The 115,343-nt window shown below is 71.4% G+C and carries 92 protein-coding genes and 4 tRNA genes (1 of these 96 running past the window's edge); 22 read left to right on the forward strand and 74 right to left on the reverse strand.

Annotation, left to right across the window (positions count from 1 at the left end; translation table 11 throughout):
• Positions 1-644: 644 nt before the first annotated feature.
• The 11 genes from tyrS to argC all read right to left on the reverse strand — a co-directional run bounded on the left by tyrS (position 645) and on the right by argC (position 11,722).
• Complete coding sequence (tyrS, locus tag ACFFRH_RS34595; protein ID WP_344746959.1) at positions 645-1,913, reverse strand: tyrosine--tRNA ligase; 1,269 nt, start codon at positions 1,911-1,913, stop codon at positions 645-647.
• A 184-nt stretch (positions 1,914-2,097) separates the two neighbouring features.
• Positions 2,098-2,748: a DNA-3-methyladenine glycosylase gene (locus ACFFRH_RS34600; protein ID WP_344746960.1), complete on the reverse strand. Its 651-nt coding sequence runs from the start codon at positions 2,746-2,748 to the stop codon at positions 2,098-2,100.
• A complete protein-coding gene (locus ACFFRH_RS34605; protein ID WP_344746961.1) occupies positions 2,738-3,121 on the reverse strand; it encodes a hypothetical protein in 384 nt (127 codons plus the stop codon). The genes ACFFRH_RS34600 and ACFFRH_RS34605 overlap by 11 nt, the downstream gene beginning before the upstream one ends.
• Positions 3,121-4,518: an argininosuccinate lyase gene (gene argH, locus ACFFRH_RS34610; protein WP_344746971.1), complete on the reverse strand. Its 1,398-nt coding sequence runs from the start codon at positions 4,516-4,518 to the stop codon at positions 3,121-3,123. Before argH ends, ACFFRH_RS34605 begins: the two co-directional genes overlap by 1 nt.
• Positions 4,519-4,571: 53 nt before the next feature.
• Positions 4,572-5,780, reverse strand: coding sequence for an argininosuccinate synthase (locus tag ACFFRH_RS34615; RefSeq protein WP_344746962.1), 1,209 nt, complete (start codon positions 5,778-5,780; stop codon positions 4,572-4,574).
• Between the two features lie 92 nt (positions 5,781-5,872).
• Entirely contained in the window at positions 5,873-6,379 is a 507-nt protein-coding gene (locus ACFFRH_RS34620; protein WP_344746963.1) for an arginine repressor, read from the reverse strand.
• Between the two features lie 5 nt (positions 6,380-6,384).
• Entirely contained in the window at positions 6,385-7,392 is a 1,008-nt protein-coding gene (argF, locus tag ACFFRH_RS34625; RefSeq protein ID WP_344746964.1) for an ornithine carbamoyltransferase, read from the reverse strand.
• Complete coding sequence (locus tag ACFFRH_RS34630) at positions 7,382-8,533, reverse strand: acetylornithine transaminase (protein WP_344746972.1); 1,152 nt, start codon at positions 8,531-8,533, stop codon at positions 7,382-7,384. The genes argF and ACFFRH_RS34630 overlap by 11 nt, the downstream gene beginning before the upstream one ends.
• Before the next feature lie 56 nt (positions 8,534-8,589).
• Positions 8,590-9,552: an acetylglutamate kinase gene (gene argB, locus ACFFRH_RS34635; RefSeq protein WP_344746965.1), complete on the reverse strand. Its 963-nt coding sequence runs from the start codon at positions 9,550-9,552 to the stop codon at positions 8,590-8,592.
• A complete protein-coding gene (argJ, locus tag ACFFRH_RS34640) occupies positions 9,549-10,703 on the reverse strand; it encodes a bifunctional glutamate N-acetyltransferase/amino-acid acetyltransferase ArgJ (protein ID WP_344746966.1) in 1,155 nt (384 codons plus the stop codon). Before argJ ends, argB begins: the two co-directional genes overlap by 4 nt.
• Positions 10,700-11,722 carry an N-acetyl-gamma-glutamyl-phosphate reductase gene (argC, locus tag ACFFRH_RS34645; protein ID WP_344746967.1) on the reverse strand — a complete coding sequence of 341 codons (1,023 nt, stop codon included), beginning with the start codon at positions 11,720-11,722 and terminating at the stop codon, positions 10,700-10,702. The genes argJ and argC overlap by 4 nt, the downstream gene beginning before the upstream one ends.
• Positions 11,723-11,989: 267 nt before the next feature.
• Here argC and ACFFRH_RS34650 point away from each other — a divergent pair, with 267 nt between their 5' ends.
• The 3 genes from ACFFRH_RS34650 (at position 11,990) to ACFFRH_RS34660 (ending at position 15,909) form a co-directional block, all read left to right on the forward strand.
• Positions 11,990-13,651 (forward strand): class I adenylate-forming enzyme family protein, encoded by a 1,662-nt coding sequence (locus tag ACFFRH_RS34650; protein ID WP_344746968.1) that lies wholly within the window; start codon positions 11,990-11,992, stop codon positions 13,649-13,651.
• Positions 13,652-13,939: 288 nt separating this feature from the next.
• Complete coding sequence (locus tag ACFFRH_RS34655; RefSeq protein ID WP_344746969.1) at positions 13,940-15,247, forward strand: MFS transporter; 1,308 nt, start codon at positions 13,940-13,942, stop codon at positions 15,245-15,247.
• A gap of 83 nt (positions 15,248-15,330) precedes the next feature.
• Positions 15,331-15,909 carry a Uma2 family endonuclease gene (locus ACFFRH_RS34660; RefSeq protein ID WP_386161719.1) on the forward strand — a complete coding sequence of 193 codons (579 nt, stop codon included), beginning with the start codon at positions 15,331-15,333 and terminating at the stop codon, positions 15,907-15,909.
• A 152-nt stretch (positions 15,910-16,061) separates the two neighbouring features.
• Here the strand turns inward: ACFFRH_RS34660 and ACFFRH_RS34665 are convergent, their stop codons facing one another.
• The 17 genes from ACFFRH_RS34665 to ACFFRH_RS34745 form a co-directional block, all read right to left on the reverse strand.
• Positions 16,062-16,307, reverse strand: coding sequence for a hypothetical protein (locus ACFFRH_RS34665; protein WP_344746970.1), 246 nt, complete (start codon positions 16,305-16,307; stop codon positions 16,062-16,064).
• 195 nt (positions 16,308-16,502) lie between these two features.
• On the reverse strand, positions 16,503-19,073 hold the full coding sequence (locus tag ACFFRH_RS34670) for a phenylalanine--tRNA ligase subunit beta (RefSeq protein WP_386161622.1): 2,571 nt from the start codon (positions 19,071-19,073) through the stop codon (positions 16,503-16,505).
• Positions 19,073-20,122, reverse strand: a complete 1,050-nt coding sequence (gene pheS / locus ACFFRH_RS34675; RefSeq protein ID WP_386161721.1) for a phenylalanine--tRNA ligase subunit alpha — start codon at positions 20,120-20,122, stop codon at positions 19,073-19,075. The genes ACFFRH_RS34670 and pheS overlap by 1 nt, the downstream gene beginning before the upstream one ends.
• A gap of 121 nt (positions 20,123-20,243) precedes the next feature.
• Positions 20,244-21,326 carry a sensor histidine kinase gene (locus ACFFRH_RS34680; RefSeq protein ID WP_386161623.1) on the reverse strand — a complete coding sequence of 361 codons (1,083 nt, stop codon included), beginning with the start codon at positions 21,324-21,326 and terminating at the stop codon, positions 20,244-20,246.
• Between the two features lie 79 nt (positions 21,327-21,405).
• The gene (locus tag ACFFRH_RS34685; protein WP_386161624.1) at positions 21,406-22,221 is read right to left on the reverse strand and encodes a TrmH family RNA methyltransferase; all 816 of its coding nucleotides are present in this window, start codon (positions 22,219-22,221) and stop codon (positions 21,406-21,408) included.
• A 72-nt stretch (positions 22,222-22,293) separates the two neighbouring features.
• Positions 22,294-22,677 carry a 50S ribosomal protein L20 gene (gene rplT / locus ACFFRH_RS34690; protein ID WP_012892552.1) on the reverse strand — a complete coding sequence of 128 codons (384 nt, stop codon included), beginning with the start codon at positions 22,675-22,677 and terminating at the stop codon, positions 22,294-22,296.
• Between the two features lie 24 nt (positions 22,678-22,701).
• Positions 22,702-22,896 (reverse strand): 50S ribosomal protein L35, encoded by a 195-nt coding sequence (rpmI, locus tag ACFFRH_RS34695; protein WP_030920046.1) that lies wholly within the window; start codon positions 22,894-22,896, stop codon positions 22,702-22,704.
• A 129-nt stretch (positions 22,897-23,025) separates the two neighbouring features.
• On the reverse strand, positions 23,026-23,709 hold the full coding sequence (infC, locus tag ACFFRH_RS34700; RefSeq protein ID WP_446697428.1) for a translation initiation factor IF-3: 684 nt from the start codon (positions 23,707-23,709) through the stop codon (positions 23,026-23,028).
• A gap of 304 nt (positions 23,710-24,013) precedes the next feature.
• Entirely contained in the window at positions 24,014-24,838 is an 825-nt protein-coding gene (locus ACFFRH_RS34705; RefSeq protein WP_386161723.1) for a shikimate dehydrogenase, read from the reverse strand.
• Complete coding sequence (gene mltG, locus ACFFRH_RS34710) at positions 24,835-26,010, reverse strand: endolytic transglycosylase MltG (RefSeq protein WP_386161627.1); 1,176 nt, start codon at positions 26,008-26,010, stop codon at positions 24,835-24,837. The genes ACFFRH_RS34705 and mltG (ACFFRH_RS34710) overlap by 4 nt, the downstream gene beginning before the upstream one ends.
• 163 nt (positions 26,011-26,173) lie before the next feature.
• Positions 26,174-27,211 (reverse strand): endolytic transglycosylase MltG, encoded by a 1,038-nt coding sequence (gene mltG, locus ACFFRH_RS34715; protein ID WP_386161629.1) that lies wholly within the window; start codon positions 27,209-27,211, stop codon positions 26,174-26,176.
• Positions 27,208-27,708, reverse strand: a complete 501-nt coding sequence (gene ruvX, locus ACFFRH_RS34720) for a Holliday junction resolvase RuvX (RefSeq protein ID WP_386161631.1) — start codon at positions 27,706-27,708, stop codon at positions 27,208-27,210. The genes mltG (ACFFRH_RS34715) and ruvX overlap by 4 nt, the downstream gene beginning before the upstream one ends.
• Before the next feature lie 52 nt (positions 27,709-27,760).
• Positions 27,761-30,430 (reverse strand): alanine--tRNA ligase, encoded by a 2,670-nt coding sequence (gene alaS / locus ACFFRH_RS34725; protein WP_386161633.1) that lies wholly within the window; start codon positions 30,428-30,430, stop codon positions 27,761-27,763.
• Between the two features lies 1 nt (position 30,431).
• The gene (locus ACFFRH_RS34730; protein WP_386161635.1) at positions 30,432-30,686 is read right to left on the reverse strand and encodes a hypothetical protein; all 255 of its coding nucleotides are present in this window, start codon (positions 30,684-30,686) and stop codon (positions 30,432-30,434) included.
• On the reverse strand, positions 30,683-31,075 hold the full coding sequence (locus ACFFRH_RS34735; protein ID WP_386161637.1) for a DUF948 domain-containing protein: 393 nt from the start codon (positions 31,073-31,075) through the stop codon (positions 30,683-30,685). The genes ACFFRH_RS34730 and ACFFRH_RS34735 overlap by 4 nt, the downstream gene beginning before the upstream one ends.
• Before the next feature lie 96 nt (positions 31,076-31,171).
• On the reverse strand, positions 31,172-32,611 hold the full coding sequence (locus tag ACFFRH_RS34740; RefSeq protein WP_386161639.1) for an isoprenylcysteine carboxylmethyltransferase family protein: 1,440 nt from the start codon (positions 32,609-32,611) through the stop codon (positions 31,172-31,174).
• The gene (locus ACFFRH_RS34745) at positions 32,608-33,546 is read right to left on the reverse strand and encodes a hypothetical protein (RefSeq protein WP_386161640.1); all 939 of its coding nucleotides are present in this window, start codon (positions 33,544-33,546) and stop codon (positions 32,608-32,610) included. Before ACFFRH_RS34745 ends, ACFFRH_RS34740 begins: the two co-directional genes overlap by 4 nt.
• Positions 33,547-33,634: 88 nt before the next feature.
• Here ACFFRH_RS34745 and ACFFRH_RS34750 point away from each other — a divergent pair, with 88 nt between their 5' ends.
• Positions 33,635-34,279, forward strand: coding sequence for a TetR/AcrR family transcriptional regulator (locus ACFFRH_RS34750; protein WP_386161641.1), 645 nt, complete (start codon positions 33,635-33,637; stop codon positions 34,277-34,279).
• 86 nt (positions 34,280-34,365) lie between these two features.
• On the opposite strand, the gene ACFFRH_RS34755 is transcribed toward ACFFRH_RS34750, so the two are convergent.
• Complete coding sequence (locus ACFFRH_RS34755; RefSeq protein ID WP_386161642.1) at positions 34,366-35,676, reverse strand: replication-associated recombination protein A; 1,311 nt, start codon at positions 35,674-35,676, stop codon at positions 34,366-34,368.
• 82 nt (positions 35,677-35,758) lie between these two features.
• Positions 35,759-36,220, reverse strand: a complete 462-nt coding sequence (locus tag ACFFRH_RS34760) for a DUF2231 domain-containing protein (protein ID WP_386161644.1) — start codon at positions 36,218-36,220, stop codon at positions 35,759-35,761.
• Positions 36,221-36,421: 201 nt separating this feature from the next.
• On the opposite strand from ACFFRH_RS34760, the gene ACFFRH_RS34765 reads away from it, so the two are divergent.
• Positions 36,422-37,309, forward strand: coding sequence for a peptidylprolyl isomerase (locus ACFFRH_RS34765; RefSeq protein ID WP_386161646.1), 888 nt, complete (start codon positions 36,422-36,424; stop codon positions 37,307-37,309).
• Between the two features lie 469 nt (positions 37,310-37,778).
• Here ACFFRH_RS34765 and aspS read toward each other — a convergent pair whose 3' ends face one another.
• The 3 genes from aspS to ACFFRH_RS34780 are packed head-to-tail and all read right to left on the reverse strand — an operon-like array spanning position 37,779 to position 41,527.
• A complete protein-coding gene (gene aspS, locus ACFFRH_RS34770; RefSeq protein ID WP_386161648.1) occupies positions 37,779-39,515 on the reverse strand; it encodes an aspartate--tRNA ligase in 1,737 nt (578 codons plus the stop codon).
• Positions 39,512-40,777 carry a histidine--tRNA ligase gene (gene hisS, locus ACFFRH_RS34775; protein WP_386161650.1) on the reverse strand — a complete coding sequence of 422 codons (1,266 nt, stop codon included), beginning with the start codon at positions 40,775-40,777 and terminating at the stop codon, positions 39,512-39,514. The genes aspS and hisS overlap by 4 nt, the downstream gene beginning before the upstream one ends.
• A 3-nt stretch (positions 40,778-40,780) precedes the next feature.
• Entirely contained in the window at positions 40,781-41,527 is a 747-nt protein-coding gene (locus ACFFRH_RS34780; RefSeq protein ID WP_386161651.1) for an MBL fold metallo-hydrolase, read from the reverse strand.
• Between the two features lie 147 nt (positions 41,528-41,674).
• On the opposite strand from ACFFRH_RS34780, the gene ACFFRH_RS34785 reads away from it, so the two are divergent.
• Both ACFFRH_RS34785 and ACFFRH_RS34790 read left to right on the forward strand, forming a co-directional pair.
• Positions 41,675-42,535, forward strand: coding sequence for a peptidylprolyl isomerase (locus ACFFRH_RS34785; protein WP_386161652.1), 861 nt, complete (start codon positions 41,675-41,677; stop codon positions 42,533-42,535).
• A 65-nt stretch (positions 42,536-42,600) separates the two neighbouring features.
• The gene (locus ACFFRH_RS34790) at positions 42,601-43,830 is read left to right on the forward strand and encodes a DUF349 domain-containing protein (RefSeq protein WP_386161653.1); all 1,230 of its coding nucleotides are present in this window, start codon (positions 42,601-42,603) and stop codon (positions 43,828-43,830) included.
• 259 nt (positions 43,831-44,089) lie between these two features.
• On the opposite strand, the gene ACFFRH_RS34795 is transcribed toward ACFFRH_RS34790, so the two are convergent.
• From ACFFRH_RS34795 to pgsA, 18 genes are all read right to left on the reverse strand, one after another.
• Positions 44,090-46,285, reverse strand: a complete 2,196-nt coding sequence (locus tag ACFFRH_RS34795) for a RelA/SpoT family protein (RefSeq protein ID WP_350967490.1) — start codon at positions 46,283-46,285, stop codon at positions 44,090-44,092.
• Positions 46,286-46,522: 237 nt separating this feature from the next.
• Positions 46,523-47,041 carry an adenine phosphoribosyltransferase gene (locus ACFFRH_RS34800; RefSeq protein ID WP_386161655.1) on the reverse strand — a complete coding sequence of 173 codons (519 nt, stop codon included), beginning with the start codon at positions 47,039-47,041 and terminating at the stop codon, positions 46,523-46,525.
• Between the two features lie 229 nt (positions 47,042-47,270).
• Positions 47,271-48,329 carry a protein translocase subunit SecF gene (gene secF / locus ACFFRH_RS34805; RefSeq protein WP_386161657.1) on the reverse strand — a complete coding sequence of 353 codons (1,059 nt, stop codon included), beginning with the start codon at positions 48,327-48,329 and terminating at the stop codon, positions 47,271-47,273.
• A complete protein-coding gene (gene secD / locus ACFFRH_RS34810) occupies positions 48,329-50,104 on the reverse strand; it encodes a protein translocase subunit SecD (RefSeq protein ID WP_386161658.1) in 1,776 nt (591 codons plus the stop codon). Before secD ends, secF begins: the two co-directional genes overlap by 1 nt.
• Before the next feature lie 84 nt (positions 50,105-50,188).
• Complete coding sequence (yajC, locus tag ACFFRH_RS34815) at positions 50,189-50,557, reverse strand: preprotein translocase subunit YajC (RefSeq protein WP_386161660.1); 369 nt, start codon at positions 50,555-50,557, stop codon at positions 50,189-50,191.
• 225 nt (positions 50,558-50,782) lie between these two features.
• Positions 50,783-51,841, reverse strand: a complete 1,059-nt coding sequence (ruvB, locus tag ACFFRH_RS34820; RefSeq protein ID WP_386161662.1) for a Holliday junction branch migration DNA helicase RuvB — start codon at positions 51,839-51,841, stop codon at positions 50,783-50,785.
• A 145-nt stretch (positions 51,842-51,986) separates the two neighbouring features.
• The gene (gene ruvA / locus ACFFRH_RS34825; protein ID WP_386161664.1) at positions 51,987-52,607 is read right to left on the reverse strand and encodes a Holliday junction branch migration protein RuvA; all 621 of its coding nucleotides are present in this window, start codon (positions 52,605-52,607) and stop codon (positions 51,987-51,989) included.
• Positions 52,604-53,188, reverse strand: a complete 585-nt coding sequence (gene ruvC, locus ACFFRH_RS34830; protein WP_386161725.1) for a crossover junction endodeoxyribonuclease RuvC — start codon at positions 53,186-53,188, stop codon at positions 52,604-52,606. Before ruvC ends, ruvA begins: the two co-directional genes overlap by 4 nt.
• A 235-nt stretch (positions 53,189-53,423) precedes the next feature.
• Positions 53,424-54,707, reverse strand: coding sequence for a cation:proton antiporter (locus ACFFRH_RS34835; protein ID WP_386161665.1), 1,284 nt, complete (start codon positions 54,705-54,707; stop codon positions 53,424-53,426).
• A 74-nt stretch (positions 54,708-54,781) separates the two neighbouring features.
• A complete protein-coding gene (locus ACFFRH_RS34840; protein WP_329078906.1) occupies positions 54,782-55,534 on the reverse strand; it encodes a YebC/PmpR family DNA-binding transcriptional regulator in 753 nt (250 codons plus the stop codon).
• Between the two features lie 3 nt (positions 55,535-55,537).
• A complete protein-coding gene (pdxT, locus tag ACFFRH_RS34845) occupies positions 55,538-56,128 on the reverse strand; it encodes a pyridoxal 5'-phosphate synthase glutaminase subunit PdxT (protein WP_386161668.1) in 591 nt (196 codons plus the stop codon).
• A gap of 169 nt (positions 56,129-56,297) precedes the next feature.
• Positions 56,298-57,989, reverse strand: coding sequence for an alkaline phosphatase D family protein (locus ACFFRH_RS34850; RefSeq protein ID WP_344749963.1), 1,692 nt, complete (start codon positions 57,987-57,989; stop codon positions 56,298-56,300).
• Between the two features lie 161 nt (positions 57,990-58,150).
• Entirely contained in the window at positions 58,151-59,065 is a 915-nt protein-coding gene (gene pdxS / locus ACFFRH_RS34855; protein WP_344749964.1) for a pyridoxal 5'-phosphate synthase lyase subunit PdxS, read from the reverse strand.
• 151 nt (positions 59,066-59,216) lie between these two features.
• Positions 59,217-60,233: a DUF3048 domain-containing protein gene (locus tag ACFFRH_RS34860; protein WP_344749965.1), complete on the reverse strand. Its 1,017-nt coding sequence runs from the start codon at positions 60,231-60,233 to the stop codon at positions 59,217-59,219.
• A gap of 115 nt (positions 60,234-60,348) precedes the next feature.
• Positions 60,349-60,888, reverse strand: a complete 540-nt coding sequence (locus ACFFRH_RS34865) for a LemA family protein (protein ID WP_344749966.1) — start codon at positions 60,886-60,888, stop codon at positions 60,349-60,351.
• Entirely contained in the window at positions 60,885-62,174 is a 1,290-nt protein-coding gene (locus ACFFRH_RS34870; RefSeq protein WP_344749967.1) for a glycosyltransferase family 4 protein, read from the reverse strand. Before ACFFRH_RS34870 ends, ACFFRH_RS34865 begins: the two co-directional genes overlap by 4 nt.
• Positions 62,171-63,130: a phosphatidylinositol mannoside acyltransferase gene (locus ACFFRH_RS34875; protein WP_344749978.1), complete on the reverse strand. Its 960-nt coding sequence runs from the start codon at positions 63,128-63,130 to the stop codon at positions 62,171-62,173. Before ACFFRH_RS34875 ends, ACFFRH_RS34870 begins: the two co-directional genes overlap by 4 nt.
• A 12-nt stretch (positions 63,131-63,142) precedes the next feature.
• A complete protein-coding gene (pgsA, locus tag ACFFRH_RS34880) occupies positions 63,143-63,760 on the reverse strand; it encodes a phosphatidylinositol phosphate synthase (protein WP_344749968.1) in 618 nt (205 codons plus the stop codon).
• 288 nt (positions 63,761-64,048) lie between these two features.
• Between pgsA and ACFFRH_RS34885 the strand changes: the two genes are divergently transcribed.
• The 3 genes from ACFFRH_RS34885 to ACFFRH_RS34895 all read left to right on the forward strand — a co-directional run bounded on the left by ACFFRH_RS34885 (position 64,049) and on the right by ACFFRH_RS34895 (position 70,393).
• On the forward strand, positions 64,049-66,181 hold the full coding sequence (locus ACFFRH_RS34885) for an elongation factor G-like protein EF-G2 (protein WP_386161672.1): 2,133 nt from the start codon (positions 64,049-64,051) through the stop codon (positions 66,179-66,181).
• Between the two features lie 158 nt (positions 66,182-66,339).
• A complete protein-coding gene (locus tag ACFFRH_RS34890; protein ID WP_344749977.1) occupies positions 66,340-67,926 on the forward strand; it encodes a glycoside hydrolase family 10-like protein in 1,587 nt (528 codons plus the stop codon).
• A 217-nt stretch (positions 67,927-68,143) separates the two neighbouring features.
• Positions 68,144-70,393, forward strand: a complete 2,250-nt coding sequence (locus tag ACFFRH_RS34895; protein WP_344749976.1) for a hypothetical protein — start codon at positions 68,144-68,146, stop codon at positions 70,391-70,393.
• Here ACFFRH_RS34895 and ACFFRH_RS34900 read toward each other — a convergent pair.
• Positions 70,336-70,887 carry an HIT family protein gene (locus ACFFRH_RS34900; RefSeq protein WP_344749975.1) on the reverse strand — a complete coding sequence of 184 codons (552 nt, stop codon included), beginning with the start codon at positions 70,885-70,887 and terminating at the stop codon, positions 70,336-70,338. The genes ACFFRH_RS34895 and ACFFRH_RS34900 overlap by 58 nt on opposite strands.
• Positions 70,888-71,288: 401 nt before the next feature.
• Between ACFFRH_RS34900 and ACFFRH_RS34905 the strand changes: the two genes are divergently transcribed.
• A complete protein-coding gene (locus ACFFRH_RS34905) occupies positions 71,289-72,101 on the forward strand; it encodes an Asp23/Gls24 family envelope stress response protein (RefSeq protein WP_344749974.1) in 813 nt (270 codons plus the stop codon).
• A 236-nt stretch (positions 72,102-72,337) separates the two neighbouring features.
• Here the strand turns inward: ACFFRH_RS34905 and thrS are convergent, their stop codons facing one another.
• Both thrS and ACFFRH_RS34915 read right to left on the reverse strand, forming a co-directional pair.
• The gene (gene thrS, locus ACFFRH_RS34910; RefSeq protein WP_386161675.1) at positions 72,338-74,362 is read right to left on the reverse strand and encodes a threonine--tRNA ligase; all 2,025 of its coding nucleotides are present in this window, start codon (positions 74,360-74,362) and stop codon (positions 72,338-72,340) included.
• A gap of 69 nt (positions 74,363-74,431) precedes the next feature.
• Positions 74,432-75,037, reverse strand: a complete 606-nt coding sequence (locus ACFFRH_RS34915) for a glycoside hydrolase family 25 protein (RefSeq protein ID WP_386161677.1) — start codon at positions 75,035-75,037, stop codon at positions 74,432-74,434.
• A 93-nt stretch (positions 75,038-75,130) separates the two neighbouring features.
• Here ACFFRH_RS34915 and dapD point away from each other — a divergent pair, with 93 nt between their 5' ends.
• Positions 75,131-76,108: a 2,3,4,5-tetrahydropyridine-2,6-dicarboxylate N-succinyltransferase gene (dapD, locus tag ACFFRH_RS34920; protein WP_386161679.1), complete on the forward strand. Its 978-nt coding sequence runs from the start codon at positions 75,131-75,133 to the stop codon at positions 76,106-76,108.
• A 364-nt stretch (positions 76,109-76,472) separates the two neighbouring features.
• Complete coding sequence (locus ACFFRH_RS34925; protein ID WP_386161681.1) at positions 76,473-77,090, forward strand: phosphatase PAP2 family protein; 618 nt, start codon at positions 76,473-76,475, stop codon at positions 77,088-77,090.
• A 163-nt stretch (positions 77,091-77,253) separates the two neighbouring features.
• Here the strand turns inward: ACFFRH_RS34925 and ACFFRH_RS34930 are convergent, their stop codons facing one another.
• Together ACFFRH_RS34930 and ACFFRH_RS34935 are read right to left on the reverse strand one after the other, a co-directional pair.
• Complete coding sequence (locus tag ACFFRH_RS34930) at positions 77,254-78,150, reverse strand: LLM class F420-dependent oxidoreductase (RefSeq protein WP_386161683.1); 897 nt, start codon at positions 78,148-78,150, stop codon at positions 77,254-77,256.
• A gap of 200 nt (positions 78,151-78,350) precedes the next feature.
• Positions 78,351-79,334 carry a zinc-dependent alcohol dehydrogenase family protein gene (locus ACFFRH_RS34935; RefSeq protein ID WP_386161685.1) on the reverse strand — a complete coding sequence of 328 codons (984 nt, stop codon included), beginning with the start codon at positions 79,332-79,334 and terminating at the stop codon, positions 78,351-78,353.
• Positions 79,335-79,421: 87 nt separating this feature from the next.
• Between ACFFRH_RS34935 and ACFFRH_RS34940 the strand changes: the two genes are divergently transcribed.
• The gene (locus tag ACFFRH_RS34940; RefSeq protein ID WP_386161687.1) at positions 79,422-79,805 is read left to right on the forward strand and encodes a winged helix-turn-helix transcriptional regulator; all 384 of its coding nucleotides are present in this window, start codon (positions 79,422-79,424) and stop codon (positions 79,803-79,805) included.
• A 117-nt stretch (positions 79,806-79,922) separates the two neighbouring features.
• On the opposite strand, the gene ACFFRH_RS34945 is transcribed toward ACFFRH_RS34940, so the two are convergent.
• The 5 genes from ACFFRH_RS34945 to ACFFRH_RS34965 all read right to left on the reverse strand — a co-directional run bounded on the left by ACFFRH_RS34945 (position 79,923) and on the right by ACFFRH_RS34965 (position 91,156).
• A complete protein-coding gene (locus ACFFRH_RS34945) occupies positions 79,923-80,585 on the reverse strand; it encodes a potassium channel family protein (protein WP_350967452.1) in 663 nt (220 codons plus the stop codon).
• A 137-nt stretch (positions 80,586-80,722) separates the two neighbouring features.
• Positions 80,723-82,633 (reverse strand): DNA helicase RecQ, encoded by a 1,911-nt coding sequence (gene recQ / locus ACFFRH_RS34950; RefSeq protein WP_386161689.1) that lies wholly within the window; start codon positions 82,631-82,633, stop codon positions 80,723-80,725.
• A 501-nt stretch (positions 82,634-83,134) separates the two neighbouring features.
• Positions 83,135-86,737, reverse strand: coding sequence for a galactose-binding domain-containing protein (locus tag ACFFRH_RS34955; protein ID WP_386161691.1), 3,603 nt, complete (start codon positions 86,735-86,737; stop codon positions 83,135-83,137).
• 1,096 nt (positions 86,738-87,833) lie between these two features.
• Positions 87,834-90,713 carry a helix-turn-helix transcriptional regulator gene (locus ACFFRH_RS34960; RefSeq protein ID WP_386161692.1) on the reverse strand — a complete coding sequence of 960 codons (2,880 nt, stop codon included), beginning with the start codon at positions 90,711-90,713 and terminating at the stop codon, positions 87,834-87,836.
• A 371-nt stretch (positions 90,714-91,084) separates the two neighbouring features.
• Positions 91,085-91,156, reverse strand: a tRNA-Val gene (locus ACFFRH_RS34965).
• A 472-nt stretch (positions 91,157-91,628) separates the two neighbouring features.
• Between ACFFRH_RS34965 and ACFFRH_RS34970 the strand changes: the two genes are divergently transcribed.
• Positions 91,629-92,045 (forward strand): SsgA family sporulation/cell division regulator, encoded by a 417-nt coding sequence (locus ACFFRH_RS34970; protein ID WP_184547867.1) that lies wholly within the window; start codon positions 91,629-91,631, stop codon positions 92,043-92,045.
• A gap of 87 nt (positions 92,046-92,132) precedes the next feature.
• Here the strand turns inward: ACFFRH_RS34970 and ACFFRH_RS34975 are convergent, their stop codons facing one another.
• On the reverse strand, positions 92,133-92,768 hold the full coding sequence (locus ACFFRH_RS34975) for a DUF305 domain-containing protein (protein WP_386161693.1): 636 nt from the start codon (positions 92,766-92,768) through the stop codon (positions 92,133-92,135).
• 70 nt (positions 92,769-92,838) lie between these two features.
• Here ACFFRH_RS34975 and ACFFRH_RS34980 point away from each other — a divergent pair, with 70 nt between their 5' ends.
• Positions 92,839-94,251, forward strand: coding sequence for an LVIVD repeat-containing protein (locus ACFFRH_RS34980; RefSeq protein ID WP_386161695.1), 1,413 nt, complete (start codon positions 92,839-92,841; stop codon positions 94,249-94,251).
• Positions 94,252-94,378: 127 nt separating this feature from the next.
• Here ACFFRH_RS34980 and ACFFRH_RS34985 read toward each other — a convergent pair whose 3' ends face one another.
• From ACFFRH_RS34985 to ACFFRH_RS34995, 3 genes are read right to left on the reverse strand one after another with little or no spacing between them, the layout of a single operon-like run.
• On the reverse strand, positions 94,379-95,209 hold the full coding sequence (locus tag ACFFRH_RS34985) for an aminotransferase class IV (protein WP_386161697.1): 831 nt from the start codon (positions 95,207-95,209) through the stop codon (positions 94,379-94,381).
• Positions 95,206-96,225, reverse strand: coding sequence for a chorismate-binding protein (locus tag ACFFRH_RS34990; protein WP_386161699.1), 1,020 nt, complete (start codon positions 96,223-96,225; stop codon positions 95,206-95,208). The genes ACFFRH_RS34985 and ACFFRH_RS34990 overlap by 4 nt, the downstream gene beginning before the upstream one ends.
• Positions 96,226-96,229: 4 nt before the next feature.
• On the reverse strand, positions 96,230-97,117 hold the full coding sequence (locus tag ACFFRH_RS34995; RefSeq protein ID WP_386161701.1) for a LysR family transcriptional regulator: 888 nt from the start codon (positions 97,115-97,117) through the stop codon (positions 96,230-96,232).
• A gap of 73 nt (positions 97,118-97,190) precedes the next feature.
• Between ACFFRH_RS34995 and ACFFRH_RS35000 the strand changes: the two genes are divergently transcribed.
• Positions 97,191-98,486: an NAD(P)-binding domain-containing protein gene (locus ACFFRH_RS35000; protein ID WP_386161703.1), complete on the forward strand. Its 1,296-nt coding sequence runs from the start codon at positions 97,191-97,193 to the stop codon at positions 98,484-98,486.
• Positions 98,487-98,516: 30 nt separating this feature from the next.
• On the opposite strand, the gene hutH is transcribed toward ACFFRH_RS35000, so the two are convergent.
• Complete coding sequence (hutH, locus tag ACFFRH_RS35005) at positions 98,517-100,064, reverse strand: histidine ammonia-lyase (protein ID WP_386161704.1); 1,548 nt, start codon at positions 100,062-100,064, stop codon at positions 98,517-98,519.
• A gap of 153 nt (positions 100,065-100,217) precedes the next feature.
• Between hutH and ACFFRH_RS35010 the strand changes: the two genes are divergently transcribed.
• The 3 genes from ACFFRH_RS35010 to ACFFRH_RS35020 all read left to right on the forward strand — a co-directional run bounded on the left by ACFFRH_RS35010 (position 100,218) and on the right by ACFFRH_RS35020 (position 100,476).
• Positions 100,218-100,289 (forward strand) — tRNA-Gly (locus ACFFRH_RS35010).
• Positions 100,290-100,316: 27 nt separating this feature from the next.
• Positions 100,317-100,387: transfer RNA gene (locus ACFFRH_RS35015), tRNA-Cys, on the forward strand.
• Positions 100,388-100,401: 14 nt separating this feature from the next.
• Positions 100,402-100,476 (forward strand) — tRNA-Val (locus ACFFRH_RS35020).
• Positions 100,477-100,763: 287 nt separating this feature from the next.
• On the opposite strand, the gene ACFFRH_RS35025 is transcribed toward ACFFRH_RS35020, so the two are convergent.
• From ACFFRH_RS35025 to ACFFRH_RS35040, 4 genes are read right to left on the reverse strand one after another with little or no spacing between them, the layout of a single operon-like run.
• Positions 100,764-102,482 carry an amylo-alpha-1,6-glucosidase gene (locus tag ACFFRH_RS35025; RefSeq protein ID WP_344745700.1) on the reverse strand — a complete coding sequence of 573 codons (1,719 nt, stop codon included), beginning with the start codon at positions 102,480-102,482 and terminating at the stop codon, positions 100,764-100,766.
• A gap of 35 nt (positions 102,483-102,517) precedes the next feature.
• A complete protein-coding gene (locus tag ACFFRH_RS35030) occupies positions 102,518-103,336 on the reverse strand; it encodes a carbohydrate ABC transporter permease (protein ID WP_344745701.1) in 819 nt (272 codons plus the stop codon).
• Positions 103,333-104,307, reverse strand: coding sequence for a carbohydrate ABC transporter permease (locus ACFFRH_RS35035; RefSeq protein WP_344745702.1), 975 nt, complete (start codon positions 104,305-104,307; stop codon positions 103,333-103,335). Before ACFFRH_RS35035 ends, ACFFRH_RS35030 begins: the two co-directional genes overlap by 4 nt.
• Positions 104,308-104,318: 11 nt before the next feature.
• Positions 104,319-105,608, reverse strand: coding sequence for a sugar ABC transporter substrate-binding protein (locus ACFFRH_RS35040; protein ID WP_344745703.1), 1,290 nt, complete (start codon positions 105,606-105,608; stop codon positions 104,319-104,321).
• Between the two features lie 241 nt (positions 105,609-105,849).
• On the opposite strand from ACFFRH_RS35040, the gene ACFFRH_RS35045 reads away from it, so the two are divergent.
• Complete coding sequence (locus ACFFRH_RS35045) at positions 105,850-106,875, forward strand: LacI family DNA-binding transcriptional regulator (RefSeq protein ID WP_344745704.1); 1,026 nt, start codon at positions 105,850-105,852, stop codon at positions 106,873-106,875.
• Positions 106,876-106,957: 82 nt separating this feature from the next.
• Here the strand turns inward: ACFFRH_RS35045 and ACFFRH_RS35050 are convergent, their stop codons facing one another.
• On the reverse strand, positions 106,958-108,772 hold the full coding sequence (locus ACFFRH_RS35050) for a ThuA domain-containing protein (RefSeq protein WP_344745705.1): 1,815 nt from the start codon (positions 108,770-108,772) through the stop codon (positions 106,958-106,960).
• Positions 108,773-108,892: 120 nt separating this feature from the next.
• Positions 108,893-111,841, reverse strand: coding sequence for a lectin (locus ACFFRH_RS35055; RefSeq protein WP_344745706.1), 2,949 nt, complete (start codon positions 111,839-111,841; stop codon positions 108,893-108,895).
• A 1,180-nt stretch (positions 111,842-113,021) separates the two neighbouring features.
• Here ACFFRH_RS35055 and ACFFRH_RS35060 point away from each other — a divergent pair.
• Positions 113,022-114,473 (forward strand): arabinofuranosidase catalytic domain-containing protein, encoded by a 1,452-nt coding sequence (locus tag ACFFRH_RS35060; protein WP_344745707.1) that lies wholly within the window; start codon positions 113,022-113,024, stop codon positions 114,471-114,473.
• A 113-nt stretch (positions 114,474-114,586) separates the two neighbouring features.
• Here the strand turns inward: ACFFRH_RS35060 and ACFFRH_RS35065 are convergent, their stop codons facing one another.
• The gene (locus ACFFRH_RS35065; protein WP_344745709.1) at positions 114,587-115,258 is read right to left on the reverse strand and encodes a response regulator; all 672 of its coding nucleotides are present in this window, start codon (positions 115,256-115,258) and stop codon (positions 114,587-114,589) included.
• 31 nt (positions 115,259-115,289) lie between these two features.
• On the reverse strand, positions 115,290-115,343 hold the end of the coding sequence (locus ACFFRH_RS35070) for a sensor histidine kinase (protein WP_386161709.1). Its footprint extends 1,164 nt past the window's final position; only the last 54 of its 1,218 coding nucleotides appear in the window; its start codon lies off the right edge, out of view; the stop codon is at positions 115,290-115,292.

Here is a 115,343-nt window from a genome sequence, read left to right on the forward strand (position 1 = left end):
TTTTAACACACTGTTGAGTTCTCAAGAAACGGACGCGTACACCATCACCCAAACCCGGCCAACCAGCCGAGCAGAACTCCGGGGCGTTCCATTTCGTATTTAAACCGTACAGGCCTGTCAAGATTGTGTCAAATTGCTAGCTATCAGCCGTTTGTCACAAAACCTGTAAACTTGCTAGGATTCTCGCCCGCCTCGCTTCCGAGGCGGCCCCTGAACCTACCGTGCCATCCGGGCCCACAGCGAATCAACCGATTTTCCGGTGACCTACGCGGAGTCCGAACGCTCAGGTTCGTTTCAGGTGGAGTGGCCCTGGGCCCGTCCGCCGATCGGCGTCCGGCTCGCTCCGGGGCATTGGAAAGATTATGCGCCCTTCGGAACATCGTCAAATCAGCCACGCTTGGCAAAACCGCAGGTCAGGGCGGTTCCTTAAGAAAACCAGGGACGTTTGCTACCGGAATGTTACGCGATGGGACAGCTGGCGCCCTGGCCTGAGCCAGGATGTCAGATGACCCGGCTCAAGCCGCTGACCTGGCCGAAGACCAGGTCACACGGAAGAACGGCAGGACACCGGGAACCGCCGAGGACCACCGGGAACCGCGAGGAACCCGGGGCCGTCAGGAACAGAGCGGTGCGCGTAGGAGGGATCAGGCCGTGACGATCTCGACACCGCCGACGGAACGCTTGCCACGGCGCAGCACCAGGAAGCGTCCGTGGAGCAGGTCATCGGCAGACGGCACGTACGCCTCGTCGGTGACCTTGACGTTGTTGAGGTAGGCGCCGCCCTCCTTCACCGCGCGGCGTGCCTCCGACTTCGACTTCACCAGGCCACTCTCGGCGAGCAGGTCGACGAAGGACGCTCCCAGAGCGGGCACCTCCGCACGTGGCACTTCCGCGAGGGCCTCTCCCAGTGTGCGCGCGGGCAGCTCCTCCAGGGACCCCTGGCCGAACAGGGCCGCCGAGGCCGCGATCACCGCGGCGCACTCGTCGGCGCCGTGCAGCAGCGTGGTGAACTCCTCGGCGAGCGCCCGCTGCGCCTCGCGCCCGGCGGGCCGCTCCGCGGCCGCCTTCTCCAGCCCCTCGATCTCCTCACGGGACCGGAAGCTGTAGATCTTGAGGAACTTCACCACGTCACGATCGTCCGCGTTCAGCCAGAACTGGTAGAACGCGTACGGGGAGGTCATCTCCGGGTTGAGCCAGACCGCGCCGCCGGCCGTCTTGCCGAACTTGGTCCCGTCGGCCTTGGTGATCAGCGGCACGGTGAGGGCGTGCACGTGGCCGCCCGTCACCCGGCGGATGAGGTCGGTGCCCGCGGTGATGTTCCCCCACTGGTCGCTGCCGCCGATCTGGAGCGTGCAGCCGTGACGCCTGTTCAGCTCCAGGTAGTCGTTGGCCTGCAGGATCTGGTAGCTGAACTCGGTGTAGCTGAGCCCTTCCCCGCCCAGCCGGGCCGAGACCGACTCGCGGGCGAGCATGCGGTTGACCGGGAAGTGCTTGCCGACGTCGCGCAGGAAGTCGATCGCGGACATGCCCTCCGTCCAGTCGAGGTTGCTGACCAGGATCCCGCTCTTCTCGTCGGAGAAGTCGAGGAACTTCTCGACCTGGACGCGGATCCGCGCCACCCACTCGGCCACGACGTCGGAGGAGTTGAGCGAGCGCTCGGTGCTCCGGCCGCTGGGGTCGCCGATCAGCCCCGTCGCGCCACCCACCAGGCCGATGGCCCGGTGGCCCGCCCGCTGGAGGCGGGTGAGGGTGAGCAGCGGGACCAGGTTGCCGACGTGCAGGGAGGGGGCGGTCGGGTCGAAGCCGCAATAGACCGTGATCGGACCCTCGGCCATCGCCGCGCGCAGGGCGTCGATGTCGGTGGACTGCGCGATCAGGCCGCGCCAGGCGAGGTCATCCAGAATGTCGGTCACGATCCTTGCTTTCCAATGCTCGAAGGGACATTTAGCGCTCTCGTACACCCTGCCCGATCACGGCACTGTCGCGCCACTCGAAACCCCCTCTCGCACGAGGCGACCGGCGAGAGAAAGGCACGAGGGCGGGCCGGGGGGGAGATCACGTGGTCTAACAGCGCCGTGGTCCAACAGCGGCCACGACCTAACGGCGGCGCGGGACGTGCGGGCGGTGCGGAGAGACCGTGGGATCACCGTCGATCCAGAAGCGCCACGGCGTCTCCTTCCCCGACGAGACCCCGGTGCGCGGCCCCGACAGGATGGACGCCGCCTTGGCCGGCTCGCCCTCGGTCACGGAGAGTGATCCGGGACCGCAGGCGTCGAGCCCGTTGTGCTCGCGGGCGAGGCCGAGGGCCACCGCCAGTCGTGCCGGCCCCCTGGCGAGGTCGGCCTCCCTGACGGGACGGCCGCTTCCCGCGCTCCGGCGGGCCAGGGCGGTCTCGGCACCGGAGATCACCTCTCCGGCCCGCAGCAGCACCCCGGAGCCGACCCCCTCGGGAAGGCAGGTGAGGTTGGCGCAGAAGTGCATGCCGTACGTGAAGTAGACGTACAGGTGACCCGGCGGGCCGAACATCACCGCGTTGCGCGGCGTCCGGCCCCGGTAGGTGTGCGAGGCGGGATCCTCGCCCGGCACCCCGTACGCCTCGACCTCGGTGATCCGCAACGCGACCGGCCCGTGCACGAGCACCCGTCCCAGCAGGTCGGGGGCGACCTCGTGGGCGAGCCGGTCGAAGAAGTCGCGTGCCAGCGGCGTGGACGCGGCGGGCGGTCGCCCGCCGTTCTCGTCAACGGGCATCGTCCAGGACCCCGGTGACCGAACGGCCACCGCCCGGCCCCTCGGCGGCCAGGCGACCACCACTCAGGCCCCTGGCGGCCAGGCGGCCACCGCCCAGATCACCGGTGACCAGACGACCACCGCCCAAGTCCTCGGTGATCAAACGGCCACCGCTCAGGCCCATGGCGGCCGAACGACCACCACCCAGGCTTACAACGGCCAGACGACCATCGCCCTGGCTTCCAGCGGCCAAGCCGCCACCGTCCAGGTCACCGGCCGCCGAGCGGCCGTCACCCGCCTGCGCCGCGACCGGACGGCCGTCGCCCGATCCCCGGGCGACCCGGTGAGCGTCACCCTGCCCCCCGGCGATGTCGGGACGGCCGTCGCCGGACATCAGCTTCCGCTCGCCCAGGCGGCCTGGGCGTCGACGATCTCACGCAGCGCGATGAGCTGGTCACGGACCCGGTCGGGTGCCGTGCCGCCGTGCGCCTTGCGGGCGGCCAGCGCGCCGGGCACCGAGAGGACCTCGCGGGAGTCGGGCGTGAAGTGCGGCGAGACCTTGGCCAGCTCCTCGTCGGTGAGCTCGCCGAAGTCCTTGTCGTTGACCTGGCACCAGACGACCAGGTGTCCGACCGCCTCGTGGGCCTCGCGGAAGGCGACCCCTCTGCGGACCAGCAGCTCGGCCAGGTCGGTGGCGAGGGCGAACCCGTCGGGGGCCGAGCTCTCCAGCTTGGCGGTGTTGACGCGCATGGTCGCGACGAGCCCGGCCATCGCGGGCAGGACGAGCAGCAGGCTGTCGACGGAGTCGAACACCGGCTCCTTGTCCTCCTGCAGGTCGCGGTTGTAGGTCAGCGGCAGGCCCTTGAGCGTCGTCAGCAGCGCCATGAGGTTGCCGATGAGGCGGCCGCTCTTGCCCCGGGCGAGCTCGGCCACGTCGGGGTTCTTCTTCTGCGGCATGATCGACGAGCCGGTGGAGTAGGCGTCGTCCATCTCGATCCAGCGGAACTCCTGCGAGGCCCACAGGACGATCTCCTCGCCCAGCCTCGACAGGTGCACGCCGATCATCGCCGCGTCGAACAGGAACTCGGCGGCGAAGTCGCGGTCGGCGACGGCGTCCATCGAGTTGGGCGCGGCGGAGTCGAAGCCGAGCTCCCCGGCCACGGCCTGCGGGTCGAGCGGCAGTGAGGACCCGGCCAGCGCTCCCGCGCCCAGCGGGGAGACGGCCGCGCGCCGGTCCCAGTCGCGCAGGCGGTCGATGTCGCGGGCGAAGGCGTGCACGTGCGCCAGGAGCTGGTGTCCGAACGAGACCGGCTGGGCGTGCTGCAGGTGGGTCATGCCGGGGGCCGCCGTCTCGGCGTGCTCCTCGGCCTGGCTCATCAGCGCGGTCTCCAGCTCCACCAGCCGGGACACGATGTGCCTGACGTGGTCGCGCAGGTAGAGCCGCAGGTCGGTGGCGACCTGGTCGTTGCGGCTGCGACCGGCCCGGAGCTTGCCGCCGAGCGTGCCGAGGCGTTCCAGCAGGCCGCGCTCCAGCGCGGTGTGGACGTCCTCGTCGGCGACGGTCGGCCGGAACTCGCCCGCCTTGCAGGCGCGCTCCAGGTCGTCCAGGGCGCCGATCATGCGCGTCAGCTCGTCGTCGCTCAGCAGGTTCGCGCGGTGCAGCACCCTGGCGTGCGCGCGCGAGGCCAGCAGGTCGTACGGCACCAGCCGCCAGTCGAAGTGGACGCTCACCGAGAGCCTGGTCAGCGCGTCGGCCGGACCTCCCTCGAACCGGCCGCCCCACAGCCGCATGGGCTTGCCACCATCAGTCACCGTTGTTCTCCCTCCCCATTCAATCCGCGACCTTAGCCCAATCGGCCCAGCCGGGCGTCCCGGGCCGAGGCAATCTTGGAGGGCAGGCTCCACAGCTCGACGAAGCCCTTGGCCAGGGACTGGTCGAAGGTGTCGCCGGTGTCGTAGGTCGCGAGGTTGAAGTCGTACAGCGACGCCTCGGAGCGGCGCCCGGTGACGGTGGCCCGGCCGCCGTGCAGGGTCATCCGGATCTCGCCGGTGACGTGCTCCTGGGCCTCGGCGATGAAGGTGTCGAGGGCCTTCTTGAGCGGGGAGAACCACAGGCCGTCGTAGACGAGCTCGCCCCAGCGCTGGTCCACCGACCGCTTGAAACGGGCGAGGTCGCGCTCGACGGTGACGTTCTCCAGCTCCATGTGGGCGGTGATCAGGGCGATGGCGCCGGGCGCCTCGTAGACCTCGCGGGACTTGATGCCGACGAGCCGGTCCTCGACCATGTCGAGGCGGCCGACGCCCTGGGCGCCCGCGCGGCGGTTGAGCTCCTCGATGATCTGGAACGGGGTGAGGTGCCGTCCGTCCAGGGCCACGGGGACGCCCTTGACGAAGCTGACGATGACCTCGTCCGCGTCGCGCGGCTGCGCCGGGTCGGCGGTGTAGGCGTAGACGTCCTCGATCGGGCCGTTCCAGATGTCCTCCAGGAAGCCGGTCTCGACGGCCCTGCCCCAGATGTTCTGGTCGATGGAGTACGGGTTCTTCTTGGTGGTCTCGATCGGCAGGTTCTTCTCCTCGGCGTAGGCGATCGCCTTGTCGCGGGTCCACGCGTAGTCGCGGGCCGGGGCGATGACCTTGAGCTCGGGGTACAGGGCGGCCAGGCCGGCCTCGAAGCGGACCTGGTCGTTGCCCTTGCCGGTGCAGCCGTGCGAGACGTGGGTGCCGCCGAACTCCTTGGCCGCCGCGGCCAGGTGCTTGACGATCAGCGGCCGCGACAGGGCGGAGACCAGCGGGTAGCGGTCCATGTAGAGGGCGTTGGCCTGCAGCGCGGGCACGCAGAAGTCGGTGGCGAACTCCTCGCGGGCGTCCACGACGACGGACTCGACGGCGCCGCAGTCGATGGCGCGCTTGCGGACGGCCTCCATGTCCTCGCCGCCCTGGCCGACGTCGACGGCGACGGCGACGACCTCGGCGCCGGTCTTCTCGGCGAGGAAGGGAATGGCGACGGAGGTGTCCAGGCCTCCGGAGAATGCGAGTACGACCCGGTCGGTCATGATGGATGTCTCCAAGATCTTTATTGGTCACAGGTGCCGGACGACGCCGTCACGGCTGTCGGATGCCGCCGGGGACAGCCCGCCTGAGCGGGCTAAGTACGTCGGTCGGCGTGCCGGAGCAGTCCTTCTGCGACCGCCGCCCCGCCCAGCGGGTCGCGGCTGATGACGAGGATCGTGTCGTCTCCCGCGACCGTGCCGAGGATGGACTCCCAGTCGGCGTGGTCGATGGCGGAGGCGAGGAACTGGGCGGCGCCCGGCGGCGTGCGGACGATGACCAGGTTGGCGGAGGCCTCGGCGGAGACGAGGAGCTCCTCCGCGAGCCTGCCGAGCCTGGCGTCCGGGGACTCGCCGGTGCCGAGCCGGGCGAGCCTTATCCGGCCGCCGCCCTCCCCCGGCAGGGCGTAGACCAGGGAGCCGTCCTCGGCGCGCAGCTTGAGCGCGCCGAGCTCGTCCAGGTCGCGGGAGAGGGTGGCCTGGGTGACCTCGACCCCGCTCTCCAGCAGGAGTTTGGCCAGCTCGGGCTGGGACCTGACCGGCTGCCGCTGCAGGAGGTCGGTGATCCGCGCCTGGCGGGCGACCTTGGTCATCGGGATCGTCATGCGGGTCACCCGCCTCCGGACGGGTCGCCGCCACGCGAAGAGCCGCGCACGGTGTCCTGGGACGCGCCCTGGCCCGCCACCAGCCAGTGCAGCAGGGCCTTCTGGGCGTGCAGCCGGTTCTCCGCCTGGTCCCACACCAGGCTCCGCGGGCCGTCGAGGACCTCGGCGGTGATCTCCAGGTCGCGGTAGGCGGGCAGGCAGTGCAGGACGACGGCGCCGGGGGCCGCCCGGCTCACCAGCGCGGCGTTGACCTGGTACGGCATGAGGTCGGCGATCCGCTGCTCCTTGCCCTCCTGCCCCATGGAGACCCAGGTGTCGGTGGCGAGCACGTCCGCGCCCGCGGCGGCCTCGGCCGGGTCGGCGAGGACGGCGACCGAGCCGCCGGTCTTCGCGGCGACCTCGCCGGCCCGCCGGAGGATCTCCGGGTCGGGCAGGTATCCGGCGGGGGCGGCGACCCGCACGTGCATGCCGGCGACGGCCCCGCCGAGCAGGTAGGAGTGGGCCATGTTGTTGGCCCCGTCGCCGAAGTAGGCGAGCGTGATCCCCGCGGTCCTGCCGAAGTGCTCCCTGACGGTCTGCAGGTCGGCGAGGATCTGGCAGGGGTGGAACTCGTCGGTGAGGGCGTTGACCACCGGCACCGAGGACGCCGAGGCCATCGCCTCGATCCTCTCCTGGCCCGAGGTGCGCCACACGATGGCGCCCACCTGGCGCTCCAGGACCCGGGCGGTGTCCTCGATCGACTCGCCCCGGCCCATCTGGGAGGATCCGGCGTCGAGGATGAGGGGGAGGCCGCCGAGCTCGCCGATGCCGACCGCGAAGGAGACGCGGGTGCGGGTGGAGTGCTTGTCGAAGAGGACGGCGACGGTCTGCGGCCCCTCGAAGGGCCGGTAGGCGTAGCGGTCCTTCTTCACGGCCTCGGCCAGGTCGAGCACCTGGGCCTGCTCCGCGGGCGAGAGGTCGTCGTCCTTCAGGAAGTGCCTGACGTGCGCCCGTCCGGCGAGGTTACTGGGCATCTGCGGCCTCGTCGAGAATGGCGGGAAGCGCGGCCACGAAGGCCGCGACCTGGGCTGAGGTGATCACCAGCGGGGGCGCGAGCCGTACCGCGTCGGGCTGGAGGGCGTTGACCAGGAAGCCCGCGCGCTGGGCGGCGGCCTGGACCTGGGCGGAGCGGCCGTCGGTGAGCACGACGGCCCGCCACAGTCCCCGGCCGCGGACGCCGGCGAGCAGCGGGTGGCCGATCGCGGCGATGCCCTCGGCGAGCTCGGCGCCGACGGTGCGGGTGTGCTCCAGCAGGCCGTCCCCGTCGATGGTGTCGAGCACGGCGAGCGCGGCGGCGGCCGAGACCGGGTTCCCGCCGAAGGTGGACCCGTGGTCGCCCTGGGCGAAGACGGTGGCCGCCGCGCCGAAGCCGACGCAGGCGCCGATCGGCATGCCGCCGCCGAGGCCCTTGGCCAGGGTGAGCACGTCGGGCAGGAAGCCCTCGTGCTGGTGGGCGAACCAGTGCCCGGTGCGGCCGATCGCCGACTGGATCTCGTCGGCGACCAGCAGCGCGCCGGTGACGTCGCAGATCTCCCTGGCGGCCGTGAAGTAGCCCTCGGGCGGGGGCACGACCCCCGCCTCGCCCTGGGTGGGTTCGAGGAAGACCGCGGCGCACTCGTCGGTGACCGCGTTCTTGAGGGCGTCGGCGTCGCCGTACGGGACGAAGCGGACGTCGATCGAGAACGGCCCGAACTGGTCGCGGATGGAGGGCTTGCCGGTGAGGGCGAGCGCGCCGAGGGTGCGGCCGTGGAAGCCGTTCTCCGCGGCCACGAAGTAGGTGCGGCCGTTCGCCCTGCCGTACTTGAGGGAGAGCTTCAGCGCGGCCTCGTTGGCCTCGGTCCCGGAGTTGCTGAGGAACACCCTGGCCGGGGCGCCGAGCAGGCCGAGCAGGCGCTCGGCGAGCAGCACCTCGGGCTCGTGCAGGAAGAGGTTGCTGGTGTGGGCGAGCGTGGCGACCTGCCGGGAGACGGCCTCCACCAGGGCGGGGTGGGCGTGGCCGAGCGAGCTGACCGCGATGCCGCCGATCAGGTCGAGGTACTCGCGGCCGTCGACGTCCCAGACCCTCGCGCCCTCGCCCCGGGCCAGCGCCACCGGGGGCACGCCGTAGTTGGGCATGAAGGCGGCCTCGAAGCGCCTGGCGAGCGCCTCTCCTGCGGGACTGTCGTGCGGGCTCACTGGTCGTTCCCCTTCAGCTGGGCGGGGGCCTCGGGCCGCCGCCTGACCGGCTCCGGCGCGGCCGCCGCCTCGGGGGCGTCCGGCAGCACCATGGTTCCTATGCCCTCGTCGGTGAAGACCTCCAGCAGCACCGAGTGGGGCACCCTGCCGTCGAGCACGTGGGCCCGCGGCACGCCGCCCTGGACGGCGGTCAGACACGCCTCCATCTTGGGGATCATGCCGCTGGACAGTCCCGGCAGGAGTTTCTCCAGCTCGGTGGCTGACAGCTGCTCGATGATCTCGTTCTCGTCGGCGTCGGGGCGCCAGTCGCGGTACAGGCCCTCGACGTCGGTCAGGATGATCAGCTTGGACGCCCGGAGCGCCACGGCGAGCGCGGCGGCGGCGGTGTCGGCGTTGACGTTGTAGACGGTGCCGTCGTCGCTGCGCGCGATGGAGGAGACCACCGGGATCCGCCCGTCGTCCAGCAGGGCCCGCACGGCTCCGGCCTCGACCTCGACGATGTCGCCGACCTGGCCGATGTCGACGCCGACGCCGTCGACGAGGGCGTGCTTGCGTACGGCCGTGAACAGGTGGGCGTCCTCGCCGGACATGCCGATCGCGAACGGCCCGTGCCGGTTGATCTGGCCGACCACGTCGCGGTTGACCTGGCCGACGAGGACCATCCTGACGACCTGCATGGCCTCGGGGGTGGTGACCCTGAGCCCGGCGGTGAAGGTGGACTCGATGCCGAGCAGGTCGAGCTGGGCGTTGATCTGCGGCCCTCCCCCGTGCACGATCACCGGCCGCAGCCCGGCGTAGCGCAGGAAGACGACGTCGGCGGCGAACTTCTCGCGCAGGTGCTCCTCGGTCATCGCGTTGCCGCCGTACTTGATGACGACAGTCGCGCCGTGGAAGCTCGCGAGCCAGGGCAGCGCCTCGATCAGCGTGGCGGCCTTCTTCAGGGCCTCGGCGCGTCTCATGAGGAGTACGCCGAGTTCTCGTGGACGTACGCCGTGGTGAGGTCGGTGGTGTGGATCGTCGCCGTGTGCGGTCCGGCCGACAGGTCGATGGTGATCGTCACCTCGCGCGGGGTGAGGTCGACCTTGGAGCGGTCGTCGCCCGCGGCGCCGCCCCGGCAGATCCAGATGCCGTTGATGGCCACGTTGAGCCGGTCGGGTTCGAAGACGGCGTCGGTGGTGCCGACGGCCGACAGCACCCGGCCCCAGTTGGGGTCCTCGCCGTACATGGCGCACTTGAAGAGGTTGGAGCGGGAGACGGCGCGGCCGACGGTGACCGCGTCGTCCTCGGAGACGGCACCGACGACCTCGATGGCGATCGCCTTGGAGGCGCCCTCGGCGTCCATCAGCAGCTGGCGGGCGAGGTCGGCGCAGACCGCGAGGAGGACCTGCTCGAACTCGGCGAGGTCGGGGACGACCCCCGAGGCGCCGCTGGCCAGCAACAGCACGGTGTCGTTGGTGGACATGCAGCCGTCGGCGTCGAGCCGGTCGAAGGTGACCCGCGTCACCTTGCGGAGCACCGCGTCGAGCTGCTCTGAGGGCAGGTCCGCGTCGGTGGTGATCACCGACAGCATGGTGGCGAGGCCGGGGGCGAGCATGCCCGCGCCCTTGGCCATGCCGCCGACCATGTAGCCGCCCGCGCCCTTCCTGAAGGAGATCTTCGAGACGGTGTCGGTGGTGCGGATGGCGTCGGCCGCGGCCACGCCGCCGTCCCTGGCGAGCTGGGAGACCGCGAGGTCGACCCCGGCCAGCAGCGGGTCCATCGGCAGCCGCTCGCCGATCAGGCCGGTGGAGCAGACCGCGACCTCCCCGGCCGAGTCGCCCAGGGCTCCGGCGACCTTCTCCGCGGTGGCGTGGGTGTCCTGGAAGCCGAGCGGCCCGGTGCAGGCGTTGGCGCCGCCGGAGTTGAGGACGACGGCGTGGACCCGGCCCCCGGCCAGCACCTGGGCGGACCACAGGACCGGCGCGGCCTTCACCCGGTTGGCGGTGAAGACCCCGGCGGCGGCGCGCGAGGGACCGTCGTTGACGATCAGCGCCAGGTCGCGGTCTGCACTGGACTTGATCCCGGCGGCGACACCCGCCGCGCGGAAGCCGAGAGGGGCGGTCACGCTCATGGGGCGACTCCGTTGAGAGGAAGGCCGAGCTCTTCCGGCAGGCCGAGGGCGAGGTTGGCGCTCTGGATCGCGCCACCGGCCGTGCCCTTGGTGAGGTTGTCGATGGCGACGACGGCGACGACGCGGCCCGCGCGCTCGTCCAGGACGACCTGGAGGACCGCGGTGTTGGCGCCGAGGGTCATCGAGGTCGCGGGCCACTGGCCCTCGGGGAGCAGCCGCAGGAACGGCTCGTCCTTGGTGGCGACCTCGTAGGCCTCGCGCAGGACCGCCTGGGTGAGGCCGGGCCTGGCGGGGGCGGTGCAGGTGGCGAGGATGCCGCGGCTCATCGGTGCCAGCACGGGGGTGAAGGAGACGGTGACCGGCTCGCCCGCGAGCGGGGAGAGGTTCTGCTCCATCTCCGGGGTGTGCCGGTGGACGCCGCCGACGCCGTACGCGCTGGCGGAGCCCATCACCTCGCTGCCCAGGAGGTTCGGCTTGGGCGCCCGGCCGGCCCCGCTGGTGCCGCTGGCGGCGACCACCACCACGTCGGGCTCGACGAGACCGGCGGCGAAGGCGGGGAACATGGCCAGGGTGACGGCCGTCGGGTAACACCCCGGCACGGCGATCCTCCGGGTGGCGCGCAGCTCCTCGCGCCGCCCCGGCAGCTCGGGCAGCCCGTACGGCCAGGTGCCCGCGTGGGCGCCGCCGTAGAAGTGCTCCCAGGCGGCGGGGTCGGCGAGCCGGAAGTCGGCGCCGCAGTCGACCACGAGGGTGCCGTCGCCGAGCTGCTCGGCGACGGCGGCCGACTGGCCGTGCGGCAGCGCGAGGAAGACGAGGTCGTGGCCGCCGAGGGTCTCGGCGCTGGTCTCCAGCAGGATCCTGCCTGCCAGCGGGGCCAGGTGTGGCTGGTGGGCTCCGAGGGCGGTGCCCGCGCTCGACGCCGCGGTCAGCGCGCCGATCTCGATGCCGGGGTGGGACAGCAGCAGGCGCAGGAGCTCACCTCCGGCGTAGCCGCTGGCACCCGCGATCGCCGCTCTCATCCGTCTCCCCGCCGTCTGCATGCTTATGCATTGCTACTCATGGACTTACTAGAAAGATTATGCATCGCGAAGGATTGCCATGCAAGCCGGTAAGGCACGGGCCCGGCTGTCCAGAAGTATCACGAGGCGGAAAAAGCATGAAGACCATGCTTTATCGGCCCGCGGACGAGGACACGAGGCCATCGGTCATGTTTCGGCACTGTTGCGCGTACCTACCGGTCGGTATCGTGGCGGTTCCGGCCCCTCCACCTCCGGGAGTACGAACGCATGACTGTCACCCACGCCCAGGTCCAGGCCCAGCTCACCGCCCCGGGGCAGCTTTTCGAGACGGAAAAGGTCCTCAGCCACGGCGGGACCGTCAGGACCTGGAAGCACGCGCCCCGTGACTTCCGGGCCCTCCTGGAGACGAGCAGGTTCCACGGCGACAAGGTCTTCCTGACGTACGAGGACGAGCACATCACCTACGAGGAGCACTTCCGGCGGGCCGCCACACTCGCGCGGCGTCTGGTGGACGAGTACGGCGTGGTCAAGGGCGACCGGGTGGCCATCGTCATGCGCAACTACCCCGAGTGGGTGATCGCCTTCTCGGCCGCGCTGGCGGCCGGGGCGATAGCCGTGCCGCTCAACGCGTGGTGGACGCCGCAGGAGCTGGAGTACGGGCTGTCGGACTCGGGGGCCAAGGTGCTGATCGCCGACGGCGAGCGGGCGGCCGGGCTCGCCGGCCTGGCCCCGGCGCTGATCGTGACGCGCGGCGAGACGCCCGCGGGCGCCCGCTCCTTCGCGGAGGTGATGGGCGAGGTGGAGGCGGACGTGACGCTGCCCACGGTCGACCTCTCCCCCGAGGACCCCGCGACGATCTTCTACACCTCCGGCACCACGGGCCGCCCCAAGGGCGCGCTCGGCAGCCACCGCAACCTCGGCCAGTCGCCGATGACCGTCGCCTACGGCCTGTACCGCAGCGTGATCAAGGCGGGCAAGGACCCGGGCGAGTCGGCCGGGCAGCGCCGCGTCACCCTGCTCACCGTGCCGCTCTTTCACGTCACCGGCTGCTTCGCGGTGATGACCACCACCATGTTCACCGGCGGCGGCCTGGTGCTGATGTACAAGTGGGACCCGGGCCGCGCGCTGGAGCTGATCGAGCGCGAGAGGATCACCGGGCTCACCGGCGTGCCCACCAACGTGTGGCAGCTCCTGTCCCACCCCGATCTGGACAAGTACGACATATCCAGCCTCAGCGGTCTCGGGTACGGCGGCGCCCCCGCCCCGCCGAAGCTGCTGGAGCGCATCACCGAGCAACTGCCCAACCGCGCCCCCTCCAACGGGTACGGCATGACCGAGACCACCGCCCTCGCCATCAGCAACGCCGGAGCCGACTACCTGGCCAAGCCCGACAGCATCGGCCTGCCGATGGCCGTGGTCGAGGTGAAGATCGCCGATCCCGCCGGCGACGAGCTGCCGGTCGGCACGGTCGGCGAGCTCTGCCTGCGCGGCCCGAACGTCATCCTGGGCTACTGGAACCGGCCGGATGCCACCGCGGAGACCTTCGTCGGCGGCTGGCTGCACACCGGCGACCTGGCCAGGGTGGACGAGGAGGGGTTCGTGTTCATCGTGGACCGGGCCAAGGACATGGTCATCCGCGGCGGCGAGAACGTCTACTGCGCCGAGGTCGAGGCCGCCCTGTTCGAGCACCCGGCGGTCGAGGACGCCGCGGTGATCGGGATCCCCCACGACGAGCTGGGCGAGGAGGTCGGCGCGGTGGTCCGGCTGTCGTCCCCGGTCACCGACGAGGAGCTGCGGGCCTTCCTGCGCGAGCGGATCGCCCACTTCAAGGTCCCGGTCAGGTTCTGGGCACGCGAGACGGAACTCCCTCGCAACCCCGGCGGCAAGATCCTCAAGACCCGGCTGCGCCAGGAGGTCCTGGGCCCCTGACGCCCACCGGACGACGCTCCTGTCGCGATCGCGATCGCGGTCACAGGCGCAGGCGCGGTCGCGGTCACCCCCCGTCCGGCCGCCCTGTCACCGTCGCCCCCCGCGCATCGCCACCCTCCATTCTCCGTGCCCGCACCTCACCATTCTCTGGCCCGCACCTCCCCGGCGCCCTGTCACGTCCCCCTGCGGGCTCACGGCGCCGGGGGCGGCCTTCCCGCGCCCGGCCCGGCCGTGACCTGCCGGAAAATGACTTGCCTTCGCGTAGATCACCATTGAAACTAGCTGTTCGTGCCGGAAAACGCCGATCGACCGATCAAGACCCTGCTCCGCCGTCTGGCGATGGACATCAGCCCTCTCCGCGACTCGCGCGACTTCCGGCTGCTCTTCGGCTCCGGCCTCATCACGATGTTCGGCACCTTCCTGACGCTGGTCGCGGTGCCGTTGCAGATGAAGGAGCTCACCGACTCCTACCTGGCGGTCGGCCTGGTCAGCCTGGCCGAGTTCGTCCCGATGGTGGTGTGCGGGCTCTGGGGCGGGGCGATCGCCGACGCCCTCGACCGACGCAAGATCATTCTTCTCACCGAGGTGGGCCTCTGCCTCACGGTCACGGTCCTGACCGTCAACGCGCTGCTGCCGAACCCTCAGGTCTGGGTGCTGTACGTGGTCGGCGCGCTCTCGGCCGGCCTGGGCAGCCTGCAGCGGCCCAGCCTGGAGTCGCTCGTGCCACGCGTGGTCAGGCACGACCAGCTGGCCGCGGCCGCCGCCCTCGGCGCCTTCCGCTGGAACCTGGGCGCCATCGTCGCCCCGGGCCTCAGCGGCCTGATCGCGGCCTGGTTCGGTGTCGCCGTCGCGTACGGCGTCAACGTGGTGACCTTCCTGGCGTCCCTCGTCCTGCTCTGGATGGTCCGGGCCCAGCCGCGCCCGGAGGACACCCCCTCGGCCTCGATCAGATCCCTGGTCGAGGGGGTCCGCTACGCCGTGGGCCGTCCCGACCTGATGGGCACCTACCTGGTCGACATCGCTGCGATGATCTTCGCGTTCTCCACCGCCCTCTACCCCTTCCTCGCCGACGAGCTGGGCGCCCACGAGGCCCTGGGGCTCTTCTACTCCGCCTCGGCCATCGGCTCGCTGATCGCCTCGGTCACCTCCGGCTGGACCGCGCACGTGCACCGGCACGGCCTCGGCGTGATCATCGCGGCGGCCGTGTGGGGGGTGGCGGTGGCGCTGGCGGCGCTGATGCCCAATGTCTGGGGCATCTTCGCCTTCCTCGCCGTGGCCGGGGCCGCAGACATGATCAGCGGCGTCTTCCGCTCGACCATCTGGAACCAGACCATCCCCGACGAGTTCCGCGGCCGCCTGGCGGGCATCGAGCTGCTCTCCTACACCAGCGGCCCGATGCTCGGCAACGCCAGGGCCGGTCTGATGGCCGGCATCGGCGGCGCCCGCTTCTCCCTGGGCGCCGGCGGCCTGCTGTGCGTCGGCGCGGTGGCCGCGATGGCCGCGCTGCTGCCGAGGTTCCGCACCTACGACGCCCGCACCGACGAGCACGCGATCAGGGAACGCGCCCGCCGCGAGGAGGAGGCCGCCCGCGCCTGACCCCGGACAGCGGCAAGTATCCTCACGGAACGGAATCCCATTGCTACTGTGAGAGCATGACGGTCGACGTACGGAGCCCCGAGATGACGGAGTCCTCGCTGCCCGACTGGGTGTTCCCCCCGCAGGAGGGGTTCGTCGCGGAGGATCTCGATCGCATTCCGCAATTGCCCGCACACACAGAGTTAATCGATGGAAGCCTGGTCTTCGTGAGTCCTCAGGCTTCTTTTCACACGCGAGCGGTGGATCTACTGGTCGATGCCCTCCGCCATGCCGCGCCCGCCGACCTTCGAGCACGCCGGGAGATGAGCGTCATCCTGGGCGAGCGGCAGCGGCCCGAGCCCGACATCAGCGTCATCCACGCCTCCGCCGAGCACGGCATGGAGCAGACCTTCTACCGGGCGGAGGACGTCGTGCTGGTGGTGGAGGTCGTCTCCCCCGAGTCCGCGGGCCGCGACCACGACCGCAAGCCGGTGCTGTACGCCGAGGCGGGCATCGCGCACTTCTGGCTGGTCGAGAACCAGTCGGGAAGGCCCGCGATCTACGTCTACGAGCTCGACCCGGTCACCCGCTCCTACGCGCTCACCGGCATCCACCGCGACCGGCTCAAGGTCTCGGCCCCCTTCGACGTCGACATCGACCTGGCGAGGATCGACCGGCTCTAGGGTCCGGCCCAGGGCGGCGCTAACCACCGCCCGCCGCGGGCTCCGGCACACCATCCGGACATCCCCCGCCCGCCGCCGACTCCCCTGGAAGCCCCGCCGACCGTCACGCGCCTCGCCTCTCCGCGCGAGAGCCCGCCGGACGAGGCCGCGTCTCATCCGGTCTCGCGCCAGCCCTCGTACTCCTCGGCCAGCGCCTCGAGGCGGGCCACGCCCTCCGGCGGCAGCGCCCCGGAGGGGTCCTCGACCACCACGAGCCACTGGGCGTCCTCGGCGTCGTCCTCGCCCGCGAGGGTCTCCCTGACCACGGCGGGCACGCCGATCACCGGAAACTCCCCGGCCACGACCTCGGCGACCTCCTCGGCGTCGTCGCGCTCGGCGAACACCAGCAGATGCCTCATCGCCCCCTCCCGGGGAAGGGCTCGTCTCCGCCCAGGGCGAGCGACCCGCCCTGGGCGACCGGCGGGTACGTCATCGTCGCCTCCTGCACGAAATCCACCCGGACCGCGAACATCCCGGTCCATCCGGAACGCGAATCATTCGGCCCGGTACGCCGAAAGGGGCCCGGGACACGCCCCGGGCCCCTCGTGAACCGGTCAGACGCCGCGCAGCCGCGCCCCGGTGCGCTCCCCGGCCAGGGCCACGGCCGCGTCGCGGGCCGCGGTGGTCTCCTCCACGGTGAGCGTCCGGTCGGGCGCCCGGAAGCGCAGCGAGTAGGCGAGGGACTTCTTGCCCTCGCCGACCTGGGCGCCGGTGTAGACGTCGAACAGCCGGATCGACTCCAGCAGCGGGCCCGCGCCCTCGCGCAGCGCCTCCTCCACGGCGGCCACCGGGGTCGCCGCGTCGACGATGAGCGCGACGTCCTGACCCGCGACGGGGTACGCGGAGATCGACGGGGCCTGCGGCGGACCCGCGCTCAGCGGCTCCAGCCGGGTCAGCTCCAGCTCCATCGCGCAGGTGCGCGGCGGCAGGCCGTAGGCCTCGACGACACGCGGGTGCAGCTCACCGGCGTGACCGACGAGCACGTCACCGGCGTACAGCGCGGCGCAGCGGCCCGGGTGCCAGGGCTCGTGCCGGTCGGCGCGGACGTCGAGGGTGACCCCGGCCTCGGCGGCCACCACCCGGGCCGCCTCGACGGCGTCCGCCCAGCCGGCCGCCCGGCCCCTGCCCCACCAGCCGGACGGCTCGAACTCCCCGGCCAGCACCGCCCCGACCCGGAGCGGCTGGGCGGGCAGCGCGGACTCGATCGAGGCGAGCTCCTCCGGGCTCGGACTGCGGTCGACGCCCAGCACGGGGGCGACGGCGGGCGCGTCGGACGAGGGCCGATAGACCAGGCCCGCCTCGAACAGCGCCACGTCGCCGAAGCCCCGGCCCACGTTGCGGACCAGCGTCTTGAGCAGGCCGGGCAGCAGGGTCGTCCGCATCAGCGGCTCGTCCTCGCTGAGCGGGTTGGCCAGCCGTACGGCCAGGCGGCGCGCGTCGTCGGCGGGCAGCTGCAGGTTGTCGAAGTCGCGCTCCCCGCTGAACGGGTAGGCGAGGATCTCGACGTAGCCCGCGGCGGCGAGGGCCCGCCCGACCCGGCGGCGCAGGCGCTGGCTCTCGCTGAGACCGGCGCCGGCGGGGGCGGCGGGCAGGATCGAGGGCAGGTTCTCGTAGCCCTCCAGCCTGATGACCTCCTCGGCGAGGTCGTTCGGATCGGTGAGGTCGGGCCGCCACGAGGGCGGGGTGACCGCCAGCATGTCGTCACCGGTGACCGCGAGCCGCGCGGCGATCCCGGCCGAGGCGGGGTCGCCGGTGGCCGCGGTGCCGCCGGCCGTGCCGCCCGTCACCGGGCCGGTCGCGGCGGTGGCGCTCTCGACCGTGCAGCCGACCTGCTCCAGGCGGCGGATCACCGTCTCACGGTCGTAGACGGTGCCCGCGACTCTGCCGGGGTAGTCGCTCGGGATGGCGACGCGGACCGGCTCGACCGCCACCTCGGCGTGGGTGACGCCCGGCTGGATCGTGCCGCCGCCGAGCTCGGCCAGCAGCCGGGCCGCGCGCCAGGAGGCGTACAGCGGCAGCTCCCTGTCGACGCCCCGCTCGAAGCGCTTGGAGGCCTCGCTGACCAGGTTGTGCCGGCGCGACATGCGCGCGGTGCCGCTGGCGGAGAAGTGGGCCGCCTCGATCACGATGTCGGCGGAGGCGTCGGAGATCTCGGTGTGCAGGCCGCCCATGGTGCCGGCCATCGAGATCGCGCCCGACCCGTCGGTGATCAGGATGTCGTCGGGGTGGAGCTTGCGGACCACGTGGTCGAGCGTCTCCAGCGTCTCGCCCGGCTCGGCCCTGCGCACCACGATCTCACCGGTCAGCTTGGCCGCGTCGAAGGCGTGCAGCGGCTGGCCGAGCTCCAGCATGACGTAGTTGGTGACGTCGACGGCGAGCGAGACCGGGCGCATGCCGGCTCGGGAGAGCCGCGCGCGCATCCACAGCGGGCTCGGCGCGGACGGGTCGAACCCGCGGATCTCACGGAGCACGAAGCGGTCGCAGGCCGACGGGTCGGCGATCGAGGCCGGGTAGGACGGGCCCGCCGCGGCGGGCGGGGAGACGTCGGCGGGGTCGATGAACGCCGAGTCGAAGGCGGTGGCGGCCTCGCGGGCCACGCCCCGGATGGAGAGGGCGTAGCCGATGTCCGGGGTGATCTCCAGCTCGATCACGTCGTCACGCAGGCCGAGCAGCTCGACCACGTCCGCGCCGATCGGGGTGCCCGCGGGCAGCACGAGGATGCCGGGGGACGAGTCGGCCACGCCGAGCTCCGCCTCCGAGCAGATCATGCCGTCGGACAGCCGCCCGTAGGTCTTGCGCGAGGCGATCTCGAATCCGCCGGGCAGCACGGCGCCGGGCAGCGCGACCGGGACGCGGTCGCCGGCCTCGAAGTTGGTCGCGCCGCAGACGATCTCGCGCGGCGCGGCCTCCCCCACCTCGACCTGGCAGTGGCGGATGGGCTTCTTGAACCCCTCCAGCGTCTCGATGGAGATCACCTCGCCCACGACGACGTTCTTGATGTCGTGGCCGTAGGAGGTGACGGACTCGAGCTTGAGCCCGGCGGCGGTGAGCTTCTCGGCGATCTCGTGCGCCGTGACGGCGGGGAGATCGACGTACTCCCGCAGCCATGAAAGCGGGACCTTCATCAGATCTCCATTCCGAAGGGAAGCGTGAAGCGGACGTCTCCCTCGACCATGTCGCGCATGTCCTCGACGTTGTGGCGGAACATCAGGGTGCGCTCGACGCCCATGCCGAAGGCGAAGCCGCTGTAGCGGGCGGGGTCGACGCCGCAGGCGACGAGCACCCGCGGGTTGACCATGCCGCAGCCGCCCCACTCGATCCAGCCCTCCGACTTGCAGGTGCGGCAGTGCGGGTTGCCGGGCACCGCGGAGGCGCCGCGGCAGACGAAGCACTTCAGGTCCATCTCGGCGGAGGGCTCGGTGAACGGGAAGTAGTTGGGCCGGAACCGGGTGGTGATGCCCTCACCGAACATGACCTCGGCGAACCGGTCGAGGGTGCCCTTGAGGTGGGCCATGGTCAGGCCCTCGTCGATCGCCAGCCCCTCGACCTGGTGGAAGACGGGGGTGTGGGTGGCGTCGAGCTCGTCGGTGCGGAACACCTTGCCCGGCGAGATCACGTAGACCGGGAGCTCCCGGGTGAGCAGCGCCCGGATCTGGACGGGAGAGGTCTGGGTGCGCAGCACCTTTCCCGAGTCGACGGACTCCACGAAGAAGGTGTCGTGCTCCGAGCGCGCCGGGTGGTCGGGAGAGATGTTCAGCGCGTCGAAGTTGAACCACTCCCCCTCCAGCTCGGGACCCTCCGCCACCTCGTAGCCCATCGCGACGAAGGCGTCGGCGATGCGCTCCTGGAGGGTGGTCAGCGGATGCCTGGCGCCGCGGGGGGCGCGGGTGGAGGGCAGCGTGACGTCGACGGTCTCCTCGACGAGTACCCGCTCGTCGCGCTCGGCCTCCAGCTGCGCCTGCCGCTCGGCGAGGGCGTCGGCGACCGCCTTGCGGGCGCCGCCGATGCGCTTGCCCGCCTCGGAGCGGGCCGCCGGGGGCAGCGCGCCGATCTCGCGGTTGGCCAGGGCGATCGGTGAGCGGTCACCGGCGTGCGCGAGGCGCACCTGCTTGAGTTCTTCGAGGTCGCGCGCCGCCTTGACGGCGTCGAGCGCGTCGGCCTGCATGCGCGCCATCTCGTCGGCGTGCAGCGGGGTCACCTCGACCGGGTCGTAGTTTGACAAGAGAGAGCTCCGAATCCAGGGCTTGAGCGGCCATGAGTCTAGTCGGATGAGCCCACCGGGCCGACATTCGCGATCAGGCGAAGTCGGGGGTGCCGGTGGGCACCATAAATCGAAACTCGGCGCCGCCCTCGGGCCCGCGCTGCACGGAGATGGTGCCGCCGTGCGCCTCGATCAGCCCCTTGACGATGAACAGGCCGAGCCCGGTGCCGCCACGGCGGCGGGCGTTGCCCCGCCAGAACTGCCGGAAGACGCGCGTGACCAGCTCGGGCGGGATGCCCTCCCCCTGGTCACGGACGGACACGGTCACTCCCCATTCGCTCGGCTCGACGACTATTGTCACCGTACCGCGCCCGTGACGCACCGCGTTTTCCATGAGGTTGGCGAGCACCTGGTCGATCTTGTCCTGGTCGAGCCAGGTCTCGGGGAGCTCGCCGCGCACCTGGAGCACGAAGCGGTCCTCCGGCTCCCCCGCCGCCACCCGTCCCGCGATGATCCTGGAGATCCTCGCCGGGACGTCGACCACCTGGCGGTGGATCTCCAGCCGCCCCGACTCGATGCGCGAGACGTCGAGCAGCTCGGTGATCAGCCGGGTCACCCGGTCGGCGTCGGCGTTGACGGTCTCCAGCATGACGAGCTTCTGGTCGTCGGTGAAGCGGGTCCACTTGGCCAGCAGGGTCGCGGTGAACCCCTTCACGCTGGTCAGCGGGGAGCGGAGCTCGTGGGCGACGGTGGAGACCAGATCGGCGCGGCTGCGCTCCAGGCGGGCGCGGGCCCCGGCGTCGCGCAACGTGATGACCACCCGGACGACCTCTCCGCCCCGCCGGGGCTCGCGGACCAGGCGGGCGGCGACCAGCAGCTCCTGGCCGCCGGGGGTGCGCAGCGGCAGCTCGGGCTGGCGGGCGCGGCTGGAGAGCCCGCCGTAGGTGTCGAGCCACTTCCACCAGTCGCGCCCGTCGTGGTCGCGGAAGGAGAACACGTCGCGCAGGTGCCGCCCCGCGGCCCGCTCGCGGGTGACGCCGGTCAGCAGGGCCGCGGCCCGGTTGACGGTGAGCACGTGGCCGTCGCCGTCGGTCACCACGAGGCCGTCGGGAAGCTCGTCGACGTCGATCACAGAAGCGGCATCGGTGCTCCGCTCACCGGTGTGTTCGCCGTGCACGACCCCGCCTCCTCGACGCTACATGGCCGACAATAGCGGGTTTCCCGCACCGTACGGCAGCCTCGCCGGGCGGGGGGCGTCACGTGGAGCCGGCACCGGTGCGCTGAGAACGGGCAGATGCGTACAGACAGACCGCGGCGGCGGTCGCGAGGTTCAGGCTCTCGGCCCGCCCGTAGATGGGGACCCTGACGATCTCGTCGGCCAGCTTCAGGATCTCCTCGGGAAGACCCCACGCCTCGTTGCCGAAGATCCAGGCCGTCGGTCCCGACAGGTCCACGTCGTCCAGGGTCTGCCTGCCCGCGCCGTCGGCGGCGAGCACCCGCAGCCCGGCCCCCTTCAGGTGCTCCACCGCCCGCGCCACCGGGACGCCCGTACTGACCGGGAGGTGGAACAGGCTGCCGGCGCTGGCCCGCACGCACTTGCCGTTGTAGGGATCGACCGAGGCGTCGGTGAAGACGACGGAGTCGGCGCCCGCGGCGTCGGCCGTACGCAGCACGGTGCCCGCGTTGCCGGGGTCGCGGACGTGGGCCAGCACCGCCACCAGCCTGGAGCCGGGGACGACGGAGGCGTCCAGGGGCACGTGCACGAAGCGGCACACGGCCAGCAGCCCCTGGGGGGTGACGGTCTGGGCCAGCTCGGCCATGACCTCGCCGCTGGCCCGGTGGAGCGGCACCCCCGCGGCGGTGGCGGCGGTGACGACGTCGGCGTGACGCAGCTCGGCCTCGGCCGTGGCGAACAGCTCCACCACGACGCCGTCCAGCGCGAGCGCCTCGCGGACCGCCTGGGGCCCCTCCGCCAGGAAGGAACGGTCGCGGTCCCTGAAGGCCCGCTTCGTCAGCCTCCGCGCGGCCTTGACCCGCGGCGACTTGATGTTGGTCAGCTCAGACCCGGCCATACCCGTCCCCCAAGAATGCGAATGCGGCCCGCAGCGTGATCGCTGCGGGCCGCACGGTCGTCAGTGCCTCGCTCAGCCGGCGACCGGCGCGTTCACGTCGGCCGGGAGCGCCTTCTTGGCGGCCTCGACCAGCGTCGCGAACGTGGCGGCGTCGTTGACCGCGAGGTCGGCGAGGATCTTACGGTCGACCTCGATGGAGGCGAGCCGCAGGCCCTGGATGAGCCTGTTGTAGGTGATGCCGTTCTGGCGGGCAGCGGCGTTGATGCGCTGGATCCAGAGACGACGGAAGGTGCCCTTGCGGTCCTTGCGGTCGCGGTAGGCGTACGTCATCGAGTGGAGCATCTGCTCCTTGGCCTTGCGGTACAGCCTGGATCGCTGACCCCGGTAGCCCTTCGCCCGCTCGAGAACGACCTTGCGCTTCTTCTTGGCGTTGATCGCCCGCTTCACGCGTGCCATGTGTATCTATCTCCCCGGGGGCGGTTACTTAGCGAGCAGCTTCTTGATCTTCTTGGAGTCGGCGTCGGAGAGCACGACCTCGGGCTTGAGACGACGCGTCAAGGTGGACGGCTTGTGCTCGTTGTAGTGCGCACGGTTGGCGCGACGGCGCACAAGCTTGCCGGAACCCGTGAGCCTGAACCGCTTCTTCGCACCGCTGTGCGTCTTCATCTTCGGCATCTCAGCCGTCTCTCCCTCGATCGTGCCGATGTCCCGGGCCGGTAACCCAAGTCAAGGGCGTGCCTGACTACGAGACCGGACCCGGTCTCGGACTGATCTCGCGCTACCTGACGATCCAGGCTATGCGAGTTACTCCTGCGGAGCCGCCACCGTTCCGCTGACGGACACCTCGTCGTTGACGCGCGTCTCGTCCGCGGCCGGCGACCCTTCACCCGAAGGGGTCTCGTCATGCCGTGCCTTGGCAGCGGCCTTCTCGGCCTTGGCCTCGGCCTTCTTCTTGTGCGGGCCGATCACCATGATCATGTTTCGACCGTCCTGCTTGGGCTGGGACTCGACGAAACCGAGCTCCGTCACGTCCTCCGCCAGCCGCTGCAGGAGCCGGAAGCCCAGCTCGGGCCGGGACTGCTCCCGGCCGCGGAACATGATGGTGACCTTGACCTTGTCGCCGGCCTTGAGGAACCGCACCACGTGACCCTTCTTGGTCTCGTAGTCGTGCGGGTCGATCTTCGGCCGAAGCTTGATCTCCTTGATGATGGTGTACGCCTGGTTACGGCGCGCCTCGCGTGCCTTCATCGCGGACTCGTACTTGAACTTGCCGTAGTCCATGAGCTTGCACACCGGCGGGCGGGCCGTTGCCGCGACCTCGACCAGGTCGAGGTCGGATTCTTGAGCCAGCTTCAAGGCATCGCCGATGGAGACGATGCCCACCTGCTCGCCGTTCGGGCCGACGAGGCGGACCTCGGGCACGCGAATGCGGTCATTGATGCGGGGCTCGGCGCTGATGGGGCCTCCTAGGTTGCGATCCGCGGCCATCCTGCAGGAGGCCGCAACATGCTCGATCGTGCCGGGAGGTCGTAGAACGCACACCCTGTTGAGGGCGTTCGAACGCAAGATGCCCCGCACGTCACGCATGCGGGGCCACATGAACTCGAAGGCTTCACGCCGTAAGCTCTCCGGGGATTCACCCCCGGTTGTGATCCTGACCTGTCAGCCTTGCGGCCGACGAGGTGGGAGGACGACCTCCGCTTGCGCGTCCAGCAGGCACGCCGGACCGATCGAGTAGTTACTCTACCACAACAGCGCGTTCACACAGAATCATCCCGGCCCCCGGCGGCGGTCACTCCGCGGGGGCGGCGCGCCTGACGATCTCGGCCTTTCCCGCCTCGCGCATCGCCTCCACCGGCACGTCCGCGCGGCCGGTCATCATCTCGACCTGCCGGACCGCCTGGTGCAGGAGCATCGGGAAGCCGCCGACGACGATCCCGCCCCGTCCGGCCACGGCCGCGGCCGGACGGGTGGGCCAGGGCGCGTAGACCACGTCGAAGAGGGCGGGCACGCCCGCCAGCGTCGCGGCGAGGTCGTCGGCCGCGCCGGAGGGCAGGGTCGAGACGACCAGGTCGACCTCCAGCGCGGTGTCGAGCTTGTCGAGGGTCCGCACCGACAGGGACATGCCCAGCCGCTCGGCGACCTCCGCGGTCTCCCACGCCCTCGCGGGGTCGCGGACCACGAGGATCGCCTCGCCGAGACCCAGCTCGCGCAGGGCGGCCAGCGCGGAGGCCGCCGTCGCGCCGCCGCCGAGGACGGTCGCCGCCCGCGGCGGGGCCACGCCCGCCTCGGCGAGCGCCTGGACGATGCCGTACACGTCGGTGTTGTGCCCGTGCCGGGCGCCGTCGCGCAGGATCACCGTGTTGACCCCGCCCACCTGGACCGCGAGGTCGGAGACGGTGTCGAGCAGCGGCATCACCGCCCGCTTGAGCGGCATCGTGAGCGATAGCCCCGCCCAGTCGCCGTCCAGCCCGGCGAGGAGGCCGGGAAGCCCGGCCTCGTCGCACTCGATCGCCTCGTAGCGCCAGTCGTGCAGCCCCATGCCCTCGTGGGCGGCGCGGTGCAGGTGCGGGGAGAGCGAGTGGACGATCGGCGACCCCAGGACCGCCGCCCTCAGCACCCGTTCACCTTGTTCCTCTCGTACTCCTGCTTGAGCGCGAGGAAGTCGGACTCCAGCGAGGCGAACTTGGTGACACGCTTGGCCGGGCAGGTGGTCACGAACCAGATCCAGTCGCCCTTGGTGGGGTTGAGCGCCGCCTGGATGGCGTCGTCGCCCGGGTTCGCGATCGGGCCCGGGGGCAGGCCCATGCGCCCGTAGGTGTTGTAGGGCGACTTGCTCTCGAGGTCCTTGTGGGAGGCCTCGATGCCGTACTTGTTCAGCGCGTACATCACCGTGCTGTCCATCGCCAGCTCGCGGGGCGGATTGCCGTCGAGCCGGTTGTAGATGACACGGGCCACCTTGCCCATGTCCTCCTTGGTGCCCGACTCCGCCTGGACGATGCTGGCGATCGTCATGATCTCGTGCGAGGTGTGCCCGAGGGCCTTCGCCTTGCCCTGGAGGTCGTCCTTGTCGGCGGTCTGGTTGAAGCGGTCGACCATCTTGGTGAGGATCTCCAGGGCCGTCATCTTGGGCGTGATCTCGTAGGTGGCCGGGAAGGCGTAGCCCTCCAGCTTGCCCCTGGCGTACGAGGGCAGGCCGAGCTCGCGGACGTTCCTGGCCGCCTGCTGGAACTCCCGCAGCGGCTTGCCCGTCTCCGTGGAGAGCTGCTTGAGGGTGTCGACCAGGCGCAGTCCCTCCTTGAGGGTGACCTTCTCCCGCAGCCGCTTGTCCGGGTCGAGGAGCTTGACGGCCTCCGCGGCCGCCATCCGCTTGCGCATGGTGTATTCGCCCGGTTGCAGGGAGGCGCTCTTGCCCGCCGCCCCGATGGCGTTGACGAAGGCCTTGACGCTCTTCACCACGTCCTGCTCCTGCAGGGTCTGCGCGATGTCGGAGGCGCTCTGGCCCTCCTTGATCTCCACGACGATCTCGCCCGACCCCTGGCCGGTGTAGTCGTCGGGGGTCATCACGTCGCGGACCCAGGTGTAGCCGTAGAAGCCGGCGGCGCCGACGCCGCCGATCAGGACGATGATCGCGAGCATCGGGGCGAGGAAGCCGCCCCGGTTGCGGCGGCGCTTCCTGCGGCGGCCGCGCCGGCCGCCGGAGTCGCGGCCTGGGGACGTGTTGGATCCTCGGCGCGGCCGACCTTCGTCGTCGGAACCGACCAGGAAGTCCATATCGAGATCGTTCATAGCGTCGCTGGCCAATCTCCCGCTAGAGACGGCCTGGCGTCAAGCGGGTGTGCCGAACCGAAGGAGGGCACCCGGCCAGACGTCCCGGTGCTCCGGGAGCCGTCGTCTGAACCGCGGGTGCGGGTTGCCGCCTGCGGCGGAACGGAGGGTATTCCGCCGGGCATCAACGCTTCCCGAGGTATCTGTTCAGCTGTTCCCGGTATCTCACAAACTCACTCTCTTTGTCAGTGAATTTCGTGATTCTATGCTCCGGATTGGTAGTAACAAACCAGAACCAATCACCTTGATCTGGCTGGAGTGCCGCGATCAACGCCTTCTCCCCGGGGTTCGCGATGGGCCCGGGCGGCAGGCCGGGTTTGAGGTAGGTGTTGTACGGGGACCTCACCTCGGTGTCCCTCTCGGAAACCTCCAGGGTCCTGCGCCCCTGTGCGTACAGCACCGTGGCGTCCAACTGGAGCGGCGTCCGGGCCCTGATCCGGTTGTAGATCACTCTAGCGATCTTCGGGTAGTCCGGATCACGCCCGCCCTCAGCCTGGACGATGCTCGCCACCGTGACGGCCTCCCGGAGCGAGAGCCCTCTCTTCACCGCCCGTTTCCTCAGATTCAACTGGGCGGCCACCTGTTTGTAACGTTCCACCATCGCGGCGAGCAGGGCCGGAGCGGTCGTGTCCGGCTCGATCTCGTAGGTGGCGGGGAACAGGAAGCCCTCGGCGCTCCCGGCGTACCGGGGCAGGCCCAGCGCCCGCCCGTCGGCCGCGGCCCTGACCAGGTCGGCCCGGCGCATGCCGGTCTCCTCGGCGAGCAGGTCGAGCAGCTCGGGCAGGCGGAGCCCCTCGGGGACGGTGACCGTGCGGACCACCCGCGCCCCGGGCGCCGCCAGCATGCCGAGCGCCGACAGCGCGGCCATGCCCTTACGGAGCCTGAAGCGGCCGGGGGGCAGGTCGCCCGTCCTGGCCTGCTCCTTCGCCGCCGTGACGAACGCCCTGGCACTGGCCACCACCCCGGCGTCGGCCAGCACCAGCCCGATCTGGGCCGCGCTCGCCCCCCGGGGGATCTCGACGACGACCGTGCCCGACCCCGGCCCCTCGAAGTCGGCGGGCACGAGATAGGGGCGGATCACCAGGAATCCGGCCGTCCCGGTGGCGGCGGCGAGCACGGACGTCCCGGCCACCCACAGCCACACCGGCCGCAGACGGCTCACCGAGCGGTTCCGCCGCCCGGCCGCCCGGCGTCCCCCCCGCCGGAGGGAGGCCCGGCCGGAGCGCCGGGGGGCCTGCCGGTGGCGCGTTCGGCGTCCAGCGCGGCCTGGAGCAGCACGATGGCGGCCGCCTGGTCCACCACGCCACGCTGGTTCTTCGCCTTCACCCCGCTGGCCCGCAGGCCCTGCTGGGCGGTGACGGTGGTCAGCCGCTCGTCGAACAGCCGCACCGGGACGGGCGCCAGCCGCTGCGAGATCCGGTTCGCGAAGTCGCGGGCGGCCTCCGCCGCCTGCCCCTCGCGCCCGGAGAGCGAGGTCGGCAGGCCGACCACCACCTCGACGACCTCGTACTCGGCCGCGATCTCCGCGAGCCGGTCGAGGTCGCCCTTGCCGCGCCGGACGGTCTCCACCGGCGTGGCGAGCAACCCCGAGGGGTCGCTGCGGGCCACGCCGATGCGGACCGAACCGACGTCGACGCCCAGCCGAATGCCGTTTCTCATCGTTCCCGTCTCCGCCCGCGCGCCGGACCCGGCGCGAGGGCGTCGTTCCTCATCAGGTGAGCGTCTGCGCGATCGCCTGCTCGACGGCGGCGAGCGCCTCGCCGATCGCCTCGGGACGCACCCCGCCTCCCTGAGCGACGTCATCCTTGCCGCCACCGCCACCTCCGAGCGCCTTCGCGGCGACGCCGACCAGGCGGCCCGCCTTCAGGCCCCGGCCGCGCCCCGCCTCGTTGACCGCGGCCACCACGACCGGCCGGTCACCGGGCACACCGGCGACGACGACCACCGCGGCGCGATCACCCGGGAACCGGCCGCGCACGTCAAGCGCGAGCTTACGCAGGTCGTCGGGGGAGGTGCCATCAGGCGCGCGGTGCGTCACGACGGACACCCCGTGCAGGTCGACGGCGCTTTCCGCCATCTGCCCCGCACCGGCGAGCACCTGGGCCGAACGCAGCGCGCCCAGCTCCTTCTCCGCGGCGCGCAGCCGGGTGACGATGCCCTCGATGCGCTCGGGCAGCTCCTCCCTGCGGGCCTTGAGCTGCTCCGACAGCTGGGCGACGAGCACGCTCTCCCTGGCCAGGAAGCGGAAGGCGTCGAGGCCGACCAGGGCCTCCACCCGGCGCACGCCCGCGCCGATCGAGGCCTCGCCGAGCACCTTGACCAGGCCCAGCTGCCCGGAGCTGGCGACGTGGGTGCCGCCGCAGAGCTCGCGGGAGTATTCGCCGACCTCGACGATGCGGACGGTGTCGCCGTACTTCTCGCCGAACAGGGCGAGCGCGCCCATCGCGCGGGCCTCCGCCTGGGAGGTGTGGAAGGCGTTGACGCGCAGGTCGTTGATGAGGACGGCGTTCACCTCGTCCTCGACGTCGCGCAGCACGCTGGGCGGCACGGCGCCCGCGGCGGTGAAGTCGAAGCGGAAACGGCCCGGCGAGTTCTCGGAACCGGCCTGCGCCGCGGTCTCGCCCAGCGCGTTGCGGAAGCCCCGGTGCACCAGGTGGGTGGCGGTGTGGCTGCGCGAGATGGCCCGGCGCCGCTCGACGTCGATCTCGGCCTGGGCCTGGTCGCCCACCCGGATCTCCCCGAAGCGGACCTTGCCCCGGTGTACGACGACGCCGGGGACCGGGGACTGCACGTCCACGATCTCCACCTCGGCCCCGCCGGTGCGGATGACGCCCTGGTCGGAGAGCTGGCCGCCGCCCTCGGCGTAGAAGGGCGTGCGGCCCAGCACGACCTCGACCGAGGTGCCCGCGCCAGCCGCGGGGACGGAGAGGCCGTCGACGAGGAGGCCGACGACCTCGGCCTCGGCCGTCACATGGTCGTAGCCGAGGAACTCGACCTTGCCGGTCTTCTCCAGGAGCGTGCCGAAGATCGAGATGTCGGCGTTGCCGGTCTTCTTGGAGGCGGCGTCGGCCTTGGCCCGGTCGCGCTGCTCCTTCATCAGCCGGCGGAAGCCCTCCTCGTCGACCTGCAGCCCCTGCTCGGAGGCCATCTCCAGGGTGAGGTCGATCGGGAAGCCGTAGGTGTCGTGGAGCTGGAAGGCCTGGTCGGCGGCGAGCGTGGCCCTCCCCTTGCGCTTGGTCTCCTCGGCCGCCACGTCGAAGATCGCGGTGCCGGTGCGGAGGGTGCCGAGGAAGGAGGCCTCCTCGGCGTCGATGACGCCGTGGATCTGCGGGGCGTCGGCCCTGAGCTCCTCGTACTGCTCGCCCATCACGTCGACGGTCACGGCGGTGAGCTCGTGCATGTAGCGCTCCTCGCCCGCGCCGAGCAGGCGCAGGTTGCGGATGGCGCGGCGCAGGATGCGGCGCAGCACGTAGCCCCTGCCCTCGTTGGAGGGCAGCACCCCGTCGGCGACGAGCATCACGCCGGTCCTGACGTGGTCGGCGACGACCCGCAGCGACACGTCGGCGCGCTCGTCGCGGCCGTAGCGCGTCTTGGTGAGGTCGGCGGCCCGGTCGAGGATCTTGTACGTGGTGTCGATCTCGTAGATGTTGTCGACGCCCTGCAGGATCGCCGCCATGCGCTCCAGGCCCATGCCCGTGTCGACGCTCTTGGCGGGCAGCTCGCCGGCGATGTCGAAGTCGATCTTGCTGCGTACCGCGCTGAGCTGGTACTGCATGAAGACGTTGTTCCACACCTCGAGGTAGCGGTTCTCGTCGGCGATCGGGCCGCCCTCGCGCCCGTACTCGGGGCCGCGGTCGTAGTAGATCTCGCTGCACGGGCCGCCGGGGCCCGGCACGCCCATGTGCCAGTAGTTGTCGGCCAGGTCGCGGCGCTGGATGCGCTCCTGCGGCACCCCGACCTTGCGCCAGATGTCGGCGGCCTCGTCGTCGTCGAGGTAGACGGTGGCCCAGAGGCGGTCCTCGGGGAAGCCGAACCCGCCCTCGGACTCGGGCCTGGTCAGCAGCTCCCAGGCGAACGGGATCGCCTGCTCCTTGAAGTAGTCGCCGAAGGAGAAGTTGCCGAGCATCTGGAAGAAGCTGGCGTGCCTGGTCGTCTTGCCGACCTCGTCGATGTCGAGGGTCCGCACGACCTTCTGCGCGCTGGCGGCCCGCTTGTAGGGCGGCTTCTGCTGGCCCAGGAAGTAGGGCTTGAAGGGGACCATGCCCGCGTTGACCAGAAGCAGCGTCGGGTCCTCGGCGATGAGGCTGGCCGAGGGCACGATGGTGTGCCCACGCTCCTCGAAGAAGCGCAGGAAGCGGCGGGCGATCTCTGCCGACTCCATGTCAGCGGCCATCCTTTACGTTTGAGTGATAGGGGTTTTCCACGGTGTCGAGCCCGAACCTGGACCGCAACTCGATTTCCCGCTCGGCCGCGCCCCGCAGGGCCTCCCCGGCGAGGTCGCGTGCCTGCTCCAGGGCGCCGCCGGCGTTGCGCACGGCCCTTCTGGCCAGGTGGTTCGGGTGCAGTGCCTGAAGCTTACGCATGGTCCACACCGCGCCGAACGCGCCCAGGCCCATGTAGAACAGCCTGCGGATCATCGCGGGCGCCTCTCCAGCGCCTGCGCGGCGGGCCTGGCCCGCCGGCGGGAGCCCAGGGCCCTGCGGACGCCGTGGGTGAGGGCCGCGACCTTGATCATCGGGCCGGTGACCAGGTTCTGGGTGACGTCGCTGACCCTGGCCACATGCCCGCTCACCTGCTTGACGTCCCTGGTGATGGCCTCGATCGCGACCAGTTGCCGGTTGGTCTCGCCGACGGCGGCCGACACGTCCTCCAGCAGCGGCACGACGCGGTCGCCCAGCTGGGAGACCATCTTGGTGGTCTCGGTGAGCAGCCGGGCCAGCCTGACCATGACGACGGCCATGAAGGAGACCAGGATCGCCCAGGCCATCGCGGCGATCAGCCCCGCGACCTCTCCTGCGGTAAGCATCTGCGGACCCGCTCCCCTCATAGGTTCATAGGTGACCCCGGCCATGGTCGGGCGGATTGGCAAAACCCTATCGTGCCCGATACCACTCATCCCCGCTTACCGCGCGCCCCCGGGGGCGGCCCCTCGGGATCGGCGCGAGCTCCCCGGACGTTCCCGGCCCTCCGGGCCCGGTCCCTCCGCGCTCGACCTCTCCGGGCCCGTTCTCTCCGCACTCGTTCTCTCCGCACTCGTTCTCTCCGCACTCGTTCTCTCCGCACTCGTTCTCTCCGCACTCGTTCTCTCCGCGCTCGGCTTCTCCGGGCTCGGCCGGTACGGCGGGCGCGGGGGACGCGGGCCGTAGCCGAAGGCGTCCACGCACAGCTGCGCGAACCAGGTGATCCCGGGGAGCATGAGCAGCCAGCCGGCCAGCGCCCAGCCGAGGTGGATGTGGGTCAGGACGTGCGCGACCGCGGCCACGCCCTGGAACGCCTGCCCGTCCGCGCGCTCGTAGGTGATCCGGCGGAGTCCCCCCGGGTGGTCCTCGGCCGCCGGCACGCGCAGCCCCGAGGGCCTTCTGGCGACGATCCACCGTCCCACCTCCGAGCAGGTGGAGCAGCCGGCGGCCACGTACACCGAGGCCGGGGGCATGACAGGACGCAGGCGCGGCACCCAGGGGCGCACCGCCCGCCGGTAGTCCGCCCACTCCGCGCCGAAACGCCCGGCCAGCTGCTCCCCCTCGTGCCAGGCCGCCAGGCCGGCGCCGTAGGCGACGACGACCGGCGCCGCGGCGAGGAACCGCGCGTCGAACACGCCGAGGACGAGATAGGCGCCGGCCATCGAGACCTGCATCGGATTGCGCACGTAGCCGTAGGGCCCGGTGGTCACCAACCTTCTCGGGGGGTCGTACGGCAGAGGGGTGCCGCGCCCGGAGACCGCGAACTCGCGCGCCGCGGCCACGCCGAGCAGCAGCGGCACGGCGAGCGCCTGGACGAGGAGGCCGAGCGCCCAGCCCGGCTGCCGCCAGACCCCGGTCAGCGCGACGGGCAGGACCACTCCCAGGCCGCCCGCGAGGACGACCTGCGTCAGGGAGCGGGCGAACAGCGCGCGGTCGTCCAGCGTCCAGCGGGCCAGCAGCAACCCCGGGACCAGGCACACCGCGATCGCCGCCGACTCGCCCGCGAGCCAGTGCTCGCCGAGGACGACGACGGGCTCGCCCAGCGGCATCACCGCCAGGTCCAGCCAGGCCGTCACGGCGGCCGTCAGCGGCAGCGGAGTCCTGGGCGCCACCAGGGCGGGGAGCGCGCCCCACAGCAGCGCCCAGCCCAGCAGCAGGTCAAGCGGGACCCCACGGTAGACGGCGCCCTCGGCCTGGAAGCGCCACCAGCCCAGATGCGCGGCTAGGGCGTTGACGGCGGCGAGCGTCAGCAGGTTCCAGGCCGTGGCGAGGATCACCGCGGCGACCTCGCGCTCCCCCGGCCGGCGCCGCGCCGCCGCGGCCAGCACGGCGGCGACGGGGACCATGAGCGCCAGGCCCCGGACCAGGGCGGGGTCGCTCACCGGGTGAAGGTCCCGGCCAGGTATCCGGCGGCCTCGGCGGCGGCGTACCGCTGGAGGGGACCGAAGTACCAGCCGGGGTCGAAGGTGCGGCCGTAGCGCAGTGTCACGGAGAGCCGGTCCCCGCCCCAGGCGAACTCCGCCTCCCGCAGATCCATCCAGCGCGCCACGGTGGTGTCGCGGACCACCGAGAACGTCACCCGCTCCGGCGACCGCTCCTTGACCCGCAGGGTCATCGAGCGCGGCTCGGGGAGGGCGCCGAGGCCCAGGGGGCGGCGCGGGGTGAAGGTGATCTCCCGCTGGTCGCCGACCTCCAGACCCGCCCCCTCGGCCCGTACCGGCGTGGGGAAGCCCAGCCGCAGGAACGGCGAGTCGACGCGGCCGAACCGGGGGGCGACGGCCAGCGTCCGCTCCACCCGTGCCCCCGAGGCCGGGTGGACCACGGTCACCTCGCTGTCGCGCGGCGGCGCGACCATCTCGCCGCCCCCGCCGAGCGCCGCGAGCAGCACCAGCGGGGCGACGAGGCCGTTGCTGCCGCGCCTTCGGGAGTGGTCGACGGCGAGCCCGACCAGCAGGCCGACGAGGTAGAAGATCGGGGCCGCGAAGAGCAGGCAGACGACCCCCTCGTTGAGCAGGGGCCCGGCGATGGCGAGGGCGACCGTGATCACCGCCATGATCAGCCCCGTGACGGTCCTGGGCCTGACGGTGAGCACCACGGTGACGGCGATCACGGCGGGGACGCCGACGTAGAACAGCGCCGTCTGCTCCAGGTGGCCCGCGCGCAGCACCCGGTAGGCGAGGAGGCCTGCGAACAGGGCGAGCACCAGTCCGGCCAGCGCGCGCCGCGCCCCGGGATCCTCGCCGGGGCCTGGGAGCGGTTCCGGAATCTCTGGGGGATCGCTCGGCAGGTCGTTCATGAGCCCCTTCTCAGTCTTCATCGATCGGTTTAATCAGTCGATTAAACCGTATGCTCAGGAAGGCGGCGCAATCAAGACCGGCGAAGCGGGCCGGAGCGGGGAGACACGAGTGAGCAGGCAGCCGGGAGCCGAGACGCGCGAGCGGCTGGTCGAGGCCGCGTCGCTGGTCCTGCGGACCGAGGGGTACGCCGGGACCAGCGCCCGCAGCATCGCCAAGGCGGCGGAGGTCAACTCGGCGCTGGTCTTCTACCACTTCGGAGGCGTCGACCCGCTGCTGCTGGCCGCGCTCGACCGCTCCTCGGAGCAGCGGATGGCCACCTACCGCGAGGCCGTGGCCGGCGCCCGCACCCTGGAGGAGCTCGTCGAGGTCGCCAACGGGATCTACCGGGCCGACCTGGAGGGCGGGCACATCACGCTCTTCTCCGAACTCGTCGGCGCGAGCATCGCCAGGCCGGAGCTGAAGGAGGAGATCGTCAAACGCTCAGAGCCGTGGATCGACTTCGTCGAGCAGACCCTGGAGCGGGTCATCGGCGGATCACCGCTGGCGAGACTGCTGCCGCCCCGCGACCTGGCCTACGCGGCGATCACCTTCTACCTGGGGGTCAACCTGTTCACCCACCTCGACGCCGACCGCTCGCGCACCGAGGCCCTGTTCGGCCTGGCCGGTCGGGTCGCCCCGCGCGCCCGGTTGCTGACCATGCGCTTCCCGCGCCGGCGCACCCCGCCCGCCGGTGACCGCCACCCGGAGGGGTGAGCCCCGGGCCGGGGCCGCGCGGCCACGGTTGCCCCCGCGGCGGCGACGGGACGTCCCCCCGCGAGATGTCCAGGAGACCCGGAGGGTCACTCCCCGCGCAGGAAGGCGCGGATCCTGGACCAGCGGTCGGCGAAGCCCGCCTCGGCACCGTGGCGGGTGGGCTGGTAGTAGCGCCGGTCCCTGAGCTCCTCGGGGGCGTACTCCTGGCGGACCAGGCCGTGCTCGAACTCGTGGGGATACTTGTAGCCCCTGCCGTGGCCGAGCTGCTTGGCCCCCGCGTAGTGGGAGTCGCGCAGATGGTTGGGGACGTGGCCGATGTTGCCGCGCCGCACGTCCGCGGAGGCCGCGCCGATGGCGTTGATCACCGCGTTGGACTTGGGGGCGAGCGCGCAGTGGATGACGGCCTGGGCCAGGTTGAGCCGCCCCTCGGGCAGGCCGATGAACTCCACCGCCTGGGCGGCGGCCACCGCGACCTGCAGGCAGGTGGGGTCGGCCATGCCGACGTCCTCCGAGGCGAAGATGACGATCCTGCGGGCGATGAACCGGGGGTCCTCCCCCGCCTCGATCATCCGGGCGAGGTAGTGCAGTGCGGCGTCGGCGTCGGAGCCCCGCATGCTCTTGATGAAACCGCTGATCACGTCGTAGTGCTGGTCGCCCTGGCGGTCGTAGCGCACGGCCGCCTTGTCCACCGCCCGTTCCACCACCTCGACGGTGACCTCGCCGTCGGCGATCAGCGCGGCGGCCTCCAGGTAGGTGAGCGACCTGCGGGCGTCGCCGCCGGCCAGCCGCACCAGGTGCTCGGCGGCCTCCGGCGCCAGGCTCACCCTCCCGTCCAGGCCGCGCGGGTCGGTGACGGCGCGCTCCAGCACCACCCGGATGTCGTCCTCCGACAGCGACTCCAGGGTCAGCAGCAGCGAACGCGACAGCAGCGGCGAGATGACGGAGAAGAAGGGGTTCTCGGTGGTGGCGCCGATGAAGGTGACCCAGCGGTTCTCCACGGCGGGCAGCAGGGCGTCCTGCTGCGCCTTGTTGAAGCGGTGCACCTCGTCGACGAACAGGACGGTCTGGCGGCCGGACATGCCCAGCTCGCGCCGGGCCTGCTCGATGGCCGCGCGGACCTCCTTGACGCCCGCCGACACCGCGGAGACCTCCACGAAGCGGCGCTTGGTGACACCCGCCACCACGTAGGCGAGGGTGGTCTTGCCGGTGCCCGGAGGGCCCCAGAGGAACAGCGACATCGGCGCCTCGGCCTCGACGAGGCGGCGCAGCGGCGTGCCGGGGCCCAGCAGGTGCCGCTGGCCGATCACCTCGTCCAGGCTCCGGGGGCGCATCCGCACCGCCAGGGGCTCCTGGCCGCGATGGGCCTCCTCCGCCGCCGAATCGAACAGGCTGTCCACGCCTGAGACAGTACCGTCAGCCCGGCGGGGCCCCGGCCCTGCCGGCCTCCCCCGGCCCCCGGCCTCCAGGGGCCGTACGGGCTCAGTTTCCCCAGACCGTGACGGCTCCGCTGTGCCCGGTCCGTACCACGTAGTAGAGCGTCACGACGGCCAGGACCACGGTCAGCGCCGAGACCGCCAGCTCGACCGGGCGGCCGAACCTGTCGCCGCGCGTGACGTAGACGAGGGCCAGCGACACCACTCCGAGGACGAAGGCGACGAGCAGCAGGGGAAGCGAGAAGCCCGCGTGCTCGGCGATGCGCTCGCCGAGCTGTCCCCCGGCGGAGGCGAAGCGGCCCTCCTCCAGCGCCTCCCCGCTCTCCCTCGCCACGAAGACGCTCACCGGCACGACCGGGGCGAGCCCGGCCACCGCCCAGGTGAGCACCGGCCGCGTGCGGGGCGCCAGCGCGTACACGGCGGCGAGCACCGCGAGGAGCGGTGTCAGGACCACGGCCGCGTGAACGACCAGGGGGTGGAGGGGCAGACCGAGGATCTCGTCGAACATGGGGACACTCCGGTAGTACGTGGCTCATCATCAGCAAGTACAGGGATCCCACCACAGGTGGGCTATGGGGAGCGTGAGGAGATCTCGTCTTCCCCTCTGCCCCATCTGATGAATTCCTCCACTTACGTACAGCACATGTTGGGGCCGGTACTCTTTTCGCCAGCCCGTAACCATGGAACATCAATCTTGGAGGACATAGCGGTGAGCGCCGAGGACCGCCAGAGCCAGCTGGCTCGGGAACACAAGGAGCGGCAGGCGAAGCGTGCCGAGCAGACGACCGCGTCGAAGCGCAACGTCGTCATCGGGACCGTCGCCGCACTGGTCGTCGTCGCGGGAGGACTGTTCGCCGGGGTCACCCTTCTGGGAAACGACGGTGACGACGTGAAGGCCAAGCCCGCCGCCAGCAGTTCACCGGTTCCCTCGGACACCGCGGCCGCGACGCCGGAGCCGACCTTCACGGCCGATCCGACCAGCACGAAGTGCTCCTATCGCAAGGACACCAGCGGCAGCCCGGCGAAGAACGTGGGCACGCCGCCGGCCAAGCCCAACCTGAAGCTGAAGACCATGACGATCACCACCAACCACGGCGACGTCGTGATCGACCTGGCGACCGCGCAGGCTCCCTGCACGGTCAACTCCTTCGCCTTCCTGGCCAGGAAGAACTTCTTCGACAACACCAAGTGCCACCGCCTGGCCACCCCCGAGAACTCCGGCGTGAGCCTGCTGCAGTGCGGCGACCCGCAGGCCAAGGCCGACGGGAAGAACCCCACCGACGGCCAGGGCAGCTCGGGCTACGTCTACGACAGCGAGAACCTCGGCGGGATCCCGTACAGCAAGGGCACGGTCGCGGTGGCCCAGGCGGTCGACGCCGTCAACCAGAACGGCAGCCAGTTCTGGATCTCGCTCGGGAACGAGACCGAGCAGGTGGAGAAGGCCTACACGCCCTTCGGTGTGGTCTCCCAGGGGATGGAGATCCTGGAGAAGATCGCCGCGGGCGGGTGGATCACCAACCCCGACGACATCACCGGCGACGGCGGCTCCAACGCCCCCAAGATCCCGGTGATCATCAAGAACGTGCGGCTCTCCTAGCCGGGCCCGCGGCGCCCCGCCGCCACAGGACGCCCCGCCGGTCGGACGACCCGCGGGGCGTTTCCACGTCCGCCCCCGGACACGCCGGCGCCCTCGTACCCCTGCCGGCTCCGCGCCCCTGTACCCCCTGCCGGACCCGCGCCTTCGTGCCCCGGACGGGCCGCTGCCCCGCACACCCCTGACCGGTCCCGCACGCGGGCGCCCCGAATGGCGCGTGGCCGGTACGCGGCCGGTACGGACCTCAGCGCGGCCGTGTGCGGGCCGTGAGCCCCTCCCGCCCCCCAGAGGACCCGGTGGCCCCGCGGGTCGCTCAGGAGGCCAGTGAGGCGCCCGGAGGGCATCGGAGGGCATCGGAGGGCATCGCCGCGCCCCATCCCTGCGAGTTCCCTGCCCGGACACGACGAAAGCCCCCGGAACACCGTCCGGGGGCTTTCGTCACGTCCTGCTCACATCCGGGGCAGGCCCCGGATCAGGCGTCGGCCTTGGGCCTGCCGTCGACGCCCGCCTCCTTGCGCTGCTCCACCGTGATCGGGGTGGGCGCGCCGGTGAGCGGGTCGAACCCGGAGGCCGTCTTCGGGAAGGCGATGACGTCGCGGATGGAGTCGGTGCCCGCCAGGAGCATGCAGATCCGGTCCCAGCCGTAGGCGATGCCTCCGTGCGGCGGGGGGCCGTACTTGAACGCCTCCAGCAGGAAGCCGAACTTGCTCTCCGCGTCCTCCTTGGAGATGCCCAGCACGTCGAAGACGCGCTGCTGCATCTCGGCCCGGTGGATACGGATCGAGCCGCCGCCGATCTCCATGCCGTTGCAGACCATGTCGTAGGCGTAGGCCAGGGCCTCGCCGGGCTGGTCCTGGAAGGTGTCGGCCCACTCGGGCTTGGGGCCGGTGAAGGGGTGGTGGACCGCGGTCCAGCCGCCCTCGCCGTCCTCCTCGAACATGGGGGCGTCGACGACCCACAGGAAGTTCCAGGCCGACTCGTCGATCAGGCCGCAGCGACGGCCGATCTCCAGGCGGGCCGCGCCGAGCAGCTCACGGGAGGCGGAGGCCGCGCCGGCCGCGAAGAAGATCGCGTCACCGGGCGCCGCGCCGACCTCGGCGGCCAGGCCGGCCGACTCGGTCTCCGACAGGTTCTTGGCGACCGGCCCGCCGAGCGCGCCGTCCTCGCCCACCAGCACGTAGGCCAGGCCCCTGGCGCCGCGCGACTTGGCCCACTCCTGCCAGCCGTCCAGCTCCTTGCGGGTCTGCGAGGCACCGCCAGGCATGACCACGGCGCCCACGTACGGGGCCTGGAACACCCGGAAGGTGGTGTCGGCGAAGAAGCCGGTCATCTCGACGAGCTCCTGGCCGAAGCGCAGGTCGGGCTTGTCGGAGCCGTAGCGCGCCATGGCGTCGCGGTAGGTCATCCGGGGCAGGGGCGTCGGCAGGTCGTAGCCGGCCGTCTCCTTCCAGATGCGGCCGATGAGCCGCTCGCCCAGCGCGATGACGTCGTCCTGGTCCACGAAGGACATCTCGACGTCGATCTGGGTGAACTCCGGCTGCCGGTCGGCGCGCAGGTCCTCGTCGCGGTAGCACTTGGCGAGCTGGTAGTAGCGCTCGAGCCCCGCGACCTGGAGAAGCTGCTTGAACAGCTGGGGCGACTGGGGCAGGGCGTACCAGCTGCCCGGCTGGAGGCGGACCGGGACCAGGAAGTCGCGGGCGCCCTCGGGGGTCGAGCGGGTCAGCGTCGGGGTCTCGACGTAGGTGAACCCCTGCTCGTTCATCACCTCGTGGGCGAGGTAGGTGGCCCGGGAGCGGATGCGCATGGCGTGCGCGACCTGCTGGCGGCGGATGTCGAGGTAGCGGTACTTCAGCCGCGCCTCCTCCGAGACGCCCGCGGTGCCCTCGATCGGGAACGGCAGCGGCGCGGACTCGCTGAGCACCTCGACCTCGGAGGCGACGACCTCGATCGCGCCGGTCGGCAGCTCGGGGTTCTCGTTGCCCTCGGGGCGGACCCGCACCTCTCCGACGACCTTGACGCAGTATTCGGCGCGCAGGCCGTGGGCGTCGTCCTCCTCGCGGAAGACCACCTGGGCCGAGCCCGAGGCGTCACGCAGGTCGATGAAGACCACGCCGCCGTGGTCGCGGCGCCGCGCCACCCACCCGGCGAGCGTCACCCGCTGCCCGGCGTGCTCCTCGCGCAGTGATCCCGCTTCGTGCGTGCGGATCATTTGTCCAGTCTCTCCTTCAACATCGTGACGATCTCGGCGAGCGGCACGGCGGTCTGGTCCCCGCTGGCCAGGTCCTTGACCTGGGCGACCCCCGCGGCGAGGTCTCGCTCGCCGAGGATCACCGCGTAGCCGGCACCCGAGCGGTCGGCGCCCTTCATCGCGCCCTTGACGCCCTTGCCGCCGAACGACATGTCGGCGGCCAGGCCCGCCCGGCGCAGCTCGGTGACGAGCAGGAACATCCGGCGGCGTGCCTCCTCGCCCAGCGGCACACCGTACACCCGCACGCGCGCCTCGGCGCTCTCGTCCCCGAACAGGCCCTCGGCCTCCATGGCCAGGACCGTGCGGTCGACGCCCAGCGCCCAGCCGACGCTGGGCAGGGCGGGGCCGCCGAGCATCTCGCTCAGCCCGTCGTAGCGACCCCCGCCCCCCACCGCGGACTGCGAGCCGAGCCCGTCGTGGACGAACTCGAACGTGGTGCGCGTGTAGTAGTCGAGGCCGCGGACGAGCCGGGGGTCGTCGGTGTAGGCCACGCCGGAGGCGGTCAGCAGCGCGCGGACCTCCTCGTGGTAGGCCTTGCACGCCCCGCACAGGTGGTCGACGACGAGCGGCGCCCCGGCCAGTCGTGCCTGCACCTCGGGGCGCTTGTCGTCGAGCACGCGCAACGGGTTGATCTCGATTCGGGCGCGGGTGGCCTCGTCGAGGTCGAGGCCGCGCAGGAAGTCCTGGAGCGCGGCCCGGTAGACGGGGCGGCACTCCTTGTCGCCCAGCGTGTTGACCAGCAGCCGGACCCCGGTGAGCCCCAGGGCGGCGTAGCCGTCGACGGCGAGCAGGATCAGCTCGGCGTCGAGCGCCGGGTCCTCCGAGCCCAGCGCCTCGGCGCCGACCTGCCAGAAGTGGCGGTAGCGGCCCTTCTGGGCCCGCTCGTAGCGGAACTGGCTGCCCGAGTACCAGAGCTTCACCGGGAGCTGCCCGTTGTGCAGGCCGTGCTGGAGGACCGCCCGCACCACCGACGCGGTGCCCTCGGGACGCAGCGTGATGGAGCGCCCGCCCTTGTCCTCGAAGGTGTACATCTCCTTGGAGACGATGTCGGTCGACTCGCCGACACCGCGGACGAACAGCGCGGTGTCCTCGAAGACCGGGGTCTCGATGTAGCCGTAGCCCGCCCGGCGGGCGGGCGCGGTGAGCGCCTCGCGCACGGCGAGCGCCCGCTCCGAGCGCGGCGGAAGCCAGTCGAAGGTGCCCTTGGGCGCCTGCAAAGTCATTGTCTAAAGTCCCCTGCCGGGGCCGCGGTCGTGCCCGGTGCCCGCGCCGTCCGCGAGCTCCGCGGGATCCGCTCCCGCGGCCGCCTTCGCCTCCGCGAGGTACGGGTTGGTGGCACGCTCGTGACCGATCGTGGTCTGTGGTCCGTGGCCGGGCAGGACCACCGTCTCCTCCGGCAGCGGCAGGCACTTGGCCGCCAGGCTGCGCAGGATGGTCGGGTAGTCGCCGCCCGGAAGGTCTGTGCGGCCGATGGAGCCGGCGAACAGCAGGTCGCCCGAGAACAGCACGTCCGGGATCTCCTCGGTGCTGGGCAGCCTGAAGGTCACCGACCCCCTGGTATGGCCGGGGGTGTGGTCGACGGTGAGCTCCAGGCCGGCCAGGCGCAGCACCTCTCCGTCGGCGAGCTCGCGCACGTCGTCGGGCTCGGTGAAGGCGAGCCCGCCGAACAGCTGCTGCTTCGTCGACAGCGACAGCCCCTTGCCCGGGTCGGACAGCAGGTCGCGGTCCTCCGGATGGATCCACGCGGGAACGTCACGCGCGCCGCAGACCGGGGCGACCGACCACATGTGGTCGATGTGCCCGTGGGTGACCAGCACCGCGACGGGCTTGAGCCGGTGCTCGCGCAGCAGGTCGTCGAGGTCGCCGACGGCGTTCTGACCGGGGTCGACGACCACGCACTCCTCGCCCGCGGCGGGAGCGACGACGTAACAGTTGGTCTGGAAGGACCCTGCGGGAAACCCGGCGATGAGCATCTGCCTCAGCTGATCTCGTCAAGAATGCGGATGGGAATGTAACCGAAGGGTACCGGTGCGGGTCGGCGGGCTGCGAACCATTACCCATTGGCCGATACGATTCGCCCACCTCATTAAGTACTACTCGGCACTCGGGAGGGCGAAGCGGTGAGCGGCAAGGAGCGCCAGAAGCAGTTGGCGCGCGAGCACTACGAGCGGCAGACGCAGCGACGCGTCGAACGTGAGGCCAGGGCCAAGCGCAACGCGATCATCGGCAGCACCGTGGCCGGTGTGGTCGTGGTGGCGGGCGTGATCGCCGCGACGACCCTGTTCGGGGGCTCCGACACGACGGCGACCGCGACCACCGACCCGGCCCCGTCGGACAACGCCTCCCCGGCCGCGTCGGCGGACACCGGGGCGAAGCCCAAGGCCTTCGACCCGGCGACCGGCACCTGCGGCTACGTCGCTGAGGCCGGTGGCGGCCCGGCCAAGAACGTGGGCCTGCCCCCGGAGAAGGTCGACCTGACGCCCAAGACGATGACCCTGAAGACCAACCAGGGCGACATCGTGATCAAGGTGTCGGCCGAGAAGACCCCGTGCACGGTCAACTCCTTCGCCTTCCTGGCGCAGAAGAAGTACTTCGACGGTTCCAAGTGCCACCGGCTGGGCTCCGACCAGTTCCCGATGCTGCAGTGCGGCGACCCGCTGGCCAAGGCCGACGGAAAGAGCCAGACCGACGGCCAGGGCGGCCCCGGCTACCGTTTCGTGAACGAGAACCTGGAGGGCGCCAAATACACGCGCGGTGTCGTGGCCATGGCCAACAGCGGTCCCGACACCAACGGCAGCCAGTTCTTCATCGTCTTCGGCGACGCCCCGCTGACCCCGGACTACACACCGTTCGGTACGGTCACCAAGGGTCTGGAGATCCTCGACAAGGTGAACAAGGCCGGCGTCATCACCCCGGGGCCCGACGGCACCGGGGCACCGAAGGAAACCGTCGAAATCAAAGACGTGACAATGTCCAGTTAGAGCTGACGTAATACATACAAGGGGCGGTAAGTCCCGAAAGGCTGATGAAAGTGCGGGAGGACACGGTGAGCACCGACCCGTGGGGCCGGGTAGACGACGACGGCACCGTCTACGTACGTACGGCTGAGGGAGAGCGGGCCGTCGGGTCCTGGAAGGCCGGCGAACCGGAGGAGGCGCTTGCCTACTTCCATCGCAAGTTCGACGAGCTGGCCGGGCAGGTCACCCTGCTGGAACAGCGGGTCCGCGGCACCGACCTGCCACCCGCCCAGGCCGAGGCGACGATCGTCAAGCTCCGTGAGGCGATCACCGACGCGCACGCGGTCGGCGATCTCGACGCGCTGCTGAACCGCCTCAACACCCTCACGGAGCTGGTCGCCCAGCGCCGGGAGGAGGTCAAGGCGGCTCGTGACGTGGCCAGGGCGGAGGCCAAGGGCATCAAGGAGCGGATCGTCGCCGAGGCCGAGCGCATCGCCGACGACACGACCCACTGGAAGACCGGTGGCGAGCGGCTGCGCCAGCTGATCGAGGAGTGGAAGGCCGCCGAGCGCATCGACCGGGTGACCGAGGCGGCGCTGTGGAAGCGCCTCTCGGCGGCCCGTACGGCCTTCGCCAAGCGGCGCAAGGCCTACTTCGCGGGGCTGGACGAGCAGCGCGAGGGCGTGCGGTCCACCAAGGAGCGCATCGTGACCGAGGCCGAGGCGCTGGCCTCGTCCACCGACTGGGGTGCCACCGCGTCCGCCTACCGCGAGCTGATGCAGGAGTGGAAGACGGCGGGCAGGGCCTCCCGCGAGGTCGAGGACGAGCTCTGGGGCCGTTTCAAGGGCGCCCAGGACCAGTTCTTCCAGGCGCGGTCGGCGGTCTTCGCCGAGCGCGACGCCTCGCTGGCGGCGAACGCCGAGATCAAGGAGCAGCTCCTGGTCGAGGCGGAGAAGATCCTTCCGGTCACCGACGCCCGCGCCGCGCGGGGTGCCCTGCGCAACCTCCTGGAGCGCTGGGAGGCGGCGGGCCCCGTTCCGCGCGAGCAGCGCGACCGCCTGGAGGGTGGCCTGCGCAAGATCGACGAGGCGGTCCGCAAGGCCGAGGAGACGGAGTGGAAGCGCTCCAACCCCGAGGCCCGCGCCCGCGCCCAGAACACGGTCGACCAGCTGCGCAAGTCGATCGCGCAGTTGGAGGGCCGCCTGGCCAAGGCCAGGGAGGCAGGCAGGGACAAGGACGTCAAGGACTCCGAGGAGGCCCTGACCGCCCGCCGTTCCTGGCTGGAGGAGGCGGAGCGCACGCTCGCCGAGTTCTCCTGACACCCGGCGCCGTCACCGGCTGACACGACGGCAGGGCCGCGGGGACACTCCCACCACGGAGTGTTCCCGCGGCCCTGCCGCTTGTGGCGGGGGCCCCAGGGGGCGTACGGGACGACGGGGGCGCGTGTGGCCGCGGTTCATCAGGACCAGGGCGTGGTCCCAGGGGGCGTACGGGAGGGCGGGAGCGCGTGTCGCCACCGGTATCAGGACCAGGCCGGGGCGCGGTCCCAGGGGTCGTACGGGACCGCGGGAGGGGGCCTCAGGAACCGGCGCCGCTGACCCGGTAGACGTCGTAGACGCCCTGGATGTTGCGGACGGCCTTCAGGACGTGGCCCAGGTGCTTGGGGTCGCCCATCTCGAAGGTGAACTTGCTGATCGCCACCCTGTCCCTGGACGTCGTCACCGACGCCGACAGGATGTTGACGTGCTGGTCGGAGAGGGTGCGGGTCACGTCGGAGAGCAGCCGGGGCCGGTCGAGCGCCTCGACCTGCAACGCGACCAGGAACACCGAGTCGTCGGCGGCGGACCAGGCGACCTCGACCAGGCGGTCGGGCTCCGACTGGAGCTGGTCCATGTTGGGACAGTTGGTGCGGTGCACCGACACGCCGTGCCCGCGGGTGACGAAGCCCACGATCTCGTCGCCGGGCACGGGGGTGCAACATCGCGAGAGACGCACCCACACGTCGGAGTCGCCCGCGACGACCACTCCCGCGCCGCCGCTGCCGCGGGGGCGCCCGCGCAGCTTGGTCGGTACGGAGGTCTCGGCGATGTCGTCCTCGGCGCCCTCGACGCCCCCGATGGACGTCACGAGCTTCTGCACGACCGTCTGCGCGGCCACGTGGCCCTCACCGACGGCCGCGTAGAGCGCGGAGACGTCCGGGTAGCGCAGGTCCCTGGCGAGGGCCAGGAGGGACTCTCCGGACATCAGGCGCTGCAGCGGCAGGCCCTGCTTGCGCATGGCGCGGCCGATCGCCTCCTTGCCCGCCTCGATCGCGGTCTCGCGGCGCTCCTTGGAGAACCACTGCCGGATCTTGTTTCGGGCCCGGCCGGACTTGACGAACTTCAGCCAGTCACGCGAGGGGCCCGCGTCGGGCGACTTGGAGGTGAAGATCTCCACGGTGTCGCCGTTGCCCAGACGCGACTCCAGGGGCACCAGGCGGCCGTTGACCCTGGCCCCGATGCAGCGGTGGCCGACCTCGGTGTGCACGGCGTAGGCGAAGTCGACGGGCGTCGCGTTCTCCGGCAGGGCGATGACCTGGCCCCTGGGGGTGAAGACGTAGACCTCGGAGACCGACAGGTCGAACCTGAGCGACTCCAGGAACTCGCCCGGGTCGGCGGTCTCCTTCTGCCAGTCGAGGAGCTGGCGCAACCACGCCATGTCGCTGGCGGGCTTCAGCTTCGCCCCGGGAGGACCCGCGGTGGTCATGTCCTCCTTGTACTTCCAGTGCGCCGCCACGCCGTACTCGGCCCTGTGGTGCATGCCGTGGGTGCGGATCTGCAGCTCCACCGGCTTGCCCTCGGGGCCGATGACCGTGGTGTGCAGCGACTGGTACATGTTGAACTTGGGCATCGCGATGTAGTCCTTGAACCGGCCGGGGACCGGGTTCCATCGCGCGTGGATCGTGCCGAGCGCCGCGTAGCAGTCGCGGACCGAGTCGACCAGGACCCGGATGCCGACCAGGTCGTAGATGTCGTCGAAGGCGACGTCCCTGGCGATCATCTTCTGGTAGACGGAGTAGTAGTGCTTGGGGCGGCCCTTGACCGCCGCGCGGATCTTGGCGTCGCGCAGGTCCCCGGAGACCTTCTCGATGACCTCCTGCAGGAACAGGTCCCTGCGCGGGGCCCGCTCCGACACCATCCGGGCGATCTCGTCGTACCGCTTGGGGTAGAGCATGGCGAACGCGAGGTCCTCCAGCTCCCACTTGATGGTGTTCATGCCCAGCCGGTGGGCGAGCGGCGCGAAGATCTCCAGCGTCTCCCGCGACTTCTGGTGCCGCTTGTGCTCGGGCAGGTAGCGCATGGTGCGCATGTTGTGCAGCCGGTCGGCGAGCTTGATCACCAGCACCCGGATGTCGCGGGACATCGCCACGACCATCTTGCGCACGGTCTCGGCCTCGGCCGCGGCCCCGAACTTGACCTTGTCGAGCTTGGTGACGCCGTCGACCAGCAGCGCGATGTTGTCGCCGAAGTCCGAGCGCAGCTCGTCGAGGCCGTAGGCGGTGTCCTCGACGGTGTCGTGCAGCAGCGCCGCGCACAGCGTCTCGTCGTCGGTGCCGAGCTCGGCCAGGATCGTGGCCACCGCCAGCGGGTGGGTGATGTACGGGTCGCCGCTCTTACGCTTCTGGTCGCGGTGGTGGTAGGCGGCCACGTCGTAGGAGCGCTCGATGAGCCGCAGGTCCGCCTTCGGATGGGTCGCGCGGACCGTCCGGAACAGCGGCTCCAGGACCGGATTCATGCCGCCACCCCATGTCCCCCCAAAACGTGCGAGCCTTCGCCTTACCGCCGGCTTCTCCTCGGCGGCTCCGGACATGGCGGAACCGGCATCGCCTGCTGGGACGGCCGTCTCGGGACCGCCACCGCCGGCGGTCGCGTCGGGGACGACCACATCACGGGGCACTCAGACTCCTTACGTTCGAGTCCAGATCCCTCAGTGTATCCAGACGGGGTTGTGTGCATTTGTCCGCGGGGTCGATCAGACGACGACGAGGGTGTGCAGCTCCACGTCGGTCAGGCGCTCGCGGCCCTTGAGGAAGGCCAGCTCCATGAGCACGGCGACCGCGACGACGTCGGCGCCCGCCCTGCGGACCAGCTCCACCGCCGCGCGCGCCGTGCCTCCGGTGGCGAGCACGTCGTCGACGATGAGAACGCGCTCTCCGGGGACGAAGGCGTCGCGGTGAACCTCGATGGTGGCGGAGCCGTACTCCAGATCGTAGGACGCCTCAAGCGTCTCAGAGGGCAGTTTGCCTTTCTTCCGCACCGGGACGAACCCCGCACCCGCCCGGACGGCGGTCGGGGCGGCCAGGATGAACCCCCGCGCCTCGATTCCGACGATCTTGTCCACCTCGTACAGCCCGGCCAGTTCCTCGATCACCGCGTCGAACGCCACCGGGTCGGCGAGCAGGGGGGTGATGTCCTTGAAGAGCACCCCGGGCTGCGGGTAGTCGGGCACGTCGCGGATGCGGTCGAGGATCAGGCTGCTCAGCTCGGTCATGGTCGGCGCTCCTGTGGAGATCTCGGGGTGGGAAGGCACCGGGGGGCCGGTGGTGGTGCGGGCAGAGGACTGCGGGGGTGGAGGAGGCCGCGGGGTCAACCGCGAGGGTGGAGGAGGTCACGGGGCAGGGAAGGCGCGGGGGTGCCGCAGGCGTGTCGCGGGGTGTCGCGGGGGAAGGAAAACGCCTCCGCTCCCGGCGCGGGGAGCGGAGGCGCGGACGTGCTCGTGCCTACTTCTTCCTTCGCTTGTCACCGGCGGAGGAGGCCCCGCCGGCGACCGTGGCGGCGCCGTTGGAGGCTCCGGCGGCGACCGGCTGGCGCACCGTCTTGGCCCCGGAACCGCCTCCGTGCGCGGCGAGCCGCTTGGCGATCTCCGTGTAGAGCGTCTCGCGCTCCTTCAGCGTGACCAGCAGCGGCGTCGCGACGCACAGCGAGGAGTAGGTGCCGACGATCATGCCGACGAACAGCGACAGCGACAGGTCCTTCAGCGTTCCCGCGCCGAACAGCGTGGTGCCGATGAAGAGGATCGCCGCGACCGGCAGGATCGCCACCAGGGTGGTGTTCAGCGACCGGATCAGCGTGTGGTTCAGCGCGTTGTTGGCGGCCTCGGTGTAGGTGATCTTGGAGGTCCTGCCGATCTTGGCGGTGACCTCCTTGATCATGTCGAAGACGACGACGGCGTCGTACAGCGAGTATCCGAGGATCGTCAGGAAGCCCAGCAGGGTCGCCGGGGTGACCTCGAAGCCGGACCAGGCGTAGACGCCGGCGGTGATCACCAGGTCGTGCAGCAGCGCCACGACGGCGGCCAGCGCCATCTTCCACTCGAAGGCCATCGTCAGGTACAGGATGATCGCCAGCATGAAGACGATCAGTCCGATGACGGCCTTGTTGGCCACCTGGCCACCCCACGAGGCGCCGATCACCTGCAGGTTGACCTGGTCCACCGGCAGCTTGAACTCGGTGGACACGGCCCTCTGCATCTTGGTGACCTGGTCGGCCGGGAGGCTCTCCGTGGTGACCCGCCAGCCGTTCTGGGTCGTCTGCGCGATGACCTGGTGCGCGCCGGCGTCGGTGAACGTGGCGCGCACCTGCTCGATGTTGGCCGTCGGGGCCTTGAAGGAGAAGACCGACCCGCCCTTGAACTCCACGCCCAGGTTGAGGCCGTTGAAGATCAGACCGGCGATGGAGATCACCAGCAGGATTGCGGAAAGGGTGTACCAGAGCTTCTTGCGGCCGACGAAGTCGACGTCGACCTCGCCCCGGTACAGCCGGCGCGCGATGCCGGACATCAGGCCTCCTGCGGAACGGTCTTGGGCTTGACGGGGGCCTCGCTCATACGCTCGGCGTCGAGCCCGGAGAGCTTGTGCCCCTTGGCGAAGAACTTCAGCTTGGCCAGCATCGCGACGAACGGCTTGGTGAACATGAACACCACCGCGATGTCGATGAGCGTGGTCAGGCCCATGGCGAAGGCGAATCCGGCCACGCCGCCGACCGCCAGGAAGTAGAGCACCACGGCGGCGATGAACATGACGGCGTCGGCGATGAGGATCGTCCGCCGGGCGCGGACCCAGGCGACCTCGATGGCCGTGCGCAGCGAGCGCCGGCCCTCCTTCATCTCGTCGCGGATCCGTTCGAAGTAGACGATGAACGAGTCCGCGGTGATACCGATCGAGACGATCAGTCCGATGATGTGCGGCAGCGAGAGGCGGAAGCCCGCGAACGCGCCGAGCAGCACGACGGCCTGGTAGGTCACGACCGTGGCCACCACGAGGCTCAGCACCGACACGATGCCCAGACCGCGGTAGTAGAGCATCGAGTAGATCACGACCAGCAGGAGGCCGATCGCGCCCGCGATGAGGCCGCCGCGCAGCTGGTCGGCGCCCAGCGTGGAGGAGACCTCCTCGATGGAGCTCTTCTCGAACTTCAGCGGCAGCGCGCCGTACTTGAGCTGGTTGGCCAGCTCGTCGGCCGTCACCTGGGTGAAGCTGCCGGAGATCTGCGCCCGGCCGCCGGTGATGGGCTCCTGGATGACGGGCGCGGAGATGACCACGCCGTCGAGGACCATCGCGACCTGGTTGCGGGGAGCCTGCGAGTTGAAGGCGGTGGTGGTGACCTTCGACCACTGGTCGGGGCCCTGGCCCTTGAAGGCGAGCTGGACGAGCCACTCACCGGTGGTCTGGTCGACGCCGGAGGACGCGCTGTCGATCGAGGTGCCGGTCACGGCCGCCTTGTCCAGCACGAACTTGGTGCTGCCGTCCTGGCTGCAGCCGACGTACTGCTTGTCCGGCGCGTCCTGGGCGCCCACCCCGGCGTCCTTGGCGCAGTCGAGCGTCTCGAACCGCTTGAGCGCCGCGGGGTCGATCCCGGTGGTGTCGACGCCCGCCATCGGGTCGTTGGGCGACGTCGGCGGGGCCGTCGGCACGGCACTGGCGTCGGGGGCGGCACTGGCGTCCGGGGCCGCGCTCTTGCCCGGCTTGGCGGACTTGTCGCCGCTCGGCTCGGCGGAGGGCGCGGGAGTGGTGCCGGGGCTCGGGTTGGTGAGCGCCGACGACAGCGCGCGGCCGGCCGGGGACGCTCCCGTGTCGGGCGCGGCGGTCGCGCCGGGCTTCGGGGTCGCCGACTCGGCGGGCTTGGACTCCTTGCCGCCCTTGCGCCCCGAGGCGGTGGGCGAGGGAGTCGGCGTCGGCGCCTGCGTGGAGAGCTGGCCCGGGGGCGGAGGTGAACCGGACCCGATCGCCAGCACCTGGCGGAACCTCAGCTCCGCGGTGGTGCCGACCAGCTTGACGACTTCCTCCTGGCCGGCTCCGGGAACGGAGATGACGATGTTGTCACCGGATTTGGCGACCTCGGCGTCGGAGATGCCGCTGCCGTTCACCCGCTCGCGGATGATGTTCACGGCGAGGTCGAGGCTCTCCTGCGAGGGAGCGCTCCCGTTCGGCGTGACGGGCTGCAGCGTCACGGTCGTGCCGCCGGCGAGGTCGAGGCCATACTCCGGGGTGTACGCCTTGTTGAGGAGCATCGCCCCGCCCATGGCGAGAATGATCGCCAGAAGCACCAGGAGCATGCGCCCCGGTCTGCTCTGGCCGCTGGTCGGTCGGGCCACTGGTCGTCAGTTCTTTCGGTTATAGGGGGTTGGAGGTGAGGCTACTCACGGCTTCTTGGTCGTCGTGTCGTGGTCTGCACCCTGCTGTTGTTCCGCCGTCTCCACGAGATCGTGGTCGACAGCCTTGACATTCTCCTCCTCCACGTCGTCAACCGGAACCAGGACACGGCCGATGGCCGCCTTCACCCAGCGGGTCTCCACGCCGGGGGCGATCTCCAGGATCACGTCGTCGGCGTCGATGGCCACCACGGTCGCGAAGAGACCCGTCGTGGTCATGACACCGGTGCCCGGCGTGAGGCTGTTCTGCATTTTGACCTGCTCCTGCTGCCGCTTGCGCTGCGGCCGGATGAGCAGGAAGTAGAACACCACGACCATGAGAGCGATCATGATCAGGCTCGAATAGTTGCCGCCCACAGGGCCGCTCCCTCTCTTGAGATTGACCGGCGGAAGCCGGACGTCATATACGGCCACGCCGCTCAGCACGTCAGCCTACACAGCCATCCAAGGCTCGGAGTTTAGGCGAGCTGTTAAGAGCGCGGCAACGAAGTCACGTTCCGGCGCGCAGGGAAGTTCCCATTTCGATACAGTTGTCATCTATCTGTGATCAATCCTGTACGACTCCCCTACCGACTCCCAACGTTAGATTTGCCCAGGATCATCCTCAAGATCGATGAGGAACGAGGCCCCGAAGGCGTCCGGCGGGGGCACCAGCCCCAGATGCGTCCAGGCCGCCGCGGTCGCGACCCGGCCACGGGGGGTGCGGGCCAGCAGCCCCTGCCGCACCAGGAACGGCTCGGCGACCACCTCGACCGTCTCCGGCTCCTCCCCCACCGCGACCGCGAGGGTCGACAGCCCCACCGGCCCGCCACCGAACTTGCGCAGCAGCGCCCCGAGCACCGCGCGGTCGAGCCGGTCGAGCCCCTCGGCGTCGACCTCGTAGAGGTTGAGCGCGGCGGAGGCGACATCCCTGGTGACGACGCCCTCGGCGCGCACCTCGGCGAAGTCGCGGACCCGGCGCAGCAGCCGGTTGGCGATGCGGGGGGTGCCCCGGGAGCGGCCGGCGATCTCACGGGCGGCGTCATCGGGGAGCGTGACGCCCAGCAGGCGCGAGGAGCGGTGCAGCACCTCCTCCAGCTCGGCGACCCCGTAGAAGTCCATGTGCGCGACGAAACCGAAGCGGTCGCGCAGCGGGGCGGGGAGCATGCCGGCCCGGGTGGTGGCCCCGACCAGGGTGAACGGGGCGATCTCCAGCGGGATCGCGGTCGCCCCCGGCCCCTTGCCCACCACGATGTCGACGCGGAAGTCCTCCATCGCGAGGTAGAGCATCTCCTCGGCGGGCCTGGACATCCGGTGGATCTCGTCGATGAACAGGACCTCGCCCTCGGAGAGGGTCGACAGGATCGCCGCGAGGTCCCCGGCCCGCTCCAGCGCGGGCCCCGAGGTGATCCGGAGGGGCACGGAGAGCTCGGTCGCGATGATCATGGAGAGGGTCGTCTTGCCCAGCCCGGGACCGCCGCTCATCAGCACGTGGTCCGGCGGCCGGTTGCGCCGCAGCGCGCTCTGCAGCACCAGCGACAGCTGCTCGCGCACCCGCGCCTGGCCGATGAACTCCTCCAGGCGCTTGGGCCGCAGCGCCGCCTCGATGTATCTCTCGTCGCCCTCGGCGTCGGGCGAGACCAGATCACGGTCGGAACTCACGCCGCCCCTCCCCCGCCCGCCGTGCGGCGGCCTCTCCCACCGTTCCCGCCGTCTTCCCGTACACGCCCATCATGGCCCGTCTTCCGGCGCGCATCCCGTACGGCGTCGCCGCCGGAAGACCGGTGAGGCCCGCCGCGCCCGCTCCTCATCGCACGCTCAGCGCGCGGAGCGCGGCCTTGAGCAGGGCCGCCACCTGCGGGGGGCGGCCCTCGGCCAGCTCGGCGTCGGCCTGCGGCTCGACGATGGCGACCGCCTCGTCGGCGTCCCGCCCCGAGTAGCCCAGGCCGACCAGGCCGGAGTGGACCTGGGCCCGCCAGGCGGGTGCGGCGACGCGGCCGTCGAGCGCGGCGTTGACGGCCTCCTCCGGAGTGCCGAGCTTGTTCTTGAGGTCGACGATGATCCGCTGGGCGCCCTTCGGGCCCACCCCGGGGACCCTGGTCAGCGCCTTGACGTCGGCGGAGGCCACCGCCACCCGGAGCGCGTTGGGGGTGTGCACGGCGAGCATCGCGAGGGCGACCTTGGGGCCGACCCCGCTCGCCGTCTGCAGCATCTCGAAGGTGCCGCGCTCGTCGTCGGTGACGAAGCCGAACAGGGTCAGCGACTCCTCGCGGACCACCAGCGAGGTGGCGAGCCTCACCTCCTCGCCCGTCCTGAGCGTCGCCAGCGTGCCCGGCGTGCAGTGCACGAGGACTCCCACCCCGCCGACCTCGACGACCGCCCCGTCGGGCGCGATCGCGGTCACCTGTCCTCGCACCGAGGCGATCACTTCGCGGTTCCTCTCGGGTGTCCGGCCCTGCCACGGCCTCGGAAGTAGGCGGCGGGGGTCGTGGTGGCGCCCGCCGCCTTCGCGGCGGCCTCGGCCAGCCTGCTCTGGGCCCCGCCCCGCCACACGTGGCAGATCGCGAGGGCGAGCGCGTCGGCGGCGTCGGCGGGCTTGGGCATGGCGTCCAGCCGCAGCAGGCGGGTCACCATCGTGCCGACCTGCTGCTTGTCGGCCGTGCCGCTGCCGGTGATGGCGGCCTTGACCTCGGACGGCGTGTGCAGCGCGACCGGCAGGCCCCTGCGGGACGCGCACAGGATCGCCACGGCGGAGGCCTGCGCGGTGCCCATCACGGTCCTGAGGTTGTGCTGGGCGAAGACCCGCTCCACGGCCACCGCGTCGGGCCGGACCTCGTCGAGCCACCGCTCGATGCCCGCCTCGATCGCCACCAGCCGGGCGCCGATCTCGTCGTCGGCGGGGGTGCGGACGACCCCGACCTTGACCAGGCTCAGCGGCGCGCCGGGCCGCCCCTCGACGGCGCCGAGCCCGCATCGGGTAAGCCCAGGATCGACCCCCATCACCCGCAACTCGGGCAAACGCACCGACACGCCTCCGCTCGCCGAACACCTGTTCGGTGGCAGACTCTACCGCGTGGGAGCGGCCCGCGCACGGCTCTTCCCGGCCCGCGCACGGCTCTTTCCCAGCCCGCCCGCGGCTCTTCCCCGCCCCGCGCACGGCCTCTTCCCCCGCCCGCGCACGGCTCTTCCCCCACCCGCCCGCGGCTCTTCCCCACCCGCCGGGAGCCGGAGACGGGTCCCGGGCTCACAGGTGCTGGGCGGCGGGCTCGGCGTCCTCGGCGTTCTCGTCGCTCTTCTTGTCGCGCAGCCGGTCCAGGCGGTTCATCACCGGCGAGGCCGAGATGCCGTGGATCGCCAGGGAGGCCAGCACGGTGAAGGCGACCACGGCCCAGAGCTCCTCGGCGGGGACGCCGAAGTCGGCCTGGCCGAGGGCGTAGGCGAGGTAGAACAGCGAGCCGATGCCGCGGATGCCGAAGAACGCCGTCGCGACGCGCTCGCGCGGTCCCGCCCTGCCGCCCAGCTCGGCGAGCCACCCGGTCAGCGGCCGGATGACCAGCAGCAGCAGAAGGCCGACCGCGGCGCCCCGCCAGGTGAGCGCGGCCAGGCCGCCCACCGCGACGAAGCCGCCGAGCAGCAGGATGAGCCAGGCGGTGAACAGCCGCTCGATCTGCTCGATGAAACCGTGCAGCACCCCGTTGTAGCCGTGGCTGCGCTCGGCGGCCCTGATGGTGCAGGCGGTCACGAACACCGCGATGAAGCCGTACCCGTGCACCAGCTCGGTGAGACCGTAGGCCAGGAAGGTCGCGGCCAGCGCCACGAAGCCGTCGCGGTGCTCGGCCAGCCGCAGGTCGGACTTCTGGGCGCGGAAGAACAGCCGCCCCAGGCCCTTGCCGATCAGCAGGCCGCACACCACGCCCGCGGCGCACCGGTAGAGCAGGTCCACCAGCGTCCACTCGGCGATCCAGCCGACGCCCCCGCTGACGGCCAGCGCGATCGCGGCGTACACCAGGGGGAAGGCGAGGCCGTCGTTGAGGCCCGCCTCGGAGGTGAGGGTGAAACGGACCTCGTCGTCGGCCTTCTCCGAGTCGACGGGCTCGCCGACCTGCACGTCGGAGGCGAGCACCGGGTCGGTCGGCGCGAGCACCGCGCCGAGCAGCAGCGCCGCCGCCAGGGGCCAGCCGAGCAGGCCGTACGCGGCGGCGGCCACGGCGAGGACGGTGAGCGGGAGCGTCCACCCCAGCAGGCGCCAGGTCGAGGACCAGGCGCGCCGCCCGAAGGGCCGGTTGATGGCGAGCCCGGCGCCCATGAGCGAGATCAGCACGCAGATCTCGGTGGCGTGCTCGACCAGCGCCCGGTGGGCCACCGGATCGGGATCCGGCAGCTCCAGGGGCAGCACGTAGAGGAGGAGCCCGCCCAGCAGGCAGGCGAGCGGGAGCGAGAAGGGGCGCCGGTTGAGGAGCCGGGGCAGCGTGGCCGCGAGCAGCGCGGCGACGCCCGCCACGGTAAAAATCAGATCAGGATTGCCCATTGTGCGCGTGATATGCCCTTGACCACGCGGACAAACCTCGCAGACAACACGAGATCACACCGAATGGCTCGGGGTCACGCGTCGAGCTTCTCCATGACCTCGTCGGAGACGTCGAAGTTGGCCCAGACGTTCTGCACGTCGTCGCTGTCCTCCAGGGCGTCGATCAGCCTGAAGACCTTGCGGGCGCCGTCCTCGTCCAGCGGGACGTTCATCGTCGGCATGAAGCTGGACTCGGCCGAGTCGTAGTCGATCCCGGCCTCCTGCAGGGCCTTGCGGACCGGGACGAGGTCGGTGGCCTCGGAGACGACCTCGAACTGGTCGCCCAGGTCGTTGACCTCCTCGGCGCCCGCGTCGAGGACCGCGACCAGCACGTCGTCCTCGGCGAGCTCACCCTTGGGGACGAGCACGACGCCCTTGCGGTTGAACATGTAGGACACCGAGCCGGGGTCGGCCAGCGAGCCGCCGTTGCGGGTCAGCGCGACGCGGACCTCGGAGGCGGCGCGGTTGCGGTTGTCGGTGAGGCACTCGATCAGCACCGCGACGCCGCCGGGGGCGTATCCCTCGTACATGATCGTCTGCCAGTCGGCGCCGCCGGCCTCCAGGCCGCCGCCGCGCTTACGGGCGCGCTCGATGTTGTCGATCGGGACCGAGCTCTTGCGCGCCTTGGTGATGGCGTCGTACAGCGTCGGGTTGCCGTCCGGATCGGGTCCGCCCGTCCGGGCCGCGACCTCGATGTTCTTGATGAGCTTGGCGAACAGCTTGCCGCGCTTGGAGTCGAGCGCGGCCTTCTTGTGCTTCGTCGTCGCCCATTTGGAGTGGCCGGACATCGCCTAGAGCTCCCTCACCATCTCAGCGAAATATGAATGCACACCGACATCCCCGGTAAGTTCCGGGTGGAAGGACGTGGCGAGCAACGGTCCTTGGCGGACCGCGACGATCCTATCCCCAGGTTCGGCCAGCGCCAGCACTTCCACCTCCGAACCCACGGATTCCACCCAGGGGGCACGGATGAAGACGGCCCGCATGCCGCCACGGCCGGCGAAGTCGATGTCGGCCTCGAAGGAGTCGACCTGGCGCCCGAAGGCGTTGCGGCGGACGACCATGTCGATGCCGCCGATCGTCTGCTGCCCCTCGACCCCGCCCTCGATCCGGTCGGCCAGCATGATCATCCCGGCGCAGGAGCCGTAGGCGGGCATGCCCGCCTTGATCCGCATCCGGAGCGGTTCGAGCAGCTCGAAGGTCTCGGCGAGCTTCCACATCGTGGTGGACTCGCCCCCCGGGACGACGAGGCCGTCGACCGCCTCCAGCTCGCGGGGACGCCGCACGGTGACCGCTCTGGCGCCCACCGCCTCCAGGGCGCGCACGTGCTCACGCACGTCTCCTTGCAGCGCGAACACGCCGATCGTGGGGACGATGGTCACCGATGGTCCTTCCCGTACGGGTGAGGTGCCCCTTCAGCGTATGGCTACCGGCCGGGCGTTCCCAAACCGGTTCGCCGTTGGGAAAACCCCGCCGGGACGCGCCACGGGCGCCCCGGCGAGGATCCGGCGGGGCGCCCGCGACGGTGGGCGACGGGTGATCACCGTGAGCTCAGGGACGCTTGGTCTCCAGGTCCACGGTCTCCTGGATCCAGTCGATCCCGGGGGTCCTGGCGGCCGAGGGGTCGACCGGGCGCAGGTACGTCCGCTGCACGCCGGGGACCCGGTCCTCGATCACGAAGGTCGCCTTGGTGTGCGCCGCCGCGCCCGGCCGCGTCACCTGCGGCAGCACCTTGAAGTCGGCGGTGAGCCGGTCGCGCTCGATCCGGGTCAGCACGTAGCCGCGCTGGTTGTTGTAGAACTTCAGGTGCGGGTTGATCGTCAGGTACGGGTGGGCCGCCGGGTCGGAGTCGAGGCCGTCGCCGCCCGTGGTGATGGACGAGGCGACCAACTCGGAGCCGACCGTGCGGGTGGTGGGGTCGTCGTAGTCGAGCTTGAGGTCACTCGCCCAGTGGGCGTGCACGTCGCCGGTGAGCACCACCGGGTTGCGCACCTCGGCGTCCACCCAGCCCTGGGTGATGCGCTGCCGCGAGGCGACGTAGCCGTCCCAGGCGTCCTGGCTGGTGATCTTGGCGGGTCCGGCGTTGTTGTCGCGCTGGGCGAAGAAGACCTGCTGGCCGATCACGTCCCAGCGCGCCTCCGAGCGCCGCATGCCGTCCAGCAGCCAGCGCTCCTGCGCGTCGCCGGTGATCGAGCGGGCGGGGTCGGCCGCCGCCGGGCAGTCGCTGTAGCCGTCGCCGCAGCCCTGGTCGCTGCGGTACTGGCGGGTGTCGAGCATGTGGAAGGTGGCCATCCTCCCCCACCGGACGCGCCGGTAGAGCTGCATGTCGACGCCCCTGGGGATGGCGGCGCGGCGCAGCGGCATGTTCTCGTAGTACGCCCTGAAGGCCGCCTCGCGCCGGGCGAGGAAGTTCGGCTGGGGCACCTCGGGCTTCTCGGGCACCTCGTCGGCCCAGTTGTTGTCCAGCTCGTGGTCGTCCCAGACGACCAGCCAGGGGGCGGCGGCGTGCGCGGCCTGCAGGTCGGGGTCGGTCTTGTACTGGGCGTGCCGCTGACGGTAGTTCGCCAGGCTCTCGGTCTCCGGGCCCTCGTGGTGGCGGACGTTGCCGCCGGGGATGGTGTAGGTGTCGCGCCGGTACTCGTACTGGTAGTCGCCCAGGTGCAGGATCAGGTCGGGCCGCTCCTCCGCCAGGCGCCCGTAGGCGGTGAAGTAGCCGTGCTCGTACTGGGCGCAGGAGACGAAGGCCATCGCCAGGGCCGAGCCGTGGGAGAGGGCGTGCGGGGCCGTCCTCGCCCTGCCCATCGGCGAGAGGTACGGGCCGACCTTGAAGCGGTACCAGTAGTCCCTGTCGGAGGGCAGCCCCTCCAGCTCGACGTGGACGCTGTGGCCCCACTCGGGGGCGGCGACGGCCACGCCCCGGCGCAGCGGGCGACGACCCCTCTCGTCGCCGTAGACGTGCCACTCGACGGCGAAGGGCCGGGCGGGCATGCCGCCCAGGCCGTCCTCGGCGAGCGGCTGGGGCGCCAGGCGGGTCCAGATCACGAAGCCGCCTGAGTCGGGGTCCCCGCAGGCGACGCCGAGGGTGAAGGGGTCCGAGCGCAGGCCGCGGGAGGCCAGGGACGCCGAGGACGCGGCGCTCTCCTGGGCGGGCCCGGGATCGGCGTGCGCGGCGGCGGGGATGCCCGCCGCCGCACCGGCCGCGATACCGGTGACGAGAAAGGACCGGCGGGTGAACTTCGACAAGGGGAACCTCCCGGGTGATCGGGCTCGAACGCCCGTCAGCCTCGCGGAGCACCATGACCGAGGAGTTAACTCCTCCCGTCAAGAAAAAGGCGATCTCCGTGACGGAGATCGCCTTTCCCGGTTTCCGGGGGTTCCCAGGGGCCCTGTCGCCCCTGTCCGCGCTACCAGCCGCGCTCGGCGAGCCGGTGCGGGGCGGGGATGTCGTCGACGTTGATGCCGACCATGGCCTCACCCAGACCTCGGGAGACCTTCGCGATGACGTCGGGGTCATCGTAGAAGGTGGTGGCCTTGACGATCGCGGAGGCGCGCTCGGCCGGGTTGCCGGACTTGAAGATGCCCGAGCCGACGAACACGCCCTCGGCGCCGAGCTGCATCATCATCGCCGCGTCGGCCGGGGTGGCGATGCCGCCCGCGGTGAACAGCACGACCGGCAGCTTGCCGGTCCTGGCGACCTCGGCGACCAGCTCGTACGGCGCCTGGAGCTCCTTGGCCGCGACGTAGAGCTCGTCCTCGGGCAGCGAGCCCAGGCGCTTGATCTCGCCCCTGATCTTGCGCATGTGGGTGGTGGCGTTGGAGACGTCGCCGGTGCCGGCCTCGCCCTTGGAGCGGATCATCGCCGCGCCCTCGGTGAGGCGGCGCAGCGCCTCGCCCAGGTTGGTCGCGCCGCAGACGAAGGGCACCGTGAACTGCCACTTGTCGATGTGGTTGGCGTAGTCGGCCGGGGTGAGCACCTCGGACTCGTCGATGTAGTCGACGCCGAGCGACTGGAGCACCTGGGCCTCGACGAAGTGGCCGATGCGGGCCTTGGCCATGACCGGGATCGAGACGGCGGCGATGATGCCGTCGATCATGTCGGGGTCGCTCATCCGGGAGACGCCGCCCTGGGCGCGGATGTCGGCGGGCACCCGCTCGAGGGCCATGACGGCGACGGCGCCGGCGTCTTCGGCGATCTTGGCCTGCTCGGCGTTGACGACGTCCATGATGACGCCGCCCTTGAGCATCTCTGCCATGCCGCGCTTGACCCGGGCGGTTCCGGTGACGGTGGTCTCGCTGACTTCGGGCGTGCTGCTGGACACGGTCTCTACCTCACGACGGCTGGCTGCGGATCACGGGCCGCCCCGGGGGACGGCCACTACGCCTCCATCGTAGGCGCTGGCGGCGTGCCCCCTTACACGACGTCTTGTCACCCTTGGGCGATCTTCTTGGACAGGATGTAGGACTCGCGCGTCAGGGGATGACGGGTTTGGCGGAGGCGAGCACGACCCAGACCTGTCCCGGGGCGAAGTTCATCGCCTCGCCCGCCTCGGTGGTGAAGACGGTGCCGTCCTTCTCCTCGGGCCGCGACCAGCGGGCCTTGAACGCCTGGCCGTCGCGGAGCACGATCGCCCTGCCCTTGCCGGTGCTGTGCACCAGCGGGGTGTAGCTCTGGTTCTTGTCGTGGAACTGCGAGCGCTCCGTCTTGGTGTACTGCACGACGATCGTGGGCGCGCCGAGCTGGCCGCCCTCGGCCGCCATGTCCTTCTTGCCGTCCTGCCAGATCAGCCACTTGCCCGCCGTCTCCGACCAGCCGAAGGTGAAGCGCGCCGCCGGGTACTTCACGCTGTACATCTTGCGCGGCACGCCGCCCTCGGGCGCGTCGCCGAAGGTGAACCCGATGTCCTTGGCCTTGCTCGCCTTGGGCGCCCCGGCCAGCAGCTGTTTGGTGTTGGCGAACAGGTTGTAGGGGGCGAAGCGCCCCGGCTGGCGGAAGTACGCGCCCGGCTCCCTGCTGTCGGAGACGTCGAAGAGCGGCGCCTCGGCGATGAAGGGGAGCATCTTGGTCTGCGCGCCCGAGTAGGCGAAGGCGGGCCTGCCGAACTGCGGGACGATGTGCAGGTCGGAGATGCGGGCGCTGCGGACCGGGCCGACCTTCGCCGGGATCTTCGAGGAGAAGATCGCCATCAGGCGGGTCAGGCCCGCCTCGACCTGCTCGACGTAGACGACGTCCGCGCTCTTGAGGCCGAGCTGCGGCTTGCCCGCCGAGGTGTTCTCGATCTTCACCGCGAGCACCGCCTTGCGGGCCGCGCCGGGCAGGCCGGTGAAGGGGTGCGTCGGCTCGGGCGTGGGGGTCGGGGCCTCGCTCGGCTCGCCGGCCGCGCCCGCGGGGCTGCCCGGCGCGGCCGGATCGTCGGAGGAACAGGCGGCGGCGGGCGCCAGGACCGCGACTCCCGCCAGCGCGACGGCGATCATCCGGGACACCCGCACGGCTCATCTCCTCAGGTCGGCCACTCAGCTACTCGGCCACTCGGTCACGAATCGCCAAGAGCTTACCGGTGTCCGACTTGTCAGATAGTCCGGTTTATATACGCCTTATTCATCCTCATTCAGCGGCCAGGGCCTTCGGGGGCGCGTCGTCGATCTCGAAGAAGGACGGGTACTCGGTGTGCCCGGCGAGCCGCAGCGTGCGGGCCAGCCAGCGGCGCTGCGCCGTCCGGGTGACGCCCACCGCGTTGTTGTAGAACCGGCGGGAGTAGAGGACCTTGGCCACCGCCGCGTCCAGTTCCTCCAGCAGGTCCGCCCCCGCGGGGGTGTCGGCCAGCCGGTCGCGGAAGCGCTCCTGGTCGACGACGGCCCGCAGGGCGCGCGACAGGTCGCTCTCGGCGTGCTCGCGCTCCTCGGGACCCGCGGTGCGCGCCTCGTGGGCGGCCGCGGCCAGCACCAGGCTCGTCGCCGGGTCCAGCAGCCGGGAGGCCGCGAGCTCCAGGCTGACGGCGGTGCGCCGCACCAGGGCGGCGTCCAGGGACTCGCGGGCCAGCTCCAGTCGGATGTGCATCCGGTCGAGCCGTCCCGCCCGCCAGGAGATGTAGACGGCGAGGAGCACCACGATCGCGCCCACCGTCAGGATCAGCGTGGTCGTCACGGCGCTTCGTTCCTCCCGGCGGCGGCGTTCCTCCCGGCGGCGGCCTCCCCGGTCCCGGCGACGGCTCCCGCCGCGTCCGGCACCGTGTCCCCCGCCGTACCTTCCACCACGCCCCCCGCCGTGCCCTCTGTCGCGCTCCCAGCCGTGCCTCCCGCCGTGCCCCCCGGCGAGTCCTCCTCGACCCCGGCCGTGCTCGCCACGGTCTCGTAGACCCGCAGGACGTCGCGGGCGACCGTCGACCAGTCGTACTTGCGCACGGCGAGGCGGGCCTCCTCCGACAGCCTGGCCCGGCGCTCGGGGTCGTCGAGCAGCGCGGCGGCCTCGCGGGCGAGCGACCGGGCGTCGCCCGTCTCGAACAGCGCCCCCGCCCCGCCGTCGTCGAGCACCTTGCGGAAGGCCGGGATGTCGCTCGCCAGGACCGCCGCGCCGGCCGACATCGCCTCGGTCAGCACGATGCCGAAGCTCTCACCGCCCAGGTTGGGCGCGCAGAAGACGTCGACCGTGTGGTAGGCCCGCACCTTGTCCTCCTCGCTGACCATGCCGAGCAGGCCGATCCGGTCGTGGAAGGCGGGCGGGACCCGCTCCAGCACCTCGTCGGCGTCGCCGGGCCCGGCCAGGAGCAGGCGCAGCGCGGGCCGCTCGGCGGCCAGCAGGGCGAACGCCTCCAGCAGCACCGGCAGGCCCTTGCGCGGCTCGTCCATCCGGCCGAGGAAGCCGATCACCTCACCCTCGTCCCAGCCTGGCAGCGGCTCGCCCTCGGCGTAGCGGCTCACGGTCACCCCGTTGGGGATGAGCACGGCGTCACCGCCCATGAACTCCACCAGGGTCTTCCTCGCGGCGTCGGACACGGCGATCCTGCCGCCGATCTTCTCCAGCGCACTCATGATCACCGGCACCCCGACCGAGAAGGAGCGGGAGTTGCCGTACGAGGCGTGGAAGGTGGCCACGATCGGCCCCCTCGCCACCCAGCAGGCGAGCAGCCCGAGCGAGGGGATGGCCGGCTCGTGTACGTGCAGCACGTCGAAGCGGCCCTCGCGCACCCAGCGGCGCACCCGGTTCGCCGACAGGAAGCCGAACGACATCCTGGCCACCGACCCGTTGAACGGCACCGGGACGGCGCGGCCGGCCGAGGTCACGTACGGGGGCAGCTCGGCGTTCTCCGCGGCCGGGGAGATCACCGAGACGTGGTGGCCGTCGGCCATGAGCGCCTCGGCGAGGTCCTGGATGTGCACCTGGACGCCGCCCGGCACGTCCCAGGTGTAGGGGCAGACGATGCCGATCCTCATGGCCTTGTCTCCCCGGTCTCCCCGGTCTCGCCCGTCTTCCTGCTCTCCCGGGGCTCCAGGTCCTCCAGCCAGAGGCGCTGGAGCATGTGCCAGTCCTCGGGGTGCTCGGCGATGCCCTTCTCGAAGACGGTGGCGAGGCTCTGCATGACGACGGCCACCTTCTCCTTCCTGGTGCCCTCGGCCGGGACCGTGATCTCCTCGTGGAACTGCAGCCCCCAGCCGTCCTTCTCGAAGTAGGGGATCGCCGGGATGAGGGCGGCCCCGGTGTGCACGGCCAGCAGGCCGGGACCGGCGGGCATCCGGGTGGCCGCGCCGAAGAACTGCACCTCGACCCCGCCCGCGGTCAGGTCGCGCTCGGCGGGCAGGGCGACCGGCAGGCCCGCGCGCAGGCGCTGCGCCAGGGTGCCGAAGGTGTGGCCGTCACCGCCGGTGAGCGGCAGCACCTCCATGCCGAGCCCCTCGCGGAAGGCGGTGTAGCGGTGGAACAGCGACTCGGGCTTGAGCCGCTCGGCGACCGTGGTGAACGGATGGCCCGTCCCGGCGAACCAGGCGCCCGCCTGGTCCCAGTTGCCCATGTGCGGCAGGGCGAGGACCACGCCGCGCCCCCTGGCGAGGTTGTCGTAGACGGGATCGGCCCCCACCACGCGCATGCGGGCGACGATCTCCTCGATGGGGATCGAGGGCAGCCGGAACACCTCGTGGAAGTAGCGGAAGTAGGAGCGCATGCCGTCGCGGCTGAGCGCCCGGATCGCCGGATCGCCGGGCGAGGTGCCCTTCACCCTGGCGAGGTTGGCCTCCAGCCTGAGCACCGACTTCCCGCGGCGCTTCCACAGCCGGTCGGCGGCGGCGCGGAAGGCCCAGGCGGTGAGCCTCTCGGGCAGGCGGGGCACGACCGTCCAGCCGGCGCCGAACGCCGCGGCGACGAGACGGTCCTGAGGGGAGGGCTTGTCGGTCATCGATCTTTCCGATCAGCGGAGGGTCCGTGGCGGGATGGAAACGGCCTGCCGGCGCACGTGCAGCAGGCGCTGGCCGACCGTGACCGCGCTGGCGGCGGCGAGCAGCCAGAGCCCCGCGGCCAGGACGTACGGCACGCCGAGGCCGCCGAGACCGGCGGAGACCAGGCCGACGACCAGGCGTTCGGGCCGCTCGGCGAGGCCGACGTCGCACGTCATGCCCAGCGCCTCGGCCCTGGCCTTGACGTACGAGACCACCGCCCCCGCGACGAGGCAGAACAGCGCGACCCCCGCCAGCACCCGCTGCCCGCTCACGACGAACCAGAACGCCAGCCCGGAGAAGATGCCCGCGTCGCCGACCCGGTCGAGGGTCGAGTCGAGGAAGGCCCCCCAGGTGCTTCCGGGACCCGTCATCCTGGCCATCACCCCGTCGAGGAGGTCGGCCAGCACGAAGAAGGTGATCACCAGCGTGCCCGCGAACAGCTGGCCCCGCGGGTAGAAGAACAGGGCCGCGGCGACGGTGCCGAGCGTGCCGACGGCGGTGACCGCGTTGGGACTGATCCCGCGGCGGGTCAGTGCCCTGCCCAGCGGGGTCAAGAGCCTGGTGACGGCGGGACGCAGAAGTTTCAGCATGGCGCTCCGATCGTAGGCCACCGGGCCTGCGAGCGCGCATTGGCGACGGGGGCGGCGAGCCGCGAGGGAACGGCGTTCGCGGGGGTGGCGCGGGGCCGCCGGGACGGCCCCGATACGTAGCGATCAGGTCCGCCTCTCGCAAGAGGATCGCCACATCCCTCTTGTGATATTCGCCACATGGGTATTTGGTGAACAGACCGAGTCCGCGCGGCGCGCGAGCTCGGCAGCGGACCCCGGGGGTGTGGCCCCACCAGGCCGCGCCCCTTCGGCAACGACGCGGGAGGCGATGTGGCGGAGAGAGCAACCGGCGGAACAGCGGGAGCCGCGGGGAGGGCACCCGCGGCCGACCGGCCCGACATGATACGAAACGTCGTGCTGGTCGGCCATTCCGGTGCCGGGAAGACGACACTTGTGGAGGCGCTGCTGGCCGCGACACGGACCGTCCAGCGGCCCGGCAGGGTCGAGGACGGCACGACCGTCAGCGACTTCGACGAGGTCGAGGTGCGCCAGCAACGCTCGGTGAACCTGACCGTGGCCCCCGTGGTCCACAACGACATCAAGATCAATCTCCTGGACACCCCCGGCTACGCCGACTTCGTCGGCGACCTGCGCGCCGGGCTGCGCGCGGCCGACGCGGCGCTGTTCGTCGTCTCGGCCGTCGAGGGCGTGGACGGCCTGACCAGGATGCTCTGGGACGAGTGCGCGACGGTCGGGATGCCCCGCGCGGTCGTGATCACCAAGATCGACCACCAGCGGGCGAACTTCGAGGACGTCCTCGCCGCCTGCCAGGACGCCTTCGGCGACGGCGTCTCGCCGCTGTACCTGCCGGTGGTGACCAACGGCAAGGTGAACGGCCTGATCGGCCTGCTGAGCCAGAAGTTCTACAACTACGCGACCGGCACCCGGACGGAGAACTCCCCCGGCCCCGCCTACGCCGACCAGATCGAGCTCTACCGGGGCGCCCTGATCGAGGGCGTCATCCAGGAGAGCGAGGACGAGTCCCTGATGGACCGTTACCTCTCCGGCGAGGAGATCGACACCAAGGCCCTCGTCGAGGACCTGGAGAAGGCCGTCGCGCGCGGAGGCTTCTACCCGGTGCTGGCCGCGGGGGCCGGCGTGGGCGCGCTGGAGATCCTGGAGCTCATCACCCAGGGGTTCCCCGCCCCGGCCGAGCACCCCATGCCGGAGATCATGTCGATCGACGGCCGGCCCGTCTCCGGCATCACCTGCGACCCCGAAGGCCCGCTGGTCGCCGAGGTCGTCAAGACCACCAGCGACCCGTACGTGGGCAGGATCAGCCTGGTGCGGATCTTCTCCGGCACGCTGCGCCCGGACATGACGGTGCACGTCTCGGGGCACGGCCTGTCCGACCGCGGGCACGAGGACCACGACGTGGACGAGCGCATCGGCGCGCTCTCCTCGCCGCTGGGCAAGCACCAGCGGACGACCGCCAAGTGCGTGGCCGGGGACATCGCGGCGGTGGCCAAGCTGTCGCGCGCGGAGACCGGCGACACCCTGTCGGACCGGGAGAACCCGCTGCTGATGACGGCCTGGAGCATGCCCGAGCCGCTGCTGCCCGTGGCGATCCAGCCCCGGTCCAAGGCCGACGACGACAAGCTGGGCCAGGCGCTGCAGCGGCTGGTCGCCGAGGACCCGACGCTCCGGCTGGAGAACAACCCCGAGACCCGCCAGCTGGTGCTGTGGTGCATGGGCGAGGCCCACACCGACGTGCTGCTCGACCGGCTGAGCAGGCGGCACGGCGTGGAGGTGGAGAAGACCGAGCTGCGGGTGCCGCTCAGGGAGACCTTCGGCGGCAGCTGCCAGGCCCTGGGCCGCAACGTCAAGCAGACCGGCGGCCACGGCCAGTTCGCCGTCTGCCACCTGGAGGTCGAGCCCCTGCCCTCCGGCGGCGGCTTCGAGTTCGTGGACAAGATCGTCGGTGGCGTGGTGCCGCGCCAGTTCATCCCCTCGGTGGAGAAGGGGGTGCGCACCCAGATGCAGCGCGGGGTGCTCGCCGGGTACCCCATGGTGGACGTGCGGGTGACGCTGTACGACGGCAAGGCCCACTCGGTCGACTCCTCCGACATGGCCTTCCAGATCGCCGGGGCGCTCGCGCTGAAGGAGGCCGCGGCCAAGGTGCCCACGCTGCTGCTCGAACCGGTCGACGAGGTGTCCATCCTGATCGCCGACGACTACGTCGGCGCGGTGATGTCCGACCTGTCCTCGCGCAGGGGCCGCGTGCTCGGCACGGAGCCGGTGGGCGTCGGACGTACCCTGGTCAGGGCCGAGGTGCCCGCGCTGGAGATCACGCGATACTCGATCGACCTGAGATCCATGTCACACGGGACGGGGACGTTCCGGCGGGTCTTCCTGCGCTACGAGCCGCTGCCCTCGCATCTGATGGACAAAGTCACCGGCTGACCGGGCGGTGAGACGCGCGCCGGACGGAGCCCGTCCCCCGGGGAACGCGCACCGTCCGGCGCACCTCTCCCAGTATGCACACATGTAACAGAGTCATCACGAAAGGATTTCGTTTTTCCGGTCAAAGCACACCGGCGCTGGTGCCACACTGGGGAACCATGCGATACGGACGCCCTCTCCTGGCCGCTGCCGCCCTCGCCGTCCTGACCACGGGAGCCGCCTACACCTTCGGCCCCGACGCCGCGCCCGCCCGGCCCAAGGCCGCGAAGAGCTCGGCGGTCCCGGCCGAGACGGTCGGCTCGACGACCTCGGCACCGGCGCGGTGCGAGGTGGACGCGAGATACCCCAAGCGGCAGCTGCGCGGGGTGTGGATCGCCACCGTCAAGAACATCGACTGGCCCTCGCGGACCGGCCTGTCCCCGGCCCGCCAGCAGGCCGAGTACGTCAAGATCCTCGACAACGCCGTCAAGCGGCGGTTCAACGCGGTGTTCGTCCAGGTCCGCCCCGCCTCCGACGCGCTGTACAAGTCCGACCTGGAGCCGTGGTCGCAGTATCTGACCGGCACGGCGGGCAAGGACCCCGGCTGGGACCCGCTGCCCTTCCTCGTCGCCGAGGCCCACCGGCGCGGCCTGGAGTTCCACGCCTGGTTCAACCCCTACCGGGCGGCCGCCGACGGCGACCTGTCCAAGCTGCCCGCGAGCCACCCCGCCCGGCAGCACCCCGAGTGGATCGTGAAATACGGGGATCTGGCCTACTACAACCCCGGCCTTCCCGCGGTCCGCGACTACGTCACCAAGGTCGTCAAGGACGTGGTGACCCGCTACGACGTCGACGGGGTCCACTTCGACGACTACTTCTACCCCTACCCCGTGCCGGGCGCGAAGTTCGCCGACGGCGCCGCCTTCGCCAGGTACGGCAAGGGCGCCAAGCTCGCCGACTGGCGCCGCGCCAACGTCGACAAGCTGATCGCGCAGGTCGACAAAACCGTGCACGAGGTCAGGAACAGCGTGAAGTTCGGCATCAGCCCGTTCGGGATCTGGCGCAACAAGGCGGAGGACCCCACCGGCTCGGCGACCGGCGGCATGTCCGCGTACGACTCCATCTACGCCGACGCCCGCCACTGGATCAAGAAGGGCACGGTCGACTACGTAATCCCGCAGCTGTACTGGCCGCGCGAGTTCAAGATCGCCGACTACGACGTGCTGATGCCCTGGTGGGCGAACGAGGTCAAGGGCACCGGGGTGCATCTCTACGTCGGCCAGGGCCTGTACCGGGTCGGCGCCACCGACACCGCCGCCTGGACCAGGCCCGGCGAGATGTCCTCCCACCTGACGCGCAACCGCAAGTACGGGCAGGTCTCCGGCGACGTCTACTTCAGCGCCAAGCAGCTCTCCACCAACCCGCTGGGCGCGCTCGACCGCGTCGTCAAGGACCACTACGGCCGCCCGGCGCTGCTGCCGCTGATGAAGGACCGCGGCGGCCAGGCCCCGGCCAAGCCCGCCGACGTGCGTCTCCAGGGCACCGCGCTCAGCTGGAAGAGCTCCCCGGACGCCCGCTCCTACGCGGTCTACCGGATCGCCTCGGGCAAGCCCGGGGAGTGCGCCACCGCCGACGCCCGCAACCTGGTCGCGGTCGTGCCCGCGGCGGCCGGCGACCGCCAGGCGTTCACCGCGACGGGCGGCGGCACCTACCTGGTCACCGCCCTCGACCGCCTGCAGAACGAGAGCGCGCCCTCGCGGACCTGAGTCGACCTGGGCCTCGGCCGTCCTCGGAACGAGACGCGCCCGCGAGGGCCCGGCCCCCGGGCGCGGCGGCCCGCGCGGACGGCGGACGAGGGCGCGCCCACGGCGACCCAGTCCCCGGGCGCGGCGGCGGCCCGCCGGTCCCCGGCACGGCTGGACCCGTGGCACGATCTTCCCCTACGGTGCCAGCACCTGGCTGGAGCTGAAGGGGAGGTCGTTCGTGAAGCGGACGCTTGTCGCGCTTGCGATGGTGCTGGGACTGCTGTGGCCCGGGGCCGCGCACTCCGCCACGCGGGCCGACGGACGGGTGATGCTGATCGGCGTTCCCGGCCTGCGGTGGAGCGATCTCAGCCCCACCGGCACCCCGAACCTGTGGCGGCTGGCCGGGCTGAGCGCGGTCGGGTCCCTGTCGGTCCGCGCGGTGGGCAGGGTGACCTGCCCCTACGACGGGTGGCTCACGGTGTCGGCCGGGGTGAGGTCCGCGGTCGGCTACGGCTGCGGGCTGCCCCCGCTGCCCGAGTCCGGCGAGGCGGGCGCGGTCATCCCCGGCTACGAGTACCTGCACCAGGTCGCCGGCCAGCGCAACGCGGGCGCCCTCGGCGAGGCGGTCCGCGCCGCCGGTGAGTGCACGCTGGCGATCGGCCCCGGGGCCGCGCTGGCACTGGCCGACCGCTCGGGCGCGGTCGACGTGTACGCCCCCTCCCCCGCGCAGATCCGCGCCGACGTGCTCACCAGGTGCCGGGTGATGGCCGTCGACGTCGACGACCTGATCCGGCCGTACGTGATCGGCGAGCGGCTGTCGCCGGACGAGGACCGGCTCACCGCGCAGCAGCGGGCCGCGGCGCTGCGCCTGGCCGACGCCAAGGCGGGGGCGGTGCTGACCGTGCTGCCCAAGGACGTCAGCGTGCTGCTGGCGGGTCTGTCCGACCACGGCGGAAACCCGCACCTGCGGGTGGCCATGATGCGCGACGGGGACGTCTCGGGCCGTTTCCTGGGGGCGGCCTCCACCCACCGCGACGACACCACGATCCTGCCGGACATCACCGCGACGATGCTCTCCCTCACGGGGATCGCGGCGCCGCCGGGCGTGATCGGGATCCCCTGGCAGGCGAGCGAGCGGCGCACCGGCGGCACCGAGGCGGCGAGCGTCGAGCTGGAGCGGGCCGACGTGGCCGGGGAGACGATCAGGAACGTGGGCGGGATCTTCTTCACCGCGGTCGCGGTGCTGCAGGTCGCCTTCTACCTGACCGCGTTCCTGCTGCTGCGCCGCAGGCGGGGGCTGACCGGCGTCCGGGTGGCCGCGGTGGCGCTGGCCTCGGTGCCGGTGTCGACGTACCTGGTGAACCTCACCCCCTGGCACCACGCGGGATCGCCGGTGCTCGCGCTGGTCGGCGGGATCGCCGGATGCGCGCTGCTGCTGACCACGGCGGCGCTGGCGGGGCCCTGGCGCCGGGCGCCGCTCGGGCCGCTGGCGGTGGTGGCCGGGGTGACCGCGGCGGTGCTGGCGGGCGACCTGCTGACCGGGACGACCCTGCAGCTCAACAGCGTGATGGGCTACAGCGCCGTGGTCGGGGCCCGCTACTACGGCCTGGGCAACATCCCGTTCGCGCTCTTCGCCACCTCGGTGCTGCTGCTCGCCGCCACGATCGCGCACCGGCTGACGCGCGGGAACCGCGCGGCCGCGCCGGCCGTGTCATCCGTGTCGCCCGTGTCGCCCGTGTCGCCCGGTGGCGGCCAGCCGGGCGGCCCCTCGGGTTCGGCGGCGGGCGACGTCGCGGCGGACCGGACCTCACCCGGTGGCCGCGTGAGCCTGGTGGCCGCCGCCGTCGTGGCGGTGCTCGGCGGCTTCGCGATGATCCTGGGCGGCTGGCCTGGCGTGGGCAGCGACTTCGGCGGGGTGATCGCGTTCGTGCCGGGCATCGCGGTGACCGCGCTGCTGATCGCGGGCAGGCGGGTCTCGATCGTCAAGCTGGGCGCGTTCTGCGTGGCGGGCGGCGTCATCGTGATGTCCATCGCCTACCTCGACTACCTGCGCCCGCCGGGCTCGCAGACGCACCTGGGCCGCTTCGTCGGCCAGGTGTTCACCGGCGAGGCCATGGAGGTGATCGGCCGCAAGTTCGGCGCAATGCTGGGCACGCTGCTCAGCCCCAACCTGATGCCGGTCGTGATCGCCGCGGTGGCGTTCCTCGTCTACGCGCTGCTGCGTCCCGAGCAGGCGACCGCGGGGGTGCTGCCCGCCGCGTTCGCGCACTCCCCCGCGCTGCGGGCCGGGCTGATCGGCACCCTGGTCAGCGGGGTGGTCGGCATGCTGGTCAACGACTCGGGCGCCGCGGTGCTCTCGATGGCGCTGGCGCTCGCCGTGCCGCTGACGCTGTCGGCGGGCATCAAGGCCCTGGACGAGGGCGCCTCGCGCTACGACGGCCCGGGCCAGGAGCCGGCGAGCAACTCCCTGGTGTCGCGCAGCAGCTGAGGGAGCACCCTGGTCTGGCCGACGACGGGCATGAAGTTGGTGTCGCCGCCCCACCGGGGCACCACGTGCTGGTGCAGGTGGGCCGCGATCCCGGCGCCCGCCACGCCGCCCAGGTTCATGCCCACGTTGAAGCCCTGCGCGCCGCTGGCCTTGCGCAGGGCGACCAGCGCCCGCCGGGTGAAGTCGGCGAGCTCGAAGGTCTCCGCCTCGTCCAGGTCCGTGTAGTCCGGAACGTGCCGGTAGGGGCAGACCATCAGGTGGCCGGAGTTGTACGGGTAGAGGTTGAGCAGCGCGAAGACCGTCTCCCCCCGGGCGACGATCAGGCCGTCCTCGTCGCTCATGCCGGGGATCTCGCAGAACGGGCAGCCGTCCTCGGGGCCGGAACCGGCGGGTTTGCTGGCTCCCTTGATGTAGGCCATCCGGTGGGGGGTCCAGAGTCTCTGGAACGCGTCCGGTATCCCCGCTCCGTGCTGCGCCTCCGGCTCGTTGCTCATGGTCGCCAGCATATTGCCACGCCGATTCCCGCCGTCTTGCGCCTCCCCCGGCGCCGCCCCGGCCGCGCTCCCGTCCCTGCTGCCCGCCCGGGGTCCTGCCGGTGCCCTCGTCCGCGCCACCTCTCACGCCACCTCTCACACCGCCGCCCGTGCCACCGCTCACGCCCTCGTTCAGGGCCCCGCCGGCGCCCTCGCCCGGCCACCGTCCGTGCCCCCGCCCGGGACACCGCCGATACCCCTGCCCGCGTCGCCGCCCGTGCCATCGCTCGGAGCCCGGAACGGTCAAGATCTGGTGCCGGTACGGGACGGGCGGTGGATGTCACACGGTATTGACGGACGAATGCGACAGATTTCCGGCAGAATCCCCCCAGCACGATCATCGACTGCCGAGGAGCACCCTTATGACCGACGTCTCCGTCGAGGAGCCGACCGAGGAGACCGCGTCCCCCGGGTCCCCAGCGTCTCCGACGTCCGCCACACCTTCCACGTCCTCCGCGGAAACGAGCGGGAGGCCCACCCGCCCGTTCTCCCTCAGCCTGTCCCTGTCCGCCGCCGCGGAGCCGCCCTCGCCGGCGCCGGTCCCGGCCCTCGACCCCCTCGACCCCCTCGACCCCCTCGACTCCCTCGACGAGCCGGTCACCTCCACGGGCGAGCCCTTCCTCGCCGTGGTCGAGGCGCTCCCCGAGCCGTCACCCGTGTCCGGGACGCCGGACGACGCGCCCTCCTCCGCTCCCGCTCCCGTCTCCGCCAGGACGGCGCCGTCCCCGGTGTCCCCGGTCTCTTCGGTGTCTTCGGTGTCCCCCGTCTCCGCGGTGTCCTCGGCCGTGGTGAAGGGCCGGATCAAGGTGGCCGACGAGGTGGTGGAGAAGGTCGCGGCCCTCGCCACGCTGGAGGTCACGGGCGTCGCCGAGCTGGGTGGCGACGCCGCCCACGCGGTGGAGCCGATGCGCGAGCGCGCGGGCATCGCCAGGCGCGGCCCCCGGGGCGTCAACGCCCACGTGCAGGACCGTACAGCGGCCGTGGACGTGACGATCGTGGCGGAGTACGGGCACGTGGTGATGGACGTGGCCAACGAGGTCAAGACCAACGTGGCCCGGACCATCAGCCGGATGCTGGGCATGCGGGTCGTGGAGGTCAACGTCGACGTCGAGGACGTCCGCATGCCGGGCGAGACCGGCTCGAAGGCTCCCACGGAGCCCGGCGACGACGCGTAGGGCGGCCGAGGGGGCCCGGCGAAGGCCGGTGACGGGACACGGACGCCGAAGGCCCGGCGAAAACCGTGGGACGCCGAGCCCCCGAGAGGCCCCGCCTCGCTGAGAGCCGTAGGACGTTCAGGGGCCACGAGGGCCCCGGTTGCCACGAAGGTCCCGGCGAAGGCCCGGAAACGACGTACGGGGGGCCGCGAAGCCCCCCGTACGCCCGTGGGCGGCCTCGGCCGCCCACGGGAAGGTCAGACCTGGACCCGGCGCTCGATCGCGTCGACGATCTCGGCGATCGCCTCGTCGACCGGCACCCCGTTCTTCTGCTCGCCGTTGCGGAAGCGGAAGGAGACCGCGCCGTTGGCGATGTCGTCGTCGCCCGCCAGGAGCATGAACGGCACCTTGGACTTCTGCGCGTTGCGGATCTTCTTCTGCATGCGGTCGTCGGAGGCGTCGACCTCGATCCTGACGCCCCGCTCGCGGGCCTTCTTGGCCAGGTCCTGGAGGTAGGGCACGTGGGCCTCGGCGATCGGGATGCCGACCACCTGGACCGGCGCGAGCCAGGGGGGGAACGCGCCCGCGTAGTGCTCGACCAGGACGCCGAAGAAGCGCTCGATCGAGCCGAACAGCGCCCGGTGGATCATGACGGGCTGCTGCCGGGAGCCGTCGGTCGACTGGTACCCCAGCTCGAAGAGGTGCGGCAGGTTGAAGTCGAGCTGGATCGTCGACATCTGCCAGGTCCTGCCGATCGCGTCACGGGCCTGGACGGAGATCTTCGGCCCGTAGAACGCCGCGCCGCCCGGGTCGAGGACGAGCTCCAGCTTCTCCGACTCGGCGACCTCCCGCAGGGTCTCGGTCGCCTCCTCCCAGTCCTCGTCGTTGCCGACGAACTTGACCGGGTCCTTGGTCGACAGCTCCAGGTAGAAGTCGTCGAGCCCATAGTCGCGGAGCAGGTCGAGCACGAAGCGCAGCAGCGACTTCAGCTCGTCGCGCATCTGGTCGCGGGTGCAGTAGATGTGCGCGTCGTCCTGCGTCATGCCGCGCACCCGGGTCAGGCCGTGGATGACGCCGGACTTCTCGTAGCGGTAGACAGCCCCGAATTCGAACAGCCGCAGCGGCAGCTCCCGGTAGGACCGCCCGCGGGACCTGAAGATCAGGTTGTGCATCGGGCAGTTCATCGGCTTGAGGTAGTACTTGGCCCCCTCCAGCTCCATGGGGGGGAACATCCCGTCGGCGTACCAGTCGAGGTGGCCGGAGATCTTGTAGAGCCCCTCCTTGGTGATGTGCGGGGTGTTGACGAAGGAGTATCCCGCCTCCTCGTGCCGCCTGCGCGAGTAGTCCTCCATCACACGGCGGATCACGCCGCCCTTGGGATGGAAGACCGGCAGGCCCGAACCCAGCTCGTCGGGGAAGGAGAACAGGTCGAGCTCGGCGCCCAGCTTGCGGTGGTCGCGCTTCTCGGCCTCCTCCAGCAGGTGGAGGTATTCGTCCTGCTTCTCGCGCGACTCCCAGGCGGTGCCGTAGATCCGCTGGAGCTGCGGGTTCTTCTCGCTGCCCCGCCAGTAGGCGCCGCCCGAGCGCATCAGCTTGAAGGCCGGGATGGACCGGGTGGTCGGCACGTGCGGGCCGCGGCACAGGTCCTTCCAGCACAGCTCGCCGGTCTTGGCGTCGAGGTTGTCGTAGATGGTCAGCTCGCCGCCACCCACCTCGACGCTCTCCTCGTCGCTGACAGTCAGCTCCCCGGCTCCGCCTCCCACGGGCACCTCGACGCTCTCCTCGTCGGCCGCGCCGCCCTTGAGGCCGATCAGCTCCAGCTTGTACGGCTCCGAGGCGAGCTCCTCGGCGGCCTGCTCGTCGGAGACGGGCCTGCGGGAGAAGAGCTGCCCCTGCTTGACGATCTCGCGCATGCGCTTCTCGATGCGCTTGAGGTCCTCGGGGGTGAACGGGTCCTTGACGTCGAAGTCGTAGTAGAAGCCGTTCTCGACCGGCGGGCCGATGCCCAGCCTGGCCTCGGGGAAGATCTCCTGGACGGCCTGGGCCATGACGTGCGCGGTGGAGTGGCGGACGATGGCGCGCCCGTCGGCGCTGCCCACGGGGACCGGCTCGATCACGTCGCCCTCGGCCACCCGGGCCGCGAGGTCCCTCAGCTCGCCGTTGGCGCGGGCGGCGACCACCGAGCGGCCGTCGGCCTCCAGCGCCTCCCCGTACGTCGTGCCTCCCGCCACCACACGCGCGGTTCCGGCGAGGGTGATACGAAGCTCTGGCACGGCGGACACGGTTGCTCCCTGGGAGACGTCGACGGATGGTCTGGGAATCGATGCTACCGGTGTCGGCAACGCGATTTCTCAGGCGTCGCGGCTGCGGCGGTAGCCCAGGGAGGTCAGCTCGGCCCGGGTGCCGCGGAAGACGTTGCGATCGACGGGTTTGTTCGAGTGCTGGTGGATCGTCCACCTGCTCCACGGCCTCGGCACCTCCGGCCTGCCCCGGGGGTGGTCGGGCGCGGCGATCCACAACGGGTAGGGCTCCAGCCCGGCGCAGTTGCCGTTGCGCGCGAACGACAGGAACGTGTAGATCACCGGCTTCACCCCCGACAGCGCGACGATCGCCTGGCACCAGCTGCGGGCGAAGCGCGCCACCCGGTGCGCCGGGAGGTGGTCGTCGGTCTCCAGGTCGAGCGCGAGCAGGTCCCCCCGGCGCAGCCCGCCGGCCCGCTGCACGATCCGCAGGAAGTGCACCGCCTGCGCCTCGGGATCTCCCGCGGGACGGGCGAAATGGTAGGCGCCGCAGACGATCCAGCTCTCGCGCATGCCGTTCCAGTTGGTGCCGAACCACTTGTCGGTGAAGGTGCTCCCCTCGCTCGCCTTGGCGAAGGCGAAGGAGACCCCGCCCCTCGCGTACGCGCCCCAGTTGACGGCACCCTGCCAGTTCGACACGTCGATCCCCTGCAACATGGCGGCCACGCTAACCACCGGGCGCGTCGGGCACACGGACGACGCTCCCTCGGCGTACTGCCATTGCGGCCGCTTTGGCTAGGCTTGGTCGGCGTGAACGCAGCAGCCCAGATCTCCGGCGCCCACGCGACCGGCATCGCGACCATCACCTCCGGCGGAACCGTGCTCGACACCTGGTTCCCCTCCCCACGGCTGGGCGAGCCCTCCTCGCCGGGCACCACGCGGCTGACCGAACGGGAGGCGGTCGAGGAGCTCGGTTCCGGGGTCGCCGCGCTGCTCGGCCCCGACGAGGACCGCGGCGTGGAGGTGGTCGCGGTACGCACCGGCATCACCAAGCTGTCGGAGGCCCCGGCCGACGCCCACGACGCCTACCTGCGCCTGCACCTGCTGTCGGCGCGTCTCGTCCAGCCGCACGGCCAGAACCTGGACGGGCTGTTCGGCCTGCTCAGCAACGTGGTGTGGACCAACCACGGCCCGTGCGCCGTCGAGGGCTTCGAGGAGGTACGGCTCCGCCTGCGCGCCCGCGGGCAGGTGACCGTCTACGGCGTGGACAAGTTCCCCCGGATGGTCGACTACGTGGTGCCCGGCGGCGTCCGGATCGCCGAGGCCGACCGGGTCCGCCTCGGCGCGCACCTGGCGAGCGGCACCACCGTGATGCACGAGGGCTTCGTCAACTTCAACGCCGGGACGCTCGGCACCTCCATGGTCGAGGGCCGCATCTCGGCGGGCGTCGTCGTGGGCGACGGCTCGGACGTGGGCGGCGGCGCCTCGATCATGGGCACCCTGTCCGGCGGCGGCAAGCAGGTCATCTCCATCGGGCGGCGCTGCCTGCTGGGCGCCAACAGCGGCGTCGGCATCTCCCTGGGCGACGACTGCGTCGTGGAGGCGGGCCTGTACGTCACCGCCGGGACCAAGGTGGCCCTGCCCGGTGGACGGGTGGTCAAGGCCGCCGAGCTCTCCGGCGCCTCCGGCCTGCTGTTCCGCCGCAACTCCACCTCGGGCGCGGTCGAGGCCGTACCCCGCGAGGGGACGGGCGTGGAGCTCAACAGCACCCTGCACGCCAACGACTGACCCTTCGGCAGGGAGCGCCCCTCCCGAGCACACTCGCGAGCGCCCCGTGGGCGCGGCCCGCCGCCCTCGCGGAGCGCCGGGTCACTCTCCGGGGCGCCGTACGGGGTCACCGTCCGGGTCACCGCCGGGGCCACCGCCGAGGCCGCCGCCGGGCGCCACCCCGGTCACCCCGGCTGTCCCGGCCGCTGGGCGCGACCCCGAGGCCGTAGGTGCCGTTGATGTTCGTCCCCGGGCCCCTCAGCTGACAGGGTGGCCCCAGGGCCCCCACGGGCCACACGGGCCGCACAGCCCTCATGTCGACGCGGGCGGGCCGACCCCCTCACCGGAAGCCCGGGAGCGGGGTCTCCGCGCTGGGAGGATTCAGATGACCGGTCAGGAGATGGCGGGGGACGGCGAGAGCGCCTCGGGAGCGGTGGCCCGGTGGGTGACCAGCCTGTTCGCGCCACAGGTGCTGGTCATCGGGCTGCCCCCGCTCGTCGGGCTGATGGCCGACGGCTGGCCGGGCGCGGCCTGGGGCCTGGTGGCCTCGGCCCTGTGCGGCGGGATCCCGGCCCTGGTGATCCTGGCCGGGGTCCGTTCCGGGCGCCTCGACTCCCACCACCTGGTCGACCGGGCGAGCCGGACGGTTCCGCTGCTGGTGGCGGTCGTGGCGGTGGTCGTCGCGCTGACGCTGCTGATCCTGCTGGGCGCGCCCCGGCTCCTGGTGGCCACGGTGACCGCGATGCTGGCCGCGCTCGCGGTCACGGTCCCGATCACCCTCCGGTGGAAGATCTCCTTCCACGCGGCCGTGTCGGCGGGCACCGTGGTGGTGCTGGCCCACGTGCTGCCCGCCGTGCCCACGCTGGTCGCGGGCGCGCTGGTCGTGGCGACGGTGTGCTGGGCGCGGGTCAGGCTCACCCACCACACGCCCGCCCAGGTCGCCGCCGGGACCGTCACCGGCGCGGGAACGGCCTGGGCGGCCCTGAGCGCCTTCGGCGTCTGAGCGGGCGGGCACCACGGTCGAAGCCGCCCCCAAGCGCGGCCATGGGCGCTCCGAAGACGCCCTCCCGCCGCGACCGCGGGCGCTCCGGCCGGAGGCGGTCCAGGCCGGAGTCCCCTGCGGCGCCGGAGCCCGCCCACGGGTCCGGAAGCGGGCGGCGGAGCTCTCAGAGGAGGCTCTTGAGGAACTCCCTCGTCCGGGTGTCCGACGAGTACTCAGCGGCGACGAAGTCGGTGACCCCGGCCTTGGCGAGCACCTCGATCCGCGCCGCCACCTCGTCCTCGTCGCCGATGATCGCCACGTCCGCCGGGCCCTCGGCGCCCTCCCTGTCGAGCACCGCCCGGTACGACGGCAGCTGGCCGTAGATCGCGAACCGCTCGGCGGCGAGCGCCCTGGCCGCCTCGGGGTCGTCGGTGACGCAGACGGGCAGCGCGCACACGATCCTCGGCTCGGGGCGCCCGGCGGCCCGCGCGGCCTCGGTGACGGCGGGCACCACGTGCTCGGCCACCGTCCTGGCACCGGTCATCCACAGCACGGTGCCGTCGGCCACCTCCCCTGCCAGCTTGAGCATCCTCGGGGCCAGCGCGGCGATGAGCACGGGCATGTCCCTCGGCCCCGGCGTGCTCAGGCCCAGCCGTCCCGTGAGGGTCTCCCCCTCGAAGTCCGCGTTCTCCCCGCGCGCGAGCGGCATCAGGATCGACAGGTACTCGCGCATGTGGCGGGCGGGCCGGTCGAAGCTCATGCCGTACATGCCCTCGATCACGATCTGGTGCGAGAGCCCGATGCCGAGGGTGAGCCGTCCGTCGAGGACGGCGTTGACGGTGAGCGCCTGCTGGGCGAGGGCCGCCGGGTGTCGCGGGTAGGTCGGGACGACGCCGGTGCCGAGTTCGATCCCGGGCACCTGGCTTCCGATCACGGCGAGCGCGGTCAGCGTGTCGAGGCCGAACATCTGGGACATCCACACGGAGGAGAAGCCGTCGTCGGCCCCGCGGGCGATGCGCTCCCGCAGCCGGCCGAACGCGTCCGGCTTCTGGGATTCATTGAGGAACAGTCCGAATCGCATCGCTACCGAACTCCATTCTAGTAAGTTCGGCCCAGTCTATTACTCCGGTACTCCGGCGACAGATCGTGATCGGCCGATTTCGGCGATCGTTCGGCGCCGAACGCGACCGGTGCCGAACGCGGCCGGTGCGAGCTCTTGCCTGGCGGGTTCGTCGCCGGGTCGACCGGCCCGCCACAAGATCACGATCTGTCGCCGGAGTCCTACACCGTGACGACGATCTTCTTCCCGGCGTGGAGCCCTTTCTCGAGGTGGCGGTGCGCCTCGACGACATCGTCGAGGGCGAACACCCTGTCGAGGGCGGGCCGCAGCGCACCGAGGCGTACACCGGCGTTCAGGAAGGCCGCCATGCGCTTCACCACGACGGCGTCGAGGGTGTGCTCGAAGCTTCGGTAGCCGAAGATCGTGAGCGGCGTGCTTCCCGGGAAGGGGGTGGGCCGAGGGTCCAGGAAGCCCGCGGCGACCAGTGTTCCGCCGGGGCGGGCCGCCTTCAGGAGATCCTGCTGGCCGGGGCCCATGACAACGTCGAGGACGATGTCGGCGCCGGTCCCGCCGGTGAGGTCGCGGACGGCTTCGACGACGTCCATCTGGTCGGTGGCGATGACCGCGGCCGCGCCCGCGGCGAGCAGGTCGTCCTTCTTCGCGGTGTGCCGGGTGACGGCGATGGGCACGGCGCCGATCTGGTTGGCGATCTGCATCGCCGCCCGGCCGACGCCGCCGGACGCGGCGGTGACGAGGACGTGGTCGCCGGGCCGCATCCTCGCCTTCTCGACGAGCGCGCCGTAGGCGGTGGAGTACGCGACCCAGATCGCCGCCGCCTCCGTGACTCCGAGCCCGGCCGGCCGGGCGATGACCCGGCTCGCGGGGACCGTGGTGTGTTCGGCGTAGCTGCCCCTGACGCTCGCGTCCGGAACGGCCGTGAGGATGACCGGATCTCCGATCTCCAGCCCGGTGGTCTCGGGGCCCAGCGCGTCGACGACGCCGGTTCCTTCGACGCCGAGGCGGGCGTGCGGCAGGGAGACGGCCGCGGGCAGGGCGCCGGAACGCATCATCTGGTCGAGCGGGTTGACGGCGAACGCCTCGATCCTGACCCGTACCTCACCGGCCGCGGGCTCGACGACCGGTTCCTCGACGACGTGCATGACATCCGGCCCGCCGAACTCGTCGAACACGACGACTCGTGACATGGTGACTCCTCCGCGTCTGACGCTGGTTTCGTTGCTCGCGGAAGACGTTACGGAGCCGTGGGTTACCTCCTGGTACCTTCGATTTCCATGCAGAACGCGGCTGGACCATCCTTCCTCGCCGACTGTCCCACGCGCCTGGCGGTCGACATCATCTCCGACAAGTGGGCCGTGCTCGTGCTCTTCGGGCTCAGCCATCAGCCTCGCAGGCACGGTGAGCTCGTCGACCTCATCGGCGGCATCTCGCGCAAGGTCCTCACCCAGACGCTGCGCCGGCTCCAGCGGTACGGTCTGGTCGAACGCCGTGCCGAAGCGCCACGGCGGGTCGAGTACAGCCTCACCGACCTCGGCCGGACCCTCGTCGAGCCCATCGAGGTCCTGACGAACTGGGCGATGGAGCACGGCGAGGCCATCGTCGATTTCCAGGAGGCGGCGGAGGCCGCCACCTCTGCCCGGGCTCGCGCGGCGGGTTGATCCTGGCGATGGGCGGCCTCGCCGACGGGGCGGCGACCGCCGGCATCACGGGAGAACACGACCTGAGGGCCCGAGAGGCACGGCGGGGCCGGGCGGGGCCGGGCGGGCCCGGGAGGCTCAGGGCAGCTCGGTGAACCGCTCCACCTGCTCGATCTTGCCCGCGATGACGATCACGTCCCCGTACCCCAGCACGGTCCCGGCGTCGGCGTAGGTGAACTCGTCGTGCTCGCCCTTCACGCAGACCACGGTCACGCCGTACTTGCGCCGCAGGTTGGACTCGCCCAGGGGCACGCCGACGTACTCGCGGGGCGGGCGGGTCTTGACCACCGCGTAGTCGCCGTCGACCTCCATGTAGTCGAGCATCCGCCCGTTGAGGAGGTGGGCGAGCCGCTCCCCCATGTCGTGCTCGGGGAGGATCACGTGGTGGGCGCCGACCCGCTCCAGGATGCGGCCGTGCTCGCGGCTGATCGCCTTGGCCCAGACGTCCTCGATCTCCAGCTCCACGAGCAGGGACGTGGTGAGGATGCTGGACTCCAGGTCGGTGCCGATGGCGACCACCGCCCGGTAGAAGTCGGGCACCCCCATCTGCCGCAGCGCCTCGATGTCGGTGGAGTCGGCGACGACGACGTGGGTGAGCTTCCCCGCCAGGCTCTGCACCACCTTGGGGCGGCTGTCGATGGCCAGCACCTCGGTGCCCCTGCGGAACAGCTCGACCGCGAGGGAGCTGCCGAAGCGGCCGAGCCCGACGACCACCACCGGATCGTTCCTTCTGTCAGCCAACGATCGTCCTCTTTCGGGGGTTCGCAGCCACGGGGGGATCCGCCAACGCGAGAAGCCCGGAGGCGGACGACAGCCTCCAGGCTCCTACATGCGTCTCACTGCCCGAGCCATCAGGCCCGAATTCGCCTGATTCTACCTCAGGGGAACTCCAGAAGGGCTTCCTCGCCGTCCCCGGATTCCCGGCCGGATCCCGCGAGGGTGTCGAGGACCTGCCGGCCGTACTTGGCCAGCTTGTTCTCGCCGATCCCGCTGATCGTGCCCAGCTCCTCCAGGGACGAGGGGGACCTGGTCGCGATCTCGCGCAGGGTCGCGTCGTGGAAGATCACGTACGCGGGAACGCCCTGCTCCTTCGCGGTGGCTCCGCGCCAGGCACGGAGCGTCTCGAACACCGGGACCGCCTCCTCCGGCATCTCGACGGGCTCGGCCCGGCGCGAGGTGGAGGACCCTGAAGACCCCGGGGACTTCGCGGCCTTGGCGGCCCTGGGCGCCTTCTCCGGCTCGCGCCGCAGCGGGACCTGGCGCCTGCGGCCCAGGACCTCGGCGCTCGCCTCGGTCAGCACCAGCGTGCCGTAGTCGCCCTCGACGGCGAGCAGCCCCTGGGCCAGCAGCTGGCGCACCACGCCGCGCCACTCGGCCTCGCTCAGCTCCGTGCCGATGCCGAACACCGTGAGGCCGTCGTGGTCGTGCTGGATGACCTTGGCCGTCTTCCTGCCGAGGAGGATGTCGATGATCTGCCCGGCGCCGAACTTCTGGCGGCGCTCGCGCATGAGCCGGAAGACGGTCGACAGGACCTTCTGCGCGGCGACCGTGCCGTCCCACGACTCCGGCGGCGACAGGCAGGTGTCGCAGTTGCCGCAGGCGGTGCCCTGCTGGCCGAAGTAGGCGAGCAGGCGCGAGCGGCGGCACTCGACCGCCTCGCACAGGGCGAGCATGGCGTCCAGGTGGGCCGCGAGGCGGCGGCGGTGGGTGTCGTCGCCCTCGGAGGTGTCGATCATCTTGCGCTGCTGCACGACGTCCTGGAGGCCGTAGGCGAGCCACGCGGTGGAGGGCAGGCCGTCGCGCCCGGCCCTGCCGGTCTCCTGGTAGTAGCCCTCGACGGACTTGGGCAGGTCGAGGTGGGCGACGAAGCGCACGTCGGGCTTGTCGATCCCCATGCCGAACGCGATGGTGGCGACCATGACGAGGCCGTCCTCGCGCAGGAAGCGCGCCTGGTTGGCGGCGCGGACGCGGGCGTCGAGCCCCGCGTGGTAGGGCAGCGCCTCGATGCCGTTCTGCACCAGGAACTCGGCGATCTTCTCGACCGAGTTGCGCGACAGGCAGTAGACGATGCCCGCGTCCCCGGCGTGCTCGGTGCGCAGCAGCTCCAGCAGCTGCCGCTTGGGCTCGTTCTTGGGAGCGATGCGGTACTGGATGTTGGGGCGGTCGAAGCTCGCCACGAAGTGGCGGGCCCCCTCCAGGTTCAGGCGGGAGGCGATCTCGGCGTGGGTGGCCTCGGTGGCCGTCGCGGTCAGCGCGATGCGCGGCACGTCCGGCCAGCGCTCGTGCAGCGCGGACAGGGCGAGGTAGTCGGGCCGGAAGTCGTGCCCCCACTGGGCCACGCAGTGCGCCTCGTCGATGGCGAACAGCGAGATCACCCCGCTGTCGAGCAGCCGCAGCGTGGAGTCGACCCGCAGGCGCTCGGGCGCCAGGTAGAGCAGGTCCAGGTCGCCGGAGAGGAAGGCCGACTCGACGGCGCGGCGCTCCTCGAAGTCCTGGGTGGAGTTGAGGAACCCGGCCCGTACGCCGAGCGCGGTGAGGGCGTCGACCTGGTCCTGCATGAGCGCGATGAGCGGCGAGATCACCACTCCGGTGCCCTTCCGCACGAGGGCGGGGATCTGGTAGCACAGCGACTTGCCGCCGCCGGTCGGCATGAGCACGAGGGCGTCGCCGCCGGACACGACGTGCTCGATGATCTCCTGCTGGCCCGCCCGGAACGAGTCGTAGCCGAAGACGCGCTGCAGGACCCGCGACGCGTCGCTCACCTCGGGGTCGTTCTCGGGGGAAGCCATCGGGACATTGTACGAGGATCTTCCCGCTGGTCGGCGGCGAACGGGCCGGAAGCACGAAGATCATCCGCGATCGCGCGAGGGCCGTCCGGGGCTGATCCGGGCCCTTCCGGAACCGCGCGGGACTGGGCGGGACTGGGTCTGGAACCGCGCGGGACTGGGCAGGGCCGCGCGGGACTGGGCGGGACTGGGCGGAAACCCTGTGAAACCGCGCGGCCCCGGCCCCGAACCGGGCACCGGGCACCCGCGCCGACCGGAGGCGGGCGACCGGCCGCAGGCAGTCGGTAGCGGGCAGCGGGTCGGGGCCTGGCGGGGAGCCGGACGGAGGGGAGCCGGACGGAGGGGAGCCGGACGGAGGGGAGCCGGACGGAGGGGAGCCGGACGGAGGGGAGCCGGACGGAGGGGAGCCGGACGGAAAGGTGCCGCCGGGAGGGTCGGACCTCCCGGCGGCACCGGCACCACGGTTCTCCCGCGGCCTTACTGCGGGATCACGGGATCACCGCATCACGGGTTGACGTTGATCGTGAAGGTCGACGTCGTGTTCTTGATGTTCTGGAAGTTGTTGCTCATCTGGAGGTTGTTGAACGTGGCCGAGCCGACCGCCGGGCCCTGACCGGGCTCGGGCATCTCGTTGGCCCAGATGGCCCAGCCGGACTTGGCGTCGAAGGCGTCGCCGCTCTTCCTGGCACCGGTGATCGAGATGTTCGTGAAGATCGTGTCGGTGACCGGGTTCTGCGGCTGGCCGCCGGAGTAGTTGGTCTGGAACATGATGCCGCCGTAGGTCGGGTCCACGATGTCCACGTTGTTGACGCGGATGCCCTGGAAGACCTTGGAGGCGGAGAAGACCCAGATCGCGGGGAAGACCTGCTGGCCCCAGAAGTGACCGCCGGCGCGGACGATCGAGATGTTCTCGAACCTGGTGGGCGGGCTGGCGCCGAAGCCGTTCATCGGGTAACCGAAGTCCAGCGAGCTGATCGTGATGCCGGAGTAGACCAGCGTGTCGGCGATGTAGATGTTCCTGAAGACGTTGTCGTACCCGCCGTAGACCGCGACGCCCGCGGCCCGCCAGGTCAGGATGGACGTCAGGTTCTCGTAGACGTTGCCCTTCATGTCGGCGCCGCCGGCGTCGATGGCCGAGAACAGCGCGAAGCTGTCGTCACCGGTGGCACGGGCCTCGTTGTTGCTGACGAGGTTGTCCGTGCTGCCGTTGGTCATGTTGATGCCGTCGGCGAACATGTTGCGGATGCGGGAGTTCTTGATCGTCACCCGGTCGGTGTTGGCGCCCCAGTAGAGGCAGACCATGTGCTCGTTCCAGATGTTGTCGATCACCACGTCGGCGACGTTGGAGAAGTCGAACACCTTGCCCGGGCCGTCGATGCGCGAGGTGTAGTTGCCGAAGTAGGCGAAGTTCGCGAAGGACGAGCCGTTGGCGCTGGCCTCGGCCCGGAAGCCGACGTCGGTGTTGTCCTGGCTGTCGGGCGCCCGGAACTGGGTGTACCAGGGGCCCGCGCCGACCACCTTGACGGCCTTGCCGTAGACCTGGAACTTGCTGGCCGTCTGGTAGGTGCCCGCCGGGAGGTAGACGCCGACCAGGTTGCCGGTGGTGTCCATCCGCACCCGGTCGAGGGCGTTCTGCACGTCCTGGTGGGTGAAGCCGGTGGGGGTCGTGTACCTGGCGGGGTCGGGGTTCGCGATCGGCGAGACCTGCTCGGTGTTGATGAAGTCGATCGCGTACGTCGTGGTGTTGGCCGGGTCCTTCTGCAGCCTGATCTTGCTGCCCGCCGGGACGGTGGTCCCGAGCATGACGTTGGCCTCGTCGTAGATGTGACGCGGGCCGCCGGAGCCGGGCGAGTTGTTGGGTCCGGCCTCGGGGCCGTACAGCCAGGCGTACTTGGACGTCAGGTTGATGGGCTTGAGGAAGGTGCCGTTGACGTAGACGTTCAGCGTCGAGTCGATGCCGCCGCCGCCCGCGGAGTCGGGGATGGAGAAGCGGGTGACCAGGGTGTTCGTGCTGGCCTTGGTGGTGAACTCGACGTAGCTGCCCGTGCTGTTCAGCGTCACGGCCCTGCGGCCGGACGCCTCGCCGGCCACGTGGCCGATCTCGCGGCTGGGGCCGACCACGGCCGCCCCGCCGCCGACGACGGCGTCCTCGGCCTCGTAGAAGTCGTACGGCATGTTGGCGCCGCGGCCGACGAAGAACGGCTGGGTGCTGGTGTTGTTGGCCCGCTTGACCGGGAGCTCGTTGGCGTCGTCGGCGAGGACCGTCCTGACGGTGAACTTGCCGTTGGTCGCCGTCCAGGTGCCCAGGTTCACCGGGCTGGTGGTGGCGCCCGGCGCGATCACGCCGCTGTGGGAGCCGGTCAGGGTACGGACGACGGTGCCCGCCTCGTTGAGGACGTTCAGCGTGATGCCGTGGGCGCCGCTCGCGGAGGCCACGGTGCCCTGGTTCCTGATCGCCACGGAGAAGGTGACGACGGCGCCGTTGGACGGGTTGCTGGGGGTCCAGCTGGTCGTGGCGACCAGGTCGGAGGTGTCGACCGGCCTGACCACGAGGGGGGCGGAGGCCGCGAAGGTGTTGTTCGACTCGTTCTGCTCGATGACGGCGTTGTCCTCGTCGACCTTGGCGCTCAGCGCGTAGCTGCCCGCGTCACGGGGACCGGCGTTGGCGGACACCGTGGTGGACGCCCCCGCGGCCAGCGCGCCGACCGAGGCGGTGCCGACCTTGGTGGTGCCCAGGTAGAAGTTGACGTTCGTCGCGCCGGAGGCCGCCGAGCCGGCGTTGCGCACCGTGGCCGAGAGCGAGACGGAGTCGGTCTCGACGGGGGAGGCGGGGGACGCGGTCACAGCGGTGATCGTCAGGTCCGGGTTCGGCGCCGGGGTGCCGATGACCTGGAACTCGGCGACCTGCCCGGCGGGGGCGCCGGTGTTCGAGGTGATCCTGAGCTGGACGTCGGCGTAGGCGCCGCTGACCGGGATCGTCACCGTGTTGCCGGAGGCGGGGTTGAAGGTGTAGTTCGCCGCCGCCACCAGGCTGGTGAAGGTGGTCGAGTTCTGCGCGCGGCCGAGGACCTGGATGTTCTGGGTGCGCGTTCCCCAGGCGCTGTCGGGGTTCAGCTTCAGCACGACCGAGCTGAGGGTGGCGTTCGCCCCGAGGCTGACGGTCAGCGTGTTGGGGTAGCTGCCGCCGTTGCCCTCCCAGTAGGTCGCGGTGTTGTTGTCGTTGGCGTTGGTGGCCACGAACGTGAAGACCGAGGAGGAGGCGGTGATCGCCTTGCCGACGGCCAGGTTCGTCCCGGTCGGGGTGCTGCCCTGGCGGGTGACGGTGTTGCTGTTGCCGGACTGGTTGCCCGCGGCGTCCTTGGCCTTGACGTGGTACGACACCGTCGCGGTGGCCGGCTGGGTGTCGGTGTAGGTCAGGACGTTGCCCGCCACGCTGGCGCGCAGGGCGTCGTTGGCGTAGATGTCGTAACCGGTCACGCCGACGTTGTCGGTCGAGGCGTTCCAGGTCAGCCTGATCTGGCCCGAGCCGGGCTCGGTGTAGGCCAGGTTCGACGGCGTGCTCGGCGGCGTCGTGTCACCGCCGCTGACGGGGCCGTACACCTCGAACTCGGAGAGCTGGCCGGCCGGCCAGCCCGTGTTGCCGGTGAGGTTCAGCCGCAGGTAGCGGGCGGTGGTCGCGGTGAAGTTGATCGTCACCGTGTTGCCGGTCGCCGGGTTGAAGGTGTAGCCGGCCGAGCCCACGATCGTCGTGGTGGGCGTGGCGCTCGTGCCCGCCAGCACCGACAGGGTCTGCGTCCTGGTCTCCCATGCCGTCGCGGGCGGCAGCTTCAGGACGAGCTGGTTGACGCTGGCCGCGGCCCCGAGGTCCACCTGGACCCATTGCGGGAAGGCGTTGTTGTTGCTCTCCCAGTAGGTGGTGGCGTTGCCGTCGGTGACGTTGCCCGCCCCGTAGGGGGCGTTGACGCTGCTGGACGAGGCCGACTTGCCCGCCGCCAGGTTGGGGCCGGCAGCCGCCGAGGCCGGTGCGACGACCGCCCCGGCCAGAGCGAGCAGGCTGGTCGCGGCCATCGCCGCCATCAGCCGTAACGCCAGGTACTGCTTTCTCATTGCGTTCCTCTATCTCTCGTCTGGAACGACAGGGTCGGGAGGGAGGCCGTGGCCTCCGCCGGGCGACGTGCTCGGCACCCGGGGGTGCCTCGCCCACGAGGTGCGGATCTTTCGACCCTCTTCCTCCGGGTCCTCGGAATCCGGCGTGCGGGCCGGCCGGGTGATCCGTGCGGGCCGATCCGCGAGCCGTGCCTCGTTCGTCGCTGGGGGGTGCTGTTCGCCGTGTACGCCGGTGTTCCTCTCGTGGAGACGACCGGCGGGACGAGCGATGGGTGAACGTCGGGTCTGGTGAGGTCTGTCAGTGGGTCCCGGACGGGAGACGTCGGGAACCGCGGGCCCCTGACCGGCTGCGGCGGCGCGGGACGTTCTGCCGGGCACGGGCCGTGAGGGGCCGTACCGGTCGGCGTCGGCGCGGGGGCGATGAGTGTCGCAACCGGGGCCGCCATGGCGGCGACCGGCCGCGCAATGCCGAGAACGACATCACCTGGGGCCTCTCCGGAGGGGTGGGAGGGATGCGCCGGCGCAGCACATCACTGCCGTAAGTTGCGGAGAACAGAGAGAATTTAACAGGACTTTGCAATATTTTTGCATTGCGCTGGCCAAATGTTACATACGTGCTACGGCCGCGTCAACGGGTCGAGAAGGGTGGCTTACTTCGCGGTACGGCCCCGCGTGCGATCCGGCCGATCCGCCTGTCACGGAGGTCTTCCGGCCCCTCCTCGTACCGGCGCGGGAGAGGTGCCCGAGGGGCACCCGAGGGGCGCGGTCCCCAGGGAAGGTCCCCGCGCGGCGGGGCAGAGGGGCGCCGACGACGGGGCGGCGGGATCCGGGGGCACCTCCCGGAAATCCGGGAACCCTGGGACCTGGCAACCCCGGAACCTCGGGAACCCGGGAACCCGGTAGCACCGCCGCGCGGAACGGCTCGCGTGACGCGGCCTTCGTGACCGCCGGTCGGCCGGGACGACGCCGTTCCCCGGCATCGGGAACACACGCGGCTCGGCACGGAACCCGGAGGACGCGAGATGAAGAGTTGTTTTGGACTACTTAGCTTGAAATATGTGTCTCAACAGACAGAAAGATGAAACGTGGTGACATTTCACCGTTCGAAGAGGCGCAGCCGGTGTGCCGTCGCCGCGGCCTCACCTCGCGAGGAGGCGCCCAGCTTGGCGAGGATGTTGGAGACGTGCACGCTCACGGTCTTCGCCGAGATGAACAGCTCCCCCGCTATCTCGCGGTTGCTGCGGCCGGCCGCCACCAGGCCCAGCACCTCGTGCTCGCGCGCGGTGAGCCCGAGCCCGGCCCGCTCGGCGGCCGGCTCGGCGGGGGCCGGCTCCCCGGTGAGCGGGATCCTGGCTCGCCTGGCCAGGGAGCCGATCTCGGCGGCCAGCGGCGAGGCCCCGACCCGTGCCGTGAGCTCCGCCGCCCGGGACAGGCTCGCCGCGGCCTCGTCGCGCTCCCCCGCCGCGACGGCGGCCCGTGCCGCGCCGAGCAGGGCGCGGGCCTCGGCGTAGGGCTGGCGGAGCGCGGCCCAGGCGGCGACCGCCGCCTCCCACGCCTTCCGGTCGGGCACCCCTTCCGCCTGGGCGGCCTCGGCCGTGAAGGTGAGGCTGTGCGCCCTCTGGAGCTCCCCCTCCGCCTCACCGAGCCGCTCCGCCACGGCGCGCAGCCGGGCCAGCGGGGGCGCGGACACTCGCAGGCAGGTGAGGAGGAGCGGCCAGACGTAGCGGGGGGTGCCCTCCAGGTCCTGCTCGTCCAGGGTCCGCTCGACGAGCGCGGACGCCTCGTCGTCGCTGCCCCGCGCCACCAGCAGCTCGATCTCCCTGCGCAGCTGGGGCAGGATCGTCTGGTCCCGGTAGGTGCCCCTGGTGAACACGGCCCGCGAGGACCGGAAGAGCGCGTCGGCCCGGTCGAACTCCCCGCGGGCCAGCGCGATGTCGGCGGCGAGGGCCTCCAGGCTCGCGCGGTAGGGGGCCGGCGGGGTGACCTCCAGGCCGCGCTCGACCACCTCGGACGCCTCGTCCCAGCGGCCGAGGGAGACCAGGGGCTCGACCAGGTTGATCGCGAGGAAGGCGCCGGACGTGCGGGCCAGGCCGTACGCCTCGGCGTCGGCGATGCCGCCGCGGGCGACCTCGGCGGCCCGCTCGTGCCATCCGGCCCCCTCCAGGGCGTCGGACTCGGAGATGACGGCCCGCATCAGCGCGTGGTAGGTGCTGGCCCGGCCCGCGATCTTCCGTGCCCGGGCGAACTCGGCGACCTGCTCCTCCATCCGGGAGTAACGGCACCTCGCCCAGGTGAGCGTGACGAGCGCGTGGGCCTCGATGTCGGCGTTGCCGACCTCGTGGGCGATGCGCATGGCCTCCTCGGCCAGCGACTCCTTCTCGGCCCAGTCGCCGGGGTGGCTGAGCATGCGCGACAGGTTCTCCAGGACCTGGGCGCGCAGGGAGGTCGGCGGCTCGGCGGGCACGAGCGTGACGGCGGTGCGGAGATCTTCGAGGAACCCGGCCCTGCCGAGGTCGTATCTGACGAGCCCGCGCTGCCGCAGCAGCCGGGCCGCGCGGATCGGGTCGGTGGCGGTGTCGATCTCCCGCAGGGCCGCCTTGGCGAGGGAGATGCCTCGCTCGAACTCCCCGGCCAGGTGCGCCACGGTGATGGCCTGCCGGAGCACGTCGACGTGGTCGGCCTCGATCCGCTCCGCGGCGTCGGGGACCGCCTCCCACAGCTCCAGGACCCGGGTCAGCATGCGCAGCTGCTCGTCGTAGGCCGCCGTCTTCCTCGCGGCCGCGGCCGCGTGCCAGGCGCTGGTCAGCGCCCAGAGGGGGTTGTGCGCGGCGTGCCAGTGGTGGGCGAGCTCGATGGCCGACCGGGGAGCGGGCAGGATGCCGGGGTTGCCCTCCAGGGCCTCGGCGAAACGGGTGTGCAGGCGGGTGCGCTCACCGGGCAGCAGGTCGTCGTGGACGGCCTCGCGGATCAGGGCGTGCCTGAAGGCGTACGTCTCGCCGTCGACCAGGAGCACGTTGCCCGCCACCGCCGGGCGCAGCAGACGGGAGAGCTCGCCGTCGTCGGCCCCGGCGACGGCCGAGAGCACGGCGTGCTCGATCCTCGCCCCGCCGGCGGCGGCGAGCCGCATCAGCTCCTGGGTCTCCTCCGGCAGGCGCTCGACGCTGGCCAGCAGCAGGTCGCGCAGCGAGTCGGGCAGCGTCTCGCCCTCGCCCCCGCTGAGCAGCGCCTCGACGAACAGCGGGTTTCCCTCGCTGCGGGCGTAGACCAGGTCGAGGTCGGCGACCGGCTCGCCGTCGAGGATGCTCGCGGCCTGCTGGTCCACCTCCCGGCGGCTCAGCCTGCGCAGGTCGAGCCGGGTGACCCAGTCGACCCGGCTCAGCTCGGCCAGCAGCGGGCGCAGGGGATGCGTGCGGTGCAGCTCGTCGGCCCGGTAGGTGACCAGGGTGAGCAGGGGCACGTCGGAGCGCTGGTAGCGGACGAGGAACGACAGCAGGTCGCGGGTGGAGCGGTCGGCCCAGTGGGCGTCCTCGATGACCAGGATCGTCGGCCGGGTCTCGGCGAGCCGCTCCAGCAGGCCCAGGACCTGCTCGAAGAGCCGGGCCCGCGCCTCGGCGCCCTCTCTCTCGGGCTCACCGAACTCCGGCAGCAGCCGGGCGAGCCCCCGCGTCGCCCCGCCGGGCAGCAGCGCGGCGACCCCGTCGCGGCCCAGGTCGCGGGCGAGCTTGCGCAGCACCGCGGTGAAGGGGGCGAAGGGGAGGCCGTCGGTGCCCAGCTCCAGGCACCCGCCGACCAGCACCAGGGCGTCGTCCGAGCGCTCGGTGAACTCGCGGACGAGGCGGGTCTTGCCGACCCCGGCCTCGCCTCCCACGAACACGGTCGAGGCCGCCCCTGAGCGCGCCCTGGCGAGCGCGTCTCCCAGAACGGCGAGCTCGTCGACGCGGCCGACGAACAGGGGGCTTACCGTGTGGGCTCTCACGCCCCCAGGATGCCACCGGCCACCGACAGTCAGGCGTCCCGCTCGGCCCGCCTTTCCCGCCCGGCCCTCCACTCCCCCGGCTCCCCCGAACCCGGCTCGGGTGACGCCCGATCACCGGCTGTCCGGAATCGGCCCTGAGAGCGCCGCAGCGCCCCGGACACGCTTTCGCGGAGAGAAGAAGGGGGGATGGCCGTCCGGCGCCCCTGCGGGCGTCACGGCGCCGCCACCGGCCCCCTCGGGGGCCTGACGCGGACGGGACCCACCCGCTCCCGAGCCGGGCTCGGGGGCCTCGGCCGTACGGGATGTCCGATCACGGAAAAAGCCTCCCGGTTGGTGTCAACCAGGAGGCTCTGACCTGCGACTTGCTAGTGTGGGCGATACTGGGATCGAACCAGTGACCTCTTCGGTGTGAACGAAGCGCTCTCCCGCTGAGCTAATCGCCCGCCCTGTGCGGCGCCTCACGGTGCCGACGTGGAAAACCATACAGCAATCCGAGAGTGCTCGCGAAGCGGTATCCGCCAACAAAATGATCTTGAAAGACGACACGGTCGGGAGGCAAAGGTCTGAGGATGCATCCGGCGGGGGGCTACGGTGTCATAGCATCGTCCTGATCCGTAGAAGCACCGAACGACCCGCGCTCGACCCGAATCACCCGAGACGCCCCGCCGGGGAGTCGACGGTGACCAAAACGAGACGCAAAACCCTTGCAAATACGGCCCTGTTGGTGATGTTTAGCCAGGTAGATGCCCAAATGTCGCGCTGTGATGTGTGTTACAGAAGGGCGTGGAGGCGGAATCTTTCCTACAGGTTTCTTTGTTCCGCGTGATAGCCCGCGAGGAACGAAGCCGTTTCAGAGCAGTGAGAGCAGTGAAAGCCCCGCAGAGGGGACCGACGACGAAAAAGGTTTGGCTGACGATGAACAGCGCCACCGTCTCTGCCGAGCTAGGCCTTCGGCTTGTGGTCCCCGACCGTACCACCGTCCCCCTGCTCGCCGGGCTCAGCTACACCGCCGGCGACCCGTACGCGATCAGGATGGCCTTCCACGTGGGGAACGACGAGCCCGTCGAGTGGATCTTCGCTCGCGAGCTGCTCACGGTCGGCATCGTTCGGCGGGTCGGCGACGGGGACGTGCAGGTGTGGCCGGCGCGCGCCGACGGCGAGCGCACGCTGCACATAAGCCTCACCTCGCCGTTCGGGCAGGCCCTGTTCGAGGTGCCGCTGGCCCCGCTCACGGAGTTCCTGCACCGGACGTACGAGCTGGTCCCCGCCGGTCGCGAGACCGACTTCATGGATCTGGACGCCGAGCTCAGCAACATGCTCTGGAGTTCGTGACGGGCCCTCGGCCCCCCGGCTCCTCGTCACCATCCCGGGGCCTCCGGGTTTCGCGGCGACGGCGGCCTCCCGAGCGGAGCCGCCGGGCTACGCCCCCGGCTTGAGCAGGTCCCGCATCCGGGCGATCTCGATGCCCTGCCCGGAGACGACGTCCTTCGCGGTGGCCAGCATGATCCGGTCGGTGCCCTCGCGCAGCTGGAGCCCCGCCATCGTCACCGCCGCCTCGTGATGGGTGATCATGAGGTTCAGGAAAAGGGTGTCGAAGGCCGCTCCCCTGGCCGCCCTGAGCCGGTTCATCTCCTCCAGCGGGAGAGCGTGGTCGTCGTGACCGCCGCCATGCTCACCCGGGGGGCGCCCGGCAGCCTCCAGCCACGAGGTCATCGCCGCGATCTCCGGCCGCTGCGCCGCGGTGATCCGCTCGGCGAGCCTGCGCAGGACCGGTGAGGACGTCCGGGCCGCCACCAGCGCCGCCATCTCCAGCGCCTGCCGGTGGTGCGGGATCATGCCCTCGGCGAACCGCACGTCGGCCGCGGTGACGCGCGCCTCCGACTCCCCGAGGCTCTCTCCCGGCCGTGCAGCGCGACCGGCCTCCCCCGGGCCGCCCGGGATGATCACGGGCGCGCCGGACTCGGCGACGAGCGGGGTGGAACGCTCCGGTCCGGCCCCCGCGCATCCGCCGAGAACCGCTGCCATCATGATCACCGCGATACCCTGACTCGGCACACGCATCCTCCGCATAGCTCCAATAATGGGGCAAGTGGACCGACGTAATGGGGGCACCGTGCGACCGATCGTGGCATTCGTCCTGGCCGCGCTACTTCTCGTGGCAGGGTGCGGGGCGGATCCGACCCCCGCCGCCTCGCCACCGTCCGAGGCGGCGGCGTCCAGCACGGCCCCGGTCGCCCCCGAGGGGAGCCCGAGCGCCTCGGAGCAGGCGGCGCAGACGCCCGCCCCCGGGATCTCGGGGGACGGTACGCACAGCGACAACATCACGCACCTGGCCAACGTGCCCCCCAGCGCCCCGCTCAACGGGCCCCAGTCGTGGGGCACCGACCTGGCCTTCCAGGGCGACTACGCGTTCGTCGGCAACTTCGACGGCTTCAGCGTCTTCGACATCTCCGACCCGTCGAGCCCCTCGATCGCGAGCCAGGTCCTCTGTCCCGGCGAGCAGAACGACATCTCGGTGAGCGGGAACCTGCTGTTCCTGTCGATCGACTCCGCCCGGGCCGGCCCGGAGTGCGACGCCCAGCGCGGCGAGCCGGAGTCGGACGCCTGGGAGGGCATCCGGATCTTCGACATCACGGACAAGACCCACCCCACCTTCGTGTCGGCGGTCCAGACCGACTGCGGCTCGCACACCCACACCCTCGTCCCCGGCGAGAGCCCGGACAAGGTCTATCTCTACATCTCCTCCCCCGGCCCCGAGCCCGGCACGGTGACCTGCGCGCCCCCGCACAACAAGATCTCCGTGGTCGAGGTGCCCGTCAAGGACCCGAAGGCCGCCAAGGTGGTCTCGCGGCCGGCGCTCTCCGAGAAGGCCGTCGAGGGGGCCATCGGCGGCTGCCACGACCTCACGGTCTACCCGGAGAAGAACCTCGCCGCCGCCGCCTGCTTCGGCGACGGGATCCTGCTGGACATCTCCGACCGGGTCAACCCCAAGGTGCTCCAGCACGTGAGCGACAAGGAGAACTTCGCCATCTGGCACTCGGCGACGTTCAACAACGACGCCACCAAGGTCGTCTTCGGGGACGAGCTGGGCGGCGGCGTGAGCGCGACCTGCGACGCCAACACCCCCAAGACCAAGGGCGCCAACGCCGTCTACGACCTCGGCAAGGACCGCAGGCTCACGCTCCGCGGCTACTTCAAGATCCCGAGGGAGCAGTCGCCCGAGGAGAACTGCGTCGCGCACAACGGGTCGCTGCTGCCGGTGCCGGGCAAGGACATCATGGTCCAGTCGTGGTACCAGGGCGGGGTGTCCGTCTGGGACTTCACCGACGCGGCCAAGCCCCGGGAGATCGCCTTCTTCGAGCGGGGCCCGGTGCCGGGGGTCGGCGGCTCGTGGTCGGCGTACTACTACAACGGCCACATCTACTCGAGTGACATCACCAAGGGCCTGGACGTGCTCCGCATCGACGACCCGCTCACCGATCCGGCCGCCAAGGTCGAGCTCAAGGAGCTGAACGCCCAGACCCAGGTGTCCTACTAGCCCCCGGTCCGGCCGGGCCGGCCGGACCGTGACCGCCGGGCGATCGGCCGCCGGTTCCGGTGGGGCACACCCTCACCGGAACCGGGGACGGGACCGGGAACGCGAGGCGACGAACGCGGGGCCGGGCTCAGGGGTCGAGGTCGGCGGCGGAGCGCTCGGCGAAGATCTGCATGGCCTTGGTGGTGATCGGGCCGGGCGCGGCGGGCAGCACGGTCCGGTCGACCGCGCGGATCGGCTGGATGTCACGGGTGGTGGAGGTCAGGAACGCCTCCTCGGCCTCGTACAGGGCCGAGAGCGGGACGTCCTCCTCGATGCCCCCGCACCACTCCAGGGCGAGCGCGCGGGTGACCCCGGCCAGGCAGCCCGAGGCGAGCGTGGGGGTGAGCAGCCGCCCGTCGCGTACGACGAAGATGTTGCTGCCGGTGCCCTCGCAGAGGTTTCCCGCGAGGTTCTCGAAGATCGCCTCGCCGCCGTCCCTCGCCTTGGCGTAGAACAGCGCCTTGGCGTTGTCGCCGTAGGAGGTGCTCTTCACCCCGGCGAGCGCGCCGCGCTCGTTGCGCGGCCAGGGCACGACGGTGACGTCGGCGGTGGCCGGGAACGCCTTCTGCTCGTCGACGATCACCACGGTCGTGCAGCCCTGGTCGCCCCGGTCGGAGCCGAGCGGCCCCGGGCCGCTGGTGTAGGTGACCCGGACGCGGCCGAGCCGCCACGGCGGGGCCTCGGCCAGGCAGGCGCGGACCCCCTCGGCGATCGCGTCCACGTCGGGGTCGGGCAGGTCCATCCGCCGCGCCGAGAGCGTGAGCCGGTCGAGGTGGCGGGTGAGCGCGAACGTGGCGCCGTCCATGCACTTGATCGTCTCGAACACCCCGTCACCGACCATCAGGCCGTGATCGAACACCGAGACGACGGCCTGATCCGGAGCGATAAGTGCCCCGTTAAGCCATATAGGTACGTTCATACGACTCCTTCTGAACCTGATGTTGATGCCAGCGCGATGAGCCGGGAGGCCTTCAGCTCGGTCTCGTCCCACTCGCGTCGCGGATCGCTACCCCAGGTTATGCCCGCGCCCGTACCGAAGCGGATCTCGTCGGAGATGAGCCAGAACGTGCGGATCCCCACGGCCAGCGACGCCCGGCGCCGGTCGGCGTCGACCCAGCCCACGGTCCCACAGTAGGGCCCGCGCGGCTCGGGTTCGAGCTCATCGATGATTCGCAGGGCCGAGGACTTCGGGGCCCCGGTCACCGACCCGGGCGGGAAGGTTGCGGAGAACAGCTCCGGCCACCCGTACTCCGGCGCGAGCCGCGCCCGGACCGTGGAGACCAGGTGCACGAGACCGGGGTGCTCCTCCACCTCGCACAGGGCGGGCACGCTCACCGAGCCGACCGCGGCGACCCTGCCCAGGTCGTTGCGGACGAGATCGACGATCATCACGTTCTCCGCGTAGTCCTTCTCCAGCAGGTCCCCGGCGGTGACGCCGGTCCCCTTGATCGGCCTGGACTCGACCACGTCGCCGTCCCTGGACAGGTAGAGCTCCGGGGAGGCCGACACGACGCTCAGCCCAGGCAGGCTCACCGTGGCCGCGTAGGGGGCGGGATTGCCCTCGGCCAGCCGTACGGCCAGGGCCAGCGGGTCCGGCGCCTCCCCGGCGGGCAGCGGCGCGCTCAGCACCCGGCACAGGTTGGCCTGGTAGACGTCGCCCCGCCCGATGTGGGCGCGGACGCGCCGCACCCCCTCCTCGTACGCGGCCTGATCGAGGGAGCTGCGCCACGACGACGGGTGCGGCCCGCGCCAGGGGCCGCGCGGCGAGGGCAGCGGCGCCCGGCGGACGTCCCCGAACCGGGCGCACGTCACCTTGCCCTCGTAGTCGATCACGACGGCCCACCAGCCCTCGCCGTCCAGCGCGGCGAGATCGGTGGTGAGGTCGCGGAGGCCGGTGGCCAGATATCCGGTGACATGCGCAAAGGAGTCATGCACCGCCCTATTGTCCCGCTCGTCCGGCCAGCAGCCGCACCAGGGTGCGGGCGGCGGGCAGCGGGGTGGGCGGCAGCGCCGCGTAGACGGTCCTGCGCGGCGCGAGGTCCCCGAGGGAGCGGAGCACCAGGTCGGCGGGGACGGCGTACGCGGCGAGGGCGGGGACGAGCGTGACGCCGAGCCCGGCCGCGACGAACCCGAACTTGCCCGTCCACTCGGCGATCCTGACCGTGGCGCGGGGCGCGAACCCGGCGCGGGCGCAGGCCGCCGCGAGCACGGTGGCCCGGCCGGGCGGGGGCGCCTCGATCCAGGTCTCCTCCCGCAGCTCGCGCAGGTCGACGATCTCCTCCCCCGCCAGCCGGTGGTCGCGGGGCAGCGCGACGAGCAGCTCGTCGCCGGCCAGCTCGATCATCTCGATCTCCTCCTCGCGGGGCAGCTCGGACGGGTAGTCGCTGACCACCGCGACGTCCAGGCCCCCCTCGCGCATGCGGCGCAGCAGGCTCCCGCTCGGCCCCTCGATCGGGACGAGCTCGACCTCGGGGAAGTCCTCGCGGAACGCGCGCAGGGCGCCGGGCACGAGCGCGACGTTGGCGGTCGCGAACGCCCCCACCCGCAGCCGCCCCCGGTAGCCGCCGTGGATCCCGGCCAGCTCCTCCTCCGCCCTGTTCAGCCGGTTCAGGACGATCTGGGCGTGGTGGTGCAGCGCCTCACCGGCGGGCGTGAGCCGCACCCCGCGCGGCAGCCTCTCGAACAGCGGGCCGCCCGCGCGGTGTTCGAGCGCGGCGATGCGGCGGGACACGGCGGACTGGGTGTAGTTGAGCCCGGCGGCGGCCGCGGTGAACGACCCGGTACGGGCCACGGTGTCCAGCAGGCGCAATCCTTCGACGTCGAACACATTCCTCCCTCGCATGGCTCACATGCAATCTAGTCGCTGGTGGAATGCCTCCCGGGTTCGTAGCGTGGAGCGCATGATCTCCTTTCTCGGTCTGGGGCGCATGGGCGCCCCGATGGCCCGGCGGCTCGTGACGGCCGGGTACACGGTGAAGACGTGGAACCGCACCCCCCGCGCGGTCGAGGGCGCCGCCACGGCGGCGTCGCCCGCCGAGGCCGTGGCGGGCGCGGAGCTGGTCGTCACGATGCTCAGCGACCCCCCGACGGTGCGGCGGGTGCTCGCGGAGGCGGCACCGGGGCTGCGGGCCGGGACGGTGGTCGCGGAGATGTCGACGATCGGGCCCGAGGCGGTGGCCGGGCTGCGCGGCCTGCTTCCCCCCGGGGTGGGGCTGGTCGACGCGCCGGTCCTGGGCAGCGTGGGACCGGCCGAGGAGGGCACCCTGACGGTACTGGCCGGGGGCCTGCCCGAGGACCTGGCCCGCTGCCGGAGGGCGCTGGAGGTGTTCGGCCGGGTGGTCGGGGTCGGCGGCCCCGGCGCGGGCGCGGCGATGAAGCTCGCCGTGATGGGCGCGCTGGTGCCCGCCCAGGTGCTGCTCGCCGAGACCGTCGCGTACGCGGAGGCGACCGGGGTGGACACCGCGACCCTGCTGGCCGTGCTCGGCGGCACCCCGCTGGGACCGCTCGTCGAACGGGTCCGCCCGGCCGTCGAGAACGGCCCGTACGAGACGCGCTACGCCCTCGGCCTCGCGGCCAAGGACGTGGCGCTCGCCGCGCACGGGACCCAGACCCTCGCCGCGGCGGCCGGGGCCAGGCTGGCGGACGCGGTGGCGGCCGGGCTCGGCGGGGCGGACCTGACAGCGATCTTCGCGCACGTCGCCGCGGCCGGTCCCACAGGGGCGGACCGGCCGGGCGGGCCCGGCCAGGCGGGTCAGGTGGGTGAACCTGGTCAGGTGGGGCGGGACGTGCCGCAGGGCCGTACCGGGGTGGAGAGGCTGAACCCGGCCACGGTTCCCGCCACCAACGGGTTCTACTCCCACGCCACCAGGGCCGCGGGCCTGCTGTTCGTCTCGGGGCAGGTGGCGCTGGACGAGGAGGGGAAGGTGGTCGGCGAGGGGGACATGACGCGCCAGTCCGAGTACGTGATGGACCTGCTGTCACGCGTCCTCGCCGACCAGGGCTGCACGTTCGACGACGTGACCCACATCCGGAGCCACGTCACCGACATGTCGCTGCTGGGAGAGTACGGGGCCGTGCGCAAGCGTTTCATCACCGGCGAACCCCCGGCCAGCACGACCGTGGAGGTCTCGCGGCTGTTCCGGCCGGGGCTGCTCATCGAGGTGGAGGTGATCGCCGCCCTCCCCGCGGGCCCGTGACGGCGGGGCCGTCCCCCGCCGGGCGGGGGCCTACGACAGGGGGCCGGTGACCGTCTCGGCGGCGGCGACGACCGCGTTGGCCGCGACGAGCTGGACCACCGTCTCGATCTCCGGCGCGAGGAAGCGGTCGGGACCGGGGCCGGGGACGGACTGGCGCAGCACGTCCACCACGGCCCCGGTCGCCGGGGCGGGCCGCAGCGGGGCGCGCAGGTCCAGGGCCCGCGCGGCGGTGAGGACCTCCACCGCGAGCACCCGGGTGAGACCGTCCACCGAGCGGCGCAGCTTGCGCGCGGCCGACCACCCCATGGAGACGTGGTCCTCCTGCATGGCGGAGCTCGGGATGGAGTCGACGCTCGCGGGCGCGGCCAGGCGCTTGAGCTCGGAGACCACCGCCGCCTGGGTGTACTGGGCGATCATGTGGCCGGAGTCGACGCCGGGGTCGTCCGCGAGGAAGGCGGGCAGGCCGTGGCTGCGGGCCACGTCCAGCATGCGGTCGGTGCGGCGCTCGGAGATGCTCGCCATGTCGGCGACCGCGATGGCCAGGAAGTCGAGCACGTAGCCGACGGGGGCCCCGTGGAAGTTGCCGTTGGACTCCACCCGGCCGTCGGCGAGGACGACCGGGTTGTCGATCGCGGAGGCGAGCTCCCGCCCGGCGACCAGGGCGGCGTGCGCCAGGGTGTCGCGGGCGGCCCCGGCGACCTGCGGGGCGCACCTGAGGGAGTACGCGTCCTGGACGCGGGTGCAGGTGCCGTCCCGGTGGGACTCCATGATCTGCGAGCCGCCGAGCAGGGCCCTGAGGTTGGCGGCGCTGGCCGCCTGCCCGGGGTGCGGGCGCAGGGCCTGCAGGTCGGCGGCGAAGACGCGGTCGGTGCCGAGGAGCGCCTCCACGCTCATGGCCGCGCTCACGTCGGCGGTCCTGAACAGGCGGGCGAGGTCGTCCATGGCGAGGATGAGCATGCCGAGCATGCCGTCGGTGCCGTTGATGAGCGCGAGCCCCTCCTTGGCCACCAGCTCCACGGGCTCGATGCCCGCGCGCTTGAGGGCCTCCGCGGCGTCGGCCCGCTCCCCCGCGGCGTCGCGGACGACGCCCTCGCCCATGATCGTGAGGGCCACGTGGGAGAGCGGCGCGAGGTCGCCGGAGCAGCCGAGGCTTCCGTACTCGTGCACGACGGGGGTGATCCGCGCGTTGAGCAGGCTCTCCAGCACCTTGGCCGTCTTCGGGCGCACGCCGGTGTGGCCGGTGGCCAGGGTGTGCAGGCGCAGCAACATCATCGCCCGGGTGACCTCGATCTCGACCTCGGGCCCCGACCCGGCGGCGTGCGACCGCACGAGGGATCGCTGCAGCTGGGCGCGGAGCGAGGGGTCGATGTGCCGGGTGGCGAGGGCGCCGAACCCGGTGGAGACGCCGTAGGCGGGGGTGGGGCTCTCGGCCAGCTCGTCCACGCGGGTGCGGGCCGCCGCCATGGCGGCCACGGCGTCGTCGCCGAGGCGTACGGGGGCGCCGTGCCTGGCGACCCTGACGACCTCCTCGAAGCTCAGCGGCTCCGGCCCGATGTTCACGACCTCGTCGTCGCGCATGCTGTCAACTCTCTCGCGTAGGGTGAAGCCGTGGTAACTGGTGAAACCGGTGCTGGCTCCTTACATCTCAAGATACCGGTCGTATTCGGTTTGGGGAGTCGCCGGGTATTCGCTAGAGTTCTCACCGTGAGTCCGGGCCGGTCCCGGAGACACGCGGAAGTGGCTCAGTGGTAGAGCATCACCTTGCCAAGGTGAGGGTCGCGGGTTCGAATCCCGTCTTCCGCTCGGAAAAGGGGCATCCGCCCCCCACTCGGTGGAGTGGCCGAGAGGCGAGGCAACGGCCTGCAAAGCCGTCTACACGGGTTCAAATCCCGTCTCCACCTCGGGTTTTCAGCGAGGACGATTAGCTCAGCGGGAGAGCGCTTCCCTGACACGGAAGAGGTCACAGGTTCAATCCCTGTATCGTCCACCACCCGCCCACAGGGCGATCACATGAGACGGCCGCCGAAGTCCCGGCTCAGGGACCTTGGCGGCCTTCCGCTTTCCCCGGTCGGTCGCCGTCGATCGGAGCCGTCTCCCGTCTCGGTGCCGACGTTGCGCTCACCCTCGATCGGCATCAACAGACCCCCGCCCCGCCGAACGCGGGATCTTCGCTCGCACCCGAAGGCGCTTGAGGCGCCCCCCGCTCCGGTGACGACTTCCTGGACGGAGAGGGTGGGGGCGCGGGCCGTCCCGGGGTGAGACGCGGCCCCCTCGGTCTCACTCCTGGACGCCGGTACGGCGTGTGTGGGCGGCGGCCAGGATGAGGTAGGCGCTGGCCGTCCAGGTGTAGGCGCGGTCGCGAAGCCCGGACCCGGTGAGGGCGTCGAAGTTCTCCGCGAATCCCGATTTCTCGCACAGGGCACGGAAACGTGCACTGATCTCGTCGGCCAGCACGGTGTGCCCCGCGCGGCGGAGGCCGTCCTCGATCAGGACCGTGGAGGGGGCCCAGATGGGACCGCGCCAGTAGCCGTCGTCCCGGTAGTGCGGCGAGGTGGGGAGTTCGGTGGCGAGCCCGTACTCGGTCAGATGGGTCTTGATCTTGGCGGCCAGGGTCACGTGGACGGCCTCGGGCAGCTCCTCGCCCAGCACGATCGGCATGAGGTCGAGCAGGCTGGAGCTGGACCATTCGCGCTCCGAGCTCGCGCTTCTGGCCACGAAACGGTCGTCGCGCCACAACTCCGCGAGCGTCGCGTCGCGCATCCGGTCGGCCGCCCGCGACCAGCGGTCCGCCTCGCCGGTCAGGGCGAGTTCGCCCGCCATGCGGGAGAGCGCGCGCATCTGCAGGACGAGGAACGAGGCCAGGTCGGCGCTCTCGACGACGCGCTCGGGGGTGAAGGTGGTCGCGTTGTCCCATCCGCTGTCGTTGCCGTGCTGGTAGTGGGGGATCTCCCGGCCGGGGGCGCGGCGGGCGGCGAGCCAGAAGGCGGTCCACCGTTCGAGCAGGCGGTAGGTCTCGGCCAGCTCCTGTGGCGGCACCGCCGGAAGGTGCCGCAGGACCCAGCCGTGGATGGGCGGCTTGACGAAGTTGTAGAGGATCTCGGAGTGGGTGACGGAGTCCGGCAGCGCGCCGGCGGCGTCCTGGTGGTCGAAGGGCAGCCGGAACTGGTCCCAGGCCAGTGCGGGCAGCCCTCCGGCGAGGGCGATCGCGTTGAAGCAGTGGTCCCAGCTCCACACCTTGTCCATCCAGTGCTTGGACATCAGCACCGCGGTACGGGTGACGAACCCCGCGGCGCGGACCGTGGCCGACCACAGGACGTAGGCGGCGAGTTCGGCGGCGGGGGTCCGGTCGTCCCGCCACGGCGCCACGGCGTCGCGGAACTCGTCGAAGTCGCGCCGGGCCGCCGCGACCACCTGGTCGAAGGTGCGCTCGCCCGTGTAGGGGGGACGGGCGCTCTCGTACTCCTCGACGGCGACCTCCCATCCCGTCTCGTCCCCGGTCACCACGACGCCCCGCTCGGCGGTGCCGAGCTCCTGGACGCCCAGGTGTTCGGCGATCCGCCCGCGCAGGAGGGTGACGCGGTAGCGGCGCCCGGTCTGGTACACGGTGAAGACCGGCGAGCCGTCCCGGGGATCTTCGAAGAAGTAGGGGCCGCTGAACGGCGTCAGGACCGGGTCGGCGGCCACCAGGCGCAGGGCGAGCCCACGGCCGCGCAGCCGTACGGTGTCCGCGGTCTCGTACGCGAGATCGATCCGGCCGGAGTCGCGGCTCCAGGTGAGCCGGTGCGGTGTGGCGGTGACGACGCTCTCGGCGGGATCGTTCCCGAGGAGGGGGACCAGTCGCAGGACGGGATGCATGCCGTTCTGGTGGGAGACCAGGTGGACGTCCTGGGCGTAGGTGTTCTCGCCGACGACCGGTGAGAAGCCGAACCATGAACCCCGGAAACTGAACGGGATCTCCCGCACGGAGAACACCGGGCCTGCGGCGGCGACGGTCATGAAGAAACGGTCCTTTCGGTGGGAGGGGGACCCGGTCAGTCCTTGACGGCACCCGCGGTGACGCCCGCGGTGACGTAGCGCTGCGCGATGACGATCAGAATGGCGGCCGGTATCGAGGCGACCACCGCGGCGGCCATGATCGCGTTCCACTGCTGGTTGTTGTTGCCGATGTAGTGGTAGATGCCCAGGGTGATCGGCTGGTGGTCTCCCCCGCTGTCCAGCGTGCTGGCGAAGACGAAGTCCGACCACGCCCACAGGAACGCGAACAGCGACACCGTGACGATCGCGTTGCGGCTGACCGGCAGGACGATCGACCGGAAGATCCGCAGGGTTCCCGCGCCGTCGACGCGGGCGGCCTGGAGGAGCTCCTGGGGGATGCCCGACATGAACGCGGTGAGGACGAGGACCGCGAAGGGGACGGCGAGGGTGGAGTCGGCCAGGATCAGCCCGGGGAGCGTGTTGAGCACGCCGAGGTTGAGGAACATGGCGTAGAAGCCCATCGCCATGATGATCCCGGGAATCATCTGCGCGATCAGCAGCACGAAGCTCAGGGCCCCGCCGCCGCGCGGGCGCAGCTTCGCCAGCGAGTACGCGGCCGGCGCCGCGACCGCCAGGGTGAGGACCACGGTCGCCAGCCCGACGACCAGGCTGGTCCCGAGGTAGGGAAGCTGCCGGTCGAGGACCGCGCGGTAGCCGTCCAGGGTCCCGTCCACGGGGAACCAGGACGGCGGGCTCTTGCGCATGTCCCGCTCGCGGGTGAACGACACGTTGATCATCCAGTAGACCGGGAACAGCATCACGCCCGTCAGCGCCACTCCGACCGGGGTCTTCCACCAGCCTCGCGCGATCCTCACGTCAGGTCCTGCCTTCGCTGGAAGCGGACGTACAGCAGGCCGAAGACGAGCGCGACCACGATCAGGAGGTTGCCGACCGCGGCCCCCGGGCCGAAGGACGGCACCAGGTTCCCGAAACCCAGCCGGTAGGACCAGGTGGCGAACGTGGTGGAGGAGCCGCTCGGCCCGCCCCTCGTCATGATCCAGATGATGTCGAACACCTTCAGCGTGTAGACCAGCCCGAGCAGCAGCGTGATCGCCGAGACCGGGCGCAGCAGGGGAAGGGTGATGTGCCGGAACCGCTGCCAGGTCGTGGCCCCGTCCAGCGCGGCGGCCTCGTAGACGGACGGGCTGATCGCCTGGAGGCCGGAGTAGAGGACGACCAGGTTGAACGGGATGCCGATCCAGACGTTGGCCACGATCACCGACCACAGCGACCAGTCGGGCGAGGTCAGCCAGTTGACCGGGCCGATCCCGAACGCGCCGAGGGCGGCGTTCACCACGCCGGAGTCGCTGTTGAGCATCCACGCCCAGGTCGAGGACGACACGATCAGCGGCAACAGCCACGGCACCAGGAACAGCGCGCGCAAGGTGGCCGACAGCCGGAAGTTGCCGACGAAGAACAGGGCGAGTGCGAGCCCGATGGTGAACTGGAAGGCCAGCGACACCACGGTGAACACCACGGTGTGTCCCAGCGCGGGCCCGAACGTGGCGTCCTTGAGCACTTCGACGTAGTTGGCGAACCCGGTGAAGGGCGCGTCACCCTGGACGAACGAGCGCACCGTGTAGTCACGCAGGCTCAGCTCGAGGTTGCGGTACAGCGGGTAGGCGTAGAACCCGATCAGGTAGACGCCGATCGGGACCAGGAAGCCCCATGCCGCCCACTGCTCCGACCGCGACGCCGCCGCCCTCCGGCGCCCCCCTCCACCCGGAGCGGGGGCGCCGGCGGCGGGGGCCGGACGCCGGGGGGGCGCCTGAGTGAGACGACTCATGACCTGGCCGCCTACTGGATCGCGCTCGCCGCCGCGCCCTGCGCGTCGGTCATCGCCCGCTGCGGGCTCTTGGCCCCGCTCAGCGCCGCCTGCACCGCGCCCCACATCGGCTCGGAGATCTTCGGGTACTTGGTGCCGAGGTCGTCGCCGGTCCGGCCCTTGGCCGCCCTGACCGCCGCCACCCACACCTCCAGCTCGGGGTTCTCCTTGACCTGCCGGGCCTGCACCTGCTCGGTGGGCGCGATGTACGACAGCGCCGTCGTCGTGGCGAAGGAGTTGTCGGTGCTGGTCAGGCACGTCACCAGCTTCTGGGAGGTGGCGTAGCGCGCGGTGTCGCGCTGCACGGGGATGCTGACGAACTCGCCGCCGGTGGGCGCCGCGGCGGTTCCCCCGCTCTCGCCGGGGACGGGGATGATGCCGTACTCGAAGCCCGTCTCCTTGGCGTTGGCCAGCTGCCAGGTGCCGTTCTCGGCGAAGGCGTACTCGCCGGTGGCGAACTCCTGCCAGCTGGTGGTCTGGGTGTTGTTGATGACGGAGTTGGGGGCGTACTTCTTCTTCAGCCAGTCGGTCCACAGCGTCAGCGCCGACACGCCCTGCGGCGAGTCGAGCTTGGTGAGCTGTGCGCCCGAGCCCCAGAACCAGGGCAGGAACTGGAAGCTGCCCTCCTCGGTGCCGATCGCGGAGAACGTGATGCCCTTCTTGCCCGCCGCCGTGACCTTCTCCAGGGCCGCGGTCAGCGAGGCCCAGTCCTTGACCGAGGCGACGTCCACCCCCGCCTTGTCGAGCACCGCCTTGTTGTAGTAGAGCGCGAGGGTGTTCGCGCCGATCGGGACACCGTAGGTGTCGCCGCCGCTCTGCCCGGCCGCGAGCAGGTTGGGCGAGATGGCGGAGACGTCGAGCCTGTTCTCCGCGGTCGTGGTCAGCACCCCGGCCTCGGCGAGCGTCGACACCACCGGGTTGTCGACGACGAGCACGTCGGGGGCGTTGCCCTGCTGCGCGGCGAGCAGCGCCTTGCCGGTCAGGTCGCTGGTGTCGTAGCCCGTGCGCTCGATCGTCACCCCGGCCGCCGTACCGCAGGTGTCCAGCAGCTTCACCCAGTCGGAGGTCTTGTCGTACTGCGGATAGGGATCCCACACGGTGTAGGTCCCGCCGCCCGCCGGCTCCCCACCGGCCTCGGCGCCGCCGCCGGCCGTGGTGGCCGAGCACCCGGCCAGGAGGCCCGCGGTGACGAGGACCGTCAGTCCTCCCAGTCCTCCGCCCAGCGCGCGCCGGCTCCGCTTCGGTGATCTCGCTGCTTTCACGGGCCGGCCGTCCTTCCTGGGGGCGTTACGCGCCTGTTTCCGATCGGCGTCGAATCGATTCCTCGAATCGGTTCGACCGAGAGTAAGTCGGCCCCACGGCCGCGTCAATGGCGGTGGCGAAGTTGCACGGTGAGCGGCTGTTCAACGGGCTCTCGCCGGGTCGCCCGCCCCACCGCCTCGCGGTGAACCGGTTCGATCTAATATGTGGAAGCGTCGAGGCCGATCCATCTGAGGAGTGCCGGTGAACATCGGGGAGATCGCCAAGCGGTCCGGCGTGTCGCGCAGCACGGTGTCCTACGCGTTGAGCGGCAAGCGGCCGGTGTCGGAAGGGACCCGGCGGCGCATCCAGGCGGTCATCGACGAGCTCGGTTACCGCCCCAACGCCGCGGCCAGGGCGCTCAAGGAGGGCAGGACACGCACGATCGGCCTGGTCATCCCCCCGGCCAGCCGGCGCCTCACCGACGTCCAGCTGGGCTTCGTGGCCAGCGTGGTCGACGCGGCCGCGCGCGCCGACCTCGACATCCTGCTCTCACCGTCCGGCGGCGAGCACGACCGCTCGTTCGAGCGCGTCGTCACCGGCAGCCGGGTCGACGGGGTCATCCTCATGGAGATCCGACTGGAGGACGAGCGGGTCACCCGCCTGCGGCAGACCGGGCTGCCGTTCGTCGGCATCGGCCACACCAGCCGGCCCGACGAGATGACCTGGGTGGACATCGACTACGAGACCCTGATGGCCCGGTGTGTCCGCCATCTCGCCGACCTGGGCCATCGCCACATCGCCCTGGTCAACCGCTCGGCCGAACTCGTCGCCGCCGGGTACGGCCCCAGCCACCGGGCGCAGCTCGGCTTCACCGAGGCCGTCGCCGAGCGGGGGCTGGAGGGTGTGGAGGTCTGCTGCGCGGACGACGCGCAGGCGGGGAGATCGTGCGTCGAGCGGCTCCTGGCCGCCCACCCCGGGCTGACCGCCATCGCCACCGTCAACGAGGCCGCCATCCCCGGGATGTACCGCGCGCTCACCGACGCGCGCCTGACCGTACCCGGCGACTTCTCGGTCACCGGGGTCTCCGCCCGGCACTGGGCGGAGAACCTGCACCCGCCGCTCACCGCCGCCGACATCCTGGCCGACGAGCTCGGGGCGCACGCCGTCGACCTGCTGGTCCGGCGCATCGCCGATCCCGGCCTCCCGCATCGCCACCTGCTCGTCGCGCCGCCGATCTCGCTGCGGGAGACGACCGGGCCGGCCCGCCCCCGGCCCGGTCGTCCCTGAGCGGCGGGCACGGTGCCGGCCCGCCCCCGCTGGAGCCGGTCGCCGGGAGCGGACCGGCCCCAGGGGGCGTCACATCACCTGGTCAGCCCCGGGTCCACTTCTGGTTGTTGGCGCCCAGGCAGGTCCAGATGTGCACCTTGGTGCCGTTGGCGGTGCCGTTGCCGGACACGTCCAGGCACTTGCCGCTGCCGACCGCGGTGATGGTGTTGTCGGAGTTCAGGCGCCACTTCTGGTTGTTCTGGCCGTTGCAGTCCCAGATGATCACCGCGGTGCCGTTGGCTGTGCCCCCGCCGTTCACGTCCAGGCACTTGTTGCCGTAGACCCGCAGCTCGTTCGAGGCGGTCGTGGTCCACTGCTGGTTGGACCGGCCGTTGCAGTCCCAGATGTTCACCGCGGCGCCGTTGGCCTGCGAGGCGCCGGAGACGTCCAGGCACCGGCCCGACGACACGCTCCGCAACGCGCTCGTGTTGGCGGTCGGGGTCGGGGTCGGGGTCGGCGTGGGCGTCGGGGTGGGGGTCGGCGTCGGGTTCACGCCGCCCAGTTCCTTGATGCGGATGTTGCGGAACGACGCCACGTCGGGGGACCCGTGGTTCTGGATGCCGATGTAGCCCTGCTGCAGCGAGCGGACCGGGTCGGTGTTGGTGAAGTCGTTGATCTTCACACCGTTCAGGAACACCTGCAGCCGCTCACCCTCCACCAGCAGTTCGTAGGTGTTCCACTGACCCGGCGGGTTCAGCGCCGCGTCGCGTGCGGCGAGGTCCGCCGCCTTGAACCCGTAGACCGCCCCGGTCGTCTTGTCCGCGCTGTCGGTCGCGTCGATCTGCACCTCGTGCCCGGTGTTGAGCGCCGCGCTCGGGTCAGTGGTGGCCGGGAACCCGACGATCACCCCCGAGTTGGAGTCGCCGTTCAGCCTCCAGTCGAGCTTGAGCGAGTAGGAGCCGAACTCCTTGGCGTTGTACCAGAGCATGCCCATGCCGCCCTGGGAGCTCAGCGTGGCGGAGCTGTTGGTGAACGAGCCCGGCCCGGCCTGCGTCCAGCCCGTCGTCGACCCGTTGTACAACGTCGTGTAGCCGGTCTCCGGGCGGCAGTCGGCGTTGGTCGCCTTGGCCGCGTACCGGATCCCGCCCAGCAGCAGCGTGCGGAAGTTCGAGTCCGCGTACGACTCCTGGGTATGGCCCAGCCCGGTGTAGAACGAGCGGCCGGAGGACTGGGGACGGCACCAGGTGATCGGGTGGTCGCCCATCCCGCCGCCGCTGTAGGTGCTCTCGTCCAGGTTCTGCAGGACCCGCACGTTCGGGCGGGGGTTGCTCCGGAAGCTGTACCACTCGTCGGTCCGCGTCCAGGTCGTCCCCAGGTGGGCGGTCGCGGCGTGCGCCCGGTTCTCGTTGCGTACGGTGGCCTGCTGGATCGCCGGGTGGCTGTTGAACCAGGCGCCCACCAGCTGCCCGTAGTAGGGCCAGTTGTACTCGGTGTCGGCGGCCGAGTGCACCCCCACGTAACCGCCGCCGCCGTCCACGTACGACTGGAAGGCGTTCTGCTGGCTGTCGTTCAGCACGTCACCGGTGGTGTTGAGGAACACCACCGCCTTGTACCGGGCGAGGTTGGAGGTGTTGAAGACACCGGCGTCCTCGGTGGCGGTGACGGCGAAGTCGTTGGCGGACCCCAGGTCGCGGATGGTCTGGATCCCGACGGGGATCGCGTCGTGCCGGAACCCGGCCGTCTTGGAGAAGACCAGCACCTCGAAGGCGGCGGCCTGGGCGGGGAGGGCGGGGATCAGGGTCGTGGCGGCGGCGGCGGTGAACGCCACCGCGGCCACCGACAGGCGTCGCAGCACGGAGGTCCTGCGGCCGTCACCCCCGGTGCGCCCGAGCGCGGCGGGGGTCAGATGTCGAAGCATGGGTGTCCTTCCGTCGTGGCGCCCGGCGCGGCCCTTTTCGGCGATGAGCCGGGCCGCTCCGGGCGCCACATCGATGACGTGCTCGTGGTGTGGTCGGGGTCGCGTGTGTGGCGGATCGCCTCAGACGCGGGTCCACTTCTGGTTGTTGGCGCCCAGGCAGGTCCAGATGTAAACCTTGGTGCCGTTGGCGGTGCCGTTGCCGGACACGTCCAGGCACTTGCCGCTTCCGATCCCGGTGATGGTGCCGTCGGAGTTGAAGCGCCACTTCTGGTTGTTCTGGCCGTTGCAGTCCCAGATGAGCACCGCGGTGCCGTCCGCCGTCCCGGCCCCGCTCACGTCCAGGCACTTGTTGCCGTACACCCGCAGCTCACCGGAGCTGTTGGAGGTCCACCGCTGGTTGGTCCCGCCGTTGCAGTCCCAGATGTTCACGGTGGCGCCGTTGGTCTGCGAGGCGCCGGAGACGTCCAGGCACCGGTTCGAGGCCACTCCCCGCAACGCGCTCGTGTCACCCGAGGGTGTCGGGGTCGGCGTCGGCGTCGGGGTGGGCGACGTACCAGTGCCGAAGGTGAAGGCGTCCAGGTCGAACAGGTAGCCCTGGCCGGTCGCGCCGCGGAAGACGAGGTACAGCGTCGTGGCGCCGCCCGGCGCGCCGCTCAGGCTCGCCGAGACGTCGGCGAAGGTCTCCCAGCTGCCGGTGCTCCCGACGTTGACCGTGCTCAGCAGCGTGCCCGTGGCCGAGCCCGCGCGGACCTCAATCCGGCCGCCCACGCCCGCCGAGGACACCCGCGCGGTGAACCTGTTGGCGCCGCTCAGGTTGTACGGCGTGAAGGAGATCCAGTCGCCGTCGTCGACGAAGCCCACGGTCTTGCCGCCCTCGGCGCTGGTGTGGTCGGCCGTCTGCACGCCCTGCTGGGCGCCGAAGTGCTCGCTCTGCCGGTGCCGTGGTTGCAGCGTCCGACTGCTGGTGGAGGTGAGGCCGCCCCCGTCGGTGTAGGAGGCCACGAAGACGCCGAAGATGTTCGCCGCGGAGTCGTGCTCGCCGTCGACCGGCACCGCGATGGAGCCGCTGCAGCCGGTCTTGGAGGTGATCTGGTGGGCGTGGCTGTCATGACCGAGCGAGTAGGTCACCGTCACCTTGGAGCAGTCGATCGTGCCGTCCTCCGGGTCGCTCACGGTGACCTGGAACGGCACCGTGTCGCCGAAGGAGAACAGCTGACCGTCACCGGGGGTGGTGAGCGTGACGGCCGGGGCGGTGTTGCCGACGGACACGCTCACGCTCGCGCCTCCGGTCAGCCCCTGCGGGTCGCGGACGGTGAGCGTGGCGGTGTACGAGCCGTTGGTGCTGTAGGTCTTGCTCGGGTTCGCGGCGGTGGAGGTGGTGCCGTCGCCGAAGTTCCACGAGTAGGTCAGCGCGCCGCCCTCGGGGTCGGAACTGCCCGCCGAGGAGAAGTTCACCGTGAGCGGGGCCGGTCCCGAGGTCTTGTCGGCCGAGGCCTTGGCGATCGGGTTGCGGTTGGCGGCCTGGCCGATGTACTCGATCCGGTAGAGCGCCTGGTTGTTGCTGCCGGTGCCGTAGTCCAGCACGTACAGCGCCCCGTCGGGGCCGAAGGCCATGTCCATCACCTGCGTGCCCGACCAGGGGAAGGAGGAGATCTCCCCGTAGCCGCCGTCGCTCTTCACCTCGATGGCCTTGATCCAGCGGCGGCCGTACTCGCCGGCGAAGAACCGCCCGTCGAGCACCTGGGGGAACTTGACGCTGGAGTTGAGGTTCGCGTCGAACCGGTAGACCGGGCCGCCCATCGGCGACTCCGAGCCGCTGCCGAACTCCGGCGGCGAGCCGGAGTCACCGGCGTACCTGATCCACGCCGGCTTGGCCGCGGGCAGCGTGGTCAGGCCGGTGTTGCGGAAGGAGTTGTTGGTCGGGCCACCCGAGCAGTTGTACTTCGAGCCGGTGCTGTTGGAGGAGAAGTTCCACTCGTTGTAGGTCTCGTTGGTGCTGTTGGAACCCGTGCAGTACGGCCAGCCGTAGTTGCCGGCGGCGGTGACGCGGTTGAACTCCACCTGCCCGCTCGGGCCCCGGCTGGAGTTGGTCGACCCCGCGTCCGGCCCGTAGTCGCCCAGGTAGACGACGCCGGTCGCCTTGTCGACGCTCATCCGGAACGGGTTGCGGAACCCCATCCCGTAGATCTCCGGCCGCGTCTTCGCCGTTCCCGGCGCGAACAGGTTGCCGCTGGGGATCGTGTAGGTGCCGTCCGCCTGCGGCTTGATCCGCAGGAGCTTGCCGCGCAGGTCGTTGGTGTTGCCGGCCGAGCGCTGGGCGTCGTACTGCGGGTTGCGGTTGGTCCGCTCGTCCAGCGGGGAGTAGCCCGCCGACTCGAAGGGGTTGGTGTCGTCGCCGGTGGTCAGGTACAGGTTGCCCTGGGCGTCGAAGTCGATGTCGCCGCCCGCGTGACAGCACTGGCCACGGTCGTTGGCGACCCGCAGGACCACCTTCTCGCTCGCCGTGTCGAGCGTCTCATCCGATTTGAGGGTGAAGCGCGACAGGTAGAACTCGCCCTTCCACTGGTCGAACTGCGACTGGGTGCCGGTGGCCGGGGCGTCGCCGCTCGGCGTGCTCAGCCGGGGTGAGTAGTACAGCCAGACGTACCGGTTCGTGGCGAAGCCCGGGTCGACCGCCACCCCCTGGAGGCCCTCCTCGTCGTGGGTGTAGACGTTGAGCCTGGCGGCCACCTTCGTGTTGCCGTTGACGTCGGTCACGCGCAGCGTGCCGTCGCGGGCCGTGTGGAGGACCGACCGGTTCGGCAGCACGGCCAGTGACATCGCCTCGCCCAGCTCGTTGCCGCCAGACGCGAGCGGCACTTGCTGGTAGTCGGACGCCGGGATGTTCAGCGCGAGCGCCTGGTACGGCGCGTTCGCGCCGCCGGCGCCGGACGACGACGCGTGCAGGGCCGGGGTGGCCGCGAGGGTGGAGGTGACCGGGGCGACAAGCGTGATCGCCGCGGTCAGCGCCGCGGCGAAGACACCGGTCAGGACCGGTCTGCGCGCCCCGGCGGGCGAAGGTGGTTGCACGGTGGTTCCTTTGGGGAGTCGGGGGGTGTGGGTCAGGTCACGCCCTCCTCCTCGGGCGGGCGATGCCCTCCCGAGGTGGAGGCCGTCGTCGGACGGGGAGGTGTACGACGGCGGCCGGCTGCGCGGATCCGGCTACGAGGCCGGCCGGATCCCGTCGTTCCACGGCACGACGACCGGGCTCGGCGGACCGGTGGAAGCGGTCTCCCGGCCGTCACGACGCCGGCGGGGGTGGTCACGCCGGACCAAGACCGGCCTCCTCCGCGGAGCTCGTTCGATCGGTCACGTGCTTCTCCCCGGATGGCGCGCCTCACCGGTGACACCTCGGAGGAGGGCATGGCGAGGCGAGGCTGTGGACGTCGAGATGGCCGGTCACGACACGGAGGGCCGCGTGGCGCCTCCACATCCCGCTCATGTGATCCAGCCGCGGAGGCACCGGAAGGATCACCCCCGGAGACCTCACTACCAATTACGTTCCGGTCACTTATGTCCGTCAAGTCCTTAAGCCTACTTATTTCCCAATATGCACACCGAAACTCTCGGCGTGGTGAGCTGTTTTGCACCGTCATCTGCGACGATGTCCGATACACGGTCATCCGCGCCGATCGGCCCGTATGAAACGTTCACATGTGTCGTACTGATCAGACGTCCCCGCTCCGCCGCGAGGGCGCCCCCGGCGACCGCCGCGGGGAGGCCCGGCGGGGGCTCCTCCCCCGGCCTCCCGGCTCCCGCCCCAGCGGGTCGTCGGCCGTGGCGGAAATCCGAACCGGTTCGATCCCAGGGGGTCCGGACGGGCCACGAGCAGGCGGGCGGGACGGGTGAGCGTTTCCCCGGGCCCGGCTCCCGGCGGGACGCGGGCATCGCCGGCGGGAGCCCGCCGGGAGAATCCGGCAGGCAGCCCGGCAGGACTGAGTCTTGACAAGCGGTCCGACCGTCGTATGTGCTTCGCTGTGCACCACCGTCACCTCCTCCCCGGTGGATTCAGAACCTTGTCGAATCGATTCGTGCTCGCAGTGGCGACCGGCTCCTCGACGGAGCCTCGCGGCCTTCCGAGCGCGTCTGTCTCCGCCAGGCCCTACCCCCCTCAAGGAGCACGACAATGCAGGCTTCCCCCATCCCCTTACCGGGCCGGATGACGAGTGGGCGGCGCTCTCGAACGGCCGTCGTCGCCTCTGTCGTAACGGTGCTGACGACCCTCCTGGCCGCCGGCCTGACCTGGTGGGCGCCGGCCTCGGCGGCGACCACGCCGCTGGTGGGCACGGCGTCGGGCCGGTGCCTGGACGTCTCCGGCGCCTCGCAGGCCAACGGCGCCGCGGCGAACATCTGGGACTGCAACGGGCAGCCCAACCAGCAGTGGACCACGACCACCTCGAACGAGCTGCGGGTCTACGGCGGCAAGTGCCTGGACGTCTACGGCGCGGGCACCGCCGACGGCACCGCGGTGATCATCTGGGACTGCAACGGCCAGAACAACCAGAAGTGGCGCCTGAACTCCGACAACACCATCACCGCGGTCGGCAGCGGCAAGTGCCTGGACGTGTCCGGCAACGGCACCGCCAACGGCACCAAGGTGCACATCTGGACCTGCCACGGCGGCACCAACCAGAAGTGGTCCACCGGGACCCAGCCCAGCCCGACCCCGACGATCACCCCGACGCCGCCCCCGCCCGGCGCGCGCCCGTGTGACATCTACGCCTCGGGCGGCACGCCGTGCGTGGCCGCGCACAGCACGACCCGGGCGCTCTACGGCGCCTACGGCGGCAACCTCTACCAGGTCAGGCGCTCCTCCGACAGCACGACCCGGAACATCGGCGTGCTGACCGCGGGCGGCGTCGCCAACGCCGCGGCGCAGGACTCGTTCTGCACCGGCACCACATGCGTCATCACGGTCCTGTACGACCAGTCCGGACGGGGCAACGACCTGTGGTACCAGGGATCCAGCGTGGTCCCCGGCTCCCCGCAGAGCAGGCCCGCGACCGCGACCACCGAGTCGCTCACCGTCGGCGGCAACAAGGCCTACTCCCTCTACATCAACCCCGGCAACAGCTACTGGCGGGACGGCCACCTGACCGGCGTCCCCACGGGCAGCGCGCCCGAGGGCATGTACATGGTGACCAGCGGCACCCACGTCAACAGTGGCTGCTGCTTCGACTACGGCAACAGCGAGACCACCAGGAAGGCCGACGCCGCCGGCGCGATGGACGCCATCAACTTCAGCACCCAGTGCTGGTTCGGCGGCTGCTCAGGGAGCGGCCCGTGGGTCCAGGCCGACCTGGAATGGGGCCTGTTCCCCGGCGGCAGCCAGGCGTGGAACCCCAACCAGCGGGCCTTCCCCCACAAGTTCGTCACCGCCACGCTGAAGAACAACGGCACGACCCGGTTCGCGATCAAGGGCAGCAACGCCCAGTCCGGAAGCCTGTACACCCTGTACGACGGCCAGCTCCCCAACGGCTACAGCCCGATGAAGAAGCAGGGGGCGATCATCCTGGGCAGCGGCGGCGACTGCTGCAAGCCCGACGGCGGCGCCAACCTCAGCGCGGGCACCTTCTACGAGGGGGCCATGGTCGCCGGCTACCCCAGCGACGCCACCGAGAACGCCGTCCAGGCCGAGGTGATCGCCGCCGGCTACCGCTGACCGGTCCCAGGACACGGTCCCCGACTCGACCGCCGGCCACCCCCAGGGAGGAGGGGGTGGCCGGCGGTGCCCCCGTCCGCGGTGGCGGGTGACCTCCGGCCACCGCGAGCGGGTCACGGGGCGCCCGCGGAGCAGGGCACGACCAGGCCCGACTCGTAGGCGAGGACGACGAGCTGGGCGCGGTCGCGGGCACCGGTCTTGATCATGGCCCGGCTGACGTGGGTCTTCGCGGTGAAGGGGCTGATCACCATGTGCGCGGCGATCTCGTCGTTGCCGAGGCCCCGGGCAACCAGCGCCACCACCTCCCGCTCGCGCCTGGTGAGGACCTTCAGCGCGTCGTCCGTGTTCGTGCCGGGGGGCCGGGAGACGTACTGGCCGATCAGCCTGCGGGTGATCGCGGGCGAGAGCAGGGCGTCCCCCCGCGCGGCCACCCGGACACCGTGCAGCAGGTCCTCGGGCTCGGTGTCCTTGACCAGGAATCCGGCCGCGCCCGCGCGCAGGGCGTCGAAGACGTACTCGTCGAGCCCGTAGTTGGTCAGGATCACGACGTGCACCCCGGCCAGGCCCGGGTCGGCGGCGATCCGCCGGGTCGCCTCGATGCCGTCGAGCACGGGCATCTGGATGTCGAGGAGCACGACGTCGGGGACGTGGCGGGCGGCCAGCTCGACGCCCCGCAGCCCGTCGGCCGCCTCGGCCACCACCTCGATGTCGTCCTCGGCGTCGAGCAGGGCGCGAAAGCCCGCGCGGATGAGCGCCTGGTCGTCGACGAGCAGCATCCGGATCACGGGGCGCCCTCCGCGAGGAGTCCGGCGCGCGTCACGCGGGACCGTCCACGGGGAGTTCGGCGCGGACGCGGAAACCGCCCTCGGA

It is taken from the genome of Streptosporangium vulgare, assembly GCF_042428775.1.
GTDB lineage: Bacteria > Actinomycetota > Actinomycetes > Streptosporangiales > Streptosporangiaceae > Streptosporangium > Streptosporangium vulgare.

Bases quoted from the DNA above. Each gene is read 5' to 3' on its own strand.
- ACFFRH_RS34600 (WP_344746960.1), bottom strand. From the start codon at position 2,748: ATGCCCGTTGACGAGAACGGCGGGCGACCGCCCGCCGCGTCCACGCCG.
- ACFFRH_RS34605 (WP_344746961.1), bottom strand. From the start codon at position 3,121: ATGTCCGGCGACGGCCGTCCCGACATCGCCGGGGGGCAGGGTGACGCT.
- argH (WP_344746971.1), bottom strand. From the start codon at position 4,518: ATGCGGCTGTGGGGCGGCCGGTTCGAGGGAGGTCCGGCCGACGCGCTG.
- ACFFRH_RS34615 (WP_344746962.1), bottom strand. From the start codon at position 5,780: ATGACCGACCGGGTCGTACTCGCATTCTCCGGAGGCCTGGACACCTCC.
- ACFFRH_RS34620 (WP_344746963.1), bottom strand. From the start codon at position 6,379: ATGACGATCCCGATGACCAAGGTCGCCCGCCAGGCGCGGATCACCGAC.
- argF (WP_344746964.1), bottom strand. From the start codon at position 7,392: ATGCCCAGTAACCTCGCCGGACGGGCGCACGTCAGGCACTTCCTGAAG.
- ACFFRH_RS34630 (WP_344746972.1), bottom strand. From the start codon at position 8,533: ATGCCCAACTACGGCGTGCCCCCGGTGGCGCTGGCCCGGGGCGAGGGC.
- argB (WP_344746965.1), bottom strand. From the start codon at position 9,552: ATGAGACGCGCCGAGGCCCTGAAGAAGGCCGCCACGCTGATCGAGGCG.
- argJ (WP_344746966.1), bottom strand. From the start codon at position 10,703: ATGAGCGTGACCGCCCCTCTCGGCTTCCGCGCGGCGGGTGTCGCCGCC.
- argC (WP_344746967.1), bottom strand. From the start codon at position 11,722: ATGAGAGCGGCGATCGCGGGTGCCAGCGGCTACGCCGGAGGTGAGCTC.
- ACFFRH_RS34650 (WP_344746968.1), top strand. From the start codon at position 11,990: ATGACTGTCACCCACGCCCAGGTCCAGGCCCAGCTCACCGCCCCGGGG.
- ACFFRH_RS34660 (WP_386161719.1), top strand. From the start codon at position 15,331: ATGACGGAGTCCTCGCTGCCCGACTGGGTGTTCCCCCCGCAGGAGGGG.
- ACFFRH_RS34665 (WP_344746970.1), bottom strand. From the start codon at position 16,307: ATGAGGCATCTGCTGGTGTTCGCCGAGCGCGACGACGCCGAGGAGGTC.
- ACFFRH_RS34670 (WP_386161622.1), bottom strand. From the start codon at position 19,073: ATGAAGGTCCCGCTTTCATGGCTGCGGGAGTACGTCGATCTCCCCGCC.
- pheS (WP_386161721.1), bottom strand. From the start codon at position 20,122: ATGGCGCGCATGCAGGCCGACGCGCTCGACGCCGTCAAGGCGGCGCGC.
- ACFFRH_RS34685 (WP_386161624.1), bottom strand. From the start codon at position 22,221: ATGGCCGGGTCTGAGCTGACCAACATCAAGTCGCCGCGGGTCAAGGCC.
- rplT (WP_012892552.1), bottom strand. From the start codon at position 22,677: ATGGCACGCGTGAAGCGGGCGATCAACGCCAAGAAGAAGCGCAAGGTC.
- rpmI (WP_030920046.1), bottom strand. From the start codon at position 22,896: ATGCCGAAGATGAAGACGCACAGCGGTGCGAAGAAGCGGTTCAGGCTC.
- infC (WP_446697428.1), bottom strand. From the start codon at position 23,709: ATGGCCGCGGATCGCAACCTAGGAGGCCCCATCAGCGCCGAGCCCCGC.
- mltG (WP_386161627.1), bottom strand. From the start codon at position 26,010: ATGAACGATCTCGATATGGACTTCCTGGTCGGTTCCGACGACGAAGGT.
- ruvX (WP_386161631.1), bottom strand. From the start codon at position 27,708: ATGAGAAACGGCATTCGGCTGGGCGTCGACGTCGGTTCGGTCCGCATC.
- alaS (WP_386161633.1), bottom strand. From the start codon at position 30,430: ATGGAGTCGGCAGAGATCGCCCGCCGCTTCCTGCGCTTCTTCGAGGAG.
- ACFFRH_RS34730 (WP_386161635.1), bottom strand. From the start codon at position 30,686: ATGATCCGCAGGCTGTTCTACATGGGCCTGGGCGCGTTCGGCGCGGTG.
- ACFFRH_RS34735 (WP_386161637.1), bottom strand. From the start codon at position 31,075: ATGCTTACCGCAGGAGAGGTCGCGGGGCTGATCGCCGCGATGGCCTGG.
- ACFFRH_RS34745 (WP_386161640.1), bottom strand. From the start codon at position 33,546: ATGAAGACTGAGAAGGGGCTCATGAACGACCTGCCGAGCGATCCCCCA.
- ACFFRH_RS34760 (WP_386161644.1), bottom strand. From the start codon at position 36,220: ATGTTCGACGAGATCCTCGGTCTGCCCCTCCACCCCCTGGTCGTTCAC.
- aspS (WP_386161648.1), bottom strand. From the start codon at position 39,515: ATGATCCGCACGCACGAAGCGGGATCACTGCGCGAGGAGCACGCCGGG.
- hisS (WP_386161650.1), bottom strand. From the start codon at position 40,777: ATGACTTTGCAGGCGCCCAAGGGCACCTTCGACTGGCTTCCGCCGCGC.
- ACFFRH_RS34780 (WP_386161651.1), bottom strand. From the start codon at position 41,527: ATGCTCATCGCCGGGTTTCCCGCAGGGTCCTTCCAGACCAACTGTTAC.
- ACFFRH_RS34795 (WP_350967490.1), bottom strand. From the start codon at position 46,285: ATGAATCCGGTCCTGGAGCCGCTGTTCCGGACGGTCCGCGCGACCCAT.
- ACFFRH_RS34800 (WP_386161655.1), bottom strand. From the start codon at position 47,041: ATGACCGAGCTGAGCAGCCTGATCCTCGACCGCATCCGCGACGTGCCC.
- secF (WP_386161657.1), bottom strand. From the start codon at position 48,329: ATGTCCGGCATCGCGCGCCGGCTGTACCGGGGCGAGGTCGACGTCGAC.
- secD (WP_386161658.1), bottom strand. From the start codon at position 50,104: ATGCTCCTGGTGCTTCTGGCGATCATTCTCGCCATGGGCGGGGCGATG.
- ACFFRH_RS34835 (WP_386161665.1), bottom strand. From the start codon at position 54,707: ATGGGCAATCCTGATCTGATTTTTACCGTGGCGGGCGTCGCCGCGCTG.
- ACFFRH_RS34840 (WP_329078906.1), bottom strand. From the start codon at position 55,534: ATGTCCGGCCACTCCAAATGGGCGACGACGAAGCACAAGAAGGCCGCG.
- ACFFRH_RS34870 (WP_344749967.1), bottom strand. From the start codon at position 62,174: ATGAGGATCGGCATCGTCTGCCCCTACACCTGGGACGTGCCGGGCGGC.
- ACFFRH_RS34875 (WP_344749978.1), bottom strand. From the start codon at position 63,130: ATGACCGACAAGCCCTCCCCTCAGGACCGTCTCGTCGCCGCGGCGTTC.
- pgsA (WP_344749968.1), bottom strand. From the start codon at position 63,760: ATGCTGAAACTTCTGCGTCCCGCCGTCACCAGGCTCTTGACCCCGCTG.
- ACFFRH_RS34890 (WP_344749977.1), top strand. From the start codon at position 66,340: ATGCGATACGGACGCCCTCTCCTGGCCGCTGCCGCCCTCGCCGTCCTG.
- ACFFRH_RS34900 (WP_344749975.1), bottom strand. From the start codon at position 70,887: ATGAGCAACGAGCCGGAGGCGCAGCACGGAGCGGGGATACCGGACGCG.
- ACFFRH_RS34905 (WP_344749974.1), top strand. From the start codon at position 71,289: ATGACCGACGTCTCCGTCGAGGAGCCGACCGAGGAGACCGCGTCCCCC.
- ACFFRH_RS34915 (WP_386161677.1), bottom strand. From the start codon at position 75,037: ATGTTGCAGGGGATCGACGTGTCGAACTGGCAGGGTGCCGTCAACTGG.
- ACFFRH_RS34925 (WP_386161681.1), top strand. From the start codon at position 76,473: ATGACCGGTCAGGAGATGGCGGGGGACGGCGAGAGCGCCTCGGGAGCG.
- ACFFRH_RS34930 (WP_386161683.1), bottom strand. From the start codon at position 78,150: ATGCGATTCGGACTGTTCCTCAATGAATCCCAGAAGCCGGACGCGTTC.
- ACFFRH_RS34935 (WP_386161685.1), bottom strand. From the start codon at position 79,334: ATGTCACGAGTCGTCGTGTTCGACGAGTTCGGCGGGCCGGATGTCATG.
- ACFFRH_RS34940 (WP_386161687.1), top strand. From the start codon at position 79,422: ATGCAGAACGCGGCTGGACCATCCTTCCTCGCCGACTGTCCCACGCGC.
- recQ (WP_386161689.1), bottom strand. From the start codon at position 82,633: ATGGCTTCCCCCGAGAACGACCCCGAGGTGAGCGACGCGTCGCGGGTC.
- ACFFRH_RS34955 (WP_386161691.1), bottom strand. From the start codon at position 86,737: ATGAGAAAGCAGTACCTGGCGTTACGGCTGATGGCGGCGATGGCCGCG.
- ACFFRH_RS34970 (WP_184547867.1), top strand. From the start codon at position 91,629: ATGAACAGCGCCACCGTCTCTGCCGAGCTAGGCCTTCGGCTTGTGGTC.
- ACFFRH_RS34985 (WP_386161697.1), bottom strand. From the start codon at position 95,209: ATGAACGTACCTATATGGCTTAACGGGGCACTTATCGCTCCGGATCAG.
- ACFFRH_RS35000 (WP_386161703.1), top strand. From the start codon at position 97,191: ATGATCTCCTTTCTCGGTCTGGGGCGCATGGGCGCCCCGATGGCCCGG.
- hutH (WP_386161704.1), bottom strand. From the start codon at position 100,064: ATGCGCGACGACGAGGTCGTGAACATCGGGCCGGAGCCGCTGAGCTTC.
- ACFFRH_RS35025 (WP_344745700.1), bottom strand. From the start codon at position 102,482: ATGACCGTCGCCGCCGCAGGCCCGGTGTTCTCCGTGCGGGAGATCCCG.
- ACFFRH_RS35035 (WP_344745702.1), bottom strand. From the start codon at position 104,307: ATGAGTCGTCTCACTCAGGCGCCCCCCCGGCGTCCGGCCCCCGCCGCC.
- ACFFRH_RS35050 (WP_344745705.1), bottom strand. From the start codon at position 108,772: ATGCTTCGACATCTGACCCCCGCCGCGCTCGGGCGCACCGGGGGTGAC.